Origin of the sequence: Halomonas caseinilytica, assembly GCF_001662285.1 — a bacterium.
GTDB classification, from domain to species: domain Bacteria; phylum Pseudomonadota; class Gammaproteobacteria; order Pseudomonadales; family Halomonadaceae; genus Halomonas; species Halomonas caseinilytica.
Map to the genome: position 1 here is coordinate 453,565 of NZ_BDEO01000001.1, position 115,343 is coordinate 568,907.

The window sequence follows — 115,343 nt, forward strand, 5'->3', positions numbered from 1 at the left end:
CGCTTTCGATGACCGCGCCCAGCGATTGATCGACGAGAGCTTTGCTGCCGAGGACCTGCAGAGCGTGGCGGAATATCTGGGACTCGAGCGTCAGACCACCGATTGGGTGAGTCGTGACAACGCCTCGGGCATTCTCGCCGAGCCGGGCGTGATGCGCCGTGCCTTCACGCCGGATGTGCTCGAAGAGGGCTTCAACAGCGAGGTCATTGAGCTCGACGAGGATCGCCGCATGGTCCTGCGTGTGCTTGACCATCGTGAGGCCACGACCCTGCCGCTCGAAGAGGTGCGCTCCCAGGTGGTTGATGCCGTCCAGGCACTCAAGGTGCGCGAGGCGTTGACGGCCGAGGCGGATCGACGGATCGAGGCGCTGCGCTCCGGCGAGTCGTCAGCGATCGACTGGCAGCCGGCTGAGACGCTGAGCCGTCAGGATGATACCGGGCTCGCCCAGCCGGTGGTGGACGCGGTCTTCCGTCTGCCGCACCCGGAAGGCGACGAGACCGTCTACGGTCGTGCAGTCGATGGGCAGCGTGTCGTGCTGATCGCCCTGGACGAGGTGAGCGATGGGCAGGTCGATGAGCAGAGCGAGGCCTATGTTGCGCGCATGGCGCAGCAGCTACGCGCCCAGGCAGCCGTCAACGGCCTGCTTGGCTACCTGCGTGAGCAGGCAGACATCGAGCGGTTCTGACGGCACCTGCTCGAGACGTATCATGAAAAAGGGGCCTTGGCCCCTTTTTCATTGTTGGCCTCTTGATTCATGAGGCTGTGGCGAGGAAAGTGTCGCCAACTTCTATTATACCGTTATCTCCATCTTCTCTTGTGTCGGCGACACCTCACGCCTCCGATCGTGAGGAAGCAAGGCGAGTGTGCCGCTTGTCGTCACACCAGGGAATATCGGGCGGCTGAAAGGGAGTGGCCAATGAGCCGATCGAGACTGTCAGCTGTGCCGGTGCATGTGATCACCGGCTTCCTCGGGGCCGGCAAGAGTTCGCTGATCCACCATTTGCTGGCCAGCAAGCCGGCAGGGGAGCGCTGGGCCGTGGTCATCAATGAATTCGGCCGTGTCGGTATCGACCAGGCGATGTTCGAGGAGCGTGCCGACCTGGTCGTCGAGGCGTTGCCCGGCGGCTGTCTGTGCTGTCAGCAAGCCGTGGTGTTGCGCGCGTCGCTTGTCAGGTTACTGCGTCGCCAGCGTCCGGATCGCCTGATCATCGAGCCTTCGGGCCTTGGGCATCCCGCGGGCTTGTTGGATCTGTTGCGCGGCGGGGGATTCGCCGACGTCCTCGATATTCGCGGCGTGGTAGCCGTGCTGGATCCGCGCCGCCTGGACGATGCCCGGGCCATGGCCCACGAGACATTTCGCGATCAACTCCGCATGGCCGATGCCGTGGCATTGACCATGACCGATCTCGCCTCCGCTCGACAGATGGCAGCGGCGCGTCATTGGCTCGAAGGATTATGGCCACCGCGGCGCTGGGTGCGCGAGGCGCCATATGGTCGGTTGCCGAGCGAATGGGTGCTCGCGGCTGACCCCGGTGTCGGCGAGACGCTCGCCTCACCAGTGTCGCACCATCACGCCGAGTATCGACCCTCGAGTCTCTCGAGGGAGCCGCGCCAGGGGGTTCCGGTATTCGAGCAAGGCCATGCCCTGGGGCATGCAAGCCTGGGCTGGCGTTGGCATTTCCGGGATCGCTTTGATCGACATGCCCTGGAAAGCCGGCTCGAGGCACTGCCGGCAGCGCTGCGCGTCAAGGGAGTGTTCCATACCGACCATGGGTGGTGGTTCTACAATCGCGTGTCGGGTGTAACGGAGAGCTGGCCGAGTGTCTGGCGCCATGATTCTCGCCTGGAGGTGTTGGGCGAGCCGGCGTCCATGCCCGATGCCGAGCACCTGGAAGCGTCCGTGACCGCCTGTCTCGCGTCACGACGGTGACGCACACGTCATTGTCGTCCTGATGGATGTGCCTGCGTCGTCGCCCTCCTAGGCTACGAAGCAAAAGTCGTCTCGGTGGAGAAATCCCGCGATTGCCAGGAGTCGCCATGTATCGAGTACGACGCTGGGCAGTGCGCCATGCCCGTGCCTTCGAACTGCTCTATGCAGGCCTTGAGGTCATGCTCCAGCGTTCGGCACCGCTGCTGGAGCGCATCGGCTATGCGCGTCTCGAGGCGCCGGTGGCCCGTCTCGAGCGAGCCATCAAGGGGCTGCTGTTCGATTGCCAGATGTGCGGCCACTGCGTGCTGAGCTCGACGGGTATGTCGTGTCCCATGAATTGCCCCAAGCGCTTGCGCAACGGCCCTTGCGGCGGGGTGCGCGAGGATGGTAGCTGCGAGGTGAAGCCGGAGATGCGCTGCGTATGGCTGGATGCCTGGGAGGGCAGCCAGCGCATGAAGCATGGGGACCGCATTCATGTCGTGCAGTTGCCCGTGGATGCCTCGCTGGAGGGCACCTCTTCCTGGTTGCGGGTGGCGCGGGGTGAGCATGATGCAGGAGGCCGGTGATGAAGTTCGATGACGAGCCGGTTCCCGGGTATTCGCTTCCCGTGTTGCCGGGACATGTCTCGCCGGGTCGGCTCGAGCGGGTTCTGCGAGCCGGGCGCTTCGCCGTGACCACCGAGATCGACCCGCCGGATTCGGCGGATCCGGCGGAGGTCCTGCGGCGTGCCGCTATCTTCGATGGCTATGTCGATGCCATCAATGCCACTGACGGTTCCGGCGCCAACTGTCATATGTCCAGCGTCGGCGTCTGCTCGCTGCTGACGCGCGTCGGCTACGCGACCATCCTGCAGATGTCTTGCCGCGACCGTAACCGGATCGCCATGCAGGGCGAGATTCTCGGGGCGGCAGCCATGGGCGCCTGCAACCTGCTGTGCCTGACCGGGGATGGCGTCCAGGCCGGCGACCACCCCCATGCCCGGCCGGTCTTCGACCTCGACTCGCTGTCGTTGCTCGAGATGGCGAGGCGGATGCGCGATGAATCCTGCTTCGAGAGCGGGCGGCCGATCGACTCGCCCCCGCGGGTGTTTCTCGGCGCGGCGGCGAATCCCTTCGTGCCGCCCCGGGCCTGGCGGGCCCAGCGCCTGGCCAAGAAGGCAGCGGCCGGGGCGCGCTTCATCCAGACGCAGTACTGTTTCGATACCGCCACCTTGCGGGACTTCATGGCCGAAGTCGCCGATTACGGCCTGCTGGAAGGGCCCGACCGACTCCATGTACTGGTCGGCATGGGGCCTTTGGCCTCGGCGCGCAGCGCGCGTTGGATACGCGACAATGTGCCTGGCATCCACATTCCCGATGCCGTGATTCGCCGTCTCGAAGGGGCGAGCGATCAACGCGAGGAAGGTGCTCGCCTGTGTCGGGACATCCTGCAGGAAGTGCGCGAGATCGAAGGCGTCAGCGGCGCCCACATCATGGCCTACCGACAGGAAGCCACGGTGGCGCGCATCATCGAGGAAACCGGGGTGCTCGAAGGGCGGGTGCCTTGGTATCCCGGTCGGGACGATCCCACCGAGCTCAATCCGGAAGCGCCCGAGGCGGCCGGTGACCTGCCGGCCGCGGCATCGAGTTGAGGTTCAGTCCGAGAGGGCGACGCGTCGCAACGCCAGGTCATGACCCGGTGCGGCCTCGAGTTCCCAGCCGATTCCGGGCTGCCAATCGCCCAGTACGAAGCGGCGGGCGGCTTTCCCGTCGACCTCGAGATCGTGCACGGCGGGGCGATGGGTATGACCATGGATCAGGGTGGTCACGCCGTGTTCGCGCAGGGCCGTCACGACGTCTTCCTGCGTCACGTCCATGATGTCCTCGGCCTTGTTGGAGTTGGCCTCGCCGGAGCGTTCGCGCAGTTGGCGGGCCAGTTCGAGGCGTTCGGGAATCGGCATGGCGAGAATCTGAGCCTGCCAGTCGGGGTCTCGCAACTGGGCTCGGAAGGCCATGTAGGCTTCGTCGCGGGTGCACAGGCTGTCGCCATGCATCAGCAGCACTCGCTCGTCGCCCAGGGTCACCAGCGTCGGATCGGGCAGCAGGGTCGCGCCGGCTTCCCGAGCGAAGCGCTCGCCGAGCAGGAAGTCGCGATTGCCATGCATCAGGTAGAGGTGGGTGCCGGTATCGGCGAGCGCCTTGAGCGCCGAGGCCACGCGCTGGGCCAGGGGGGCGGTGCCGGTCGGGTCGGCGGCGCCGAGATCGAGCAGATCGTCGCCGATCCAGGCCTCGAAGAAATCGCCCAGGATGTAGAGCGCATCGGCACCTTGGGCGCGTTCGTCGAGCCAGCGCAGAAAGCCCTCGGTGACTGCCGGAGCGCCGGGATGCAGGTGCAGGTCGGAAATCAGCAGGGTGGCCATGTCATGTTCCGTGGGCGGGTGCGAAGAGGGCGCGCCCGCGGAGGCGGGCGCGGAGGTAAGCTGGCGACGGCGGTCAGCTGGCGGCATCCTGGAGGCGAGCGCTCTGGATGATGACATCCTCGGCGGGCACATCGGCATGCATGCCACGACGGGTGGTCTTGACCGACTTGATGCGCTCGACCACCTCCATGCCCTCGACCACTTCGCCGAAGACGCAGTATCCCCAGCCTTGCAGGTTCTTGCCGCGGTGGTTGAGGAAGTCGTTGTCGGCGATGTTGATGAAGAACTGGGCCGTGGCCGAGTGAGGGTCCTGGGTGCGGGCCATGGCCAGCGTGCCCACGCGGTTCTCCAGGCCGTTGTCGGCCTCGTTCTCGATCGGTTCGTGGGTCGGCTTCTGGTTGAAGTCCAGGTCGAAGCCGCCGCCCTGGACCATGAAACCGTCGATCACCCGATGGAAGAGGGTGTTGTCGTAGAAGCCTTCGCGCACGTAGCGTTCGAAGTTGGCCGCCGTCTTCGGTGCCTTGTCGTGATTCAGGGCGATGACGATATCGCCGAAATTGGTTTGCAGCGTGATCATGACGATTTCCTGTCTTCTGGGCAGACGCCTTGGCGCCGTGCATGGGCGTGGCGCTATAATAGCGGTTTTGCGTCGATGCGCGAAGCCGGCAAGCCGGTGACGCCCGACAGGCCCGCGTTCAACCAGAGGTTGCCCTATCAACATGACCGAGACCACCAGCGCGCCGAACTTCATTCGCAACCAGATCGCCGAGGAACTCGAGGCCGGCCGGCACGACAAGATCGTCACCCGGTTCCCGCCGCATCCCAACGGTTTCCTGCATATCGGCCATGCCAAGTCGATCTGTCTGAATTTCGGGCTTGCCGAACAGTTTGGTGGCGAATGTAACCTGCGCTTCGACGATACCAATCCGGAGAAGGAGGAGCAGGCCTACATCGATGCCATCAAGGAGGACGTGAACTGGCTGGGCTTCGAGTGGGCCGGCGATGTGCGTTTTGCTTCCGACTACTTCGACCAGCTGTATGCCTGGGCCCAGCACCTGGTGCGCGAAGGCAAGGCCTATGTCGACGATCTGTCGCCCGACGAGATCCGCGAATATCGCGGTACCCTGACCGAGCCGGGCCGGCCGAGCCCGTATCGGGAACGCGGCGTCGAGGAGAATCTCGATCTGCTGGAGCGCATGCGTGTCGGCGAGTTCGCCGAGGGCGAGAAGGTGCTGCGGGCCAAGATCGACATGGCCTCGCCCAACATCAACCTGCGCGACCCGATCCTCTATCGCATTCGCCATGCCAGACACCATCAGGCCGGCGACAAGTGGAAGATCTACCCGTCCTACGACTTCACCCACGGCCAGTCGGATGCCCTGGAAGGGGTGACGCATTCTCTCTGCTCGCTGGAGTTCGAGGATCACCGGCCGCTCTATGACTGGTTCCTGGAGCACCTGCCGGTTCCCTCTCGACCGCGGCAGATCGAATTCGCCCGGCTCAATCTCAATTACACCCTGACCTCCAAGCGCAAGCTCAAGCTGCTGGTGGACCAGGGCATCGTCGATGGCTGGGACGACCCCCGCATGCCGACCATCTCCGGGATGCGTCGGCGCGGCTACACGCCGGCCTCGATTCGCAAGTTCTGCGAGATGATCGGCGTCACCCGCGCTGACGGCGGGCTGGTGGACATCGCCATGCTGACCCACGCGATCCGCTCGGATCTCGAGGACAACGCGCCGCGGGCCATGTGCGTGCTCAAGCCGCTGAAGGTGGTGTTGACCAATGTGCCCGAGGACCACGAGGAAGTGTACGAGGTGGCCGGCCATCCCGCCCGGGACGACATGCCGACGCGTCGCATCCCGTTCACTCGTGAGGTCTACATTGATCGCGACGATTTCATGGAAGAGCCGCCCAAGAAGTTCTTCCGCCTGGCGCCGGGCAAGGAGGTTCGCCTGCGCAACAGTTACGTGATCCGTTGCGACGAGGTGATCAAGGACGACGAGGGCGAGGTGACGGAGCTGCACTGCTCGGTGGACTTCGACACCCTGGGCAAGAATCCCGAGGACCGCAAGGTGAAGGGCGTGCTGCATTGGGTCAGCGCTACCCACGGCATTCCCATGGAAGTGAGGCTCTACGATAACCTGTTCCAGGTCGAGCAGCCCGACAAGGATCGCGATGCCGATTTCCTCGAGCACCTGAACCCCGAGTCGCTGGTCACCGTACAGGGGATTGGCGAGCCCAGCCTGGCCGGAACCGAGCCGGAGAGCCGCTACCAGTTCGAGCGGGTGGGGTATTTCTGCGCCGATCGCTACGCCAGTCGACCCGACCACCTGGTATTCAACCGTACCGTGGGGCTCAAGGACTCCTGGGCGAAGATCAAGAAGAAGGGCTGACATGCAGATCTACAACACCCTGACGCGGCGCAAGGAGACCTTCACGCCCATCGAGCCCGGGCGGGTCCGCATGTACGTCTGCGGCATGACCGTCTACGACTACTGCCACCTGGGCCATGCCCGGGTGATGGTGGCCTTCGACGTCATTACCCGGTATCTCCGGGCACGAGGCTATGATGTCACCTACGTGCGCAACATCACCGACATCGACGACAAGATTCTCAAGCGGGCCGAGGAGAACGGCGAGGCCATCGAGTCGCTCACCGACCGCATGATCGATGCCATGCACGAGGACGAGGGCCGGCTCGGCGTGCTGCGGCCCGATGCCGAGCCTCGTGCCACCCGGCACGTCGACGAGATCGTCGCCATGATCCAGACGCTCATCGACAAGGGCTACGCCTACGCGGCGCCCAATGGCGACGTCTATTACCGGGTCCGCAAGTTCGCCGATTACGGCAAGCTCAACAATCGCGACCCCGACGACATGCGCGCCGGGGCCCGGGTCGACGTGGAAGCGCACAAGGAGGATCCCCTCGACTTCGTGCTCTGGAAGGCCGCCAAGCCCGGCGAGGCGGAGTGGCCATCACCCTGGGGGCCGGGCCGGCCGGGCTGGCACATCGAGTGCTCGGCGATGTCGACCTGCTGCCTGGGCGAGACCTTTGACATCCATGGCGGAGGGCCCGATCTGACCTTCCCGCATCACGAGAACGAGATCGCCCAGAGCGAGGCGGCCACCGGCAAGCCGTACGTTAACACCTGGATGCATGCCGGCGCGGTGCGGGTGAATCACGAGAAGATGTCCAAGTCGCTGGGCAACTTCTTCACCATCCGCGAGGTGCTCGAGCATCACGATCCGGAAGTGGTTCGCTATCTGCTGGTGTCGAGCCATTATCGCAGTCCGATCAACTATGCCCCGGACTCGCTGGCCGATGCCCGCAAGTCGCTGGAGCGTTTCTACAATGCGCTCGACGGACTGGCAACGGAGGAGGCTCGGGAAGGCGCGGTGGACCCGAGCTTCGATCGGCGTTTCACCGAGGCCATGGACGACGACTTCAATACCGCCGGGGCGATGTCGGTGCTCTTCGATCTGGCCCGCGAGCTCAATCGGGCGCGCAAGGAATCGCCCGAGCAGGCTCCGGCGCTGGCCGCCGAGCTCAAGCGCCTGGGCGGTGTGCTCGGCCTGCTGCAGCAGGAGCCGAGCGTTTTCCTCAAGGGCGGGGACGGTGAGCTGCCGCTGTCCGAGGCCGAGATCGAGGCGCGGATCGCCGAGCGTGCCGAGGCCAAGCGCGCCCGGGATTTCTCGCGTGCCGATGGCATCCGCGACGAGCTGGCCGCGCTCGGCATCGTGCTCAAGGATAGTCGCGAAGGAACCCGCTGGGTCTTCGAGGCGCCCGGCGACTGAGCCACGGCATCGTGTCAGCGCCCTGACCGACCGAAGAGGTGGAGGCCGCCGCCTTCCGCCTCCCTGCGCCACCCAAGGGGGACCAGGGGCATCCAGTGTGCCCCTGGGGCCGGCGAGGAGGAAGGCGACCTTTTGTCGACGGCGGCCATGGCCTCGTCCAGGCTCCTGGCCACGGCACTCCATGGCAGTGACGAGCCGGCGAGATGGCAGTGGTAGAGTGCATCGCCATCGATATCGACGCGATGGATCTCGTTGCCCCGATTGTCCTGCCACCAGTCGGCATGGACATGTTGCCAGCGGGCGGCGAGCGGCGCTCCGGTGTTCATGAGATTCCCTCCTTCAGCGCTCGTGCAAGGCGAGGCGCTCAGGATGCTTTCCAGATCTGCAAGCGGGGTTCGGCCAGCCCGTGCCAACGGGAGTAGAAGTCGAGCCTGCGCTTGGCGTTGGCCAGATCCACCGGTCCCAGATCTTCGTGGGGCGCATGGGAGAGGCAGCCGACTTTCACCTTGCCATGGGTGCGGGCACGTGTCCGGTATAGCGGCTCGCTGCATGCGATCCGACGCACCGGGCGGGCTTCGGGAAGGCGGCGTTCCCCAAAGGGGGTGTGGGTCAACAGCAATACCGGGTTCATATTGCATCCCTCCGAACGGCTTTGCGGTCATGAGGGCGACACTGGGTCGCCGGTCATCAGGGCGCAGGGCTGGAACTCATCCGATGCCGATCCAACCCTGGTCCTCGCCTTCCAGCGTAGTATAAAAACGCTGTTTGCAAACGCTGTTTTTTAACCTACCTTCGCGATGGCATCATCGCCGGGAGTCGCCGGGAGTCGCCGGGGGAGCGATGAGGTTTAGGTTGCCGGTGAACGGGAGAACGAGATATCCAGCAAGCGCGAGGCGGCGTCAAGGCCGATGGCCTGGAGTTCCCGGATATCGAGAGACTCGGCAGACAGTGAGCCTTCGATCCACAGACCGTCGATGAGGCCGTTGACGGCGACGGAGAGTCGGCGCAGCTCGGTGTCGCCTGGCGTGTGACCGTGTTCTTCCAGCGCCCCGTGGATGAGGTCGCGGAAGGCATGGGTCGTGCGACCGTACCAGTGTCGTCGGATGTCGGCCATGGCGTCATCGTGATGAGTCAGGGGCAGGAAGTTGGCCCACAGCAGCAGGCTGTCCGGGGTGACGATGGGCGGTGAGAGGTTGGCCAGCAGGTAGCGTTCGAGACGCTCGCAAGCCGTCGTGTCGCCGTCGCCGATGGTGCCGTGGGCCGCCTCGAAGAGGCGCTCGAGAAAACGCCGGTAAGCCGCCTGGAGAATGCCGTCCTTGCTCTTGAAGTAGAAGCGGATCAGGCCATTGGTGACGCCGGCATAGTCGGCGATGTTGCGTACCGTGGCCGCGGAGATGCCCTCCCGCGCGATGCAGGTGAGGGTGGCGTCGATCAGGACGCTCTCGCGGTCGTTGCCGGCACGCCGGGTCGCCATGGGCTCAGGCCTCGCGCAGGATCGGGTTGGTCAGGCAGGTGGGGCCGCCTTCGCAGGCCATGCACAGTGCATCACCGGCGAAGGTGCGCACCCGAACGCCGTGTTGTTCCATCACGGCTCTGGTGCCGGGGAAGCCGTCGATCATCAGGCAATCGCCCGGTGCGAGAGGCATGACATTCAGGTTCAGCCCCAGGGAATCATGAAACTCGGCCTCGGGAGCCGCCACCAGTGTGATACCACGAGCCTTCATCAAGGTCCACAGAGCGGCCGGAATCAGCTTGGGGTGGACCAGGTAGAGGTCGTCGGTGAGCGGCGAGATGACCGACATCAGGTGCAGGCAGGCGGCCTCACCGTCCCACACCGGCAGGTCGAAGCCCAGCACCTCGATGCCGTGCGGGGCGAGCAGAGTCTCCAGCTGGCGCACTCCCTCGCGGTTGGAGCGAAAGCCCATGCCCACGACCAGGGTGCTGTCGTCGAGCCATAAGGTGTCGCCGCCCTCGATGCAGGCCTCGCCGGTCAGGCGCCCCAGCACCGGGATGCCCGCCGCCTCGTAATGCTGCCCATGCAGCTCGGGTTCCGCGGCACGCAACGGCTTGCCCATCTTGAGCAGCACGGCGCCGGCACGTGTGATCAGGGAGGCATCGCGGGTGAACATGGCATCGGAGAGACCGTCGTCGTTGTCCTCGATCCATAGGATCTCGGCGCCAGAGGCCTGCACCAGTTCAGCGAAGGCGTCGTACTGGGCGATGGCCTTGTCGGCGTCGAAATGATCGTTGTAGTGCCATTCGACAGGGTCGGCTTGCTTCAGGCTCGCTCCCGGGCGGCGCATCAGTACGCGGGTCATGGGGGCGGCCATGGACTGGCATCCGTAGCGGGACATGGCGGGACTCCGTGGCTGGTGGGGATCGTTGACTCGCATCTTATACAGATGCATAGTTTATGCAACCGCATAACAACAGGCATAAACCGGGAGCCCTGACGTGAGCGATGCTTCGACCACTACCGCCTCTCGTGGCGATGCCGTCATCGAGGTCGAGAATCTGCACAAGACCTATGGCGACGCCCGGGTTCTCAAGGGCATCGATCTTGCCGCCGGGAGAGGGGATGTTGTGGCGCTGATCGGCAGCAGTGGCTCGGGCAAGTCCACGCTGTTGCGCTGCCTGAACCTGCTCGAGACACCGACCTCCGGTTCGCTGCGTCTGTTGGGCGAGGCGATTCCCTTCCGCGGTCAGGGAGCGCGGCGTGAGCCGGCCGATCGCCGCCAGTTGCGTTGTCTGAGGGCGCGTCTGGGCATGGTCTTCCAGGGGTTCAACCTGTGGCCCCACATGACCCTGGAGGCCAACATCATGGAAGCACCGATCCAGGTGCTGAAACGTTCGCGGAGCGAAGCGCGCGACGAGGCGCGAGCGCTCTTGGAACGAGTCGGTCTCTATCATCTTCGCGAGGCCTACCCGGCGACGCTCTCCGGCGGACAGCAGCAGCGCGGCGCCATTGCCCGTGCCTTGGCGATGGGCCCCGAGGTAATGCTGTTCGACGAGCCCACCTCGGCACTGGATCCCGAGCTGGTGGGGGAGGTGCTGGCGGTGATACGTGACCTCGCCAGAGAGGGGCGCACCATGATTATCGTGACCCATGAAATGGCGTTTGCTGCCGACGTGGCGGATCGGGTCATCTTCCTCGATCAGGGCGAGATCGCCGAACAAGGGCCACCGGGCCGGTTGTTCGGCGCCCCCACGGCCCAGCGACTGCAGCGCTTTCTGGGCTCGGTCGGTCCATCCCAAGGAGAATGACAATGAAACGATTGATGACGGCTACCTTGACCTCCCTTTGCCTGGCACCGGTGGCGCAGGCCGAGGTGACCCGTGTCGGCTTCGCGACCGAGCCCTATCCGCCCTTCGCCACGCTGGATGCGAGCGGCGAGTTGCAAGGCTGGGAAGTGGACATCACTCGAGCGGTCTGCGACGCCGCGGAACTGGAGTGCGAAATCGTCACGACCTCCTGGGACGGCCTGATTCCCGCCCTGACCGGTGACAAGCTCGATGTCATCGCCGCGTCGTTGAGCATCACCGATCAGCGTCGCGAGACCATCGCCTTCTCGGACAAGTACTACCAGACGCCCGCCGCACTGGCCGGGGCCAAGGGCGACGACCTGAAGACGACGTCCGGAGGGCTTGCCGGCAAGACGCTGGGAGTGCAGTCCGCCTCCATCCACCAGGCCTATGCCCAGGTGCATTTTCCCGAGGCCATCCTGCGCGAATACCAGACCCAGGACGATGCCAACCAGGACCTGTTTGCCGGGCGGCTGGATGCCACCCTGGCCGATCGTCTGATCATCGAGCAGTTCCTGGACAGCAAAGAAGGCCAGTTGTGCTGTGAGATGAAGGCCACGGTGACTCAGGACCAGGAGACCCTGGGCGAGGGCATCGGCTTCGGCGTACGCCAGGCAGATGACGCCCTGCGCGAGCGGCTCAACGAAGGGATCGCCGAGATTCGGGCCAACGGTACCTATGACGAGATCACCGCCCGTTATTTCGACTTCGATATCTACGGCGAACCTGACACCTGAGGTGGCAGGGATTATTGACGGGTCAGGGAGTCGCCTAGGCCATGAACTATCGTGACATGAGCATGGCAGAGCTGCTCGCGCTGGCGCCGCCCGGCTGGGGCGGTGTCCTGCTCGACGGGCTCTGGCTGTCGTTGCAGGTAGCCGGAGGTGGCTATCTGCTGGGATTGCTGATCGGCATGGCCGGCGCTGCCGGCAAGCTCTCCGGTGGCCCTGTCATCCGCGATCTCTTGACGTGCTACACCACGGTCATCCGTGCGGTGCCGGAGCTGGTGCTGATCCTGCTGGTGTACTTCGCCATGCCCGAGGCTCTCAGCCAATTGTTGGCCATGGTCGGGCTGGGGGAGGTGGAAATCGGTCCCTTCGCTGCCGGCATCGTGGTGATTGCCCTGGTCCAGGGCGCCTACGCCACCGAGGTGATGCGCGGCGCGATTCGCGCCATACCCTATGGGCAGATCGAGGCGGCCTACTCCCTGGGCATGTCAACCGCCAAGACCTTCCGGCGCATCACCTTGCCGGCCATGTTGCCGGGGGCATTGCCGGGACTCTCCAACCTGTGGCTGATTGCCACCAAGGACACGGCGCTGCTGGCGGTGGTCGGTTTCACCGAGCTGACCCTGGCTGCCCGCCAGGCAGCCGGTGCCACCAAGCACCACCTACTGTTCCTGTGCGCGGCCGGCGTGCTCTATCTACTCGTTTCGTTGGTCTCGAACCTTGTGTTCAAGGTACTGGAGCGTCGTGCCACCAGGGGGCTGTCACATGGTTGAATCTCGACTGCCGCTGCATCGACTCGGGTTGATCGCTGCCGCCGGGGTGGCCGTCACCTTGATGGCCCTGCAGATGCGCTGGGATTGGTTGCTTGATTATCACGATGCCATCCTGGGCGGACTCTGGCTGACGCTGATCCTGCTGGTGACCACCAGCGTGGCGGGGTTCCTGCTGGCGATTCCGCTGGGTCTGGTGCAGGCGGCGGGGCCTCGTCCATTGGCTTGGCTGGCACGTTGTTTCTGCACCCTGATTCGAGGTACGCCATTACTGCTGCAGATCTGGTTGCTGTACTACGGCCTCGGTTCGCTGTTTCCCTACCTGCCGGGCATACGCGAGAGTTGGCTGTGGCCCTATCTCATCGAGGCCTGGCCCTATGCCTTCGCGGCGCTGACGCTGTCGTTCGCCGGCTACGAAGGCGAGGTGATGCGCGGCGCCTTTGCCGGTGTGCCCAGAGGGGAGCTGGAGGCGGCCCGCTCGCTGGGGATGCATCCTCTGACCATCCTGCGGCGTATCTGGTTGCCTCGCGCCGTGCAGCGTGTCCTGCCGACGCTCAATGGCGAATTGGTCATCCAGCTCAAGGCCACGCCGCTGGTCGCCACCATCGCCGCCCTGGATACCTATGCCGTTTTCGGGCGTATCCGCCAGGAAACCTATCTGGTCTATGAACCCTTGCTGCTGATGGCCCTGATCTATCTGGTCCTGGCCGGCCTTATCACCCTGGCCTTCAGCTTCCTGGAGCGTTCATGGTCTCGGCGTTCCGCCGGCGATTGATGTCATCTCCCTGACACCATCACCGTTCGCATCATGCCGTTCCCGTCCCGGGGCGTTCGCCTGGCCGACAAGGCCGCCATCACGGCATGGAAATCGTCACCCGCGCCATTTGCCGGAGGGGCTTTCTCGTCACGAGTGGGTTGGGGGCGAGTCGAATCAAGACAGGTCTCGGGCCGACGGTGGCAAGGGAATCTGGCGTGGCCAGGCGTCATCGACCACGAAGAGGCGTCGCCAGCCTTGGACGGGGTCGTGCAGGGCGAGCTGCCGCGGTGCTCCGCCGTGGGTGAAATGCGTGTCGAGCCACGCCGAGAGCGCCGTGAGCGGCATCAGCTCTGCCTGGCGGGGCGGCGCCAGCCAGTGAGGCTTGCCCAGGCAGGCACCACGTATTCGCGTGGGTAGCGTTGCCGCCATGGCCGGCCAGTCACGCCAATGCAACCATTGCCCGCGGCGATGGGCGGGATGTGCCTGGCGCGGCGACGGCATCCGCTGCCGGTAGGGATAAAAGAGCACGCCGGGCATCGCCAGCTGCTGACGCAACCGGCCATCGAAGTGCTCGCCGAGTCGTTGCGACAAGGCGCGTTGTGCCTCCGGCATGGCCACCATGGGCAATTGATGGCGCTCGAGGTGAGTACGCTTGATGGCCAGGCTGTCGAGGCCGCCCGGGCCGATCCAACGTGCCTGATCGTGCGCTTGGCCAGGCCCTTCCGGCAGACCCAGATAGAACTTGATGGCCACTTCGAGATGCACGGGCGTGCGGTCGCCGTTCCTCCGATAGAGCAGGTCGAGTTCGCCCAGGGTGCGACGCTCGCGCACGACCGGCAGGTTATGTGCCAGCAGTTGCGTGCCCGGCGCGGTTTCCAGCAGGTGCTGCCACAGGCGCTCGTGGTAGTGACCCAGGCGTGTCGCGCCGGGCGCGCCCGTCTTGGCCTCGAGGGCATCGGGAAGTGCCTGCTGGGCGTCGAGATAGCCATGCAGTGCGCCCGCATCGCCAAGACCCAGGGCGTACCGGGTAGGGCGACCGGGCCAGGCCAGGGTCAGCAGGTCCGGGGCCAGCAATAACCAGGCGAGGTCTCTGACCTGGGGATGCTGCCAGCGCTCCAGGAAGTCGGTATCGTGGGGTGGCATGCGCCCTCGCTGCGGCGTTGAGGTGCCGTTCTGACAGCCCGAGGCGTCGGGCCTTATACTCTCAGGATACATACACAGCAAGCAGGTGCTAATGATGACCCCTGTATTGACGCGTTTCGCCGCCGCCGCGGTCGGCACCTTGATGACCTTCTCCCTGGCCCAGGCCGACGATTCTCCGGTGGTGGTGGCCTCCAAGATCGATACCGAAGGCTCGGTGCTCGGGCAATTGATCCTGCAGCGTCTGGAGAATGGCGGTATCGATGTGGAGAATCGCCTGCAACTCGGGACCACCAGCATCGTGCGCGAGGCGCTCACGGCAGGGGAGATCGATCTCTATCCGGAATACACCGGCAATGGTGCCTTCTTCTTCGACATGGCCGACAGCCCGGTGTGGAAGGATGCCGAGCAGGCCTATCAGACCGTCAAGGCCGAGGACCGCGAACGCAACGGCCTGGTCTGGCTGACCCCGGCAGAGGCCAACAATACCTGGGCGATCAGCGTGCGCGGGGAAGTGGCGCGCGAGCACGATCTCGCCAGCCTCGAGGATCTGGCGAACTATCTCGACGAGGGCGGTGACGTCAAGTTGGCGGCCAGTGCCGAGTTCGTCGAGTCGCCCCAGGCGCTGCCGGCATTCCAGGAAGCCTATGGGTTCGATCTTTCCGACGATCAGCTTCTGGTGCTTTCCGGCGGCAACACCGCCGCTACCATGCGTGCCGCCGCCCAGCAGACCAGTGGCGTCAACGCTGCCATGACCTATGGCACCGACGGTGGACTCAAGGCGCTGGACCTGGTGGTGATGGACGACACCCTCGGCGTGCAGCCGGTCTATCAGCCGACGCCGGTGGTGCGTGAGAGCGTGTTACAAGCGCATCCTGAGATCGAGACCCTGCTGGCGCCGGTCTTCGAGGCTCTGGATCGCGATACCCTGCAGCGACTCAATGGCGACGTGGCGGTCGATGGGCTCGATCCGGCCCAGGTGGCGTCCGACTTCCTCGACAGCCTGGATAGCTGAGGCCGGGCGTGCGCAGGGATGCGGTGCAGCCAAACATTGTCCTGGCCAGTTTGTTCCTGGCCACCCTGGTCGCTTGGCTGGGGCTCGATGCAGTGAGTGTGGCGCCTAACCGCATCGTGCCCGGCCAGGGGGTCGATGTGCTGGGGGTTGCCGGATGGGGCGGGATGGCGGTGAGCATCTCGCCCTTGCTCGTTGCCCTGGGGCTGGCCTGGCGTCCGACGCCGGATCGCCTGCGGTGGTCGACGGGGCTGGTGGTGTTGATGCTCTCGGCATTGCCGGTCTGGCTGATGGTCGCGGCGGCGTTCACGGTCGATCCGGACATGCCCCAGGCGCGCATGGGCATCGGTGGCGGTGTCTGGATGGCGTTGTTCCTGTTGCTGCTGGCATTGATCGAGCTGCGCACTCGCTTGACGATGCCTCGCGCACGGGGTTGGGCGTTGTTGCTCGTGCCCCTGGCCAGCCTGGCGGCATGCCTCTCGTTCGGGCTCGAGCCACTGGCGCTTCGCCAGGAATATCAGGGGCGCAGCGAGGCCTTTGTGTCGGCGATCGCTGAACACCTCTTGCTGGTCGGCGTGGCCGTCTGCCTCAGTCTCCTGCTGGGCGTCGGTCTGGCCATGGCCATGCGTCACTGGCCCAGGGCGCAGCGGGTCGGCTTTGCGATCCTCAACTTCCTGCAGACGATTCCCAGCCTGGCGCTGTTCGGTCTGCTCCTGGCGCCGCTGGCCTGGCTGTCGAGTCGCTTCGACTGGCTCGCCGCGTTCGGCGTCAGCGGTATCGGCTGGGCACCGGCACTGCTGGCACTGATCGGCTACAGCCTGTTGCCCATGGTACGCAATACCTATGTGGCGCTGGATGAAGTGGACCTCGATGTCATCGAGGCGGCGCGAGGCATGGGCATGAGTCGTGGCCAGGTGTTCCGTCAGGTCCGGTTGCCACTGGCCTTGCCGTTGATCCTGGAAGGCATTCGTATCACCACCGTCCAGGCCATCGGGCTGACGGCGGTGGCGGCCCTGATCGGTGCCGGTGGCCTGGGCACCTTCATCTTCCAGGGGCTCGGGCAGGCCGCCATGGATATGGTGCTGCTCGGTGCCTTGCCGATCCTCGCCATGGCGCTGGTGGCGGATGCGCTGCTGGGGGCTCTGACCGACCTGCTGCGCCCGGGAGGGACGACATGATCGAACTAATCCACGTGACCAAGCGCTTCGGCGATGCCGTGGCGGTGGACGATATCTCACTGAGTGTGGGCAAGGGTGAGCTATGCGTGCTGGTCGGCACGTCTGGCTGTGGCAAGTCCACGACCCTACGCATGATCAATCGCCTCATCGAGCACAGTGATGGCGAGATCCACCTGGATGGCCAGCCGGTACGGGAGTTCCGTGAGGAAGTACTGCGCCGACGCATCGGCTATGCCATCCAGAGTACCGGCTTGTTTCCGCACTGGACCGTCGAGCGCAATATCGGCCTGGTGCCGCGGCTGTTGAAGTGGCCGGCCAACCGGGTGCGCGAGCGAGTCGAGGAGCTGATGGCGCTGCTCGAGCTTTCCATGACGGAGTTCGCCGACAAGTATCCCAGCCAGCTTTCCGGTGGCCAGGCGCAGCGTGTCGGCGTGGCGCGGGCCCTGGCCGCCGACCCCGAGATTCTGCTGATGGACGAACCCTTCGGCGCTCTGGACCCGATCACCCGGGAGTCGCTGCAGGACGAGCTGGCCCGCTTGCAGGCGCGGTTGCACAAGACCATCGTCTTCGTCACCCATGACATGGACGAGGCACTGCGGCTGGCGGATCGGCTGGTGGTCATGAATCAGGGGCGTATCGTCCAGCAGGGCCATCCCATCGAGTTGCTGCGCGCTCCCGCCGATGCTTTTGTTGAATCCCTGCTCGGCGGCGAGGACCGCGGCCTCAAGGAAGCTGCCTTGCTGCCCGTCAGCGAACGGATGTCGCCGCTCGGGCCGGGGCCGCTAGCCGAGGAGCGAATTGCCCGGCATGCCACACTGCGCGAGGCGTTGTCGGTCATGCTGTGGCGCCATGTCGAGCACCTTGCCGTGGTCGATGACGATGAGGTGCCCATCGGCGAGCTTTCCCTACGGCGGTTGGTGGGAGCGCGAGACCATGATGCGTAAGGGGAGGTCCTCGCGGGGATACGGCTGGCTTTCGCCCTTGCTGTGGCTGTCGCTCTTGCTGTCTGCCTGCCTGGGCATGGAAGGACTGAAAGGCTTGTTCCGTCTCGTCGAGCCTGACAGCCAGGCACTGATCTACGACCGAGCGGATTTCATCGTCCTGCTGGGGCGCCATCTGCTGGTGGTGGGCGTGGCCGCCTTGCTGGCCATCCTGCTGGGGGTCGGGGCCGCAGTGGCCGTGACGCGTCCCGGTGGGCGCGACTTCCTGCCGCTGGTCGGCCAGCTGGCGTCCATCGGCCAGACGTTTCCACCGGTCGCCGTGCTGGCGCTTGCCGTGCCGGTGCTCGGCTTCGGTACGCTGCCGATCATCGTGGCCCTGCTGCTCTATGGCTTGTTGCCCATCGTGCGCAACACCCTGGCTGGGCTCGAAGGCATCGATCCCGGCGTTGCCGAGGCGGCACGCGGCATGGGCATGACCGGTGGTCAGCGCCTGCGCCAGGTGGAACTGCCGTTGGCGGCACCGGTGATCCTGGCCGGTATTCGCACCTCGGTGACCATCAATATCGCCACCGCAGCCATCGGTGCCACGGTAGGGGCGAGCAACCTGGGCGACCCGATCATCTCCGGCATCGTCAACGGTAATACGGCCCATGTCCTGCAGGGCGCGTTGCTGATCGGCCTGCTGGCGCTCAGTGTCGACAGCTTGTTTGCCCGCTTCCAGCCCGCCTCGTCATCCTGAACAGGGCGTTCATGCGCTATGCTGTCGGAGAGAGGCGGCAACGAGGAGAGGCTCGGAATTCCATTGCAGGACAGTTCGTCGTTCGTAGGACTGTTCTTGGATCGCAGTTTACGTTAACGTCAATTTGTTGCGTTGATCGGCGTCCGGGCAACCCCCTGGCGGACCGAAGGAATAGAGACAACACTGCCCCCAAAAGGGGTAAGGATCATGACGATGACAACAACGCGAGAGACGTCCACGCCGGCGTTCCTGGCCGGGGACGAGTACAGCATTCCCACCTATCGTGTCCTGTCCCAGGACGGTCGACTCATCGAGGGGGCCGAAGCGCCGCAGCTCGAACGGGCCAAGGCGCGCCGTATCTACCAGGCAATGCTCGCCACCCGCGTGATGGACGAGCGCATGATGGCGGCACAACGCCAGGGGCGGCTCAGCTTCTACATGCAGTGTACCGGCGAGGAGGCCGCGGTGGTCGGTGCCACGGCGGCGCTCGACGATGCCGACATGATCATGGCCCAGTACCGTGAACAGGGGGCGCTGGTCTATCGGGGCTTCAGCTTTGACGAATTCATGAACCAGCTGTTCGGCAACGAGCTCGACTACGGCAAGGGCCGGCAGATGCCGGTTCACTATGGTTCCCGCAAGCTGCATTACATGACCATCTCATCGCCGCTGGGGACTCAGATTCCCCAGGCTACCGGCTATGCCTATGGTCAGAAGCTGGCCGGAGAAGGTCTGTGCACCCTGGTGTTCTTCGGCGAGGGGGCTGCCTCCGAGGGGGACTTCCATGCCGCCCTGAACATGGCGGCGGTGCATGAAGCGCCGGTGATCTTCTTCTGCCGCAACAACGGCTATGCGATTTCCACGCCGACCGTCGAACAGTTTGCTGCCGACGGCGTGGCGCCCCGGGCGCTGGGCTATCGCATGCACGTGATCCGCATCGACGGCAACGACATCCTGGCAGTCTATCGCGCCACCGAACAGGCGCGTCGCATCGCGGTGGAACACAACAAGCCGGTATTGATCGAGGCCATGACCTACCGGCTGGCGGCACACTCGTCGTCCGACGATCCTTCCGGCTACCGCTCCAAGAAAGAGGAAGAAGCCTGGCGCGAGAAGGATCCGATCCTGCGCATGAAACGCTGGATGGCCGAACGCGACTGGTGGACCGACGACGAGGAACAATCACTGCAGGAAGAGCTGCGCCGCGAGGTGCTGGAGACGATGAAGCGTGCCGAGAAACGCCCGCCGCCCGCTCTGGGCACCCTGGTGACCGATGTCTATGCCGATGTCACCCCGGCGTTGCAGCGCCAGCTCGATGCCCTGGAGGCGCATATCCGTCGTTATCCCGACGCCTATCCGAAAGGCGCGCAATCACTGGATCCGAGCGTCAATGGTGGCGCCGACGCCACGGCCGACCAGGGAGGGGCCTGAAATGCCGAACATGAACATGCTGCAGGCCATCAATAATGCCCTGGATATCGCCATGGCCGAGGACGAGCGCGTGCTGTGCTTCGGTGAGGACGTGGGCAGCTTCGGCGGTGTCTTCCGTGCCACCAGCCATCTCCAGGAGAAATACGGGCACGCGCGCTGCTTCAATACCCCGATCGTCGAGCAAGGCATCGTCGGCTTTGCCAATGGCCTGGCGGCCCAGGGCTCGGTACCGGTGGCGGAGATCCAGTTCGCCGACTACATCTTTCCGGCCTTCGACCAGATCGTCAACGAGACCGCCAAGTTCCGCTATCGCTCGGGCGATCTGTTCAATGTCGGCGGCCTCACGCTCCGCGCGCCTTATGGAGGCGGTATCTCGGGCGGCCATTATCACTCCCAGTCGCCGGAGGCCTACTTCGCGCACACACCGGGACTGAAGGTGGTAATACCCCGCAATCCCTACGAGGCCAAGGGCTTGCTGCTGGCCTCGATCCGCGACCCGGACCCCGTGCTGTTCTTCGAACCCAAACGGCTCTATCGCGCCTCGACAGGCGAGGTGCCCGAAGAAGACTATCAACTGCCGCTCGGCGAGGCCGAGGTCACCAAGGAGGGCAGTGATGTCACCCTGGTGGGCTGGGGTGCTCAGATGGAAGTCATCGAGCGTGCCGTTGAGCTTGCCGAAAAGGACGGCATCTCCTGTGAAGTGATCGACCTGCGCACCATCCTGCCCTGGGACGAGGACACCGTGGCCGATTCGGTGTTCAAGACCGGCCGCCTGGTGGTGACCCACGAGGCGCCGCGCACCGGAGGTTTCGCCGGCGAGATCGCCGCCGCCATCCAGGAACGCTGCTTCCTGTACCTGGAATCGCCCGTCATGCGTGTGACCGGCCTGGATACTCCCTTCCCGCTGACGCTGGAGAAGGAATACCTGCCGGATCACCTCAAGATCCACGAGGCTATCCGCGCTAGCGTGCACTATTAAGGACGGGAGAGAGATCATGACCGAGTTCAAGCTGCCCGATATCGGCGAAGGTATCGTGGAGTGCGAAGTCGTCGAGTGGCGTGTCCAGGAAGGCGACGACATCGTCGAGGACCAACCGGTGGTCGAGGTGATGACCGACAAGGCACTGGTCGAGATCACCGCACCGGCATCGGGACGCGTGACCCGCTTGCATGTGGCCAAGGGCGAGACCGCCCGGGTGCATGAGCCTTTGTTCGCCTATCAGGCCGAGGGCGAAGCCGCGAGCGAGATCAGCGAGCGACATGCCGCCGAGGCATCATCGAACCACGTGGAGACCTCGAGCGAGTCGTCGTCCCCGGTGGCCGAGGGGGCAGCCCGGGAATTCATCCTGCCGGACATCGGCGAGGGCATCGTGGAGTGCGAGATCGTCGAGTGGCGCATTCAGGAAGGCGACGCGATTGCCGAGGATCAACCGGTGGTCGACGTGATGACCGACAAGGCCATGGTTGAGATCACCGCGCCGGAATCGGGATGGGTGAGTCGCCTGCATGTTGGCAAGGGCGAGACGGCCCAGGTCCACGCGCCGCTGTTTGCCTACGTGCCGGATGATGCCGAAGCCCAGCGTGGTGCCGAGCAGGAGGCAAGCCGTGCTGCGACGGCCGAGACCACCCGTACCACGCCGGCCCCGGCGAAAGAGCGGCGAACCGAGGGCGAGCGAGGCAAGGGGCAGGGCGCCTATGGGCGCATACCGGCCAGTCCCGCCGTGCGTCGGCTGCTGCGCGAGAACGACCTGCGCCTGGAGCAGGTACCTGGTTCCGGCAAGGATGGCCGGGTGCTCAAGGGCGACGTGCTGGCCTATCTGGAGTCAGGAAGCACCTCTGGCGGTGAGCCGGTCGCTGCTGCCACCGAGACGTCGTCCGCTGCCGCTGGCACCCGGCCGGCCGAGACGCGAGTCGAGCCGTTGCGCGGTGTGCGTGCCGCCATGGCCAAGCGGATGGTGGAGTCCGCCTCGACCATTCCGCACTTCCAGTACGGCGAGGAGATCGATGTCACCGAGTTGCTGGCCCTGCGGGAGCGGCTCAAGCCGCGTGCCGAGGCCGAGGAAATGCGCCTGACGCTGATGCCCTTCTTCATGAAGGCCCTGGCGCTGGCGGTCGAGGCGTATCCGATCCTCAACAGTCGGCTCGATGCCGAGGCCGAGGAGATTCACTACCTGCCGCATTGCAACGTCGGCATGGCGGTGGACGGCAAGGCTGGCCTGATGGTGCCCAACGTCAAGCACGTCGAGCACCGCTCGCTGCTGGAGATCGCCGGCGAGGTTCAGCGGCTGACCGCCGATGCGCGGGATGGCCGCGTGAGCCAGGCGGACCTGCGCGACGGTACCATCAGCATCTCCAATATCGGCGCCCTGGGGGGAAACTATGCCGCGCCGATCATCAATGCCCCTGAGGTCGCTATCGTCGCCATCGGCAAGACCCAGTGGCTGCCGCGTTTCGACGACAACGGCGAGGTGGTGTCGAGAGCCATCATGACCGCCACCTGGGCCGGCGATCACCGGCTGATCGACGGCGGTACCATCGCCCGGTTCTGCAATGTCTGGAAGGGCTTTCTGGAGGATCCGGAAACGATGTTGCTCGAGCTGCGCTAGTTAGGTGCCGTCATGAGCCAGGCGCCATTGCAGCAGTTCTACATTCCGGAGGACCAGTCGGTCTATCTGCTCAGCCACCACGATGCGCGCAAGCTGCGCGAATGGGTGGCGCTGTGCCAGGCGCAGCTCGAGCAGCTCGGCTATCGGGATATCGAACTGATCGGCAAGGGCGCCTATGGCTTCGTGTTCGCCGGCGTCACCGCGCTTGGCGAGGAGTACGTCTTCAAGTTCACGCGGGTCAATCTGCCCCAGCGCATCCAGGATCGCCTCGAGGAAGAGGCCTTCATGCTGGAGCAGGTGGCCCATCCCCGCATTCCCAAGCTGATCGTCTTCCAGCGGGTGCGCAATCAGTCGATCCTGGTGATGCAGCGTGCCCCGGGCATCAACCTGGAGGAATTCTCGCTGCGTGAAGGTCGCCTGCCGCCCCGGTTGATCATGCGCATTGCCGATCAGCTCGCCGGCATCCTGCGGGCTCTGCGCCGCGAGTCCGGCCCGGCCGGCCGTCCGATAGTGCACGGTGACATCAAGCCCTCCAACCTGGTCTTCGACGAGCAGGCCGAGACGATCGCCCTGATCGATTGGGGCTCCTCGGTATTCGCCCAGCTCGATGCCAATCAGCAGTTCGTCGCCGCCAACGTCATGGAGTTGATGTCGGACAACCTGCAGCAGACCAACGCCCGACTGGGCGATGTCTACTTCATCGGCGAGGAGCAACTGAACGGCGCCCTGTCGTCGCCACGTTTCGACGAACAGGGCGCGGCCGGCACGCTATACGCGCTGGCCTCGGCCCAGTCCTGCCGGTTTGGCCACCGGGCCATTCCGGCTACCTCGCTGGGGTTGCCTCGGGAATTCGCCCGCATGCTCGACGGCATGCTGGACCCGGACCCCGACGTGCGCCGCCGGGCGGGAGACCACTTCACCCGCGAGATGCCGCGCCTGGCCAGGTTGGTCATGCTCGACCTGCCGGAGCCACCGGAAACGCCCCTGGTGCCGGTGTGGAGCCGTGCCGCCGGTCGCGAGATCGACACTGTGGTCTACAGCTCGCGCAAGTCCTTCCTGCGTGAGGAGGGCGGGCGCGAGACGCTCAGCGATGTCAACGACGTTCAGCTCGATCGCTACTACAAGAACTTCATGCAGGGCATGGGCGAGACCGAGAAGGCCTTCCTGGCGGCGGTGAGCCGGCTGGGCAACTATCCGGTCGTGGGCGGGCTGGCGGTTCGCTGGGAGGCCGAAGGTGTCTATATCGACACCTCGCTCAACCTGCACGATCCTTCCCTCAAGCCGGCCTTCGTCGCCGCCGTCAACAACATGGTCAGCCTGGCCCGGGCCATTCACCGCCGAGGCATCTTCAAGAGCTGTTTGTTCAATGCCCGCGATACTCTCCATCTGGAGCGCGAGGGGCCGGATCGTCCCTTCGTGATTCCCCCGGGCCTGCGGCTCGACTACGAGGTCAGCGCCGTCCCTGAGCTGGAGGACCGCTCCCGGTTGCACAGCTATTTCGAGGATGGGCCGGACCCGGACGAGTTCCTGGTGCTGCCGGAGGCCATCATCACCTCGCTTGAGGCGCTGAACGAGATCCATCATACCGGGATGATCATCTTCGAAGCCTTGCCCGAGCACCTCAAGATCCATAGTCACTATCGGCTGCTCGATCCCTCCCGGGAGGCGGAATTCCGCCGGCGGCTCGACGATATTCTCGACGCGGTCGGGCTGATCGAGGGGCTCGGCGTCTCGGGCTTCATGAAGATGCCCTACAAGGACACCCGTTTCTTCCCCCACGTGGCGCGCCAGCCCGAACGCTTCTACCCCCGCGACCCACGTGCCGCCATGGCGGCGATGCAGTCGAACCACGACTGAGCGTCGTGGCCCTGGCCTGCTCACAACCGCGGTCATGAATGAGCTTGGCTGCGCAGTCTGGCAAGATAGTGGTCTACCGTTTCCTTCGCTCCCCGACGCTTCACCTCGGGTTTGACGCTGCGATGGGGCCGAGACATGGCGCCACGCCGGCAGCGACGGCTCGATAGCGAAGGCAATGCTCGATTGTTTGCACTGATCAAGGACGCGGCATGGCCCACCTGTTACGAATCGTGATGATTCACGGTCACCTGGACGGCGTCGTCGAACTGGATGTCGATGGCCACACCAATATCTGCGGCACCAATGCCTCCGGCAAGACCACCCTGCAGCGCCTGGTGCCGGTCTTCTACGGCGAGCTGCCCAACAAGGTCGTGCCGAAGACGCGAATGAAGTTCGATGCCTTCTATCTGCCGCATCGCAACAGCTATCTGATCTACGAATATCGGCGCGAGGCCGGCAACGTCTGCCAGGCGGTGCTCACGCGCAAGAAGGAAGGCGGTCTGGAGTACCGCTTCGTCGGCGCGCCCTATCAGCCCGAAGACTATCTGGTGGAAAGTGGCGAGGGCGTCGTGGCACTGGATTATGCTGACTGGGTGAGCGGGCTGCGCCGTGCCGGCGTCAACGTCTCGTCCAAGCTCGGCGCGACCTCCGAATACCGCTCGGTGATCCAGAACGACTTCACCCAGCAGCAGGGCAACCGTCGTGAGGCCCTGAAACTTCGCCAGATCGCCGTCCAGTTCAGCCTGGTCAAGCCCGAGCGGCGCATCCGTCACATGGAAAAGCTGATCTCGGCGGTGCATGCCAAGGAGGGCAAGATGGACACCCTCAAGACCATGCTGGCGGCGATCTTCGAGGAAGACGGCGTCGAACTGCCGGTGACCCGGATCCGCAACACCAAGGCTCGCGAGTGGATCGCCCAGATGCGCCAGTCGATGCGCCTGGAGCCGCTTCAGCAGTCATTGGCTCGCCTGGAGGACGTGGATCGAGGCATTGCCGACCTAGAGTCGACATTGTGGCAACTCGGTCCCCAGCTGGACGCCGACCGTCATCGTGCCGAGCGCGTGCTGGCCGACGCCGAGGCCGAGCTCAACACCCGGCAGGAAGCCTTTCAGGCCCGCGAGCACGAGTACGAGCAGGCGCGTGATGCGTTCAACGACCGCATCAGCGAGCTTGCCAGCGAACTGGACCGCACCCAGCGCAGCCTGAACGACCTGCAACAGCAGTACGAGCAATACGCTGAGGCCGACATGCCCGCCCTGGAGCGGGACCTGGCCGAGCTGCCTCAGTGGCGCGAACAGGTCCAGCAATTGCAGCAGCACCTGGCCTTGATGCAGGACGCCGCCCAGGCGAATCAATCCCGGCTGGATGGACGGTTGCGCGAGCTTTCCGACCACCTGTCACGGCGTACCGACGAGATCCAGGCGCTCATCGATGAGCTGGGCGACGAGAAGGCCGCCTGCCAGGAGCGGCAGTGGGCGTCCGAACGCGAGCTGGAAGCCCAGTACCACACCCAGCGAGCCGAGCTGGAGGCCGCCTATCAGACACGACTCGAGCAGGGCATCGAGTGCCTGGCCGACCTCAAGGCCCAGCTCGCCTCGACCGGCCAGTCGCCCGAGGAGGCCCAGGAAAGCGAGCTGGCCCAAGCTAGGGTCGATCAGGCACAGAGCGATCGCAATGGTGCGGCCGGCCGCGTCGAAGGCCTGCGCCGCGAGCACGAGACCTTGCGTCGCGAGCGCGAAGCGGCCGAACAGGAACGGGAAAGCGCCAGGCAGCAGCTCAATCGAGCGCAACAGCGTTGGCAGGAGCTCCAGCGTCAGCGCGACCCGGCCGAGGGCAGCCTGCGTCACTTCATGCGTTACCACCGTCCGGGCTGGGAGCATCGGTTGGGCAAGATCATCGCGCCCGAGCTGCTCGAGCGCCGCGATCTTTCGCCTCGGCTGACGGAAACCGAGCACGATGGTCTATTCGGTGTGGCGCTCGACCTTGCCGCCATCGAACTGCCCGATCACGCACGCGACGAGGCGAGTCTCAATGAGGCTATCGAAGCCGCCGAGATCGAGCAGGCCCGTGCCGAGGCCGACCTCCAGGCTGCCGAGAAGCAACTGAAGGTTTGCCACGAGCGCGTTCAGGGCGTCGAGGAAACGCTTGGCCAGGCACGGCTTGCCCTGAAGCGGGCCGACGACGAGGTCGAATATGCCATGGATGCCCGGCATCAGCTCCAGGAGCGTCATGCCCAGCAGCAGAAAGCGCGCCGGCGTGACGCCGAACAGGCATTGGCCGACCAGCAGACCGCCGACCAGGCCCTGCGCGCTGAAAAGCGTGAAGCCCTCGGCACGCTTGACGATACCCACCAGGCGCAGCTACTGGAACTGAAGGCCGACGGGCAGGCCCGGCTGGCGAGCTTCGACGCGCGGATCGACCAGCACAAGCAGCAGCTCGAGGAGCTCAAGGCCGAGCACCAGCGTCAGCGCAAGGAACTGGAAGCCGCCTTCGATCAGGAGTTGCAGGAGCAGGGTGTCGACCCGGAAAGACTGAGGTCCACTCGCGGGCGCATTGCCGAACTGGAAGAGCGCATTCGTGTCACCGAGGGGCGTCGCGAAGAGCTCGACGCCTACAGCCGCTTCATGCGCGTCGAATGGGGCGAGCGCAAGCCGCAACTGGTCGACCGGGAAACGACCCTGACGTGCGACAAGCAAGCCGCCGAGCACCAGCGCGAACAGTGCCGCAGCGATTTCCAGGCCGCCAAGGTCGCGCACCAGGACGCCGTCAAGGCCTTGAAAGCCCGTCGCGATGGCGAACAAGAGATCATCGATGCCCTCAAGCCATTGCTGAGCCAGGTCGAGGGGCTTGGCCTGAGCGTTGCCAACCAGCCGATCAACGAGGCGCCCGGTGATGTGCATGAGCGCATCGAACGCACCCGTCAGGCACTGAGCCAGCGTGGCCGGGAGCTGGAGACGCTGCGCAAGGGGTGCGAGCAGGTCGAAGCGGATCTGATCAAGGGCGCCAGTCAGGGATTCGTCGAGACCCTGGACGCCGAGCGGGCCAAGCTCGGCGGCGACGGTGCGGAGCAGGGCGTCAGCCCACGTCGCCAGTTGCCGCTGTTGCGTGGCATGCTCCAGCTGCTCGAGGACCAGCAGCAGCAATTGATCCAGCAGGGGCGCAACCTGGGGGCGGACCTGGACAAGTTCTTTACCGTCTTTCGCGACCTCAATCGCCGCATCAGCGCCCAGAGCCGGCGGCTATCGGAGGAGGTCGCCGACGACCTGCGCCTCGACGGCATCGGCAAGGCCGAGGTACGCATCCAGTCGACCATCGACGAGCTGGGCTTCTGGGAGCCGCTCAAGCGTTTCGCCCAGTTGTACCGCGACTGGGAGCATTCCACCCATACACTGCCCAGCGACGATTACCTGGATGCCCTGGGCGACGTGGTGGACCTGCTGCGCCACGACCAGCAGTATAGCTTCGAGAGCCTGCTGCGGCTCGAGCTGCATCTGAACGAGGGCGGCACGGATCTGGTGATCAAGAACGATCGCCAGTTGCTCGAGTCTTCGAGTCATGGCATGGCCTACCTGATCCTGTGCAAGTTCCTGCTGGCCTTCACGCGGCTGCTGCGCGGACCTTCGGAGATCGCCATTCACTGGCCCATCGACGAGATCGGCACCCTGGCTTACCACAACGTCGAGACCCTGTTCGACGCCTGCGACAGTAATCGCATTCATATCGTGGGCGCCTTTCCCAACCCGGAATCCGACGTTCTGCTGCTGTTCCACAACCGCTACCTTATCGACCGCGACGCCACCCAGCCGCACCGGCGCCGGCTGAAGCGCATCGAGCCGCGCCTGAGCCGTCTGGCCGAGCGCCTGCAAGCACGCACCACCGAGCCTGCCAATGAGGAGGTCCCGTCATGATCGAGCATGGTCCGCTGCTGGAACGCCTGCTGGCCGGCGAGTTCATCTGCGCGGTCAGCGATGACAGGGCTTTCCGCCGTCTCGAAGACCAGGAGGTGCGCGAACAGATCGACACCTACCTGCGCCCGCTCAATCGCCGGCTGGCCACCAATACCGAGGGCAGCGTCTACTTCCTGGCCTGGCGACAGCTCAACGACGAGGCGCGCGAGCAGCTATCCCGGCAGCTGAGCGATACCCTGAACAGCCTGATGCCGATGCTGGAATGGCTCCAGTTGATGCAGGAAGCGCTGGGCCACGATGCCCTGATCGCCCCCGGCGATGTGCTCAAGCCCGCCGAGCTGAGCGCTCGCTGTGAAGACAACCAGAGCCTGCGCGAGCATCTCGAGCGGCTCGCCGGCGACAGTTTCTTCGGCTCCCAGAGCGAGCAGCTCGATGCTCAGATGAAGCAGGTCTTCAAGCGACTCAAGGAACACGGCTATCTGCTTCAGCCCCATGCCGATCGCCAGGTCTACCTGGTCACCGGCAAGATCGACTACCTCATCGATCTGGTGCGGTTCATCCGCGACGAAGAGAATCTCCCTGTCGACGACGAGATGCCAAGGGCGCAGGAGAGTCTGCTGTGAGGGACGATCACGAGCTGGAGAGCTGGCTGATCACCACCGGCGTCGAGCGGCTGGCGCTGCTCGGCAAGCATGCCGATGCCCTGATGCAGGGCTACAGCCGCGACGAGGTGCCGCTGGAGGCCCTGAGCGAAACCGCGCTGCGTCGCTTGCTGGCCGCGCGCATCGTCTGGCGCCCCGACGACCATGGTGGCGTGAAGCTCGCCCCTCGGGTGCGCGAATTGATCGCCGAGATGCTGGCCGACGAAACCCGCCGCCACGTCAATGCCGATGTGGGCGAGACCCTGGAGCTGCTGCGCAGCCTGGTGCAGAGCTATCGCGAGGCCTTGAACCAGGGGGAACACTGGCGGCAGGAACAGCAGCTGCTGCGCCTGCGTCAGGCGGTGGATGACCTCAACGGCCGCTTCGCCGACGCCATCGACAGCCTCTGGCAGCGTCTCAACAGCGATTTCGGTTTCGTCAGCCGCTTGAACGACAAGATCCGCGAGAACGACCGGGCCCAGAAGCAGATCGTGCGCCTGCTGGACGGTCTGCAACTGATCGACTTCAACGAGCTGATCGAGCTGGTCGGCACCGATGGCGCATTGCGCAAGCTGCTGATCAGCCAGTTGCAGCGTCAGCTCAGCCAGCACTACACCAGCCTGCGCGAGGTGCAGAGCCGTCTCACCGAGTTGATGGCGCGCTTTCGTCAGCAGCAATCACGCAGCCGGCTGGTGAGCGGCATGGCCGCCTTCCTGCGCGAGCATCCCAGCTTCGTGCCCGGCAACTACGCGCGTCGCAGCGAGGTGCCGGAGCTGGTCAACCGGGCCACGCCCCTGACCGCCGCCGCCGCACCGGCCCTGGACCACGAGCCGGATACCCGGGTGCTGACCGACCTTCTGCACCAGCTGCCGGCGCCGATGCACAAGCCTCGGGAGGTTGCCGCGGCAAGGCCTGCCGAGGTCGAGGAGCAGAGCCTGGTGGCGGCTCGCCAGCAGGCGCTCAAGCAGGACGTGGAAAGCTTCTATCTGTCGGTGATCGATCACCCCGACTCGTCTGGTATCAGCGCGCTGGCTTACTTGCAGGAAAGCGGCCTGGAATGGGGTGAGGAAATCTGGCTCTTCCAGGTCATCGCCGAGTACCAGGGCCTGCCGCGCAGCGAGCAACGGGCCTTTCGTCTGCGCCAGGAAGAGACCCGGGCCAGTGCCTTCAATGACGTGCGGCTGATTCACGATGTCACCCTGCAACTGGCCACGGCATGAAGGGCCGTACGGTCGGCTTGTTAAAGTGGGGCTGGACGACCGATGATGGCATCGAGATCGAGATGGAAATGAGGGGAGGAGCATGCACATCCTGCGCCTGAACGCCGACATGGGCGAGAGCTTCGGTGCCTGGACCATGGGCATGGACAGTGAGGTCATGGCCCATGTGGACCTGGCCAATGTAGCGTGTGGCTTCCATGCCTCGGACCCGGACGTGATGCGCGAGACGGTCCGCCTGGCCGGGTGCCACGGCGTGACGGTGGGCGCGCATCCTGCCTATCCGGACCTGATGGGGTTCGGGCGACGCTCCATGGCCTGTTCGCCCGCCGAAATCGAAAATCTCGTGCTCTACCAGGTCGGTGCCCTGGCCGGCATGTGTCGCGCCGAGGGGCAGTCACTCGGTTACGTGAAGCCCCATGGTGCTCTCTACAATGACATGATGCGCGACCATGACATCCTGGCCGCCGTGATGCGTGCCGTGGCGGCCTTCGATGCCAGCTTGCCCTTGATGGTGATGGCCACCCGCGACAACAGCGCCGAATGGGGGCTGGCTCGCCAGCACGGCGTGACGCTATGGCGCGAGGCCTTCGCGGATCGTGCCTACGATGGCCAGGGGCGCCTGGTGTCGCGACGCGAACCAGGTGCGGTGCATCACGAGCGCGAGGTCATTGTCGACCAGGCTCGCCGCATCGCTCGTGGCGAGCCGCTGATCGCCAACGACGGCAGCGACCTGGTGCTTCAGGCCGATACCCTCTGCGTGCATGGCGACAATGCCGAGTCCATCGCAGCCATTGCCGCCATTCGCGAAGCGCTGGCGGAGGAGGGCCGGGCGACAGGGCGCTCCACGAACCAGGGCGGGCAGCCATGACAGCCGCGCTGCCGAGAATCGAGTCCGCCGGCCTGGACGGCTGGATGATTCGGCTGTTCGATGCCATCGACGAGGCCAACATGCCCTGGCTGACCGCCCTGGTGCGGCGCTGTGAGGCGAGCTTCGGCGATGCCTTGGTGGACCTGGTGCCGTCCTACACCACCTTGCTCGTGGTGTTCGATCCGCTGGCCATGGCCCCGGACGAGGCCCGGCGCCGGCTCGTGGAACTGCTGGCCGACCTGCAGCCCGACGCAACGTGCGATGAGGCCGCCCCCCGCGAGGTGCCGACCTGGTACGACCCCTCGGTGGGGCCGGAACTCGAGCGTCTGGCCGAGCGAGGTGACATGAGCGTCGAGCAGGTCATCGAGCGACACAGCCAGGTTGAATATCGTGTCTTCGCGCTGGGCTTTGCGCCGGGGTTTGCGTTCATGGGGCGAGTCGACGAACGGATCGCCTGTCCACGACTGGAGACGCCGCGCCGTCGCGTGCCCAAGGGCAGCGTGGCCATCGCTGAACGTCAGACGTCGGCCTACCCGCTGGAGTCGCCGGGAGGCTGGAACCTGATCGGCCGTACACCGGCAGTGTTGTTCGATCGCCATCGCGAAGGCTTCAGCCTGCTGGCCGTGGGCGACCGGGTACGCTTCGTGCCCGTCTCGCGCGCCGAGTTCGAGCGGCTGGGCGGTGATGTCCGGAGTGTGGAGGCCAGCCAATGAGCGACCGGAAGACATGCCTCGAGGTGCGCCGTGCCGGCCCCTTGGCGCTGCTGCAGGATGCCGGTCGTTTCGGCGTACGACGCCTGGGCGTCACCCAGGGCGGCCCCGCCGATCTGCACGCCTGGGCCTGGGCCAATCATCTGGTCGGCAACGCCTGGGGCACCACGGCACTCGAGGTGACGATGGGGGGCCTGGAGCTCGAATGCACGGCCGATACCATCATCGCGGTGTGCGGTGCCGACCTCGGTGTGGCACTGGATGGCAATCCCTTGCCGCTCTGGGAAAGTGTGCGAATTCGACCAGGACAGCAGCTGGCCTTCGCTCAGCCGGTGAATGGCCTGCGTGCCTATCTGGCCATTGCCGGCGGCTTCGCTGCCGAGCCGGTTCTCGGCAGTACGGCCTGCGTACCCCGTGAGGGCCTCGGTGGCCTGGATGGGTTCGGTCACAAGCTGGAAGCGGGCGACAGACTGGAAGCCGAAGCGTCGTCGGCCGTGCCGGATGCCGGTGCTCGTGCGCCGCTAGATGAGCGACCCGACTATGCCGAGCCTCCGAGACTGGCCCTGTTGCCGGGCGCCCAGATTGCCGAGTTCGATGGTCGCAGCCTGTACCGGGCCTTCAATACGGCGTGGCGGGTCGATGACCGGGCCGATCGCATGGGAGTTCGCCTGCGCGGACCGGAGTTGCGTTGTCGACTTGGCGGCATGGTGTCCGAGGGGATCGGGCTCGGTGCGGTACAGGTTCCGCCGGATGGCCAGCCCATCGCGCTGCTCAACGATCGCCAGACCATCGGCGGCTATCCGCGCCTGGGTGCCCTGACACCACTGGCCTGTGCACGGCTGGCACAGTGCCTGCCGGGGCAGGAGGTGTATCTGATGGTCACTGCGCCAGAGCGCGCCCATCGCCAATACCGACGCTTTCGTGCCGGCTTCCGGTAGCTGTCGTCGCTGCCGCCGTCGGGCAAGCGCGGTGCGGCGATCTCAGATACCGAGCCCGCTTTCGCGCAGTAGCTGGTCGATGGAGAGTTCCGAATGCGAACGGCGAGGAGCGTCCTCGAACATCAGGTCAGTCTCGAGCTCATCGACCCCCTCGCTGACCAGACGCTCGATCAACTCGGCCTTGGAGAGGCCAGTGCGCTCGGCGAGGCGCTCCAGGCGGGTTTCGAGTCCTTGGGAAAAGCGCAGAAAGTGCGGCATGGTGCGGTCTCCTGGCGAGATGATGCCAGTATAGGCCGACTTTGTGACAAACCGTTGACGCTCATTGGCGTGCTTCGTGAAAAAGCGCGGACGTCTAGGCCAGGCCGCGTCGTTCCATCACCTCCAGAATGATCGAGACCGGCGTCATCAGGTGATCGCGCATCATCTGGCAGGCCTTGTCGGCGTCGCGAGCGAGGATGACCTCGACCAGGGCGGCGTGCTCCTGGCGCTTGCGCGCCAGAGCCTCGTCGGAGAAGACCGTCTCGTACAGCCACAGGTGGCGATAGCGTTCGACCTGGTCGAAGAGGTTCTCGCGAATCTGCAGTAGATGTGGGGAATTGCAGCCGGCGGCGATGGCGTTGTGGAAGGCCTTGTGACGGGCGTCCCAGACATCGAGCATTTCGTCGGGGCTGTTGACCTCCATGACCTTGGCCAGCGTATGCGCCTTGGCGAGGATGTCGGCTTCCCAGGCATCGTCACCGCGCTGGATGGCCAGGTCGAGCACCAGTCCTTCGAGCTGTGCCCGGGCATCGTAGAGATCGGCGAGTTCCTCCCGGGACATCGGCGCGACCCGGTAGCCGCGCTGGCTGATGGCCACGACCAGACGCTCGGCGACCAGCTGCGAAAGCGCCTCGCGCAAGGGGCCGACACCCAGGTGGTAGCGCTGCTTGAGGCGACTCATCAGCAGCTTTTCGCCAGGCTGGAAGACGCCGCGAATGATGTCGTGCTTGAGGCTGCGATAGGCGCCGATACCGAGATTCTGTTTCGGGGTGCTGTCCATCGTTCTGCCGTTCACTGAAGTAGACGGACATGATACGCGAACAAGCTCGGGCGGGAAGGAGGGGAGGCGGAAGAGCGCCGCTTCGCGGCAGGAAGTAGAGAAGAAGGAAGAGGGAAGAACCCCCCAAACCAGCTTCGAGGCTGGGTCCTCCCTTCTTCCCTCTGCCAGCGGTGCTAGCTGCGCTCTGGTGTTAGCTCCTGCTTATGCAAGGCATTCCCGGCGGCGTCTTTCAGGGTAACGGTCAAGATTTCGCTCTCGCCATCGAGATCCACCTGGCCGAAGAACTGATAGCCCGCCGAAGGTGGCAGGTTGGCCTGGCCGTCGGGCGGCGCTTTCTGGAAGACGACCTCGGGCCCGAAGGTGGCGTCGAGGTCATTGGGGCCGAAGGTGCCGGCATGCAGGGGGCCGCTGACGAATTCCCAGAAGGGCCGGAAATTCTTGAAGGCGGCGCGCTCCGGCGCGTAGTGATGCGCTGCGGTGTAGTGCACATCGGCGGTGAGCCAGACCACGTTATGGACGTCATGGTCGCGTATGGCCTCGAGCAGTCGGGCGATTTCCTTTTCCCGACCCAATGGCTGGCCGGGTTCCCCATTGGCGACAGCCTCGAAATCGTCGCCATCGGTGACCACCAGGCCGATCGGCATGTCCGAGGCGATGATCTTCCAGGTGGCGGTGGAGCGCTTCAGGCTATCGATCAGCCAGTCGATCTGTTGGCGGCCGAGCAGGGTAGCGCCGTCCTGTTGGCGATTGCCATCATTGCGGCCACGGAAGCTGCGCATGTCGAGCATGAACACCTCGAGTCCCGGCCCATAGGGAAAGCGACGGTGAATTCGCTGCGGCGCCTCGGGTTGCTGGCGTAGTGGCATATACTCGAGAAAGGCCTGGCGAGCGCGAGCTGAGAGCAACGAGACGTTGGTTTCGGTGTAGCGCGGGTCGTCCAGCACCTCGCCGGGGTACCAGTTGTTCACCGTCTCGTGGTCATCCCATTGGGCCAGCATCGGCACCTCGGCATTCAGACGTCGCACATTGGCGTCCAGCAGGTTGTAGGCATGCTGGCCCCGGTATTCGTCGAGTGTCTCGGCGACCTTGCTCTTGGCTGGCGTGACCCGGTTGCGCCAGATGCTGCCATCGGCCAGCTCGACGCTCTCCTTCAGAGGGCCATCGGCATAGATGGTGTCGCCGGAGTGAATGAAGAAATCCGGGCGTTGACTCCGCATGGTCTCGTAAGTGGTCATGCCGCCGCGCGATTCGTCGATACCCCAGCCTTGGCCGGCCGTATCGCCGGACCAGACGAACCGGACATTGCGCTTGGTACTGGAGGGCAGGGGCAGCCGGCCGGTCACTGGCTCGCTGACGGCGCGATGATCGCCCAGGGCCGCAAACCGCACGCGATAGTGCAGGGTGTCCATGCCTTCGAGTCCGGTGACGTCCAGCTTGGCCGTGAAGTCTCGAACAGGCATGGCGTCGGGGCCGCGCAGTTGGCGTGCGCCCTTGAATTCTGGATTGTCGGCGATCTCCAACAGCATCCTGGACGGGCGGTCCGCGCGGGACCAGATCATGGCGCGATCGGTCAGCATGTCTCCGCTCATCACGCCCGAGGTAATCATCGGCCGGCGTGTCTCGGCAAGCACGATGGCGGGTGAGGCCAGGGCAGCGCCAAGTGCCACCCCGCCTTGCAGGCCAAGCCCCAGTACCTGGCGTCGTGTCGGCATGTCATCGGTCTCCTTGGGTCGTTATCGGCATTCAGGAGGCTAGGCAAAGTGGATGACAGTTCTATCGACATCTGATGAACCTTGGATCACGGATGACGTTTTTCAGTCAGTGTCAGCAAACAGCGACAATACAAAGTCGCGCGTTCATGTGGTGAGATAGGGGCAAGATCGACTAGCGAGATTGGGAATGGCAAGACAAAGAGGTCTCGCTGGCGGGTAACACCCAGGGGCGTGCGGGTCACGAACACCATCACGCCCAGGGGAGTAACAAAAACTTACATATTGTTCAGGTACTTCTGTACCACGACTTGGGTCTTTCGGCTGGTCGTCATTGCCGTAAATCCATAGAATGGCCGGCGGACTGTGCCTCGGTACTCTTGGCGCAATAGCCGCCGGAGGCCGCAGGAAGCGGCGCCATACAAACGCAACTCGACAGGGCAAGGGAAATCGCCCGGAGCAATCCCGGGGCGGTAGCGTGCCTCGGCGAACTTGGAGTCTCATATCACATGGCAATGGATGCCTGGCTCAGTATATTCAGCGTAATCGCCGTCCTGGTGGCCCTGGCCGTCACGCGTATCGCGGCGGATGCCATCCTGATAGCGGCCATGGCGTTTCTCGTGGTCAGCGGCGTGCTCGAACCTGCCGAGGCGCTGGTCGGTTTTTCCAATACCGGCGTCATGACCATCGCGGCCCTCTATGTCGTTGCCGCCGCCCTCAAGGAAACCGGTGCGGTACAGTGGGTGGCGAATGGGCTGCTGGGGCATCCCAGCTCTCTCAAGAAGGCGCAACTACGGGTCATGCTGCCCGCGTCCAGCCTCAGTGCCTTCATGAACAACACCACCGTGGTCGCCATGTTCATACCGGCACTACAAGAGTGGTCCCGCAAGCTCAAGTTATCTCCTTCCAAGCTGCTCTTGCCGTTGAGCTACACCGCCATCCTCGGCGGTACCTGCACGCTGATCGGGACGAGTACCAACCTTGTCGTCGATGGCCTGCTTCAGAGCGAAAAGGGCGTGTCGCTGGGCATGTTCGAGCTCGCGCAGGTCGGCCTGCCTATCCTGCTGATCGGCGGTGCTTTCCTGGTCCTGTTCTCCGACCGCCTGCTGCCGCGTCGCGAAGGGGTGATCGAGCAACTCGACATGGCGCGTGAGTACAGCGTCGAGTTCGTGGTCAACGAGAGCGGCCCCCTGGCCGGCAAGACCATCTCAGAGGCCGGGCTGCGTAACCTGCAATACGGCTACCTGACCGACATCGAACGCGATGGACGCTTGATGACCGCCGTGCCTCCCGAGACCCAGCTCGAGTCGGGCGATGTGCTGGTCTTCATCGGCGCGCCGGAATGTGCACGTGAGCTTCGCCAGGTCCGGGGAGTGACGCCCGCCAATGGCGACATCCACAAGCTGGATGTCGCCAACCATCAGCGTTGCCTGGTCGAAGCCGTGATCGGACCGGATTTCACCGGTGTCGGACACACGGTTCGCGAAGCCCGGGTGCGCTCGCGCTTCCAGGCAGTGATTCTGTCGATTTCGCGTCAGGGACGCCGCCTGCCCGGCAAGGTGGGGGATATTCGCCTGCAGGTGGGCGATACGCTGCTGATGGAAACCGGGCACGACTTCGTCGAGCAGTATCGTTACCGGCGCGACTTCCTGCTGGTCAGCGCCCTCAACGACTCCACGCCACCCAACTTTCACAAGGCGCCGCTCGCCTTGGCGGTGCTGGGCCTGATGGTCGGCGTGGCAGGCCTGGGTCTGCTCTCGATCTTCGAGGCCGCGCTGCTGGCCGGTGGCGGCGTGCTGATGACCGGTTGCATCACCGTCAGCAAGGCGCGCCGTTACATCGATCTTTCCGTGTTGACCGTGATTGCCGCCTCCTTCTCGTTGGGCGCGGCCATGACCAGCTCCGGCGCCGCCCAGGCCATCGCCGGCGCGGTGGTCAGCGACAGCATGTCGCCCTGGTTGGCACTGGCCATGATCTACCTGATGACGACACTCTTCACCGAGATCATCACCAACAATGCGGCGGCGGTGTTGATGTTCCCCATCGCCATGTCGGTGTCCGAGCAGCTCGGTGTCAACTTTATGCCATTTGCCATCGCTATCATGTTCGCAGCTTCAGCCAGTTTCATGACACCGCTGGGCTACCAGACCAACCTGATGGTCTATGGCCCTGGTGGCTATCGACTGATCGACTATCTGCGCCTGGGCGCACCGCTCAGCCTGCTCGTCGGGAGTACGGCGGTGGGGCTGATACCTTTGGTATGGAGTTTTTGAGAAGTAAGAAGGAAGAGGAAAGATCGGCTATCCCTAATATTTTGAGCATCAAGGTTTTCTTCCCTCTCAAGGTGCGTAGCGCTGTTCTTTCATCTTTCATCTAATGTTTCGCGTAAGGAGATTCTCTTGACTGATTTTGTAACGGATGACATGCGAGACCGCCTGCTTGCCGGTGTCGACGCCGCGGGCCGAGAGGTGCTGGAGGTCTATAATCGGTCCTATCAGGTGGAAACCAAGGAGGATGACAGCCCTCTGACCGAGGCGGACATGGCATCCCATCACGCGCTGGTGGCCTTGCTCGAGTCCGTGACACCTGGTGTGCCGGTGCTGTCCGAGGAGTCCGGTGATATTCCCTACGAGACTCGCCGTACCTGGGATCGCTACTGGTTGATCGATCCGCTGGACGGTACCAAGGAATTCATCAAGAAGAACGGCGAGTTCACCCTCAACGTGGCGTTGGTGGAAAACGGCGACCCGGTGTTCGGCATCGTCCATGCGCCAGTGCTCGATACGACCTGGCACGGGCAGGTCGGCCAGGGCGCCTGGAAAGTGGAGCAGGGCGCCGCGAAGCGCATCCAGGTTCGTGCCCTGCCTGGCGAAGGCGGCGTCGCCTGGAAGATCGTCGGCAGCCGCTCCCACGGCTCTGAAGCGTTCGAGGCCTTCTGCGCTCGCCTGCCGAAACACGAGCGGGTCTCCATGGGCAGCTCGCTCAAGCTATGCCTGGTGGCCGAGGGGCAGGCGGATCTCTATCCACGCCTGGCGCCCACCAGCGAGTGGGACACCGCCGCCGCCCAGGCGGTCGTCGTGGCCGCCGGCGGGCAGGTGCTCAATGCCGAAACCCTTGAACCCCTGCGCTGCAACCAGCAAGATTCGGTACTCAACCCATTCTTCATCGTCTGCGGTGAGCGCGACCAACGCTGGACCGACGCGCTAGGCGAGAGCCTCGCCGAGACGTAGTTGGCTTCTCCTTTTAAGGCGTGGCGCATCGCGCTTTCTCCTTCAGCGTTATCGCCACGCTTTGCCGGCTTGAAAGTTTCTTTCCAGTGCCCGAATTCTCAATGGAACGACCGATATGGAAATAACACCCGAACGCCAGACTCACCTCAAGCAGCTCGAGGCCGAGTCGATCCACATCATTCGCGAGGTGGCCGCCGAGTTCCGTAACCCGGTGATGCTCTACTCCATCGGCAAGGATTCCTCGGTGATGCTGCACCTGGCGCGCAAGGCCTTCTATCCCGGGCCGCCGCCGTTTCCGTTGATGCACGTCAACACTACCTGGAAGTTCAAGGAAATGATCGAGTTCCGTGACCGTATGGCCGAAGAGGCCGGCATGGAGCTGATCGAGCACATCAACCAGGAAGGGGTGGAAGCCGGGATCAACCCCTTCGACCACGGCAGCTCGAAATACACCGACATCATGAAGACCCAGTCGCTCAAGCAGGCGCTGGACAAGTACCAGTTCGATGCTGCCTTCGGCGGAGCCCGTCGCGACGAGGAGGCCAGCCGCGCCAAGGAACGGGTCTTTTCCTTCCGCGACAAGCACCACCGCTGGGACCCCAAGAACCAGCGTCCCGAGCTGTGGAATGTTTACAACGCCAAGGTCAACAAGGGCGAATCCATCCGCGTCTTCCCGCTCTCCAACTGGACCGAGCTGGATATCTGGCAGTACATCTACCTGGAATCCATTCCCATCGTTCCGCTGTACTACTCCGCCCCGCGTCCGGTGGTTCACCGCGACGGCATCGACATCATGGTCGACGACGACCGCATGCCGCTCGAGGAGGGCGAAGTGCCCGAAGAGAAATGGGTGCGTTTCCGTACCCTGGGCTGCTACCCGCTGACCGGCGCGGTGGAATCCAAGGCCACCACCCTGCCCGAAATCATCCAGGAAATGCTGCTGACGAAGACCTCGGAGCGCAGCGGCCGCGCCATCGATCACGACCAGGCCGGCTCCATGGAGAAGAAAAAGCGGGAAGGGTACTTCTGAGGCGCGAAGCGCCTCAAAAAGCTGTAAGCCGGAAGCTTGAAGCTGGAAGTTCAACCCTCACTACATGAGCTAATCTGCATGATAGTCATGGAAGCTGGACTTCGAAAAGCTGCGAGTGTGGAAACATTCGGCCAGGTTATCGGCCGAACTGTATAAGGAAATGCGCAATTTACATGACTTTGGTTTCAAGGATCAGATTACGCGCGCCGGCCTATCAGTACCCAGTAATATCGCGGAAGGCATGACTCGCGGAACCCTGAAAGATTAATGCCGGTTCCTATTGATTGCTAAGGGTTCATGTGCCGAATTACGAACACAAATTTACATCGGTATCGACATTGGCTATATCGACAAGGCTATTGGTCACCGATGGATACAGGAAACTCGTGAAATTGCCGCCATGCTCTCAGAGCTGGTAGGCAAACTCACAAATGAATAAATCTGCTGTGTGGCGAATGGGGTGGAAGTTCTTCCAGCTTTCAGCTTTCAGCTTCCAGCTTCCAGTTAGGGATGCGTTATGTCACATCAATCAAGTTTGATCGCGGACGATATCGAAGCCTATCTCAAGGAGCACGAGAACAAGGATTTGCTCCGTTTCATCACCTGCGGCAGCGTCGATGACGGCAAGTCGACCCTGATCGGGCGGTTGCTGCACGACTCCAAGATGATCTACGAAGATCAGCTGGCCGCGATCACCCAGGCCTCCAAGACCAGCGGGACCACCGGCGACGAGGTGGATCTGGCACTGCTGGTGGATGGCCTGCAGTCGGAGCGGGAGCAGGGCATCACCATCGACGTGGCGTACCGCTTTTTCTCGACCGACAAGCGCAAGTTCATCATCGCCGATACGCCGGGGCACGAGCAGTATACCCGCAACATGGCCACCGGGGCCTCCACGGCGAGCCTGGCGGTGATCCTGGTCGACGCCCGCCACGGCGTGCAGACCCAGACTCGCCGACACAGCTTCATCGCCGACCTGCTGGGCATCCAGCACCTGGTAGTGGCGATCAACAAGATGGATCTGGTCGATTACTCCGAGGAGCGCTACAACGAGATCGTCGCGCAGTACCAGGAGATCGCCGACAAGCTGAATGCCCCGGATATCCGCTTCGTGCCGATGTCGGCCCTGAAGGGCGACAACGTGGTCAACAAGAGCGAAGCGATGTCCTGGTACGAGGGGCCGGCGATGCTCGAGCTGCTCGAGACCGTCGAGATTCGACACGATCAGAACCTGCGTGACCTGCGCCTGCCGGTGCAGTACGTCAATCGTCCCAACCTGGACTTCCGGGGCTATTGCGGCACCTTGGCTGCCGGTGTGTTGAAACCGGGCCAGGCCATCCGGGCCTTGCCTTCCGGGAAGACGTCCCGGGTCGAGCGCATCGTCACCTGGGATGGCGATCTGGAGGTTGCCTACCCGGGGCAGGCCATCACCGTGACGCTGGAAGACGAGATCGACATCTCGCGCGGTGACTGGATCGTTGCCGAGGATGCCCAGGTGCCGCTGGCCACCAGCTTCGAAGCCGACATCGTCTGGATGCACGAGAAGGCACTCGAGCCCGGCAAGCTGTATGATCTCAAGCTGGCCACCCGCGACATGGCCGGCAAGGTGAAGGCCATCGACTACCAGGTCGACGTCAATACCCTCGAACAGCGCCACGCCGATCACCTCGACCTCAACGCCATCGCGCGCTGCCAGGTGGAGTTGACCGCGCCGGTGCCGGTCGACGACTACCGTACCAGCCCGGGTACCGGTAACTTCATCATCATCGACCGACTCACCAACATCACCGTGGGCGTCGGGATGATTCATCAGCCGCTGGAAAGCGAGCTGCCGTACGAGTTCCGCGAGCACGACAGCAAGGCCAATGTGGTGTGGAATCGCACCAGCGTCACCCAGGCCATGCGCGAGCAGCTCAATGGCCATGAAGGCAAGTGTGTCTGGTTCACTGGCTACTCCGGCTCCGGCAAGTCGACCCTGGCCAACGCGCTGGAAGTCGAGCTCAATCGCCGCGGCTATCACACCATGCTGCTCGACGGTGACAATATCCGCCATGGCCTGTGCAAGGACCTGGACATGGGCGAAGGTGACCGTGCCGAGAACATCCGCCGGGTGGGCGAAGTCGCGCGGCTGTTCGCCGAAGCCGGCGTGATCGTGATCACTGCCTTCATTTCACCGTTCCGCGCCAACCGCGAGGCTGCTCGCGAACTGTTCGACGAGGGCGACTTCATCGAAGTCCATGTCGACACCCCGCTGGATATCTGCGAGCAGCGTGATCCCAAAGGGCTCTACCAGAAGGCGCGTGAAGGCAGAATCCAAGACTTCACCGGTATCAACAGCCCCTACGAAGCGCCGAGAAACGCTGAGGTGACGGTCAACACGGAAACCATGAGTCAGCAGGATATCCTGACCCGTCTCCTCAAGGAACTCTGACGCATCACCCGTTAGACAGGCACGCACGGCGTTGACCCTCGGGTCGCCGCCGAGTGCTGCATGCGGGTATGCGGTTGCCTGGTAGCCGCCGCCCTTCCATCATGAAGTGCCGTCGCAAGCAAGGGCCAGGCCCGGGAGGCGCCGGTCAATTCGAAGTGGCGGCGACTGCCATGCCGATATTGCAAGGGAAACCAATATGGAAAAACGACAATTCAGTGGCATGTTCCGCATGGGAGCGACATCGCGTCCCTGGGGACGCCGCCATGCATCCGCGATGCTGGTGGCGTTCGCCGTGAGCGTGTCGGGTTGCGCCACGCAACAGGGGCAGAATCCCTCCGGCTCGGTCATCGACGGGCCCACTCAGGGCACCCAGCTAGGCTCCAATCTCAATGGCTTTCTCAGCCAGTCCGGCCCTGGTGCCACTGTCGTGTTGCAGGATAGTCCCTGGGGAGGGAACGTCGAGGTGATGGCGGATGCGACGTACTACGCGGCAAGCGGTCGTGACTGTCGGCAACTGCAGATCATGCAGTTGCAGGGCGGCAATGTCCGCTCGGCAGTGGCCTGCAAGACGTCCGATGGCAGCTGGGTCTCGCAGCGGCTGGTAACGCAAACCCAGGCAGGGAGAATGAGCCGGTGATCAATCGCGATACTTCGACGTTGGGCGCCCTGCTGGTAGCGGGCTTGTTGCTGCTGCCCGGCTCGGCAAATGCCCAGAGCTTCCTGCAGTCGGGCATCGGTGGCTCGGAACAGCAACAGCAGAGACAGGGGCAGTCCCAGAGCGCGTCCGGACAAGCGCAGAGTGGCGGGCAGAGCAGCAATGTCGATGCGACGCCTCGCGCCAACTGGGAGAGCGCCAACTATGGCCCGGTGGTCAAGCCCAACCGTTACGGGATGAAAGCCGAGCCTCCCAAGGCCGAAATGGACAAGCTGGACCCCTTCGGGGCCAACCTTTTCGAGGGCGGATTCCGTGGCACCATGGCCGATGGCCTCAATTCCAGTTACAAGATCAAGCCCGGTGACCAGGTGACGTTACGTGCCTGGGGTGCCGTGGAACTTGACCAGACCGTGCCCGTGGATGCCCAGGGCAATATTTACATCCCCTCGATCGGGCCGGTGCAGGTACAGGGGATGAACAGTCAGCAGCTCGATGCCCAGGTTCGCCAGGCGATTCAGGATGTCTATCCCCAGGACGTGCAGGTGTACACCAACCTGCAAGGCGTCCAGCCGGTGGGCGTGTTCGTCACCGGTTATGTCGAAAACCCGGGGCGTTACGCCGGCACTCCCTCCGACTCGGTACTCTATTTCCTCGATCAGGCGGGAGGCATCGACAAGGATCTGGGCAGCTACCGGCAGATCCGGGTGGAACGAGGTGACCGCACGGTCGCCACCGTCGATCTCTACGATTTCCTGCTCGACGGTGATATCCAGCGTCCGCAGTTCAAGGACGGCGATACCATCGTGGTCGAGGAGCGCGGCCCGGCAATTGCCGTGACCGGCGATGTGAAGCGTGAATATCGCTATGAGCTGCAAGGGCAACAGCTCAGCGGACGGGATGTGCAGCAGCTCGCCCGCCTGAACAGTGGTGTCTCGCACGTGTTGCTGCGCGGTGATCGCAGTGATGGTCCGATGGCCGAGTACTTCCCGCTCGATGAGTTCGCCAGCCAGACCGTGCAGAGCGGTGATGAAGTGCTGTTCAGTGCCGACAAGCGTGCCGAGACGATCGTCGTCGAGCTTGAGGGTAGCTTCTATGGCCCCTCCCGTTATGCACTGCCACGGAATGCACGCCTTGGCGAGTTTCTCGATGCGATCGGCGTACCCAAGGACATGACCAGCGTTCACGATATCTCGATCCTGCGTGAAAGCGTCGCCAAGCAGCAGGAAGAAGCGCTCGAAAAGAGTCTGCAACGCCTGCAGACGACCTACCTGGGTTATCCGGCACGCACCGCGGAAGAGGGCAAGATTCAGGTACAGCAGGCCGAGTTGATCGAGCGTTTCGTGCAAAAGGCCTCGAAGGTCGAGCCCACCGGCCAGCTGGTTGTGGCTCGCGGGAATAGCGGCATCGCCGATGTGCGCCTGCAGGACGGCGACGTCGTCAAGATCCCCGAGACCAACGATGCCATCCTGCTCAGTGGCGAGGTCACCATGCCGCAGGCCGTGGTCTATACGCCTGGTATGTCCGTCGAGGACTACATCGAGCAGGCGGGTGGCTTTACGCCGCGTGCCAACGACGATGAAATCCTGGTGGCGCATCGCAATGGCGCCGTTATCCCGGCGGATGACGCGGAACTGCGTGCCGGCGACGAGATCATCGTGTTGCCGAGAGCTCCGACCAGCAACCTCGAGCTTGCCAAGTCGATCACGCAGATTCTCTATCAGGTTGCCGTGGCCACCAAGGTCGCTCTCGATCTCTAACCTGGGCCTCGAGTGGTGAGGCGAAAGATCGCGTCACCACTCGTACGCAAGGGAAATATCATGCTAAGCATATTTACTCGTGAACCTGATGGCGAAGGTCGATCCCCTTGGGATGTGACCCGCAGCGTCTGGTACGCCATGTTCATGCGCGAGGCCATCTCGCGCACCATGTCGGACCGCATGGGCTGGTTCTGGATGGTTGCCGAACCGGCAGCAATGACATTGATCATGGTAGCGATTCGCAGCCAGATAAAAGGCGGAAATCTGATTCCCGGTGCGGAGTTTGTTCCCTGGTTGATCACCGGATTAATGGGCTTTTATCTAGTGCGCGAAGGATTGATGCGGGGCTTGGGAGCAGTGGATTCCAACCAGGCACTGTTTGCTTATCGCCAGGTACAGCCGGTGGACCCAGTACTGACGCGCAATTTTCTCGAAGGCATGCTGCGTACCTTCGTCTTTCTGCTGTTTATCGTAGGTTGCCTGATGCTGGGCATTGATATGATGCCTGATGATGCCTTGCTTGCCATGTTCGGCTGGTTCTCACTCTGGTGCCTGGGGCTTGGTGCAGGGCTTGTCGTTTCGGTACTGGGTTCGCTGGTGGAGGAGATTGGCAAGATTGTCAAACTGGCTAGTCTTCCGTTGTTGATTCTGTCCGGGGTTATCTTCCCTCTGAATCACCTGCCACACAGTATTCTCGAGTATTTGATGTACAACCCTATTGTCCATGGGCTCGAAATACTGCGTTATGGTTTTTTTAATGGCTATCACGTCGTGCATGGGACCAGCCTACTATATCTCTGGCTGTTCACGTTCAGTCTGTTGGCCTTGGGTTTTTTGTTGCATGTTACCTTCAAGGAAAAACTCAAGGCGAAATAAGTGCTGCTTGCAGAGAAGTCGTGAATACGCTGAATATGATTTTCCTTATTGCTTGTCGAGCGAGCCGTGATCGAGATTCGAAATCTATACAAGCGTTATCATAACCACCATGGCAGCGATTGGGTTCTCAGGGATATCAACCTGACCATTCCCAAGGGCGTCAGTGTCGGGCTGGTGGGGCGTAATGGAGCCGGTAAGTCGACCCTGCTGCGTTTGATCGCTGGCATGGATATGCCCGAGCGGGGGAGTATCCATCGCGGTTGCCGGGTTTCCTGGCCCATCGGGCTTTCCGGTGGTTTTCAGGGCTCTATGACCGGCCGCCAAAATGTCAAGTTCGTGGCTCGGGTACACGGAGGCAGACAGAACGTCCAGGACATCATCGAACGCGTTCAGGCCTTTGCCGAGATTGGTGAAGCCTTCGATGAGCCTATCAAGACATATTCCTCGGGCATGCGTGCTCGCCTCAACTTCGGTCTCTCCCTAGCCTTCGATTTCGATGTGTATCTTTCCGACGAGGCTACTTCGGTAGGGGATCGTGCTTTTAGAGCCAAGGCCTCCAAGGCCTTCAAGGACAAGGTGGGAAAAGCCAGCGTGATCATGGTCTCTCATGGGGAAGGCATGTTGAAACAGCTTTGCCAAGCGGGGATTTATTTGCGTGATGGACGAGCTACCTGGTATGACGATATCAATGGCGCTATTGAAGCCTATCATGCCGAGACGGATGAGGTGCGCAAGAAGCGTGGTGAGCAGGTTGATAGCTCAACGTCCGCTATGGCGCATAAACAATCCCAGCACGCAGAAGAACAATTTGCCTCATCGACTGAGCAACGTGAGACGCGAGAAGAACTTGAACAGCTTGTTGTTCGATGTCAGGCCGATTTCAAGGTTGCCAAGGCGGCTTTCGAACATGCCAAGTCAATGGAGTTGGTAGAAGCAGATCTCAAGCCTTATAGATTGAAGTGTCGGAAAGCTCATAATCGACTTAGAGAGGCAAAAAGGCGGTTGGGTAACAGTAAAAGTAAAGATATAGGTGCTGAGCCTCAGCCTGGAGAAAGTGCTAGCTGATTTACGTGGTTATCAGCCTTTTCGTTTTAAATCCATACACTGGACGTATTTTTCATGAATCGGTTTATCAAAACCCAGCCCCATTGGGCACTTACTCTTCTGGCTATTCTTCTGGTTTCGTTTTACTGGTTCGTTTGGGCGGAAGACCGATATGTTTCCCGAGCTACGGTCGTGCTGGAAAGTCCGCAGATTGCATCTCCCGAGATCAGTTTCTCTTCTATCTTGAGTGGCAATAGCGGAGACAGTGATCTCTTGTTGCTACGTGAGTATCTACTGTCGGTGGACATGCTCAAGCAGGTACAGGAGCAACTGGATTTTCGTGATCATTACAGCCAGCACGGTGATTTCTTTGCTCGGCTCAGGGATCGTGATGCGCCGATAGAGACGCTTCATGAATACTACCTGAAACGAGTCAATATCGAGATGGACGAATATGCGGGCGTTCTCAATATTGAAGTACAGGCCTATACTCCGGAGTTCGCGAATGAAATGACACAATTGCTACTGGACGCTGGTGAGAAGCATATGAACGACATGGGCAATCGTCTGGCCGAAGAACAGGTTGTCTTCCTTGAGCGTCAAGTGAATCGACTCAGCGAGCGGATGAAGGAGGCGCGTGCCGCCTTGCTGGCCTACCAGAACGAGAAAGGGCTGGTTTCGCCGACTCACACAGTGGAAAGCCTGAACCAAGTCGTGGCCGGCCTAGAAGGCGAACTGGCACGCTTGAAAGCGAAACAACAGGCACTGGCGAGCTATCAGAGTCCCCGGTCTTCTGAGATGCAACGTATCAAGAGTGAAATCAGTGCATTGCGTGATCAGATCGGCAGGGAACGGGATCGTCTGGCGCAAGCAACGGGGGATTCGCTCAATCGGGTCTCCTCGGAGTATCAGACATTGGAGTTGCAGGCTCAGTTTGCCCAGGAGACCTACTCCAGTGCGTTATCGGCTTTGGAAAACACGCGGATCGAGGCCGCGCGCAAGCTCAAGCAGGTGAGTGTGCTGCAAAGCCCACTCATGCCGGAGTATTCCACCAAGCCTGACCGGCTATACAACAGTACCGTTTTCGCTCTTATCGCTATCTTTCTGGCCTTCATTCTCAGCATGCTGGTCCTGATCATCAAGGAACACCGGGACTGATGAGCCGACTACGATAGATAACACCGGTGGTATGTCGCATAAGAAGGGCTGGATGGTATCTGCCTGTGTGAGCTATACCTACCTGATGTGGGCTACGTTCGCTATGGACCGATATGGATGGGCATATAGTGAAGGATGCCGTTAATGGAAAATGAGTCGTATACTGCCGCATCTATCATTGTTCCCTTGAGGGCTCAGGCAGTCGAGCAGCGTGAAATTCTGCGCTTGAACCGGCTGCTGGAGACGATTCCCGCCGGTTTTGAGGTCATCATCGTGGATGATGGCTCGGAGCCGACGGTGCGCCGGTACATTCGAAATATTGTGGAACAGAGAAGACTGCAAGGGCAGGTCGTGCGCGGGGTCTATCTTCGTACCCGGCACCGACGCTTTTCTTTGGCACGAGCCCGTAATCGAGGAGCGCGCGCTGCTAGATCTCCCGTGGTTCTCTTCCATGATGTCGACTTTTTGGCCTTGACCAAAGTCTATCAGCGGTTATTGATACATATCCGTGAGGTGGAACTGGCGACTCGCCCGGAGCACTTCTTTTGTGTTCCTGTGGCCTTTCTGACAGAGGAAGGGACAGAGCATTTCCTTACGCATTTTGAAGCCAGCGAAGAAGCATGGTGTTTCCGAAAGCGCCATAATCATCCTCATGAGCGAATGAATTTCCTGGTTCAAGGGAGTTCCTGTATTGTCACCAATCGTGACGACCTACTTGCCATGGGAGGGCATGATGAAGGTTTCAAGGGACACGGCGCGGAGGATTTCGAGCTTCTGCATCGGCTTTCTTGTCAATATCCAATAGCGCCTCGTCCTCCAGAGTATACACGCAACATGGGAAGCGGCCCGATTACCGAATATCGGGGGTTTCGTGCCTATTTTGCACTGTACGGTGAGGAGTGCCGCCAGCAGGGGTGTACTCTGGTGCATCTCTGGCATCCCAAGCGTACCGAGAAGGGGTATTATCGCCACAAACAGAATTTCAAGCGCTTACAGGCGGTAATGGAAAGGGATGTCGGGAAAGTGTGCTCGTTGAAAAATGGCGGTAGGTCACAAATCGATCCGAGAAAATTGCTGGAAGTTTATTGATGACGGGTAACACTCTCGTCACGGTGACATTCATTCTTCTCTGCCATGATAGTGCTGAGAGGGTTATTACATTAGTGAGGCAACTTCTGGAAGATGACCCGGATTGTCGAATTCTCGTCCATCTGGACAAAAAGTCACCGAAGGAGACCTTTCATAAACTGGTTTCAGTGTTGGATGATGAGCCTCGCTGCCATTTGATGCGTAATCGAGTACGTTGTGGCTGGGGCCAATGGGGGCTGGTTGAAGCCCCTTTGCGTGCTTTACGGTATGCTTTCGATCAAGAGGTAGTGCCAGACTATTTTTATCTTATCAGTGAGTACTGTCGACCCGTACGCCCGCTGCGTGATCTTAGAGAATTTCTGACAGTTCACCAAGGTATGGACTTTATCGAGTGTAAAACCAGTGAGTGGATAAAAGGAGGGATTCGCGAAGATCGCTATTTGTACCGACACTACCTCGATAAGCGAAAGTATCCGAAGCTGCATCGTTGGATGTATCGCACCCAGAAAAGATTGGGATTGAAACGTCGCGAGCCGCATGCTTATGAAATTTACTTTGGTAGTCAGTGGTGGTGTTTATCGTCATCGACTGCAAAGAAGACTTTGTGTGCCATTGTGAAAGACCCCAAGCTTCGATTTTTTAAAACTGTTTGGATTCCAGATGAGTGTTTTTTTCAAACTATAGTACGACTTGTGTCGAGAAAAAATGTTTCGGGATATAGTTTGACATACTCATGTTTTGATAATTGTGGGCAAGCGGGCCGTGTAGAGGGTAAGAATCTACCTTGTGGGTTTTATTTTTCAAGAAAGCATTATTTGTAAACTTTTCGACTATTCCATAAGTGTTTCTCGCCAGAGTTTTGGGAAATCTTTGTGGTCTTGTGTATAAGTAAAGAAGCTTTATAAGGGCATTAGGTTAGGTTTTGTTTTGTTTTTATGGGGTTGGTATAAAGTAATGAAGCTTTCTACCTGAAAGGAAAAGAAGGGATTCAATATGGGGCGTTTTATAAAAGGAAGAGAAGGTTATTCTTGTCTTGGGAATGTGTATTATAAATACAAAATTGCCAATGAAGATGCGCCTATAGTGATAACCTTTTCTTATTTAGGGGCTAATGCAAAAAGGGCAGAGGCTAAAAGTGGGGTGCACTCTCCTTGGGCTTATGATTTTATCGTTTCAAAAGGTCTGAATGCGCTTTCTTTTTGTTGCATAGGAAATAATAATTGGTACACGGATAAAATTTTCCAAGAGAAAGTCGAGGGCGTGGGTGAGGAAATAAAAAAAACTGGACTAAAGATTTTAGGGTATGGAGGAAGTATGGGAGGTTTTGGCGTCTCAGCCCTTGCAAACCCTTTAGGGATAGAGGAGATGCTTCTCTTTAATCCTATAAGCACTTTGAACTCTGAGAAAGCCCCATTTGAATATCGGTTTAGCAATGCCCGTAACAAACTTGATTGGAGTTGTCCGTATAATGACGGAGCTGATGCTTATGCTTCAGGGTACGTGATTTATGATCCATTCTTTAAAGTTGATGCATTACATGCGGAAAGATATTTGAATCTTGAAAAATTAAAATTCCCTGGGGTTGGTCATTCGATACCAAACCATCTTGCAAAAGTCAATGCACTCAAATGGGTGTTTTCTTCTTTTCTAGATGGGAGGATTGATAAGGTGGAGTTTGGAAAGAAAGTTAGAGAGAAGAGGAAGTACCCCCATTATTATAAGTGGATGATGGGTCCTGAGAATGCATATTTAACTGAAAAGCGGAAAGAAGTCGTCGAGAGGTACTATAGTTCTTTTATGTTGCTGAGTGGAGAGACAAGCATCCTTCAAAAAGAAGATATAGACTTTATCCGTGACTTGGCAATAAGCCAAGAAAGTGAGGATTTAAATACCTCCTATCGGCTTATGAAAATGGCCGAGAAATTGAGGCCTAGGGGGCCATTTATAAGGAAAAAAGTAAGAGAATATAGTGTGAGGGTAAAAAAAGGAAAGATCAATTCCATGTGAAGGCATATTTGTTTTCTAGTGGAAGCGGGTTAGTGGTTTTTAATGTTTTGCTATAGGTATTATGCTGTGAGGGCAATGGATGGGAAAAAATAATCTCCCCAATTTTTTGTGCATAGGTGCACAAAAAGCAGGAACGACATGGCTGGATAAGCAGCTTAGGGCGCATCCTAAAATTTGGATGCCTCCTATGAAAGAAGTTCATTATTTCGACTATGTTTATAATCAGGATTTTAGAAGGTGGATAACGTGGCATCTCAGATCTACCTTGAGGAGAGAGTTGAAGAAAGTTACTGATAGCTCGAAATCGATAGATTGGGATAAAGTTTCCTATCTTTCTAGCATCATGACACATGAAGAAAAGTTTACAGACGATTGGTATAAAAATATTTTTTCAGCATCTCCAGGTGATGCTATTTCAGGCGAGATAACTCCTGAGTACTGCACCATAGGGAGAAAGGGTATACAGCACATCAGAGAACTATGTGGTGAAGTGAAAATAATTTATATAATTCGCGATCCAGTTTCACGCGCCTGGTCTCAGTTGAAAATGAATATGGTTAGAAATGGTGATTACCATAAAGCAGTCAACAAGAATAAAAAAATAAAAGATATGAGCTATTTCCGAAAGAATCTTCGCCATCCCTCAATAGAAAACAGAGGGGATTATAGGTCTTATATTCCTGAATGGGATGTTTTTTCAGAAAATATCAAATATATACCTTTTAAGAGAATAAAGAGCGAGCCTAACGTCGTTCTTCAGGAAGTCTCTGGATTTATAGGGCTAGAAAGCGGTTTTGAATTTGTTGATGCATCTAAAACAGTGCACCAAGGTAGTGGCCTGAAAATGCCAGAAGAGATAAGAAAAGACCTGAAAGAGTTGTTTTCAGGTCAGTATGATTTTTTGAAAGATCGTTTCGGCCAAAGATTTTTTGACGATATCTGAGAGTGAGTTTGTAGATGTTGAATAAAGTTGTTCTGATCGGAGGGGCCGGGGCCCCGAACTATGGTGATGAATTAATTGTAAAAGGCTGGAAAGAGTATTTCCTAAAAAATAAAAAAGCAGAACAGGTTATTTTTTATGAAAATATAGCGTCTAAAGAAATAGAGGTACATGGTGAAGATCCTGGAGTGACGTTTCGTGATGGGTTGGTTAGAGTAGCGAAAAATGTTGCCGGCCTAGATTTCTGGGATCAGGTTATAAGGGGGTATAAATTTATTGAAAGCGATGGATTTAGTGTCTATTCGTCTTTTGATATTGACGATTTAAAAGATGCCGATGTTATCCATCTTCATGGAGGCGGGTATCTGAATAATTTTGATCCGGACAAGGGGTTTTATGTTGGCCTTTTGGCAGCACTGAAAAAGACTAGAAATATAAAGATTGTTGCTACAGGAATTGGCTTTGGGCCTGTTCCTGATGTCGGGAAGAAGAGGTTGAAAATAATAGAAGAGATTTTTTCTTATTTTGATTTTTTTGAACTTAGAGATGTTGATAACTTCCGTCTTTTAAAAAAGAAATTCCCGTCCGGGAATTTTGTTTTTGGGTTGGATGATTGTTATCTTTTAAAAGCATCTGATTTCTTGAGAAATAAAAGGAAGTCAAAGAAGAAGAGGATGTATTTATCCTTCCTAGAATATAATGTAAGAAAAATTGGGGAGGAGTTCTGGGACTGGGTTGTAGAAAGGTCGAAAGACTTCGATGAAGTCGTTTTCTTTGAGAGCTATCCTTGGCAAGATAGGAAAGTTTATGATTTTGTTAAGACAAAGGTGGACGGCGTTCGTTATCTCCCCCTTTCGGAATCTCTTAATGGAATTCCCATGAGCAGTAATGATTTTGTTATCTCTGCACGCTTTCATACTCATTATGCCTTTTCTAGAAATGGCATATCAGGAGTCTACTCCAAGGACTCAAGATACTATGATATAAAGCATCAATCTATATTGGATTTGGGTTCAGAGTTTGTTTTTTCAGACCTGTCCACTCCCCCTGAAAACATAGAAAGAGAAGGGCTGGGTTATAACGTCATGTGTAGCAACGATGATCTTTATACTAAAATGAAGATGAAGCTTGTCGGCCATATTTATGGCGATTTGTAAGCAGCTTCTTCTGAAGGTATTTTCTTGGAAGGCGAGGATGTTATGGGGAAAGCAAAGTCTTACATAAAGCACAAGGCTGATTGGATAAAGGAGATATATCCCTTTTTTCGTTCTGCGTTTTATTATGGAAGGCGAATGTCGTTGAAGCAGGATCACACCTCATCTATCAAAAAGGGTGAGATACTGCTTTTTTCAACCATGAAGAATGAGGGTCATCGACTAGAGTTTTTTTTGGATTATTATCGAAAGATGGGGGTGTCACACTTCTTTTTGGTAGATAATAATTCCGATGACGATACGGCTGAGATACTATCTCGACACAGCGATGTTACAAGGTTTCTGGCTACCGATGGCTACAAGGAAACCAATTTTGGCATGCACTGGCTGAATTATTTGCTTTTCAAGTACGGGCGTGGCCATTGGTGCATGACATGTGACCCCGATGAGTTTATCGTGTATCCCCACTGTGACACTCGGGATCTCAAGGATTTGACCTCGTACCTGGAGTCGATTCGTCAGGATTCCTTCTTTACCGTCATGATCGACATGTATGGTGAGGGGCCAGTATCCGAAACCTGGTATGAGCCTGGTACGGATCCACTAGGTGCGTGTCCTTACTTTGACCAATCTGGTTATAGCAAGCAGTATAACCATGACATGAGAAATCTTTTTGTCCAAGGGGGAGTGCGTCGTCGTGTCTTTGCCAAAGAAACACCCGCTAGTGCACCTGCCTTGAATAAGGTGCCGCTGGTCAAGTGGAAGTGGAATTATACATATGTTTCCTCTATGCATATGGCATTGCCTCGACGTCTCAATGAATGTATCGATGAACGGAAAGTGACCGGTGGAATTCTTCACTTCAAGTTTATCAGTCAGCTTAATGACAAGGTGAAGCAGGAGATGGTCGCCAAGCAGCATTACAATGACTCGGCTGAATACAAGCAGTACGGACGAGTCATTGATAACCGTGATCTTCTTTTCCATCCCCAGGTCTCTACCCGTTACGAAAGCTGGGAGACCCTGGAGCATCTGGGGCTTATCAATAAAGGGGAGTGGTAAATCAATGAAGATCGGATTCGTTATCCTGGCTCATGAATCGCCTGACAAGCTCAAGCCCTTGCTGGAGGGATTGCTGGCCTCGGGGCGTAATGTGTTCCTGCATCATGATGCCGGGACAGGTACGGACACCTCCGAAATTCAATCTTCTTTGGACCTCCCTTCCGAGGCGGGGAATCTATATCTGGCAGACCGTGTCAAGGTCGAATGGGGTGAGTGGTCCATTGTCAAGGCGACGCTGAATTGTTTGAGGAAGGCTGTAGAAACTCAGGACGATAGCGACTATTACTTTCTCCTATCCGGTTCTTGCATGCCGGTCAAGCCTGTCAAGTTTCTTGAAGAAAGTCTGAAAGATGAAGGCGTCGATTATATCGAAACCGTTAATGCCGAAGAAAATCGGTGGATCACGCAAGGGATACAGGAAGAGCGTTGGGAATTATTTCACTTCTTCAATTGGCGCTCCCAACAATGGCGCTTCGATCGTTCATTGAAGCTACAGCAAAAACTGGGAGTGAAGCGGAAGCTTCCTCTGTCTCATGTAGCACACATGGGGTCACAGTGGTGGTGCCTCAGGCGCTCCACGGTCGAAAAGATACTGGGCCTTCTTGATAAGCATCCAGAAGTAGAACGTTTCTACAAGCGCACTTGGGTTCCCGATGAGCTTTTCTTCCAGACCATGGTTGGCAACCTGATCCCAAAAGAGGAAATTGTTGCCAGACCCTTGACTCGTTATTCCTTTAACTCCTGGGGAATTCCTAGAGTTTATTATAATGATGATTATCCGGAACTGCTCGCTGAAAACCGTTTCTTTGTTCGAAAGGTCAGCCATCGTGCAGTGGAGTTAAAGAATAAGCTGAGTCGCCTGGCCCCAATGTCTGTCGATGAGTATAAAGAGTTGCTCAAGAACAGTGATCAGGAGCTTGAGGCGCTTAGAAGCGATATCAAGAAAAAGAAAGACCTGGAGAACTCAAGCTGGCATCATCTTTGTACCAGCATGGAGAATCATTATGACTTCGTCAAATCCATTCCGGCACGGATGATTGTTGTATGTGGACTGGAGGAGACGAGAAAGACCGAGGCGTTAGCCGAATTCGACAAGCTGGATGATACGGCTGTATATGGTGACCTTTTCGACTCTGAAGAAGTAGGAAAAGGCTATGCCGGGGAGTCCTGGATGCCCATTAATCGTGGGGATGTCACCCTTGCCCAACATACATGGCACAAGCTACTGGGTGATATTGCATTTCATGAGCCAGGCAAGACAATCGTCTTCTCCCTGGGTAAGAATGCCTTGCATTATCTGGAAGTGTTGCGCTGGAAGCATGACGTCAATATCGTGCTTGTCGATGACAACAAGAGCGATGGTCTGGATAAGCCGCTTCTCAAGGAGTTTTACTTCAAGAGCAAGGTTCTTCACTTGATTCAGCACCGGTTGTGCGAATTTTCCAGGGTTGAGCTTGAAAATTTGAGGCACTGGGTTGACGAAGCTATCAATAAAGAATTCGACGTGACCTATATTGTCGAGAATCTTCATAGAACCCAGGAGCTGGTTCAGTGGCCCAGTCTTCTCTCGGATACTCATGATCACTGGGAGCTTCTGAAAGCCATAGACAGCAAGCTGGTAATTTTTGTTGCGGAAAACCGGAATGGCTTGGATAAGGCCAAGGAAGCCATGAAGTCCTGGTTGAGCTCAGGAATACATACTGGGATATTCGATGTCATTCCGAAAAAGGATAATACGCTGGACTGGCACTATTACCTCGCCGACGTGGCTTATGTCAATCGTGAGCAGTCTCGACACAATGCCTTGTTTGCGCATATGTCGGGTGGCCAGGTTGAATTGCTCGAAACCTTGAGGTGGAAGCATGACCTCATGGTGGTATATCTCGGTTGCGACGATGAGCAAGGTCGTCTCGAAGACTTTTCCTTCGAACTGGAAGGTAGCCTGGATAAGGCGAGAGAGATCATTTCCGGTGAGGATCCGATCAAGAAGCGCTTGGATGAGTTGATGCAGGAGCGACATTGCTCTTATCTTTCGGTGAGTGATCGGAGTCTCGAATCTATCAAGCACGATGTGCTTGAATTTGTTGATGTTAATCCCGAGGAAGAGCCTGCTAAAGTTGGTGATGCCCAGTAAGATGTATTGCCAGTACGCTTTTTATTCATGGAGTTGATAAATGAGCAGCACTATTCTGGTTGTTGGCGGCTGTGGCTATATTGGTTCGCATATGGTGAAGCAGCTCGTCAGGGCAGGTAACAAGGTCGTTGTTCTGGATAACCTTTCCACGGGATTTCGCGAGTTGGCCCAGTACGGGACGTTGGTTGTGGGCGATCTTGGGGATGTCGACCTGCTGGAACGTTTGTTCCGTGAGCACGCGTTCGACGGTGTGATGCACTTCGCTGCCAATAGCCTGGTGGGGGAGTCGGTGGTTGAACCCTCGAAGTACTATCGCAATAACGTGGCCAACACCCTGGGACTGCTAGATGTGATGGTGCGCCACGATGTCCGCCATTTCATCTTTTCATCCACGGCGGCGACCTTTGGCGAGCCGGAACGCACTCCTATCGATGAACGGCACCCTCAGGCACCGATCAATCCCTATGGTGCCAGCAAGCTGATGGTGGAGCGGATTCTGGCCGACTACGCCAATGCGTATGGCTTGAATTCCGTCAGCCTGCGTTACTTCAATGCCTGTGGGGCCGACCCTGAAGGTGAGCTGGGAGAGTGTCATGATCCCGAGACCCATCTCATTCCGTTGATCCTTCAGGCGGCTTCAGGTCGGCGGGATTCGATTACCGTCTTCGGACGTGATTACGCTACCGAAGATGGTACTTGCGTGCGCGATTACATCCATATCGAGGATTTATGCAGTGCGCATGCGCTGGCATTGTCGATGCTACTCGAAGGCCGCAACAGTGGGGCGCTGGCCTATAACCTTGGCAATGGCCACGGCTTCTCCGTCCAGCAAGTGATCGATGTGGTCAAGAGTGTCGTGGCTCGAGATGGCTGTTCGCTCGAGGTGGAAGAGGGAGATCGGCGCCCCGGCGACCCAGCCGTGCTTGTGGCGGATGCCACCCAGGCCAAGGAGGAACTGGGCTGGCGGCCCGCCTTCGCCGATCTGGAGAAGATCGTGACCCACGCCTGGCAGTGGGAAAAGCACCTGGCCTCGATGTAAATGCCGGTGATGGGAACCACTTGCCGGGCGCTGCCTCATCATCCGACGTGGCCTCGATTACTGGATGGGGAATTGCGCCAGGTTTCGACTCTGGCCCAATGTCGTGGGTTGGATGCTCTGGTGTATTGGAGCAAGGCGCCCGGCGGAAAGCGTGCTGTGGCGTTGGCGGAGCGAGCGAAGCTTCCGTTGTTGCGGCTCGAAGAGGGTTTCTTGTGCGCCTATGGCGAACAGGATGTGTTTCCGTCGCTTTCCTTGACCGTGGATGACCTGGGCACCCATGACGATGCCCGTCACCCGTCTCGACTGGAATCGATACTGAACGCGAAACGGTCTCCACTCGATGGGATCGAGGCGGAGGTTGATGCGGCCATGCGGTTCCTGATTTCGGAACGATTGAGCCGCTACAACGATGCGCCCGATCTGGACGAGTCGATCCTGCGTGGTGATGACCATGAAAGGGTGCTGGTGATCGACCAGGACTGGACCGGTGACGGAAAGGCCCCGGGTATGGAGGCATCCGGTTTCAGGCGCATGTTGGCAGCGGCGTTATCGGAGCATCCCGCTGCGACGATCTACGCCTACCGACCCCAAGAGGCTTATCTCAGGCATGAAAGCATCCTGACAGGCTTGATCGACGAACCGGAGAAGGAGCGGGTCGTCACGCTTGGTGAAAAGGTCAACCCCTGGAGCCTGCTCGAGAGCATGAACCGTGTTTATACGGTGGGCGCGCATCTTGGCTTCGAAGCTCTGATGGCTGGCCTGCCGGTGAGCGTTTTCGGTATGCCCTGGTATGCAGGTTGGGGGGCCACGGATGATCGTCTCCCCTGTGTTCGTCGTACCTCTACGCGAGGCGTCAGGGAGCTTTTCGCAGCGGCTTATCTTCGCTACAGCCGTTATCTGGATCCCGAGACCTTGGGCCCGGGCGATATCTTTGATGTCATGCGTTGGTTGGCTCGCCAACGCCAGGTCGAGGGGCGAATCCAAGGGCGCCGGGTGATGGTTGGGTTTCGCCGCTGGAAAGCCGCCAATCTGGGGGCGAGACTATCGTTGCTGCCGACTCGGTTGGGTCGTGTACCGAATGCCAGAAAGGCGGAACGCCTGGGATTGACATCGGACGATGCCCTGGTGCTGTGGGGACGTGACACGCCGGCGAAGGTCTCGTCCCTGGCGTTTCGCACCGGAGCCCGGTTGCTGCACGTGGAGGATGGCTTTGTCAGGTCAGTAGGGCTAGGGTCCGATATGGTGCCACCGCGCTCCATCGTGCTGGATGAGCGGGGAATCTATTTCGATCCTGGTCAGGCGTCGGATCTCGAACACTTGTTGAATACGCATTGCTTCACGGATGATGAGCTGGATCGTGCTGAGCGCGTTCGCAGCTGGATCGTGGAGCACCGAATCACCAAGTATAACCTCGAGCCTCATCGCGTACCGGACTGGGATACGCAAGGGCGGGAGGTGATTCTGGTGCCAGGACAAGTGGAGGATGATGCCTCGATTCGTTACGGGGCCACAGCGGTCTGTACCAATCTCGGACTGCTCGAAGCCGCTCGGAAGGCTCACCCTGATGCCTTTCTGGTCTACAAGCCGCATCCGGATGTCGCCCGGGGAGGTCGCAAGGGCCATGTGGCGCTTTCCAGGGCGTTCGAGCTGGCCGATCACGTCGAGACCGATCTGTCGGTCATCAGCTGTATCGAGGCCTGTGATACGCTGCACACGATGACCTCCTTGACCGGATTTGACGCGTTGTTGCGTGACAAGCGAGTCGTCACCTATGGCGAGCCTTTCTATGCTGGTTGGGGCTTGACCGATGACCGAGTGGTGGGAGCCAGGGCGTTGCTTCGTCGTTCCCGGCATCTCCGTCTACCGGAACTGGTGGCGGGAGCCCTGCTGCTATATCCGTTGTACTGGGATCCGGTGCTGAATGGCTATACCAGTTGTGAGGCTGTACTGCGTCGAATCATTCAGGAACGCGACGCCTTGATGGCACAAAACGGATTGATGTATCAGCGCTTGGGCTATTGCCGGCGTCAGTGGCTGAAGCTGAATATCATCTATCGGTCTTTCATCAGGGAAAAACGGTTTTCCCGGTGAGCGTGCTCTCATCGCCTTGGGCTAGAAGACTCTGTGGCCCAGGTTGTTAAGGAGTGATGGATCATGATGCTGAAACGGCTCGCGCGGTTGCCCCTGTGGCTGGCCGAACTGTTCACCGGCACCAAGTCGTTCGTGGCCAATCCGTTGATCGGTAGCCGTCGGCTGAACCGGTGGGGACTGCATGTCGGCCGTGTCGCGCTGGCCCATGGGGTGATGCGCCTGCGCATGGCGATGCTGGGATGGCGGGTGCCACGGGAGGATCGTCGGCAGTTCATCGAGCAGGGGTTCGTGCTCAAACGGAATTACTTGCCGGAAGACGAGTATCACGCCCTGGTCGAAGAAGTGCGGCAAGGGCGGGGCGAAGTGCGCCAGTGCATCCAGGGGGATGCCCGGACCCGCCGCATGCTGCTCGCCCCGGAAGTGCTCGAGGCTATGCCGCGAACACGCGCCTTGATGCAGGATCCAGCCTTTCGCCGCTTGATGCGCTTCTGTGCCGGTCATCTGCGCATGCCGATCTGTCATGCGGAGCAAGTGATGAACGGCGTCAGTGAGGCGCCACCGGACCCGCAGACCAACCTGCATGTCGATACCTTCCAGCCAACCATGAAATTCTGGCTCTATCTGGAGGACGTGTCGGATCTCAATGGGCCCTTCGTCTTTGTGCCCGGGTCGAATCGCTTGAGTCGCGAGCGTCTTTCCTGGGAATACCGCATGAGCCAGGAAGCGCGAAAGCATGCCGACCGCTATACCGCGCGAGGCTCGTTCCGTGTCGAGCCGGAAGCGGCGGCACGGTTGGGTGATAAGCCACCGCAGAGCTTCCAGGTGCCGGGCAATACCTTGCTGATCGCCAATACGTTCGGGGTGCATGCCCGAGGCCATGCGCAGCCGGGGACATCGCGTCTGGCACTGTGGGGCATGAGTCGTACCAATCCCTTTATTCCCTTGCCGGGACTGGGCTTCGAAAGCCTGAATCGGCTGCAGTATCGTGTGCTGCAACGAATGCGTCGCCGTGAGGATGAGCGGGCTGCCGCTCGGGGCGTGAAGGCGTCATGGCATCGTGTCGAGGGCAAGGATGCCTGGCAACGGTAATCATCATCGCGACATGACTTTCATTACTCGACAAGGATTCGTGTTTATGTACAAGATCGAACAACTTTCTGGCTCCCTCACGACATCGCCTTTTCGTGCCGTCGGCACGGGATTGGTGTTGGCTCTGGGCGTTGGTGCCTCGGGCACGGCATGGGCGGATGAAGTAAGCGTCACCCCCTGGGGACAGGGGTGGGCGCTGGGGGGCCATGCCGGGCAGGCGGTGCATGAAACGGTCAAGAGTGGCGAGGCCTTCAATCCCTTCGTCTGGGACTTCCGAGACTACTACATCGTCAGCACCGGCCTGCAGAAGGAACTGGTGGACTTCTGGGGGTACTCCAAGCTGTATGCCGAGGCCAATGTGTCCTACATCTTCGGCGACGAGCACTATTTCGAGACGTTCCTGACACCATCGATCAGTTGGGAACCCTTCCCCTGGGACGATGTACTCGATACTACGGCCTATCTCGGTGTCGGGGTCTCCTACACGTCGGAAACCTCACGGCTGGATGATTCGGGCGAGAACTGGATGGCGTCGATGATCTTCGAGCTGGAAGTGCAGCCCGATAGCTGGGGCCCGTGGTCACTCTATGGCCGCCTTCACCACCGGTCAACCGCTTACGGCACCTTCGGTGATGATGGGGGCGGCAGCAACATTCCCTCGCTGGGGGTGCGCTACCACTTTGGGCAGTGACGCTATTGCCCAGATGAACGCCTAGGGCATGATGATCCCGCACTAGTCCAGTGGGTGGCCATGCGACTGCATGTGCCTGTCACCGTCACCAAAACGGCCACCGGCTTTAGCAGTCGGTGGTCGTTTTTTTTGCCTGCCTGCGATGGCTATTCGTCGGATGTGGTAGGTTCTGTCGTGAAGAACGGCCGCATGTCCACGCCAGTGGTGTTGGCTGCATTCCAGTGTCGCTTGGTTTTCTTGTGCGGCAACTGGGTATGCACCTGAACCTGCCTGTACAGCATATAGTTCGGCAGGATAGCGACGCTTTCGGCGGGGGAAGGGGATTTGGCCTGGACAAGGTAACTGGCTACTGCCCGAGTCAGCAGGCCAGGGCCCGTCTTCCCCCAGGTATTGTCATTATCGCGCGATAGCAGGGCTTCGGCCGCCATCTCGGAGGCAAGCACGATGGCCGGGTGTTCCGGCGTTGCGACGATGACATTGTTGGCTACTGTGCCGAAAGGTTCCCGGAAGCAGACCATGCCCACCCCAGGAGGTAGGAGAGCGTCCAGATTACCATACAAACGGTCATCTGCATCGGCATAGATGCCACCGTGATGACGGAGGTAGCAGAGCCGAAAGAAATCAGCGCCTTCGGCAATATTGTTTGCCAACCTGAATGCGCGCTCAAAATCGGCCCCGAAGGTGCGCCTGAGGAAGGAGCGTGCCGACTGGCTATTGAAGCGCTGGTATTCAATTCCCGGCACACTTGACCAGGAATGCATGATGTCCGTCACGCTCTGGGGAGGTGTACGTTCATTCCAGTATTGCACCACCCGGCGCGGGATATATTGCTGATGATTCTGGGCTGGCTCGAGAGACTGCTTGAAATGTTGCCTGATCACAGCTATAGCAGCCTGGACATAGTGGGCGGCCAGATACCCCCTATGATTTCCGGGGGGCAGGGTGGCTTGCTCTCGGTGAAACAGTGCAAGGTCGCTCATCAGGTTGCCGATGAGTGAGATAGAGAAGTGGTCTGATGCTATTTGGTTATTCAGACCGCGCCGCTTTACCTCCTCGATGAGCTCTACTGCTTCCTGCTCTTGCCCATGTAGAATGAGCGTTCGTAGGCGTAAATCAAGAATACCGCTCGAAAGACTATAAGCATTGGCCTTGTCGAGCTCTTCCTTGGCAGCATATTCCTGCCCGGTTTCGAGAAGATTGAGGAGGCGAAGTCGAGTAAAGGGAACTCGCTTGGCATTGGGAATGGGGGCTTCCAATGTCGTGAGCGCTTCCTCGGGGTGCCCTGAATCCATCTGTAATCTGGCTTGCTGAAGGCGTAGCTCCGCATCGTCTGGCCAGCGTTGGCGACAGAAGCGAATATATCGTAACCCAAGGCCATACAAGCCGTTAGCCCTGAGGAAACGGATGAGTGTATGGACCTCCGGCAGCGTGCGGCGACTGCGTTTATCTTGACGTAGTCGTTCAAGAGCACTCTGTGGCCCTTCGATCCGTAGTGCGAACTCTGCCGCAAGTGGGGCCTGCCTGGCTTCTGGAATATGCTTCAACAGGCGGGATACAACCGCATCGGCCTGGTGAGGTTCAACCGAGGTCATGGCCTTGTTAAAGAGGATACGGGCAATGTGAACATCGCGAGGTCCGCCGTCGAGCACCTTGGTGAGCGCACGGTTTGCGATCTCCAGGTACCCGAAGCGTTCGGCTTGGTTAAACAGTACCAGTTTGTCGTGCTCCATCAGTTGATCTGCCATATCTCCTAGAAACTCAATGGCTTCACGGCAGGTACTGACGAGTTCCGGCGTGGTGGCTAGTTTCACCGCTTGCAGGATTTCCGCAGCATAGGCGGTTGATGCTGCAGGATTACATTTGGCCTGGGTCAGAAGCTCAGGAAGTGATGAGGCTGTGTCCTGGACAGTTCCAGCACTGACCAACTGTTGTCGTATGATACGGGCCTGACGATGATTCGGGTGATGTTCCAGCAAGTGGTCGAGCACCGCTCTGGCAGCCCGGAGACGGCCATGGGCTCGGTAAAATTGTACTGCTGCTAACTGGACATCCAACATGTCGAACCAGTGCCGACGCAGTTTCTGAAGCTCTCGCAGCGCGGGGCGTGTACGGTTTAGGTCGCGCAATAGCTGGAATTTTACGAGTCGTAGCTTGTACCTGTCAGGCCAGCGGGGAATGATTCTATTGATGCGTCTTAGTGCCTGACGTGGCATGCCGGCGGCAGCTTGTACCCGAGCAGTAAGTACATGAAGATGCGGGTCGTTAGGTTGTGCCTTCAATGCGACTACGGAACGCCGTAGGGCGATGTTTAACCGGCCTTGACGAAAGGCAACTTGCACCCAGAGCCGTCTTTCAGCGGGATGGGGTCTACCTGATTGCACGGCATGGTCAACCAGTGTTTCCACGCGTTCCAGATCACCCTTGGCCATGGCACGTTGGGCTTGCTGGAGAGGGGACTCCGACTCACTGGTCTCGGCCGCACTGTTACTGGGCCGCTCTTGCATCATGTCATCATCCATGAAGGAAACGTTACTCAATCTTCGGTAATGAAGGTAAGAGCTTACACTCTAGATGGCTTCAATCATGAAGGGAAGCCCATACTCTAAGATAGCCTTCGGTCACGGGCGTAGAGCCGTGTCATTGATCCTGGTATTGGCTCTGAGGTGTATGGCATAAAAAAACACCGACCAAGTATCCATGCCTGGTCGGTGTTGAGAGTTGCGCTTTCTTTTTCAGGTAGTTCAGGCGGTCTTGGCGGCCTGAGTCACGTCCTGAATGCCCAGGCGCTCGCGTACGGCCATGGGCAGCAAGCGGCGAGACGAGATGCGATGGCGGGGCATCTCGACCACGCGGGTCTCGATACCATAGAGCTCCACGTACTCGGCGTAATTGTCGAATGACTGGCGAGTCAGGTAGTCGACATAGGTTTCAGCTTCGGCACCGTTGGCCAAGATCACTTCGTGACCTTCGGTTTCGATGTGGTAGTAGGTTACATCCTTGGGCAGCTCATGGCGAGGAACGTAGTCGATAGTGTCCTGATTGACTAGCGCGCCAGCATTGATGACCAAGCCATCGATGACCATACCGTGATCTTCTGTCACCACCAGGTCACGGTTCGGCAGGCCAGAACCAAGAGCACCTTCGTTGATACGTACCGGAAGCTTGTTCAGGGCAGAAACGCGCTTGCCTGGGCTCTGGTGACCGATCCACTTGACCGATACAGTCTTGCCATCAGCCGTCAGCACCTGGTCACCGATCGACAGCGTTTCCACTGCGACTTCACCGTCGGGAGTGGCGATCATCGTGCCAGCCGCGAAGCATTGGAATGTGAAGGTACCGTCACCCGAGAGATAGGCATTGGGATCTTGGTGGAACTGGTCATACTGTTCCTGAGTCATCTCGATACGGGCGTTTACACTACCACCAATGACGCTGTTGCCTTGTGTCAGGTGCAAGGCGCCATCTCGATAGGCATCTTCAGGGTTCAAGATGGAGCCTTCATCCAAGCTCCAGTTACCGCCACCAAGGTTGAGCTCATCGCCCGCTTCCATGCCAGTGACATTGAAGCTGTAGTCATCGAGAAGGCTGATTTCACCCTTGTTGAAAGTGAATGAGCCGCCGGCGCCTCCTGAGAAATTGACATCATAGGAGTTTAGGCCGTTGAGCGTACTGAGGTCGGATGCATTTAGTGTCGCAGAGCTTTCGCCCTCAATGCCGAAGGTAAAGCCATTGAGGCCGCTAACGTTCAGCAAGCCTTGATCAACTGTCAGACTACCGCCATTGACAGACGTGAAGGTTGGCGAAGCCCCAACTTGAACGCCCGCAATGCTACCCACCGTAGCTGGCACCCCATCAACAATAAGCTCTTGGCTGCCCAAGGCTGTAATGTTGAGAGTGTTTGATTCAGCGTCTGCGCCATTTTCAGCTGAAATGGTTTGTGTGCCGGAATTGGCAAGATCGATATCGAGAATAGCCATCCTTCATCCCCCTGACGTTAGTGCTTAGTGGAGTTCTGTTTATACTTCCAGCACTGTCATGCACGCTAGAAACTTTACATGGCAGCACGAAAGCTAGTGTGAGGCGGATTTGTTGTCAATTCTGATGCTATGTAGTATCGAGCGCTTTCTTTACCCTGTGAGAAATTGCTCTCGCATCTGGAATCGATTGTTTTCTCCACCTAGGCACTCGGAACCTCCCGCTCCAAGTAGGCCTTTCTCGTCAATGAAGCTATAGCTTGGGGTGAGGGGCGTCAACGCAGAGTTGTATCCGTATGTTAACAAGGTTTGTGTTTTGTTGAGAATTTATAGGTAAATTGTTTCAAGGCTAAGGGTAAAAGGTTTGCAGGCACTGATTTTTTAATGGCTTTTTTATTGCTAATAGAAATAAGTAGATATTGTTTTTTATAGTTCTAAAGTTGAATGAGAGGGGGCGGCAGGCTGTTGATTGATTGTTCAAAAAAAGTCATTGATTGAGAATTTGTTAAGCTAACCGCATAAAAATAAACAATAATTAACTGATGAGAAAAGGTGGGGGATCGAAGGCCCATCACTGCACCTCTGTTGGCCATGAGACCTGGTTATGCCCTGACGTTATAGATCGAGATGGTGCCAGATGGTCGGCCTACTTGACGCAGGAGGGGGAGGCGCTTGCCGTTTGGGCTTCAATGTCATTTACAATTTGTAACAAATATGCCGATCTTCGATACGCTGCCGGAGCGCGGGCGAAGCGAGAGGATGGCCCTGATGATCCTGGGTGCCGAATATCTGGCTGGCGGCTTGGCTTACGGCTGCTGCCGTCATCACAACGGTGGCCGAGGAGCGCTGCCAACCGGCAAGACCGCGATTTACACCGCATTGCCATGGGGTGTCGCCATCCCGCCACAGGGCAGGCTGCATATGGCCTGCTAGCATGAGGACAATCATTCAATCGGGAGGTTCCCCCATGCGTTGGTTGTCCCCGTTACTCGGCACCCTGATCGTCATGGGGCTGGTGGGCTGCAGTTATCATCCTGCTCGTATCAGCCCTGAGCCCGCCATCGTGATCGATGATGACAGGTACTATCATGATCGCGACTGGCACGACCGTGACTGGAAGCGCGACAGGGATTACCGTCACCGCGACCATGATCGCTGGAAACGCCATCGCGATTATCGCTACCACGATCATGATCGTGGCCGGGGTGGGTTTTGTCCGCCGGGATTGGCCAAGCAAGGGCGTTGCTAGGCCAGCAGCCCCAGGTGATCGATCAGGATGCTGGTCCCGATGCCACACAGGGCGAGGCCGCCAAGAATCTCCGCCCGCTTGCCGATCATCGTGTTGATCACGCGGCCCAGCATGACGCCGAGCGTGGTCATCAGCAGGGTGGCGGTGCCGATTGCAAGTGAGGTCCAGAAAATGTTGGCGTCCATGAAGGCCAGAGTGATGCCGATCACGAGGGCATCGATGCTGGTGGCCAGGGCCGTCACCACCAGGCGCAGAAACGATGAAGGCGAACGCCGGGGCTTGTCCTCGGCGTTTTCGCTTTGCATCCCCTCATGGATCATGTGGGCGCCCAGCAGGGAAAGCAGCCCAAAGGCGATCCAGTGGTCCCAGGCGGTGACGTATTGCGCCATCGACAGGCCCAACGTCCAGCCGAGAAGGGGGGTCAGGGTTTCGACGATACCGAAGATGAGGCCGGTGCGCAGAGCATCGCGCATGCTGGGCCGTTCGGCCAGGGCTGCGCCCTTGCTCAACGAGGCCACGAAGGCATCGCTGGACATGGAGAAGGCGAGGAAGAAGGTCGAGAAAAGTGACATCTGGTGGGCTCCCGGGGTTGAAAGGCCATGACGGTGAGCGCTGTCGAAACAGCGCCATGACGTCATTGGTCTCGCCAACCTTTCGGCCACTCGTGCCACGGCATGCCTGCCGAGTGTGTTGACACGAGGACTTCCTGCGCGGCCAGCGCTGGAAGCAGGCTACTCCCCAAGAACGAGCTAGAGCTTACATGAGCGAATGGGGAATGTCATGCGCGCCTTGGGAGGTTTGAACGCTTTTCCTCAAAGGCAGGCTAGCCAACGCTGGAAGGTGCGACTGGCTAGGGTCAGGTGGCGATGCTGGGGTATAAGAAGAGAAAGCTTGCCGTGGCTGGGCAAGGCCTGGGGCAGGGCTCGCAGCAGGTGCCCCTGGCGCAGCTCGTCGGCGAGCAGCTGTTCCCACCCCAGAATGATGCCCTGGCCGGCGAGGGTGGCGTTCATCAGGACCTGATAACTGTTCGCACGCAGGCAGTGGGCCGGCTCATGCCAGGCCAGCTTCAGGGCCGTGAACCAATCCTGCCAGGTCAACCAGTCGTTGAAGTGGTCCTCGAGCACCAGCAGGGTGTGCTGGCGTAGTAGCGCCTCGGGCGTTCCGACCTCGCCATGGTGCCGGGTATAGTGAGGGCTGCACACGGCGATGACATTTTCCTCGTCAAACACCGTCTCGGCCATCAAGCCGGGCGGATCTACCTGCCCCTCGAGGTGATAGTAGAGCCCCAGGTCGAACTCGGTGAGATCGAGCCGGTAGGGATCCTCCATGGTCAGCAGTCGGATTTCGATGTGTGGATGCTGCCGCTGAAATTCGGGCAAGTGCCGGGATAGCCAGATAGAGGCGATGGTAGGGCTGGTGGCCAGGGTCAGTTGGTGGTCGTCGCCATGTCGGCGTAGACGGGCTGTTTCGTCGGCCAGGTCGCGCAGCAAGCGGCGGACGACCCGGTAGTAGTGATCCGCGGCCGGTGTCGGGCGCAGGCCGTCGGGAACACGCTCGAAAAGCGGACGGCCCAGGTCTTCCTCCAGGCGTTTGATCTGGCGACTGACGGCGCTCTGGGTCAGGTTGAGCTCGCGGCCGGCCTGGGTGAAGCTGCAATGCCTGGCGGTGGCCTCGAAGGCCTTCAGGCACTGCAGCGGGGGCAAGGCGTCGCGTCCGCTCATGGACATCCTCGGCGATGGGCAACTCGTCGTGGCGCCGAGGATATCATGTCTGCCAGGAGGCATCGTCAGATCGCTCTGCGCGGCACTTCCGTTCGCCAGTGCTTGCGGTGAACTTCCTTGCCGTCATCGTGGGCGATCTGTTCGGCCTCGATGAAGAAGGTCGTCTCGTCGCAGGTAAGACGGTAGTGGCTTTCCACGCTGACATCGAAGCGACCGGGACCTTCGTCGCGGCCGGCCCGGTAGTGCCAGGTGATGTCCGCACGGGCCCGGCTCGGGTCCTCCGGATGAGCGGTGTAGCGCTCCTGGCAGGACTGCGCCACCCGATAGCCGTGGTCGTTCAGCGTCATGGCGCCCAGGTCGTCCTCGACGATCACCGTGACTTCGCCGCTGGCCACGTCCTCCTGGATGGTACGTCGTGGCGCCGGGCTGCGCTGGGTGTCGACATCGGCGGGACGGGCGCTCTCCGGAGCCTCGAAGGGATTGGCGATAGTCTTGCCCTGATAGGTGGGCAGCTCGAGACGTTGCAGGCCAGGCTGCAGGGTGAGTGCGGCGCGCCTGGGAGTCGGCCACAGCAGCGGGAAGTTGGCCGAAGCGATCGCCACGCGCAGGCGGTGCCCGGCGGGCAGGCGATAGCCGATCATGTCGAGTTCGAGATCCACGTCCATGGGCTCGCCGGGAACCGGCGGCTCCAGATGGTCATGATCGCGCAGCGACAGGTTGAGCACGCCATAGGTGATGCGGGCCACCTGGCCGTCGGGGCGTACGTCGCTCAAGCGCACGGTGAGTTGGCCACAGGGCTGATCGCTGGCTAGTCGCAGGCGCAGTCGTGGCTTGCCGAGAATGTCGAGCGGCGCCTCGAGCGGTTGGCTGTCGAAGCACAGCGCCAGGGCGTCGTCCTGGCGTTGGTCGCCCGGCAGGTCGGGGCCGAACCAGATGGCGCAGTATTCGCCCTGATGACTGCCGGCGGTGAGCGGCGAGTCGACGGTGCGGGCCTTTGATAGGGGCGCGTCGCCGGCGACCAGGCCAGTATCGGTCAGCGCATACGGACGCTGCTCGACGTCCGCCGAGGGCCAGCCCTCGGTACGCACCCAGGCGCCCGGGCGCTCGGCGTACATGGGCTTGGGCGGCAAGGCATCCTGAAGATAGAAGGTGCCGGCCGGTTCGTCCATGATGCCGGTATCGATGTCCTTCAGCCAGTGGTCCCACCAACGCAGCGCTTCCTGGAGGAAGCCGATTGCCGGGTCGGGCACGGCGAAGTGTGGGTACTTGTGAATCCAGGGGCCGATCAGCCCCTTCTTCTGCCCCTGGAGGTGTTCCAGCAGGCGCGGCACGCTGTTCTTGTAGCCGTCTCCCCAGCCGCCGACGGCATAGACGGCGGCTTTTATGTCGGCGTAGTTCTGGTTGACCGAGCCATGCTTCCAGTAGGCGTCGCGGGTCTGGTGGCTCATCCAGGTCTCGGCCAGCAGCGGCATGTTGTCGAGACGCTGCTTCCAGCGTTCGCGCCACATTTCGCCGACCAGGGCCGGGTCAGGTGGTGCTGCCGAGAAGCTGAGCATGGTGGCCGACCAGCCCAGGTTTTCGTGCAGCAGGTTGCCACCCTTGTAGTGGATGTCGTCGGTGTAGCGGTCGTCGGTGGAGCACAAAGTGATGATGGCCTTGAGTGGCTCGGGCTTCAGTGCTGCTAGTTGCAGCGAATTGAAGCCACCCCAGGAGATGCCCATCATGCCGAGTTTGCCGTTGCACCAGGGCTGGCGGGTCATCCAGTCGATCACTTCGAGGCCGTCGGCCTGCTCCTGGGGCAGGTATTCATCGGCCATCAACCCCTCGGATTCGCCGTTACCACGCATGTCGACCCGCACTGCCGCATAGCCGTGGCCGGCGAAATAGGGATGCGTCAGCTCATCGCGCACCGCCGTGCCGTCGCGTTTGCGGTAGGGCAGGTATTCGAGGATGGCGGGTACCGGATGCTCCTCGGCCCCTTCCGGCAGCCAGATGCGGGCAGCGAGTCGGGTGCCGTCCGAGAGCGGGATTTCTAGGTGCTCGATCTCGCGGATACGATGCGGGAAGTTGGTCTTCACGTTCATTGCGGCTGGCCTTGTGCGTCGAGAGGTTCGCGATTGATCGAAGTGTCGGGGCATTCGAGGGCGCTGGGGTCGCGTAACCAGTGCCAGAGGGAACCGCTGGCGAGCAGGATGATCACCAGGGCGGGCAGGCCGCCGAGGTTGGAAAGCATCTTGACGCCATCGATGCCGACGAAGCTGGTCATCACCCAGGCGATGATGCCGACCACCACGCCCCAGATGATCTTCATGGGAATGCCGGCGCTGAAGTCGGAGTCGGCGGTCAGGCCACGGGTGCAGAGGTTGCCGATGGCGTCGGTGTTGGAGTCCGCTGCTGTGACATAGGAAATGAAGGCGATGAACAGCAGCAGCGGCACCCAGAGACCGGACAGCGGTAGCTCGCCGAAGAGTCGGTAGAGAACGTGCTCCACGCCCTCGTCGTTGAGCACGCTGTGCAGGTCGATCCCGGTGCGCATCTGGAAGTAGAGCGTGGCGCCGGAGAAGATGACGATCCACACGGTGGCGAACAACGACGGGTAGAGCAGGTTGATGCGCAGGAAGTCGCGTACGCTGTAGCCGCGTGAGATCCGTCCCAGGAAGAGCGAGGCCACGGGCGCCCAGGCGAACCAGATGGCCCAGTAGAAGATCGACCACCAGTGCGGCCATTGGTCGTCGCCGGCAGCGCCGGTGAACAGGCTGCGGGTGAAGAAAGTGTCGAGGTAGACGCCGAACGACTCCACGCCGATCTGCAGCATGAACGCCGTGGGGCCGAATACGAAGACGAATAGACCGAGCACCAGAAGCAGCCAGGCATTGAGTGCCGAGAGGCGGGCGATGCCCTTCTTCAAGCCGCTGGCGGCCGAGAGCACGAAGGTGACCACGATTACCGCGATGATCAGGCCGAGGCGCAGGGGATTGGTGTTGCCCTCGATGTACTGGCCGAGGCCGCCGGCCAGGGTGATGGCGCCGGTGCCGAGGGTCGCGGCCATGCCGGCTACCAGGGAATATAGCGCCAGGGCATCGATCAATCCCGAGTAGCGGGTGATGCGAGGGCCGAAGACTGGCTCGAGCATACTGCTGATGGAGAACTTTTGCCGGCGGTTGTAGAACGCCAGGGCGAAGATCAACGCCGGGACCGCGTAGATGGCGTAGGGCGTGAAGGTCCAATGCAGGAACATGGTCGACATGGCGAACAGCGCCGCCTCGGAAGAACCGGCTTCCATGCCCAGCGATTCGGGTGGCCCCATCAGGTGGTAGAGCGGCTCGGCGGTGGTCCAGAACAGCACGCCGACCGCCAGGGTGGTGCACAGCGTGATGGAGAACCAGCGGGTTTTCGACAGCAGCGGTTCGGCATGCTTGCCACCGATGCGGATGCGTCCGAGCGGCGAGACATACACCGCAATGGCGAGTACCAGCAGGTAAAGGCTGCCCAGGCTGAACAGCCAGGAGAAGCGTTTCAGGATGGCGTCGTTGAGCTGACTGGTGAAGCCGAGAAAGGCGTCCAGATCGACCAGGCTGCCGATCACGGCGGTGAGCAGAATGAGAAAGGTCGGCCAGAAAACCAGGGGCCGCATGTGATGGGGCATGGGCATCTCTCCACTTATTGTGTTGTCACCGGAATGTCTCCGGCGCATGGCTGGATACCTTAACGGCCCGCACCTTGGGGATGACAGCGAAGGGTCTGCATGGGGGTATGACAGTCACGCATGCCCTGGAAATCGATGAACGGACTTGCGTGCATGCAACGACAAGGCCCGGCGTGAGCCGGGCCTTGTCAACTGACGATCTGGCGCTGCCTAGGTTCGTGTCAGTTCCTCATCGAGAATCTCGAGGGTTTGGTCGACCTGCTGTTCGGTGTGCTCGCAGGAGAGGAAGAAGCGCAGTCGCGCGCTCTTTTCGGGCACGGCGGGGTGCAGGATCGGCTGGACATTGATGCCGCGTTCGAACAGGGCGTGGGAAAGACCGGCGGCGCGGGCCGAACTGCCGATGATCACCGGCACGACGGCGGCGCCGATGCTCTCGCCGGTGTCCAGTCCGAGAGCGCGGGCCTGTTCCAGGAAATAGCGCGAGATGGCTTGAAGGCGGCGGACGCGCTGCGGTTCCTCATGCATCAGCGCCAGCGCCTTGAGCGACGGGGCCGCGACCTGGGCGGGCATGCCGACGCTGTAGAGAAACCCCGGAGCCAGGTGGCGCAGGGTATCCACCAGGGCTTGGCAACCGGCGATGTAGCCGCCACAACCGGCCAGCGTCTTGCTCATGGTGCCCATCCAGATGTCCACGGCCTCGGGCGGCACGTCGAAGTGCTCGCGCAGGCCGCGGCCGTTCCGGCCCAGCACGCCGAAGGAATGCGCCTCGTCGACCATCAGCCAGGCCTGGTGACGGCGCTTGATCTCGACGAATCGGGGCAGGTCGGGCAGGTCGCCGTCCATGCTGTAGAGCCCCTCGATGACGATCACGACGCGCTCGAACTGGGGGCGGTGGCGGTGCAGGAGATCTTCCAGGGCATCGGCGTCGTTGTGCGCGAAGCCCATCCGCCGGGCGCCGGAGAGCTGGGCGCCGACCAGCGCGCTGTTGTGGATGTATTCATCGTGGAGGATAAGATCTCCTGGCCCCAGCAGGTAGCCCAGGGTGGAGACGTTGGTGGCGTGGCCGCTGACGAACACCACGGCATCGTCGACCTGGTAGGTATCGGCGATGGCGCGCTCGAGCTCGCCGTGAATGGGGCGCTCACCGGAGACGATGCGGCTGGCCGACACCGAGCTGCCATAGTGCTGCACGGCGTCGATGGCGGCCTGGTTGACGCGAGGATCGCCGGAGAAGCCCAGGTAGTTGTAGCTGGCGAAGTTGATGACGTCCCGGTCGTCGATGCGGCTGGTGGCGCCGGCGTTGCCTTGATGGCAGCGGAAGAAGGGATCCGTCAGGCCGAGGCGGCGTGCCGCCTCGCGCATCATGGTCAACTGCTGATAGCCGGGGTGGGCATCGAAGCGGGTCAGCCGTTCCGGCACTTCGCCGGCGGACGTCCCGGATGCCTCGCCGTGTTCCGGCGCAGGGCGCGAACGCTTGCGCTTGCGCGCTCCCTCGAGAAGTTGGCGCTTGAGATCGTGGCGTGACGCATCCTGGCTCATCGGGTGGTCGTCTCCTCCGAAGGGGCGTCGGCAAGGGTCTCGGCATCGGCACCGTGGCGTGCCGCCAGCGAGGCCAGCTCGGCGTCGTCATCGTCGTCATCGGTATCGCCGCGCGTCAGGCGGTCGATCAGCACGCCGCTGAGTTTGTCGAGGGTCGAGGCCTCGCTGAGCACCATGACCGGCACGCGGACGCCGAGGCGCGACTCGATGGCGGTCATCAATTCCACGCCCATCAGCGAGTCGAAGCCCATGTCATAGACCGAACGATGCACGTCGATCTTGTCTTCCTCCACCAGCAGGATGCTGGCAAGCTCTGCCTTGAGCAGGTCGGTGATCGTGGCATGGAGTTCCTCGGGGGACAGTTCGGCCAGCAGGCGGCTCAGGTCCTGATCGCCATCGTCCTGTTGTCCCTCGTCGCCGGCGGAGCGGGCGATCTCGGAGAAACGCGGTGTCTCGGCGGTGGGCAGCGAGCGCGCCAGGGCCGACCAGTCCAGTTCCAGCACGCCAAGGCTCGGGCCAGGGGCGGCCAGCATGCGGCCGAGGACCTCGAGGGCGTCGTCGGCGCGCAATGCCGAGCCCCCGAGGCGTTCCTGCAGGGCATCGCGGGTTCGGGTGTTGCGGGCCAGGAAGCCGGCGTCCTCGATGGCGCCCCAGCGCACGCAGGTGGCTGGCAATCCCCTGGCGCGACGGTTGGCGGCCAGGGCCTCGAGCCAGTGGTTGGCCGCCACGTAGCTGGCCTGCCCGGGATTGCCGAACAGGGTGGTCGCCGAGGAATAGAGCACGAAGAAATCCAGGTCATCGTCCCGGGTCAGGGCATCCAGATGGCGAGCGCCTTCGATCTTCGGCACCAGCACGCGGGCGATGCGCTCGTCATCGAGGTTGCGGATCAGGCCGTCCTCGATCACCGCGGCGGCATGGATGATGCCCTTCAGCGGCGGGTGTTCGGCACGGCAGCGTTCGAGCAGCGCAGCCAGGGCCTCGCGGTCGGCGACATCGCAGGCTGCGGCTTCCACGGACACGCCCTTGGCCTCGAGGGCGGCGATACCCTCGGCAGCCTCGGGTGAGGCCGCACCGCGCCGGCCGACCAGGACCAGATGGCGGGCGCCACGTTCAGCGAGCCACTGGGCGCTGCGCAGGCCGAAGCCGCCGAGGCCGCCGGTGACCAGGTAGGTGGCCTCGGCCGGCAGCTCGGGGGCGGCCGAGGTCGTGGTGTTGTCGGGGGCGGGACTCAGGGGCTGGTCCTGGGTCACCACCACCTTGCCGATCTGGCGTGCCTGCTGCATGTAGCGGAAGGCCTCGACCACCTGGCGATTGCTGAAGGCGGTGTAGGGCAGCGGCGTGAAGGTGCCGTCCTCGAACAGGGCCATCATTTCGCCGAACAGCGTCTGGGTGAGGTCCGGGCACGCCTTCATCAGCTGATCGGAGTCGATGCCGAAGTAGCTGAGGTTGTTGCGGAAGGGCCGCAGGCCGATATGGGTGTTCTCGTAGAAGTCGCGCTTGCCGAGTTCCAGGAAGCGACCGAAGGGGCGCAGTACGCGCAGGTTCTGGTTGATTGCCTCGCCGGCCAGGGAGTTGAGGACCACGTCGACGCCGCGCCCGTCGGTGTCGGCGAGAATTTCCTCGGCGAAGGTCAGCGAGCGCGAGTCGTAGAGACGCTCGATGCCGCTCAGGCGGAGGAAGTCGCCTTTCTCTTCGGCGCCCACGGTGGCGTGGATCTCGGCACCGAGCCAGCGTGCCACCTGAATGGCGGCCAGCCCGACGCCGCCCGCGGCGCCATGGATCAGCACGTGTTCGCCGGGAGAGAGGCGGGCGAGATGCTTCAGCGCATAGTAGACGGTAAAGAAGGTCGTCGGGATCGTCGCCGCCGCGGCGAAATCGATACCGGTAGGCAAGGGCGCAATGGCGTGGTGGCTGGCGATCAATCGGTCACTGAAACTGGCCGGACCGAACCCGACCACGGCGTCGCCCGGTGCGACTCCTTCGACGCCAGGCCCGAGCCGCTCGACGACCCCGGAGAACTCCAGCCCCAGCGTCGGGCCGGCGAAGCCGTTCTCGATGGCTTCGTCGGAGAGCAGGCCCAGGGTATACATGACGTCACGGAAGTTGAGACCGGTGGCCTCGACGCGAACCTCTACCTCGCCCTCGCCGGGTTCCGGTAGGTCGGTCGGCTGCCAGGACAGATGGCGCAACTGGCCGGGCAGCGGGAAGCCGAGCGTCATGGCGCTGCGCGGGGGTGCTGGCGCATCCGTTGCCGTGCCCGGCGCGGGCAGGATACGCAGCCGGGTGGCGAAGCGGGTTCCTCTGGCGTCGATGACCACTTCGGTCTCGTCATCGGGGGCGACGAGCTCGTCTCCCAGTGCCTGGAAGGCGTGCGTTTCCAACTCGCCGCCGGGCAGGTCGAGCAGGCGAACCTGGAAGCTCTGGGCCTCGTTGGCCAGAGAGCGTCCGAAGCCCCAGAGGGCGGCGTCGTCGCTGAGGTTCGCGCTTGCCGGCGAGGCCGAGGCATCGCGCCAGAGATCGGCCACGTCCCGGGTGAGCAGCCATAGCGTCGGCATGTCGTGGCGGGACTCGAACGCGGATGCCCAGCGTACCGCCTGCTGACAGCGCTCCAGCCCGGTGCTGCGCAGGTCGACGATCTGCTGGGCCATGTCAGCCTCGCTGGTATCGCCGACAGCCGCGCGATGGCCTCGGCGTTCCAGGTCGGCGGCGAGGCGTTCGGCGAGCGCGCGATGTTCATCATCGGCGATCAGCAGGTAGTCGGTCGGCGATGTCTCGGTCTCCACGATCTCGCCGGGCAGGCGGGCGGCAATGAGATAGGCGCCGGCCTCGTCTTCCAGCGGCATCGAGAGAACATCCTCGGCGCCGAGAGCGGCCAGCTGCTCGGTGACGTCGTCGGGCTCGCAGGCCGAGGGCGTCGTGCCGTCACCGGTCAGTCCCGGCGTGGCCAGCAGGGTGTCGAGCCAGGCGGAGGGGGCAACGCCAAGCAGCAGCATGCGGGCATCGGGTGCCAGGCGCTCGGGAAGGGACTCGATCAGGCGGCGGCTGAGGTCACGGTTGGTGACATCCAGCGATACCAGGGCCAACTGGGCCTTGCCCGGGCCATCCTGTGGCGACCGCTCGCACGGCGCTTCCAGCGCTTCGACCTCGATCAGCGGCTGACGCTCGCGCAACTGCTCGGCATGCTGCCAGGCGAGCTCGCCGGCGGTGAGGATGTGGTAGTCGCAGCGATCGGGATCGACCAGCTCGGCGAGGCGCTCACCCAGTGCCGGGGCGCTGACGCCGGCCTCGAGCAAGGTCAGGCGTTGGCCTTCAGGCAGGTGCGCCAGGGTATCGGCCAGGGCATCGCCGAGCGGCGAGGTGATGGCGCGCCAGCCCTCGTGACCGATCAACTGGCGATTGAGGCGCGTCAGGCGGTCGCTGTCGAGGCCGATGTCGGTGGCGTCGCGATGGCCTGCCAGCAGGTCGCGCAGGTTGAGCCCGAAACGCCCGAGCCGGTGAATGGGGCCGATGTGACCAGGATAATCCTGGGCCAGCAGGCGCCAGATGGTAGTGGCGTCGACCTCGTCGTCGCTTTCGATGCGCTTCCAGCCATCGCCGTGGCGCTCGAGCCGGCCGGCGTCCTCCAGTAGGCGCAGCAACTGGTCGAGCAGCGGGCGGGCCTGCGGGTGCGTGCTGGCCAGGGCCTGGTAGCGGGACTGGCTCAGGACGCCATCGCTCAGTTCGGCGTCGAGGGTCTCGGCGGCGAAGGCCTCGGCCAGCCGGTCGAGCAAGGGCGCTACTTCGCTGGCATAGCGCTGTCCGGTGGCCTCGGCATAGCCATCGACCAGCCCGGGCATGGCGGCCTCGAGCGCGGAGAGGTCCGCCGGCTGACGGTTTGCGGGGCGTGGCGCCGGTGTCAGGCGCACGTCGAGATGGCTCAGCGTCTGCTCGGCTGACTGGGTCAAGCGGACTGCCTTGAAGCGGGTCTCGCTGACCACGGCAACGGCCCGGCCCTGTGCGTCGAAGAGCTCGAAGTCGGCGGTGAAGGAATAGGGGGCGCGCTTGAGCAGGCGGGCACGCGCCAGGCTTGGGTGTCCGGCCTCCGGCGTCCACTGGATGCGCCCGACACGGACCGGCACATAGGCCATGCCTCGCGTATCGTGCCCCTCGCGGGCCAGCAACGGCAGGAACAGCTGGAAGGCGCTGTCGAGGATGCCGGGATGCAGGTGCTGCAGCGCGAGTTGTGCTTCGATCTCGGGTGTGAGGTGCACCTGGCCGATGACGCCGTCGTCCTCGATCCAGACGCGGTCGATGGCCTGAAAGGCTGGACCATAGTCCAGGCCCAGTCGGCTGGCCATCGCCAGGTGCTCGTTCAGCTCCAGGTCCGGTGCCCGCTCGGGGAGTGCCGGGGCGACTCGCTCGAGCATCAGGCCGCGGCTCTGGCTCATGATGCGGGCCGTGGCATGTAACTGCCATTCCTCGCCGACGGCCGGTTCCCGCGAGTGGATGGTGACGCGGCCGTCGTCGGGGGCGATGGCCAGCCGGGTGAGCCGGCCGTGCGGCCCATCGAGCATCAGGGGCGCCTGGATCTCGAGTTCCTCGACGTCGAGTGGCGTCGCCTCGCGCCAGCTGGCAGCGGCGGCCAGGGCCAATTCGATGAAGCCGGCGCCCGGGAAGATGGCGGCGTTGCCCACCACGTGGTCCGCCAGCCAGGGCTGGCGACCGGTATCGAGCTGGCTTTCCCAGGTCAGGGTGTGCTGTGCCAGGCGGTAGCCCAGCAAGGGGTGTTCGTAGTGGCGTGCCAGCAGCCCCAGGGCGTCCGAAGTGCTCGGCATCGTGTAGGACTGGCGTTGCCAGGGATAGCGTGGCAGCTCGGCGAGCTGCCCGGTCACCGGGAACCAGTGGTCGGTGTCGGTGGCGAGTCCCGAGAGCAGCGTCTGGCCGATGGCGCGATCGAGGCAGACGGGGCCGGGCAGGTCGCGCTCCAGGGTGCCGATGATCAGGCCATCGAGCTCCGCCTCGCGCAGCGCTTCGCTCAGGTAGCGCTTGAGGATCGGATGGGCCCCGATCTCGATCAATACATTGGTGCCGTCGGCAATGATCGCCCGAGCGGCGGCGTCGAAGCGCACGGGCTGGCGAATGTTGTTCCACCAGTACTCGGCATCGAGTCGCTCGCCGTCGAGCTCCTCGCCGGTCACCGTCGAGATGTAGGGAATGCGCGACTGCCGGGGGCGAAGGCCTTTCAGCGCGGCGATCAGGTCGTCGCGGATGGGGTCCATGGCCGGGCTGTGGAAGGCGTAGTCCAGCGGCAGGCGCTTGGCGAAGTGACGCTGGGCGGCGAGTTCGGCTTCCAGCCGGGTCAAGGCCTCGGCAGGGCCGGCCAGGGTCACGCCCTGGGCACTGTTGGTGCCGGCGAGATGGACGTCGCGATATTCGGGACGTTCCAGATAGGCGGCAATGGCCTCGGCGCCGAGGCCCACGGCGGTCATCTCGCCTTGCCCGCGGGTCAGTCCCTGGAAGTGGCTGCGCAGGTAGATCACGCGTACGGCGTCTTCCAGCGACAGGGCGCCGCAGGCCCAGGCGGCGGCCACCTCACCGACGCTGTGGCCGGTGACGGCAATGGGCTCGATGCCCTGGGCGGCGAACATCCGGGTGATGCCGACCTGCACGGCGAACAGCGCCGGCTGGGCGATCTCGGTGCGCACGAAGCGCTCGCTGCCGTTGTCGCCCCTGAGTTCGGCACGCAGCGAGAAGTCGGCGTGACGCTGGAAGAGCGCGTCGACCTCGTCGATGGCGGCGGCGAAGACCTTGGAGTCGGCAAGCAGGTCGCGGCCCATGGTTTCCCACTGGCAGCCGTTGCCGTCGTAGATGAAGGCGGGTCCCTGGGCGGCCTCGAGACGCCGGCCGCGGATCACCGGCCGCTTGCCCGGGTCCCGCTCGGGATCGGCGAAGGCCGCCAGGCGCTCGGCGGCGTCCTGCTTGTCGGTGGCGAACAGCAGGGCGCCGTCGGCATGATGCTCGCGACGGCGATAGAGGGTATCGGCGATGTCGTAGAGGGAGCTGTCGGTATCGCGCAACCAGTCGGCCAGTTGGCCGGCCATGGTCCGCAGGGCCGGCTCGCCCCGCGCCGAGAGTCGCAGCGGCAGCGGCTCACTGGAGACGGGGGGCGCGAGCGGCGCCGGTGCCTCGGGCGGACTCTCGAGGATGACATGGGCGTTGGCGCCGCCGAAGCCGAAGGAGTTGACGCCGATGACCAGGCGACCCTCCGGCTTCAGTGCGCGGGCCTGGGTGACGACCTCGAGGTTCCAGTCGTCGAACGCGATCCGGGGATTCGGGCGGCGGATGCCGATGGTGGCCGGTACCTCGCGATGGCGCAGGCTGTAGAGCGCCTTGGCCAGGCCGGCGACGCCGGAGGCGGTTTCCAGATGGCCGAGGTTGCTCTTCACTGAGCCGATGGGCAGCGGTGTCTTGCGTCGCTTGGCCAGTGCCTCGCCGATGGCGCGGGTCTCGATGGGATCGCCCACGGCGGTGCCGGTGCCGTGGGCCTCGAGATAGTCGATCTCGTCGGGATCGATGCCGGCCTGCTCGTAGACCTGGTGCATCAGGGCGATCTGGGCATCGGGGTTGGGCACCGTGAGGCCCTGCTTGTGGCCGTCGGTGTTGACGGTGGAGCCGGCCACCACGGCCAGGATGGTATCGCCGTCGGCCAGGGCCTGGTCGTGGTCCTTGAGCAGGAACATGCCGGCGCCTTCCGAACGCACGTAGCCGTCGCCGTCGGCATCGAACACCCGGCAGCGGCCTGTGGGCGACAGCATGCTGGCCTTGGAGAAGATGACGAAGCCGTAGGGATGCAGGTGCAGGCTGATGCCGCCGGCCAGTGCCATGCTCGTCTCGCCGCTGCGAATTGCCTGGCAGGCCTGATGGAAGGCCACCATCGACGAGGAGCAGGCGGTATCCACGGACATGCTGGGGCCGTGCAGGTCGAACAGGTAGGAGAGCCGGTTCGAGGCGATGCTCGAGGTGTTGCCGGTGGCGGTGGAAGCGTCGATGGCCCCCATGTCGCCAGTGTATCGATAGGAATAGTCCAGCGCCGCGACGCCAAGGAAAACGCCGCACTGGCTGCCCCGCAACTGCGAGGGCGGTACGCCGGCGCTTTCCATGGCCTCCCAGGTCAGCTCCAGGAGCATGCGCTGCTGGGGATCCATGTTGGCCGCCTCACGAGGCGAGATGCCGAAGAAATCGGCGTCGAAGCCACTGATGTCTCCCAGGCTGCCGGCCGCGAAGGTCACGCTGGTGCCGGGGTTGCGCTTGTCGGGGTGCTGGAAGACCTCATGGCTCCAGCGGTCGGCCGCTACCTGGGTGACCAGGTCCTTTTCGGCCCGCAGGTCCTGCCAGAAGCCTTCCGGGGTGGTTCCCGGCATCCGGTGGGCGACACCGATGATGGCCACGCGTCTTGTCATGCTTGCTCCCGATGATCCTGGTTCCAGCCGTCATGGGCGCGTTGCGCCTCGTGGATGACGGCCTGCCATATCCGTTGACTCAATTGCACTGCCTCAAGTGGCGTGGACGCCTGGGGCCGGTCTGTCCGGCCATGGCTCGACCACAACAGATAGGGCGTGTCGCCGTCCGGCTCGCCATAATGCCGATAGACCTCGGGCATGATCGGCACATGGTCGCCATACCAGCACAGTAGCCCGGCCCGGGGCATCGCCTCCAGTTGCTGGCGCAGGCGTCCGGCCATGCGATCGGCATTGCGCAGGTGGGCCAGATAGCTGGCCAGCTCCCCGCAGTCGTCCGGCAGGGGCGGCGCGCCCGGGGCCAGCAGGTCGCGGGCCGCGTTCTCCGCCCGGTTGTCGAATTGCAGTGGGCCGTGATTCTCCATGGTGATCACGAACACGAATAGCGGCTCATTATCCGTTTCATGGAGCAGACTGCCAACCTTGTCGGCCAGTGCCAGGTCCCCGACGTACTGGCCGCAGTAGTCGTCGGGCCCGAAGGCTCGAATGTCGATGAAGTCATCGAAGCCAAGGCGCGGCATGACCCGGTCGCGCTGATAGAAGCTGGCCGCATAGGGATGCAGGCAGACCGTGCGATAGCCGAGCTGTCGCAGCTCGGCCGCCAGACTGGGTACCGAGCGCCGTGCCAGCTGGTGATAGGGGTTGAAGCGGTGAATGCCAAGCGTGTCCTGGTCGAGTCCGGTCAGCACCGCCGTTTCGGTGCGCACCGTGTTGGCGCCCCAGGCCGGCACGCGAAGACGGCCCCGGGCCAGGGCCTGCTCGGTCAGGGCGTCGAGCTCGGGCAGCAGATCGTCGCGCAGGCCGCCGTGCCAGGGGCGCGGGTCGAAGAAGGACTCGCTCTGCACCACGACCAGGTGCGGGAGTCGCGCGGTGTCCGGTACCGGCTCGGGCACGGGCGGATAGGGCGAAGCAGATACCTCAAGCGGGCGTCGTGCCATCAGGCCGTAGGCCCAGAGCGCGCTGAACAGTCCCAGGCGGCGGGTATCGTCGAGGGGATCGAGCCGGCAGGCCGGCAGGTAACGTAGCCCGGCGACCAGGGGGAGTATCGACAGCGCGATGATCAGAACCGTCCCGAACAGGAAGGCGCCCGCGCCATGGCGGGAGGACAGCGTGGGTTCGATGACCAGAAAGCCGATGATGGTGGCCAGCCCCGCCAGGCTGGCGCCGATTGCCAGGCCGATGCCGAAGAAGGGCACGTAAAGGCGCGGATGGCGGATGGCGTCGAGAAAGTACTCGAAGTCCTGGCACAGGAAGGGTTCGCGCAGGGTCTTCGACTTGGTATTGCTGGATTGCACCACCACGAGCTGCAGGGCGAGGAAGAGAACCAGGGCGAACCAGGGCCGTTGCAGCACCAGCACGAAGCCCCCGTAGAACACGCCCCAGGTGCCCAGGTGGACGGCCAGGGCAGCCAGGGAACGGCGCCAGGGGGCTGTCGTGGGAGGACGTAGCGCGGCTTCGGCGATGAAGGTGCCGAGCAGGCCCAGGCACCAGGGCAGGAGCAGCGCCTGTGTCATGAAGGCCTCCCGTAACCCATCACACCGAGCAGACGCTGGGACAGGCCTGCCGGCAGCACTGCCAGGCTCCAGCACCCCAGGTTGAGCGGGAAGGGAAAACTCACGCGTGCCCGGTTGCGCTCGATGCCCCTGGCGATGCGGCGGGCCGCGTGCGGGGCGTCGATCTCCCAGGGCTTGGGGCCGGGCATGGCCTCGCACATCGGCGAACTGACATAGCCGGGCATGACCACGGTCACCCCCACGCCGCGTGGTGCCAGCCAGCCGCGCAGGGCCTCGCCATAGGCCTTGATGCCGGCCTTGCTGGCGCTGTAGCTGGGGGTCACGGGCAGACCGTGCCAGGCAGCCAGGGAGCTGAGGAAGACGATCTGGCCGTGGCCACGCTCGGCCATGCGCGGTGCCAGGCGCTCGGCCATGGCCATGGGCGTGCGCAGGTTGATGGCCAGCAGGCGGCTGGTGGCCTCCCAGTCTTCCATCTCGCATCCCGGTTCGGCATGGAGGTTCTGACCGGCGTTGGCGATGACGATATCGGGCAGTGTCAGATGTTCCAGCCATTCGGTGAGGGCGGCGTCATCGGTCAGGTCCACGCGGCTTGTCTCGACATCGGCGCCCGCCTGGCGACAGGCGTCGGCCACGGCATCGAGACGCTCCAGGTCGCGCCCATGCAGGATCAGATGGGTATCGGGCGCCGCGTAATGTCGGGCCAGGGCGCTGCCGATGGCGCCGGTGGCGCCGGTGATCAACAGGCTGCGGGGTGCGGTCATAGCAAGGCCTCGAGCGGTGAGGTGGCGGCTTCGAGCCTGGCCGCGACATTGTCGACGGCCAGTTCGATCCCGGTGTCGCAGTAGTAGCCTCCGTTGAGCTGAACGGTATGCATGACCGTGCGATGAAAGCAGCGGAACAGTTCCTCGTCCGGCGGCGTGCCCTGGCGCCAGAACTCGTCCAGCCCCCCTTCGAACGTCAGGCCGTCGAGCCGATAGATCGGTCGGCTCAGGGCGATGGTCGGACAACGGTGCTCCAACGCTACGATACCCGAGGTGCTGTTCACCGTCACGGTACCGGTGGCGGCCTTGAACAGGACGTTGAGATCGCCGGACTCGAGATAGACGGTACGCCCGACGATGTCGTAGCGCTTCTCGAGGCGCTCGATGAGTCCAGCGTAGTTGATGAGGCCCATGTCCAGCGGGTGGTTCTTGATGCACAGCAGGCTGTCCGCCGATGCATGGCGGGCGAAGGAGGCCATGACGTACTCGATCACTTCCGGCATGTCGGCGAAGCTCGAGTGATTGCGAATCTGGGCGTCGCCATTGAGCTGCAAGGGCAGTACGAAGTAGGGCCGCTTGCCCTCGGTCAGGGCGCGGATGCGTTCGGCATCGCGGGGCTTCCACCAGCGTAGCTGGGTGAAGCGCTTGAGATAGCCGGCATATTCGATCGGCGCGGTGACCGGTGCGTGGTTGCGATAGCGCGGGAACAGCACCGGGTTGGCGAGGCCGGCCAGGTGGTAGAGCACGTCGTGGGTGGCGCGTCGCTTGAAGGAGGTCTGGAAGCGCTTGACCGGTGCCGGCTTGGGCAGGCGGCGGCCGACCTCGAGGTACCAGCTCGCGTCCTGCGGTAGCAGCGAATAGCCGTTGACCCCCTCGCGCTCCAGGGTGATCCAGTGGGGGCGAAAGTAGCCCTCTTCGAGCACATGGTTGCGAATGCCCACTTGCCTGGCCGCCTCGGCGGCAGCCAGGTGCACGGGGCGCTGGTCGCCGAACAGCAACTGGTCGGTGACGGCGTATCGTTCCCAGAGTCCTGCCAGGAAGTCCGGCAAATCGCTCGGCCTGCCGCGAAAGGCGTGGCTCGGGCCGGCATGGCGTGACCAGTAGGCGACGTCGCCACCGGCGAACTGGACCTTGGCGACATGATGGCCATCGGCCCTCAGCCGCTTTGCCAGGCGAGGGAAGAAAGGCGAACAGACACCCTGCAGGAACAAGAAAGAGCGTTTCGGCGAATTCACGTCAATGCCTTCCGATAAAGATATTGCGGTACCAGCGATACAGGTGCGTTCGCCACGCCGGGCGAGGGTGTTCGGCTCGGCGCTGTTCCAGCAGGGCCACGACGGTTTCGGCGTTACAGAGCCGGCGACTGCCTGGGTCGACATACAACGGGTAGAGGATCAGGGTGGCCGCGACCAGAGCGTCCAGGTCGAGCGCTCGACGACGCCTGGCGCAGGTATGGCGGTCCTCGGTCAGTCCCCAGCCTGCGTAGAACGGCATTCCGTAGGTGACGACGCGTCGTCCCCGCAGCAACGCTTCGAATCCCGCCAGGGAGGACATGGTATGGACCTCGTCGACCATGTCCAGCAAATCGACGATATCGACATCGCCGACCTCGAGGTCATACAGGCGCTCGTCGTCCCGACTCAAGGCACCGAGGCGTGCGCCGGTGACCACATCGGGATGTGGCTTGTAGAGGATGTGGGCATCGGGATTGGCCTGGCGCACGGCGGCGAGCAGGGCGCTGTTGGTGCGAATGTCGAACGTTCCGTGGGCAATGGAGGCGTCGCTCTCCACCTGCCCCGGTACCAGTAGCAGGCGACGGCCTTCGGGGCGCTGTAGGCGTCGGGCGCCGGGGACGTTGTACTTGGAGAGGCGCAGAGCGACCAGCCGTTCGCGCAGTCGGGCGGCTCGTTGCAACAGGGCGGGCGAGAAGGTCGTCTCGTTGAGCAGACGCTCCAGCTCGCTCTGGCGGTTGGCGTCGTAGTGGATGCCGAGTGGATCCAGGACCAGGGAGAGTGGGCGCGCCAGGTCGACGCCCAGACCGATGGAGCGCAGAAAGCCGTCTTCCATGCGCCAGAGGGTGTGACCCCGGGCACGGCAACGCTCCTCGGCGGCGGCGTCCAGCCGTGAGGCCCAGCACAGGATTCGCTCGTCGCGCGAGGCGTCTTCCGGAGGACGATCGTGGCGCAGGTGGCGGACATCGGCGCGATCTCCGAGGAAGTCGCCGACGAAACCGCGTTTCCATGACGAGAGGCCATAGGTGACCCAACGCCCCGACAAGCGATGCTGCTGGCGTGCCTGGTCGCCGATCAGTTCCAGGGCTTCTTCGAAGTCGGTGGCCTGGCTGGTATAGGGGTTGGCATAGCGCGCATAGCGCAGATAGGCCGCCGCGAAGAGCTGTTCCAGCGAGCGCTGGGTGCCGCGACGCGAGCAGTGTCGGCGATCATCGGTGAGTCCCCAGCCGGCATAGAAGGGCACGCCATGGCAGACAACGTGCTTGCCGGCCATCAAGGCCTCAAAGCCCATCTGGCTGCTGACTACATGCACGCAATGCACGGCATCGAGCAGCGACCAGGGATTCAAGGGCTCGCCGATGAGGCGACAGCCCGGCCGATTGCCGGCTTCCAGAAGGTGCCCTTGTTTCTTGCCGGCGATGACGTCGGGATGGACCTTGACCAGGATTTCCGACTCGGGGTGTTCCGCCTGGGCGATATCCAGCATGCGCTCGAAGTCGTCGGCTTCGGCCAGGCCCCCGGCGATGGAGGCGTCGCCGGCTGTCTGGTCGACGACCAGCACGCGAGGGCGGTCATCCTCGAACAGGCGACGGTCCGGCGCATGGTTGTACTTGGAAAGGCGCAGGTCGCGCAGCCGCTGAATGCCTCGCCTGGCTCGGGCCAGCTCCGCCTCGGACAGGGCATCGCCAGCCAGGATCAGGTTCTCCAGCGTCGAGGGGCGGGTAGCGTCGTAATAGATGCCGAGGGCGTCGACGACAAGACTGTGGGGCGGGTAGCCCTCGACACCGAGCCCCCATGAACGAAGAAAACCGTCCTCGATGGCCACATAGGGTAGCCGGTGGCGGCTGGCATGCTCGCGGGCCTTGCGCGAACTTGGCTTGAGGCCCCATCCGGCCACCGCGCCGGCATGGCGTGCACTCGGCGAGCCAAGGTGGCAAAGCCGCTGGAATTCGGGCAGGCAGGCGCGCAGCGTCGGCAGAGCGAGCATGCGCCGGGTCGCGACGGCAAGGGTTCCTGAGGCTGTCGTGGCCAAAAAGACAATCCTTTGTAGCTTGGGCGTTATTCGATGCTTGACCTTTTGCGTTGTGCATCCACTGCACCGTGAGCGGTCTCACTGCTTCGAGAGGGCAATCTCCATATCGCTTGTGACTCGGCTGCCCGGCGCGCGTCGCCGAGGCGCACGGGGCCGGCGGTTGGCCGTGCCATCACCGTGGATGATGCTATGTGTCGGCATGGTAGGCCTTGCCGACGCGATTCTATGTGAACGTGTATGAACACGCGCAAAATCGCAAGTGTATCAGGCTGATAGCGATTTGGCTCGGTGTCTTGAGTAGACGATGTGGGAATCGTGGCGCCCTTGAAGGGTGAGGAGGAGAGTGGTATAAATCATTTTTGATAATCGTTATCATTAACAAAAGGGATTTCGTCTCATGAACTCTCGGAGAGAGTCTCCGTCGACGGTCACGCGCCGAGAGGAGGATACCAAGGCCATCGACAGTCAGGCGCTGCTGGGGCGTGACGGTCGCCTCATCATTCACCACGAGGGGCGGCGTTATGTCCTGAGGCGAACGCGGTTGGGCAAGCTGATTCTGACGACGTGAGCCCCGCCGATCATCACGAGACGCATTATGAATCCTGTCGCTCGAGACCCGACGCTCGAGCATGCCAGCCAGGTGCGGTGTCGCCGCTCCCAGCCAGCCATCCGAACCACCAAGGAAACTGCCTGGGAGCCCTGGCTTATGAAACCCACTCATTCCATCGCCACTGTCATGGCATGGAGTCTGCCGATCCTCGCCACTCAGGCGGGGGCGGATGCAACACCCGAGACATCCGCAGCAGCTCTGGACAACGTGACCGTCACCGGCACGCGCCTGCCCGGTGATCCGTCCCGTGCGCCCTTGATCCTGGATGTCATCGACCGGGACGATCCGGCGCTGTCCACGGCGTCGAGCATCGAGGACGTGCTGTCACGACAGCCTGGGTTGCATGTGGCGGGCAGCGGTCGCCGCAACGGCCAGACCTTGAGCCTTCGTGGGTTCGATTCCAATGGCGTGCAGGTGCGACTCGATGGTGTCCGCCAGGACATCAATACCGGCCATCTGGGCACTTTCTATATCGACCCCTGGCTGATACGCGAGGTCCAGATCGCTCGTGGCGCCCTGTCCAGTCTGTATGGCAGCAATGCCATGGGCGGGGTGGTGAGCTTCGAGACAGTGGAGGCATCGGATCTGCTGCTGCCGGGCGAGCGCGGCGGCATGCGACTGTCGCTGGGCGGTGCCACCGGGCGAGACGAGCTGGGGGGCGCCTTCAGCGCCTTCGGGGAGCAGGATACGGCCAACGGGCCAGTGGATGGCCTGGTGTCCGTGGGGCGTCGCGATTCGGGAGATATCCGTCGCGCCGGCGGGCAAGAGGCGCCCGAGGATGCCGAGCTCGACAGTCTGCTGCTCAAGGGTGGCTGGCGACCCGATGACGAGAATCGGCTGTTCGCCCAGTGGCAGCGCTATGACGAGACGTCTACCCAGCCAGCCAACCCGCAGCAGCTCGATGTCGAGGACGACCCTCGGCGACGCCAGGTGACCAGCGACAACGTGCAATTGGGCCACCGCTGGCGTCCCGCCGCTGCCAGCGAAGTGACATCGCGCCTGAGCCTCAGCCGCCAGGAAATCGACGAGGACGATGCCAATCGGACCCTGGAACGCTGGGGGCTGCAGAGCGATGGATATCACCGCATCGAGCATGGCTGGCTGACCCAGACCCTGGCGTTCGGCGCCGAGGTGGATCGTGCCAGCCAGCGACCGGGAGGCGGAGCCTCGGGCTTTCCCCATGCCGATATCGACACCCAGGCCCTGTATCTCGAGGACACCCTGACGGTCGGGCGTCATCTTTCCGAGGGCGGCGTCGGTGTCTTCGATCTGGGGCTTGGCGCGCGTTATGACCGTTATGACGCCGAGGATGCCGCTGGTCGCGAGACGGAGGAAACCCAGCTCTCGCCGAGGCTGCGGCTGTCCTGGCGTCCGGTGCGCGGGCTGATGTTCTACAGCGGCTACGCCGAGGCCTTCCGGGCTCCGAGCCTTTCCGAACTGTATGCCGATCAGCGGCATTTCGCCGGCTTCTGTCCTGCGCCGGGTTTCTGCTTTCCCGACAACCACTGGGTTCCCAATCCCGACCTGCAGCCGGAAACCAGCCGTACCTGGGAGAGTGGCGTTGCCTGGGAGCGAGGCGACTGGGCGTTGCGTGCCAGCTATTTCGACACCCGCGCCGATGACTTCATCGACAGCGACGTGGATATCGCCGCCGGCACGACACAGGCCATCAACGTCAATCGCGCACGGCTCTGGGGCTTCGATGCCCGCCTGGCCTGGGAACCCGCCGATTGGCCTGAGCTGAGGGCCTTCGCCGGCCTTTCGGAGGTCTCGGGCAAGGATCGGGACAGCGGCGAGCCTCTGGGCAGTGAAACGCCGCTGGAAGCCACGCTCGGCGCCGATCTGGACCTGCTCGACCAGGCGCTCACGCTGGGCTGGAGGGGGCGTTTCGCCAATTCCTATGAGCGTCCGGATGGCGAGGGCACGTTGCCTGGTTACGGTCTGCACGACCTGCAGCTGGCCTGGCAGGTCACGCCGGCCCTCAACACGTCACTGCGCCTGAGCAACCTCGGCGACAAGGTGTGGTACCGACCCAGTGGCGCACTCGGTGATGGGCGCAGCCTGTTTGCATCCATCAATCTGCAATGGTGAAAGGGGAGGTCACGACCATGAGCGTTTCTCGAATCTCCAGTACGGCGCGCCGCCGCGCGATTCTCGATGCCTTCGACGCGGTACGCGAGACGTCGTCGACCCAGCCTGTGGAACGCATCGCACGTCGCCTGGACATCAGCGCAGGAGAACTGCAGGCGGCACGCATCGGGCGCGACACCTGGACGCTGTCGCTGGCACCTCGCGAACTGGCGCGACGCTTCGAGGCACTGGGGGCGGTCGAGGCGAGGACGTGCTCGCCGGCAGCGACCTTGGTCCAGCGAGGGCGTTATCCACGCCTGGACGGCAGCGATGCCGCCGGTCTGCTGCTGGCCCCGGGCGGGCTGGACCTGCGGCTGTTGTTCTCCCATTGGCACTGGGCTTGCCTGGTCAGGGAACGTCCGCGCTGTGGCTCGATCGACTGGCAAGTGCAGGTCTTCGATCAGCATGGTCGCATGCTGCACAGCTGCCGCGCCCTGGATACGGCGCTGAGCGAGGGCTGGACGAAGCTGTTCGAAGTCGCCACCGAAGAGGAACCGGCCTTCACCCAGGAAATGCCGCGTCCGATCCGGGAGCTGCCCGATACCGAGGGACTGGCCGATGACTGGGGGGCCATGCGCGATGTGCACCAGTTCTTCAGTCTGCTGCGTCGTCATGGCCTTGAGCGGCATGAGGCCAACGCTCTGATGGAAGGCCACTTCACCGAGGCCCTGGCGCCGGCGGCAGTGGAGAACGTGCTGCGCCGGGCCAGTGAGCAACGCTTGCCATTGATGTGCTTCGTCTCGAGCCCGGGCTGCGTACAGATTCGCACCGGCGCCTTGCCGTTGCCCGAATGGCGTGATGGTCGCCTGAGCGTCTCCGATCCGAACTTTGCCCTGCGACTCGACGAGGCCGCCATTTCACGTGTATGGCGGGTACACAAGCCCAATGCCGACGGCGGGGTGACCAGTCTCGAGGCGTTCGATGAGCAAGGGCAGATGATCCTGCAGCTCTATGCCGAGCGTCGCGAGGGGCAGGCGGAGCGCGCCGACTGGCGGCGGTTGCTGGAAGCATTTCCGCGCTGGGAGGCCGTGGCATGACAATGACGAGAGGCTGGGTCGGGCAGGCCGTTCTGCTCGGCATCTGGCTGTGCATGACGATGCCGGCGCTGGCTGACGATGACCGCTGGGTGGTCCTGGGAGGCGATATCGCCGAAACCGTGGCGGCGCTGGACGCGACCGACCGCCTGGTAGGGCGGGATGACACCAGCCTGTATCCCGACGAGGTGGCCGCCTTGCCCTCGGTAGGCTATCTGCGCCGCCTCTCGGCGGAGAGCGTCTTGTCGCTGAAGCCGGATCATATCCTGGCCAGCGACGATGCCGCCCCGGCGGAAACTCTCGATCAGTTGAGAGCCGCCGGCATCAGCGTCGAGGTGATCGAGAGCCCTGACACGCTGTCGTCGATTCCCGGCAAGGTCAAGGCCGTCGCCGGGACACTGTCCCTCGACGCACGGGGGCGTGAACTGATCGCATCCCTGGATCATGAGCTCGAGGCGCTGGCCGCCCTGCCCGAACTGCCGGCGACTCGGGCCATGTTCATCCTCAGCCATGGTGGCATGACGCCCATGGTGGCGGGGCGAGACACCGCGGCACAGGAAATGCTGGAGACGGTGGGGGTCGAAAATGCCTTTTCGGGCATGGAAGGCTATAAGCCGGTCGGTGCCGAGGCCCTGGCGCGCCAGGCTCCCCAACTGGTGTTGATATCGCGCCGCGGGCTGGATGCCTTGGGCGGTGAAGACGCGCTATGGGCGATGCCGGGGCTCGACATGACGCCGGCCGGTCGCGACAAGCGCTTGCTGGTGGTTGACGATCAGGGATTGCTCGGGTTCGGGCCGCGCACACCTTCGCTGTTGCTGGCACTGCGCGAGCGTCTCGATGCCTTGCTGGCCGGGGACGACACGGCGCTGCTCGAGCGGGAGGCACCGCCATGGACATGACGCTGCCACGCACAGGGCAGAATGGGGTGCCGCGGCGTCGCCTCAGGCGTCGACTCGGCGCGTTGGGTGGCCTGTCGGTGGCCCTTCTGCTGGCCCTGGCCTGGGCCGCGGCTTCCGGTTCGCTGGGCCTATCGCCGCTCGAGCTCGTGATGGGTGAAGTACCGGCGATGGACTGGCAGGTCTGGTGGCAACTTCGCCTGCCACGCTTGCTGCTGGGTGTGTTGGTCGGCGCCATGCTGGCAGGCAGTGGTGCGGCCATGCAGGGACTGTTCCGCAATCCGCTGGCTGATCCGACCCTGCTGGGGCTGGCCAGTGGCGCGGGGCTGTGCGTGGCGGTCTGGGTGGTGCTGTTCCCCGCGAGTGACGCCTTCGGGCTTTATGGCCAGTTCGTGGCCGGTTTTCTGGGCGCGCTCGGGGTGTGCCTGCTGGTCTTCGGACTGGCGCGGCGGCGCGTGGGCAACGGTGCCGTGCTCACCTTGCTGCTGGCAGGGCTGGCCATCAATACCCTGGCTGGCGCCGGTGGCGGCTTGCTGGCCTTCCTGGCCAGTGACGAGCAGCTGCGCCAGCTCAGCCTGTGGGGCATGGGCAGCCTGGCGCATTCGCTCTGGGGCGCAACCCTGGTGGCGCTCGTGCTGGTGCCGCCGGCGTTGCTGGTGTTGCTGCGTCGCTCGCAGGATCTCGACCTGCTGCAACTCGGCGAGGCGACGGCTCATGCCGCTGGTCTGGATGGCCGGCGGCTGACGCGCCAGGTGGTGGCCGCGACTTCATTGGGCGTCGGCGTCTGTGTGGCGGTGAGCGGAATCATCGGGTTTCTCGGCCTGCTGGTGCCGCATTGCCTCCGATTGTGGCTGGGGCCGGGGCATCGCCTGCTGTTGCCGGCTTCCATGCTGGGAGGGGCGCTGTTGCTGGTGGTGGCCGATGGACTGGCCCGTGTGATGGCAATGCCGGCAGAAATGCCGGTGGGGTTGCTGACGAGCCTGTTGGGAGGACCGTACTTTCTTTATTTGCTGCTGCGCGGGAGGCAGGGATGCTGAGTCTCCATCATGCTGGCTTGATCGATCCTCCCAGCCTGTCGCCGCTGCACGGTGACGTGACGCCTGGCGAGGTGCTGGCCATCGTCGGCCCCAATGGCGCCGGCAAGACGACATTGTTGACGATGCTGTCGGGCTTTCGGTATTCGCAGCTGGGGCCGGTCACCTTGGATGGCTGGTCCTTGGAGGCATGGACGCCAGCGGCGCTGGCCGGGCGCCGGGCGCTGGTTGCCCAGTTCGAGCCGAGCGGGTTCGACTGGCGGGTGCGCGACCTGGTGGTGCTGGGGGGTGACCCGGGACCCGAAGCGGTCGCGGAGATCATGCGACAGCTGGAACTGGCCTGCCTCGCCGAGCGGGGTGTGCTGAGCCTGTCCGGGGGCGAGCGTCAGCGGGTCATGGTGGCCAGGGCCCTGTGCCAATTGGCTGCAGCGCGTCGCGACCAAAACCGGGATGGCGGCCTGCTGCTGCTGGACGAGCCGACCAGCGCCCTGGACATCGGCCAGCAGCAACGCATGATGCGCCTGCTGCGGCGGCTGGCCGTGGAACGCCACATGGCGGTGGTCTGCGTGCTGCATGATCTCAACCTGGCCGCAACCTACGCCGATAGGGTCTGGCTGATGGCGGCGGGCAAGCGGGTGGCGCATGGCGCGCCGAGCCAGGTGCTCGAGGTCGAGCGTCTGGCCCTGACCTATCGTGTCGAGCTGCAGGCGCTGGACAGGGCCGGGGCAGCGCCCTGGCTGGCCCTGAAGCCATGAGGGGCGGGGCGGTGGTCGAGGTGTCCGGATCGTGATCGATCCGCCCGAGTTGTCGTGGAACTGCCATATTGGTCTGTCACGCTGGAGCGCGTGAAGGCCGCAAGTTTTGTTCAAGATCGCGCAAGGGTAGCAATCTCGCCATGTCAATTTCGCGTATACTGTGGTGTTTTGCGATCATCGTCCTCGGGGTGCAGGTCGTGAGTGGGTGCTCGCCCATTCCGGATGCCCCGGGACCGATCGGTATTCCGGGGGTGTGACAGCTCTGCCCGAAGTGCCGCTGCGAGACGTCCAGGGAGAGGGAAAGTGAAGAACGAGAACCTTGCCAATGGGGAGCCGACGACATGACAAGGCATTCGCCTTTTGCCGGGGCCATGTTGTCGAGACACGTCGTCGGTCGTCTGATCAAGCTGACGGGCAATGTCTTCAAGCTGCTGAGCTATCCCTTTCACTGGTTGCTGCCCGACAAGCGCTTCACCCTGCCGGCACAGGCCGCGCCCCTGATTCAGCCGCGCCGCCCTTCCGTCATTCCGAGAACCCTGTGGCAGACGAACTTCACGAACCGGGTGACGCTGCCGGTCTATCTGAATTATCTCTGCAACCGCTTGATGGCGCCGACCTTCGAGTATCGCTTCGTCTCGACCGAGGCGCGTGCCGACTTCATCGAGGCGAATTATCCGGCCGATGTGCTGCGACGTTATTCACGCCTCCAGATCGGTGCCGCCCAGGCGGATTTCTGGCGGGTGTTGGTGCTGCATGCCCAAGGGGGCGTCTACATGGACATCGACGCCCATCTGACCTGGCCGCTGGACCGGGTGTTGGGGGCCGAGAGAGAGGCCTTGTTCGTGCGCTCCCGAAAGGGCGGATTGACCAATTACTTCATCGCCAGTCGGCCAGGAACGGCCGAATTGAAGGCCGTGTGCGAGGCGATCGATGACAATATCGCCGGTAACCGTGAGTGCGGCGTATTCGACATGACCGGGCCCGGCGTCTTCAATCGGGTGCTGGATATCGCGTCGGTGGACAGCGCCTCCTATCGTTTCTTCTGCCTGCAGGGCAGCTTCACCAACGAACGCTTCCAGTATGTCGACAAGCCCCAGGGCAAGTGGACGCGGGAGCAGAAGGTCGTCGGTGTGCTGAGTCGGGAGGAAGGCAACGAGGCATCAAGGGGCATCGAGAGACGCTGACGTGGCGTGAGCGATTGGTGTCGGTGCGGACGCAGGTCGCGTCAACCGGCTGGGTGGGCGCGTCATTCGCGATCCAGGTCGATCGCGTGGATGCGCCAATGCCGGGCCTGCTCGCTGCAGCCCGGTACATCGTTGCAGCGCTTCAGCGTCATCGTGCCTGCATGCGAGAACGGCTCGCCACGTCGTGTGCCCGATACGCGAATCGGGACTTTGGCATAGAGGGTTCCCGCCGCGCCTTCCGTCCGGGCAGCGCCCGTCACCTCGCCGTCGAATGACTGGTAGGCAAGCATGGATGTCGCGAAGAGATCGCGTCCGCCCTCGTGGGTCGGGGTGTCCGTGGCCCAGATGTCATAGGCCTGATCGAATGCCCCTGTCTCGAGCCGATGGAAGTAGCGTTCACTGATCGAGGCGGGGTCGCCTGCGGAAACGCCGCCCCTGGGGGTGGTCGCGGCGGCAGGCGCTGGTTGTGGCTCCGGCATTGTGGCTTCGGGGGCGCAGGCGGCAAGCGAGCCGCATAACGGGAGTAGCAGGAAGGCAAGCATCACATCTTGCCGGCCGGGTCGATGCATTGTGGGCTCCTGTCCGTGGGTTGGGCGCCGCGCAGTGATACGAGAATTGCGTCTGCTGCTCGGTGCAGCGTAGCACCGGCTCGGGCTTGCCGGTACAATCGGCGCATTCCTCATCCATACTCGCCTGGCTGCTTTCGGATTGGAGTACAGGGGCAAGTACAAAGTAGAGCCACGTTGTAATGACAGACGCCAAGCAAGCCCATGAAACCGGGCTTCGACGTACCTTTGCGATCATCTCGCACCCCGACGCGGGCAAGACCACCATCACCGAGAAAATGCTCTTGTTCGGCAATGCCATTCAGATGGCGGGGTCGGTGAAGAGCAAGCGGGACGATCGTCATGCCACTTCCGACTGGATGAAGATGGAGCAGGAGCGGGGCATCTCCGTGACCACCTCGGTGATGCAGTTCCCCTATGGCGGGCGCATCGTCAACCTGCTCGACACGCCGGGGCACGAGGATTTCTCCGAGGATACCTACCGCACCCTGACGGCGGTGGATTCGGCCTTGATGGTGATCGACGGCGCCAAGGGTGTCGAGGACCGCACCATCAAGCTGATGGAGGTGTGCCGGTTGCGCACGACGCCGATCCTGACCTTCATCAACAAGATGGACCGCGACATCCGTGACCCCATCGAGGTGATGGACGAGGTCGAGGAGGTGCTCAACATCCAGTGTGCTCCCATGACCTGGCCGATCGGCATGGGGCGTCACTTCAAGGGGGTCTATCACCTCTACAATGACGTGATTCACCTCTATACCCAGGGGCAGGGCAACCGTATCCCCGAAGACAAGCGGATCGAGGGGCTCGACAATCCCGAGGTCGACGAGGTCCTCGGTGAGGATGCCGCCGAGGAACTGCGCATGGAGGTCGAGCTGGTGCGCGGGGCGTCCCACACCTTCGATCACGGCGCCTATCTGAGGGGCGAGCTGACGCCGGTCTATTTCGGCACAGCCATGGGCAACTTCGGCGTGCGCGAGATGCTCGACGGGTTCGTCGAGTATGCCCCGTCCCCGCAGCCCCGCGAGACCGACCAGCGAGTCGTCGAGGCCGAGGACGGCAGCTTCAGCGGCTTCGTCTTCAAGATCCAGGCCAACATGGATCCCAACCATCGCGACCGCGTAGCCTTCCTGCGGGTGTGTTCCGGCAAGTACGAACGACACATGAAGATGCGGCACGTGCGGATCGGCAAGGATGTGAAGATCGCCGACGCCCTGACGTTCATGGCCTCGGATCGCAGCCATGTGGAGGAGGCCTGGCCGGGCGACATCATTGGCCTGCACAACCACGGCACCATCCAGATCGGCGATACCTTCACCCAGGGCGAGAACATGCGCTTTACCGGCATTCCTCACTTCGCCCCGGAGTTGTTCAAGCGCGTGCGCCTCAAGGATCCGCTGAAGATGAAGGCCTTGCAGAAGGGGCTTCAGCAGCTCTCGGAGGAGGGCGCGACTCAGGTGTTCATGCCGCTGGACAACAACGACCTGATCCTCGGTGCGGTGGGTACCCTGCAGTTCGATGTGGTGGCTCATCGTCTCAAGCAAGAGTACAAGGTCGACTGCATCTACGAAGGCATCAACGTGCAGACGGCGCGCTGGATCCAGTGCGACGATCCCAAGATGCTGGAGGACTTCAAGCGCAAGGTCAGCGGCAACCTGGCTATCGACGGCGGCGGTTACCTCACCTACATTGCCCCGACCCGGGTCAACCTGCAGATGACCCAGGAGCGCTGGCCGGATGTGCGCTTCAATCATACGAGGGAGCACTAACCAGGCCGTGCCCGGGCACGGCCTGGAGCTGTAAGCGATAAGCTTGAAGCTGGAAGAAAAATCAGCTGCCTCCCCACCTGGTCCGTTTGGTTTGGGCCTTGGGGTTACTTCCAGCTTCCAGCCGCGAAGCGGCGCTCTTCAAGCTTCAGAGCCCCAACTCATGCACGGCTTCCTCGCGCATCTTGAACTTCTGGACCTTGCCGGTGACGGTCATCGGGAATTCGTCGACGAACTTCACGTAGCGGGGAACCTTGAAGTGGGCGATGCGTGTCTGGCAGAACGCCTTGAGTCCTTCCTCGTCGAGGGTTTCACCCTCGCTCAACTTGACCCAGGCCATGATCTCTTCGCCGTACTTTTCATCGGGCACGCCGATGACCTGGACGTCGGAGATGGCTGGGTGTGTGTAGAGAAAGTCCTCGATCTCCCGCGGGTAGATGTTCTCGCCGCCGCGGATGATCATGTCCTTGATGCGGCCCACGATGGCCACGTAGCCCTCGTCGTCCATGGTGGCAAGGTCGCCGGTGTGCATCCAGCCGGCTGCATCGATGGACTCGGCGGTGGCCTCGGCGTTGTTCCAGTAGCCGAGCATCACGCTGTAGCCGCGGGTGCAGAGTTCGCCGGGTTCGCCTCGCGGTACCACGGCACCGTCGTCCGGGCTGACCAGCTTCACCTCGAGGTGAGGGTGAATGGTGCCCACCGTGGTCACGCGTTTCTCGAGCGGCGCATCGGTCTGGGTCTGGAAGCTCACCGGGCTGGTCTCGGTCATGCCGTAGCAGATGGTGACTTCCTGCATGTGCATCCGCTCGATGACTCGCCGCATCACCTCGATGGGGCAGATGGAGCCGGCCATGATGCCGGTACGCAGCGAGGAGAGGTCGAAGCGTTCGAACTCGGGATGCTCCAGCTCGGCGATGAACATGGTGGGGACGCCGTAGAGGGCGGTGGCGGCTTCCTCGCTGACGGCCTCGAGCGTGGCGAGAGGGTCGAAGCCATCGCCGGGATAGATCATGGCGGCCCCGTGGGTGACACAGCCGAGATTGCCCATGACCATGCCGAAACAGTGGTAGAGCGGTACCGGAATCACCATCCGATCGGTTTCGTCGAGCTTCATGGTGCGGGCCACGAAGAACCCGTTGTTGAGGATGTTGTGATGGGAAAGCGTGGCGCCCTTGGGCGCGCCGGTGGTGCCGGAGGTGTACTGGATATTGATCGGTTCGTCGAAGTCCAGGCTGGCCTGGATCTCGGCCAGGCGTTCGACGGAGACCTCGTCGGCGCGCTGGAGCATGGCTGACCAGCGCCACATGCCGGGCAGAGCGCGCTCATCGTCGAGACAGATGACCCGTGCCAGCTCGGGAAGGCGTTGCGAGTGCAGCGAGGAGGCGCTTCCGGCGTCCTCGAGTTCGGGCACCAGCTCGGCCAGGGTCGCGACGTAGTCCGAGCCCTTGAAGGCACCCTGCAGGATCAACGTCGAGGTTCCCGACTGACGAAGGGCATATTCCAGCTCGTGAGTGCGATAGCTCGGGTTGATGTTGACCAGAATGGCGCCGAGCTTGGCGGTGGCGAACTGGGTGATGGTCCATTCGGCGCAATTGGGTGACCAGATGCCCACTCGGTCGCCTTTCTCGACGCCTAGAGCGGTCAAGGCACGGGCCGCACGGTCGACGGCGTCTTGCAGGCTGCGCCAGTTGTAGCGCAGTTGCTGATGGCGACAGATCAGGGCATCGCGTTCGGGAAAGCGGGCTACGGTATCGTCGAAACAGTCGCCGATGGTCTGCCCCTTCAGGGGTGTGTCGCTGATACCGCTGACATAACTGATGTGGCCTGACATGGCGGCTCCTTTTGTTGTTGGATCGTGGCGATGCCGCTATTAGCGTGAAGCCGGAAGCTTGAAGCCGGAAGTAACCCCATGACCAGAACTTGGGGTAGAGGGGAATGGGTTTTTCATCCAGCTTCTAGCTTCCAGCCGCGAAGCGGCGCTCTTCCAGCTATGATCTAGCTTTCAGCTTGTTTCCCCCAGTTGCCGCAGGACGTCCCGGGCGCGCTGGTCCACGTCGTCGATCTCCAGGCGCATCAGGCGAATGTCCTCCATCTGACGGTCGAGGTTGGCGCGCTTCTCCTCGAGAATCTCGAGCAGGCGCTTGAGCTGGCGCGCGTTACCGTCGGGCATGGCGTCGTACATCATCACCACCTCGCGGATCTCCGCCAGCGAAAAGCCCAGACGCTTGCCCCTCAAGGTCAGCTTGAGCCGGACGCGGTCCTTTTCACGGTAGATGCGCTTCTGGCCTTGCCGTGAGGGGGCCAGCAGGCCTTCCTGTTCATAGAAGCGGATGGTGCGAGGAGTTACCTCGAACATTCTGGCCAATTCACCGATGCTGTAAGTACGTTGCTGCCGAGGCAAGGCATCGGCATGTTCATCGAGATCCTGAGATGGCGATCGACTCATATGACGTCATTTCCTGTAGCCGGGCGGCTTTCCCGCCTCGTTTGGCAACCCTAGACGAGGTTTACGTTAACGTAAAGTGCTTGTTCGACCATGGGGTGATATGGGATAAACCTAGCAAGTGCTAGGTTGATGCCTCGCCAAGGCTGGAAAGCCGGTTTTCGGCATGGTGGGCATTCATCACCGACCCCGCATGCCACTGCCGTTCGACGAGAGGTTCCCCATGGATTTTGCGCTGACCGAAGACCAGAAGGCGTTGGCCGACGCCGCCGCCGATTTCGCCCGGGCCGAGCTGGCCGAGCATGCCGCGGAGTGGGACGCACACTCGCATTTCCCGGTGGACGTGATCCGTCGAGCGGGTGAGGCGGGCTTCCTCGGCATTTATACGCCCGAAGAGCACGGCGGGCTCGGCCTGTCGCGGCTCGAGGCCTCCTTGATCTTCGAGCAGCTCGCCCAGGGCTGCGTATCCACGACCGCCTATCTCACCATTCACAATATGGTGACCTGGATGGTCGCGAGCTGGGGCGACGACGCCCTGCGGACGCGTTATGTGCCGGCCATGATAGCTGGTGAGGCGCTGGGCTCATACTGCCTGACCGAACCTGGAGCCGGCTCCGATGCCGCCAGCCTCAGGACGCGGGCGGTCAGGGATGGCGATGATTATGTCATCAACGGCTCGAAGATGTTCATCTCCGGTGCCGGTGCCACGGAAGTGCTGGTGGTGATGGCCCGCACCGGCGAGCCGGACAGCGGGGCGGGTGGTGTCTCGGCCCTGTTGGTGCCGGCGGATGCCGAGGGCATCGAATACGGCAAGAACGAGGAGAAGATGGGCTGGAAGAGTCAGCCCACGCGGCTGGTCAGCTTCGACGACGTGCGCGTGCCGGTCGGCCATCGGCTGGGCAACGAGGGCGAGGGGTTCAAGTTCGCCATGAAAGGGTTGGACGGCGGCCGGCTCAATATCGCCAGCTGTTCGCTGGGGGCCGCCCAGCAGGCGTTGACGCTGTCGAGGGACTACCTGGCCGAGCGCAGGCAGTTCGGACGCGAGCTGTCTTCCTTTCAGGCGCTGCAGTTCAAGATTGCCGACATGGCAAGCGACCTGACTGCCGCCCGGTTGATGGTTCGCCACGCCGCCTGGCGGCTCGACCAGAACGACCCCGAGGCCACCGCGCATTGCGCCATGGCCAAGCGCTTCGCCACCGATGTCGGCTTCAATGTCTGCAACGAGGCCCTGCAGTTGCATGGCGGCTATGGTTACATCCGGGAGTATCCCCTGGAGCGCCTGGTGCGCGACACCCGCGTGCACCAGATCCTCGAGGGAACCAACGAGATCATGCGCTTGATCGCCGCTCGTCGGCTGCTGGCCGATGGCGTCATCGAGTCGCTTCAATAACCGGACACCAGGAGAACAGCGATGACGGACCTCGCGGTTTGCTTCGATGAACTGCCCACGCGTGGCGGCGGACGTATCGGCGTGGCCAGGCTCAACGCGCCCAAGGCCCTGAACGCCTTGTCGCTGGAGATGATCCAGCTAGTGGCCGACAAGCTCGATGCCTGGGCGGTGGATCCCGGGGTGGTGGCCGTCTGGCTCGAGGGCAGTGGCGACAAGGCCTTCTGCGCCGGGGGCGATGTGGTGGCCTTGTATCGCGCCCTTCAGGAAACGAGCCAGTCGGATTTCCCTGCGACCTATTTCACTGCCGAGTACCGTCTCGATCATCGCATCCATACCTATCCCAAGCCCTTGCTGGTGTGGGGCGACGGCATCGTCATGGGCGGCGGCCTCGGCCTGATGGTCGGCGGCTTCCAGCGGCTGGTCACCGAGACGACGCTCATCGCCATGCCGGAAATCACCATCGGCCTGTACCCCGATATCGGTGCCAGCTGGTTCCTGGGACGCATGCCGAAGGGCATCGGCGCCTATCTCGGCCTGACTGGCGCCCAGCTCAATGCCCGCGATGCGCTGGACCTGGGACTGGGAGATCGTTTCGTGCCGCGGGAGCGTCGCGACGACCTGCTCAGGGCCCTGACCGAGGCCGATTATGGCGAACGCGAGGTGCCGACCTGCCGCCGTACCGTGATGCAGGTGCTCGATCGCTTCGAGGATCGCCAGCAAGCGCCCGAAGGGCGAGTGTGGCGACATCGCGACCATCTCCAGGCCATGGTCGATCGCAGCGACGTGGTCGAGGCGGTGGATCGCCTGCTGGCCGATGATCGTGACGATGCTTGGCTGGCCGCCAACCGGGGCAGGCTGGAAACCGGCTGTCCGCTGACCGCGCATCTGGTGTGGCGCATGCTGGAACGCCATCGTCATGGCAGCCTGGCCGATGCCTTCCGCGACGAACTGGCGCTGTCGGTGCAATGTTGCCATCGCGGCGATCTCGCCGAGGGGGTGAGGGCGCTGTTGATCGACAAGGACAAGCAGCCCCGCTGGTCCCATCGTGATGTGGCCAGTGTGCCGGAGGCGGAGGTGCAGGCACTCATGAGGTCGCCCTGGGATGACGAACATCATCCCCTGAGGGATCTGGGAGTTGGGCAGAGAATCCAATAAGAGCGCATTTCAAACGCTCAACGGTAGTGGGCGCCGGGAAAGCCCACTTCGCTCGCCGACTTTTAAGGTAGCGCTTCCGTCGACTTTTAAGACAGTGCTTTGGAACTGGCGGACGAATCCAATAAAAGACTCACCAATGATCGAGGAGCAGTGCCATGAAAATCGCCTTCATCGGACTCGGTAACATGGGCACGCCCATGGCCACCAACCTGGTCGGGGCTGGCCACGAGGTCGTGGTCTTCGATCTCGTCGAGAGCGCCATGGCGGCGCTGGAGAAGGAAGGCGCGCGCCGTGCCGAGAGTGCCGAGGCGGCCTGCGCGGAAGCCGAGGTGGTCATCTCCATGCTGCCCGCCGGCGTGCACGTTCGAGGACTCTATCTGGGCGCCGACAGCCAGGGCCTGCTCGACTCTCTCGGCCACAAGCCGTTGATCATCGATGCCTCGACCATCTCGCCCGACGATGCCCGCGTCGTCGGCGAGGCGGCCGCCGAGCGTGGCCTGACCTACCTGGATGCGCCGGTATCCGGTGGTATCGGTGGCGCCAAGGCCGGCACGCTGACCTTCATCGTCGGCGGTGACGAGGCGGGCTTCGAACAGGCCAGGCCCGTGCTCGAGTGCATGGGGCGCAATATCTTCCATGCCGGCCGGATCGGTGACGGCCAGGTGGCCAAGATCTGCAACAACATGCTGCTCGGCATCCTGATGAGCGGGACCGCCGAGGCGCTCGCGCTCGGCGTGAAAAACGGCCTGGATCCGGCGGTGCTCTCCGAGATCATGAAGCAGAGCAGCGGCGGCAACTGGGCGCTCAATGTCTATAACCCCTGGCCCGGCGTGATGGAAGGCTCAGCGGCTTCCCGGGACTATCAGGGCGGCTTTCTCACCGACCTCATGGCCAAGGACCTGGGACTGGCCTGGGAACTGGCGCTCAAGACGCGTGCCGGCGTGCCCATGGGCTCTCAGGCGCGCAACCTCTTTGCCCTGCACAGTGCCCAGGGCAATGGCGGGCTGGACTTCTCCAGCATCCAGACACTCTACCGGGCCGGTGAGGACGACGCCTGATCGCGTCGCCACGCGGAAAGGGGCGTTCCGGGGTTGGCAGTGGCGGCATTTCAATCTACATTATATAAAAATGTAGATATTTTTGGAGCGCCCTATGAGCCAGATCACTCCCGTCACTTGGGACGACCCCTTCCGCCTGATCGACCAGCTCGACGGGGAGGAGCGGCTGGTCCAGCAGACGGCCCGCGATTATTGCCAGGACAAGTTGCTGCCTCGGGTGCTGGAGGCCAATCGGCACGAGCGCTTCGACCGCGAGATCATGACCGAGATGGGCGAGCTGGGCCTGCTGGGCGCCACCATCGACGGCTATGGCTGCGCGGGCATGAACTACGTCAGCTATGGACTGATCGCCCGCGAAGTGGAGCGGGTCGATTCCGGTTATCGCAGTGCCATGAGCGTGCAGTCCAGCCTGGTGATGTACCCCATCCATGCCTTCGGCAGCGAGGCCCAGAAGGACCGCTACCTGCCTCGACTGGCCAGTGGCGAATGGGTGGGCGCCTTCGGCCTCACCGAGCCGGATCACGGCTCGGACCCCGGCAGCATGTCCACACGCGCCACACGCACCGAGAACGGCTGGCGGCTCAACGGGACCAAGACATGGATCACCAACTCGCCGATCGCCGATGTCTTCGTGGTCTGGGCGAGGGATGACGAGGGCCTGGTGCGCGGTTTCATCCTCGAACGGGGCATGGAAGGCCTGTCGGCGCCCAAGATCGAGGGCAAGTTCAGTCTGCGTGCTTCGGTGACCGGCCAGATCGCCATGCAGGACGTCGAGGTCGACGACGCTCAGCGGTTGCCCGGCGTGACCGGCCTCAAGGGGCCGTTTTCCTGCCTCAACCGAGCTCGCTACGGTATCGCCTGGGGCAGCATGGGCGCGGCCGAGGCCTGCTGGCACGCCGCGCGCGACTATACCCTGGAGCGCAAGCAGTTCGGTCGCCCGCTGGCCGCCAACCAGTTGATCCAGAAGAAACTCGCCGACATGCAGACCGAGATCGCGCTGGGGCTTCAGGCCGCCTTGAGGGCCGGGCGCATGATCGACGAAGGCCAGCTGGTGCCCGAGGTCATCTCGCTGATCAAGCGAAACAACTGCGGCAAGGCGCTGGACATCGCCCGCCAGGCCCGGGACATGCACGGCGGCAATGGCATCAGTGACGAATATCATGTGATCCGCCATGTGATGAACCTCGAGGCGGTGAATACCTACGAGGGCACCCACGATGTGCATGCGTTGATCCTGGGCAGGGCGCAGACCGGCCTGCAGGCCTTCACCGGTTAGGCATTGTCTGAAAACTGCCTTCGCTCACCGACTGTTCGAAACCTGAGACCGGTGAGCGATGCCTCTTCTGACGTTGGCAAGAGACCTTCTCTTGCAATTCTGCAAGGAACCAACATGAGCGGACCGCTGGAAGGCGTGGTGGTGCTGGACATGTCACGGGTGCTGGCCGGCCCCTGGGCAGGCCAGTTGCTCGCCGACATGGGTGCCCGAGTCATCAAGATCGAGCATCCCGAGCGTGGGGACGATACCCGAGGCTGGGGGCCGCCTTGGTGGGAAGGCGGGGCAAACGCCGAGCGGCTGGCCGCCTATTATCTGTCTGCCAATCGTGGCAAGCGTTCGCTGGCCGTGGATATCGCCACCGAAGAGGGGCAGGCACTGGTTCGGGAGTTGGCCGCCGGGGCCGATGTGCTGCTCGAGAACTTCAAGGTCGGCGGTCTCGCCAAGTACGGGCTGGACCCGGCAAGCCTGCGCGAGCGCAACCCGCGGTTGATCGCCTGTTCGATCACTGGATTCGGTCAGGACGGCCCTTATGCCGGACGGGCCGGCTACGATTTCATGATCCAGGCCATGGGCGGGTTGATGAGCTTGACCGGTGAGCCCGATGGCATGCCGATGAAGACGGGCGTGGCCATCACCGATGTGATGACCGGCCTCTACGCGACCATCGGGGTACTGGCCGCGCTCCACGAGCGTCGCGCGACCGGTGTCGGGCGACACATCGACGTGGCGTTGCTCGACGTTCAGCTGGCGACATTGGCCAACCAGGCCTTGAATGCCCTGGTGACGGGGGAAGATCCCGTGCGTCACGGCAATGCCCACCCCAATATCGTGCCTTATCAGGCCTTCGCCTGCGCCGATGGCCACCTGGTTCTGACGGTGGGCAACGACACCCAGTTCGCTCGGTTGGCAAACCTGCTGGGGCATCCGCAATGGGCCGAGGATCCGGCCTTCGCCACCAACGCCGCCCGGGTGGCGCATCGCGATGTGCTGGTGCCGAAGATTGCCTCGGTCTTCCTGACGCGAGGGCGTGATGCCTGGCTCGCCGACCTGGAGGCGCTGGGCATCCCGGCCGGTCCCATCAATACCCTCAGCGAGGCCTTTGCCGACTCCCAGGTTCGTCACCGTGGCTTGTACCGGGAGCTCTCGCGACAGGGCCAGAGCCTGCCCCAGGTGGCCAACCCGTTGCGCTTCGATGGTAGAAGCGCCACCAGCGATACACCGCCGCCGGTGCTTGGCCAGGACAGCGACGCCGTGCTCGCCGAGATGGGGCTTTCCGTCGAGGAGATCGACGAACTGAGACGGCGCGGTATCGTACGGTGATGCTGGCCCAGCGCAAGGGTGCCGGGGGCGTTCAGGTCAGGTGGTTGTCCCAGCGGATGGCCAGTGATTCGAGAGCCTGTGGTGCGCTGCCGTCGCCGCCAACCCGGTAAAGACCGCCGCGGCCAGAGGAGACCAGAAAGTCGCTCTGTCCGTCACAGCGGGCGCCAGCGGCATCCGGCAGGTGGTGGCTGGCCAGTAGCCGGCCATCCCGGCTGTCGATCAATAGCACACGGTGACCGCGCGGGGCGGTGATCAGCGCACGGGGTGTGCTCCGGGCGATAGCAATGCTGGCCGTGTACTGGCGCAGCTCGTCGGTGAGCGGGCCGGGCAGTTCGATCTCGGTGAAGTCGCCTTGAGGGGACAAGCGTGCGAGCAAGGGCCGCCGTTCCCATTCCGCCCCTTGGTACTGATAGCCGGCGATCACGGTGCCGTCGGTGGCCACATCGAGATGTCGGCAACTGAGCTGGTGGTGGCTGGGCGCGTGGCGAGCCGTTATCTCGCCGCTCTCGCGGTCCAACAGCATGAGTGCCGGCGCCATGACGTCGAGATTGAGCTTGGCGCGGCCATAATCGGGATGCGTACGAATGCCGCCAAGGGCGATGGCCAGGGTGCGGCCGTCCGGCATCAGGCGCAGTTCGTGAGGCCCGATGCCATCCAGGGGCAGGTCATGGCAATGTGCATAGTCTCGTTCGGCGTCGTAGACGCGCACCAGTCCCGCGGCGTCTTCGATGCGGTTGGCGGTGACGTAGAGGTAGCGTCCGCTCGTCTCGAAGACGCCATGGCCGTAGAAATGGTGCCCGGGGCCGGCATCGACTCGGGCGACTTCGGCTCGGGCATCGCCGTCGATGACATGCAGCGAACGGCCCGGGCGCCGGGCGAAGAGCACCGCCTGGGTGCTGCCGGGACGCAGGCAGCCGCCGTGGCAGCGTTCCGGGACCGCGATGCGAAAGGCGCGTCCCGCCTCGATCGAGACGGCCTGGAGATAATGGCGACCCTCGGTATCGTCCACGGCGCTGAACACCCAGCTCGCCCGAGGCCAGCCCGGCAGGGCCCATCCCAGACCAGGCAGGGCGAAGGCCCCGAGCCCGGCGACCGTCTTGAGAAGTTCTCGCCTGCGCATCGCGTCAGTCCCCGTCGCTGGCGTTGAAGCCTCTCGCCAGCCCCAGGGTGCCGCCGATCTCCTCGAGCTGATGGCGCAACTGGCCGATCTGGACATGGAGTCCCTGCAATTCGCTGAAGGCGGCGCCGTCGTCGAGCGCCGGGGCCAGCCCGGACGACATCTTGGCGGCTCGACGGCGTGTCCGGTCCAGGGCTTCCCGGAAGTCGTCGGCCAGCGCGGCTTCTCCGCGTCTGGCCAGCAGCGTCTTCAGGCCCGGGAGGAAGGTATCTTCCAGCCCGTGCAGGGTGCCCTCGATCAGGCGAATCGAACGGCCGCTGCGCCAGGCTTCGGCCAGATAGCCGTTGGGAGCCCCGCCGGTCAGCCCCATGGGACTGCCCAGGCGCTTGTCCTCCAGGGTCTCCAGGGCCAGCAGGGCGCCGTGCAGGGTGGCGCCGGTATAGCTGGCGGTGTGCCGATAGTGGTCGCCGAAACGTTGCCAATCGCGGCGTAGGGCGCTGGTGCCATCCGCCAGGTGGTTGGCGATGGCCCGCATCAGGCCGCAGGCGACGGGATGGGTCAGGGCCTCGTCATCCTGCATGGCGTCATCGAAGAGCAGGTACTCGAGGGCAGGAAATCCCTGGGCAGCAACGCTGCCGTCGGCGATCTGTTCGGCGGAAGGCGGTTGGTCGGCCGCGAGCCAGGCCTGCATCTTGCGTCCGACCAGGTTCTTGCGATCGGGCCAGAACTGGAGCTGCCAGGCACGGCTTTGCTGCTCGATGGGACCGAAGTCGACGAAGCGCACGGCCTGCCAGGCCTGGTAAGCCTCCAGCCAGTCCTGGGTCAGCCGCCGGCGATGCGACGTGTCGGGCTGCTCGCAGAACCGGTCCGCGCTGGCTTCGAGGCGTTCGCTCGCGTCGACGAGGACGCCATAGCGTTGATCGATGGCCTGGTGCCAGCGCTCCCGAGCCTGCGGGGCATCGTCGTCGGCCAGCAAGGGAGCGGTGGCCAGGGTCAGGGCGGCGAGGCCGAGTCGGCCCAGACGTTTGAACACGGAAGTCTCCTTCACAGGGATTCGAGAAAGCGGATCAGACCGTCGCGGCGTTCGGCCGGCAGGTCACGGTAGGTGTCGGCGCTGGCTTCGGCTTCGCCACCATGCCAGAGGATGGCTTCCTCCAGGGTGCGCGCACGGCCGTCGTGGAGAAAGCCTGCGCGCGGGTTCACCTCCCGAGCCAGGCCGATGCCCCATAGTGGGGGCGTGCGCCATTCACTGCCGCTGGCGTCGAACTCGGGACGGCCATCGGCCAGTGCTTCGCCCATGTCGTGCAGCAGCAGGTCGCTGTAGGGCCAGATCGTCTGATCGGCCAGGGCGGCGCGTTCGGTATCCGGCGGCGTTTCATGGCGAGGCGTGTGGCAACTGGCACAGCCTATCTCGTTGAAGGTCTCGGCGCCGGCCAGTACTCGAGGATCGTCCATGTCGCGACGGGCCGGAACGGCCAGGCTGCCGGCATAGAAAGTCACGAAGCGTGCAATCCTGTCGCTGACCTCGGGCGTGCCGCCGTCGGGAAAGCGATCGCACGCCTGGCTGGGCATGCAGTCGGTCACGGGGACGAGGTTCGAGGTCAGTCCCATGTCGCCGGCGAAGGCATGCAGGCTCTGTTGCTCGATGCTTGGTTCACCCGCCTTCCAGCCGAAGCGCCCGATGACGGTGTCGCCTCGGCGTTCATCCCATACCCGATTGACCCGCCCGGAGATGCCATCGCCATCGGTATCGTCGGGGTCGGCGGCGGCGATGAGGGCCTCGGCAGGCAGCGCTTCGAGAAGGCCCAGGCCGATCATCGGCGGTGCCACGCGTGGCGAGATCTGCAGGTCGTCGGGCAGCGGGCCGTAAGCGGGAGAGCCAATGGCGTAATGCGGTTCGCGCAGGGTGACGACCTCACCGTCGTCGAGGCGTACATCGCGCTTGGTGTAGTGCAGCTGCATGTCGCCTTCGGGGTCGGCACCGGAGATGGCGGCAGTCTGCAATTGGCGACCATAGCCGGGAACGGGGGCCACGCCGAAGCGCGTCAGGGTCTCGTCATCGACACTCTCGGGAGGTAGCGAGAGACGCAGGAAGAGCGACACGGCGCGCTCATCGCCACTCGGCGGGTGGCCCCGGCCATCCTTGATGTGGCATCCCTGGCAGCTGTTGGTGTTGAGCAGGGGGCCCAGACCATCCCGTGCCGCGGTGCTGGCCGGCGCCTCTACCCAAGGGTTGCGGAAGAAGCTGTTGCCGACGCTGAAGTCGAGACGCCGGGTCATGGGCATGGTGTCGAGCGGCAGGGAAAATGCGTTGTGATCGAACTGCTGTACCGTGCCGTCGCCGCCGGTCATGGGGGTTTCCTGGATGGGAGGTGGAGCGGCGTTGGCCAGGTCGGGGCCGGCCAGGATCAGAAAGGCGAGCAGTGAGCGTGCGGGACAGGGCAAGGGGGCCTTGCCGTCACGACATTGGCCGCCGTCAGCGGGACTGTCGGCGACCGGGCAAAACACACGATGTCGGTGGTCTTCGGACACGATGTTACTCGAAAGGCATGTCAGAAAGTGTGTCCGGCATCGTCCGACTGCAGCGAGTTCACGCCGAGTTCGCCTGCCGCCTTCTCGATGGAACCGGTCTGGGTGACCAGCGCCAGGATAGCGTTGTTGACCAGCTCGGCGCCTCGTTCGTTCCCGGGAGCGATCATCATGTCGAAGGCCATCGGCGCCTGGTCGGCTTCGGCGGCCTGCTTGAGGGCGTCGAGCTCCTTCATGCTGTTGGCGAGCTGATCGGTCAGGGTTGCGTCGAGTGTGCTGTCCTCGGCGGCGACCAGGTCGGACAAGGCGGGGCCTTCCAGGGTCGAGCCATCGAGGCGCTGGTAGGTGCCGGTGTAGACGTTCTGGATGCCCTGGCCGTTGTAGTAGTGGGAGTTGTGGGTGTTGTCGCTGAAACAGTCGTGCTCGTCCTCGACGGAGTTGGCCTCCAGGGCGACTTTCATGCGTTCGCCGGCCAGTTCGCCCAGCGACAGCGAGCCCATGCCGAACAGCATGCGCCGCAGACCTTCCTCGGGAGATTCGGCCAGCAGGGCTTGACGATAGTTGTCGTCCTGATCCGGCGCCCACTGGGCCACCATCCACTCGAGGTCGTCGACGAGCAGGTCCGACGCGGCGTCGAGATAGGCCCCGCGTCGGTCGCAGTGGCCATGGGTGCAGGCGTCGCCGCTCATGTAATCGCTGGCGGGGCGCTCGCCGTTGCCGGCCTCGAAGCCGTGCAGATCTTGCCCCCAGAGCAGAAATTCGATGGCGTGGTAGCCGGTGGCGACATTGGCCTCGGAGCCGCCGATCTCGTTGAGATCGGACAGCAGCTCGGGCGTCAGCTCGCTGACGTCGAGGCTCTCGCCCGCGACCTGGATGCGCTCGTTGGCGATGATGTTGGCGGTGGCGCCAGCATTGCCCAGCTCGTGCTGATAGTCGTCGCCGGCGACGTAGTCGATCATGCCCTCGTCCAGGGGCCAGGCGTTGAGTTGTCCTTCCCAGTCATCGACCACGGCATTGCCGAAGCGAAAGACCTCGCTTTGCTGGTAGGGGATACGCGCCTCGCGCCAGGCCTGACGTGCGGCCGCGAGGGTCGCGTCGTTCGGTTCGGCGAGCAGAGCGTCGATGCGTTCGTCGAGGGTGCGAGCGGCAACCAGGGCATCCTGATAGTTGGCATGTGCCAGGTCGGCGTAATGGCCGACGACCTGCTCGGCGGTGATCTTGCCGTCGGCGGCCATGGCGGCGGCCGGGAAGAGAGTGGCCAGCGCGATGACGCAGGGCAGGGGGCGTGGCGCGAAGCGGGTTGGCATATTGGCATCCTTGTTCGAATTCAGCGCGTGAGCGTTCGGGCGATCAGGGGATGGGCAGGGTCGATGCCCCGTCAGTGATCACAATATAGTGGAACGATAACCAATCTCGCCAATGAATACGAATGAGATGCTCTGTTATTTAGTGGCGGGCCACCAGTGACGAGAGACAGCACCCAGGGAAGACCGTGGCTCGCGATGCGTGCCCCGTGCTGTGCTAGCGGGGCGAGAAGCGACGGTTGATGCCCGTCTCGGCGATCATGCGGGTGGAGATCTCCTCGACCGAGAAACGCGTGGTGTCGATGAAGGGAATGTGCATACGACGATAGAGCGCCTCGGCCTGGGTGACCTCCTGGACGCACTGATCCATCGAGCTGTATCGACTGTTGGGGCGACGTTCGTGCCGGATGGCTGCCAGGCGCCTCGGATCGATGGTCAGGCCGAACAGCTTGTGGCGATGCGGTTCGAGCGCCCGTGGCAGCTTGAGCTTGCCGGTCTCGTCGAGGTCATCTTCGGTGAGCGGGTAGTTGGCGGCGCGAATGCCGAACTGCAGGGCCAGGTAGAGCGATGAAGGCGTCTTGCCGCAGCGTGACACGCCGACCAAAATGATGTCGGCTTGGTCGTACTGGTGGGTGCGGGCGCCGTCATCGTTGTCCAGGGCGAAATGCACCGACTGGATGCGGTCCATGTAGACGTCGTCGCTGCCGATGGCGTGGGTACGCCCCACGCTGTAGGACGAGTGGGTCGCCAGCTCCTGTTCCAGCGGCTCCAGGAAGGTGGAGAAGATGTCGACCTTGAAGCCCGGGGCATCACGGATGACATCGCGGATCTGGCTGTCGACGATGGTGTCGATGATGATCGGTTGTTCGCCGTCCTTGACCGCCGTGGATTCGATGATGGCGGCCAGCTGGTGAGCCTTCTCGACGCTGTCGATGTAAGGCTTGGTGATCATGTGGATCTCGACGTTCTCGAATTGCGCGAGAAGGCTGCGGCCGAGGCTCTCGGCGGTGATGCCGGTCCCGTCGGAGATGAAGAAGGCGGTGCGTGTCATGGGCGGCTCGATGCGATGGGTTGTCGGTCGGTGCGCCCCATTGTCGGGCTACCCGAGATGACGCACAAGCCGGTCGACTACAGGAAAGGCACGGGAAGGGGCGATGTTGTAAAAAACCTCCAATGACTTCGATGTTAGACCAATGGCGAATATGGCGACCCGCTGGTAGAGTCGCGATCATCCATTCATGACGGCGTGTCATGGGCTATCAGGCGTCGACATCCAAGGGGGTTGCGTGGACGATTACATTCTGTGGTTCGATCAATTGGGCATGGACGATGTCGAGCGGGTGGGGGGCAAGAATGCCTCGCTCGGCGAGATGATCTCCAATCTTGCCGGAGCCGGGGTTACCGTGCCTGGCGGGTTTGCCACCACGGCCCACGCCTACCGCGAATTCCTTTCCCATGAAGGCCTCAACGAGCGCATCAATCAGCGCCTGGCCACGCTGGATATCGACGATGTCACCGAGCTGGCCGAGGCCGGCGCGGAGATTCGCCAGTGGGTCATCGACACGCCGTTGCCCCCGGCCTTCGAGCAGGCGCTGCGCGACAGCTACGAACAGCTGCAGGCCCGGCATCCCAACCTCAAGGTGGCCGTGCGCAGCTCCGCCACCGCCGAGGACCTGCCGGATGCCTCCTTCGCCGGCCAGCAGGAAACCTTCCTCAACATCGAAGGGTTCGACAACATCAAGCGGGCGGTTCACGAGGTGTTCGCCTCGCTGTTCAACGACCGGGCCATCTCCTATCGGGTGCACCGCGGCTATCCTCACGAGAACGTGGCGCTGTCCGCCGGGATCCAGAAGATGGTGCGCTCCGAGACCGGTGCCTCGGGCGTGATGTTCACCCTGGATACCGAATCCGGTTTTCGGGACGCGGTCTTCGTCACCGCTTCCTGGGGCCTCGGCGAGACGGTAGTGCAGGGCGCGGTCAATCCCGACGAGTTCTATGTCCACAAGCCGACGCTGGCGACCGGTCGCCCCGCCGTGCTGCGCCGCAACCTCGGCTCCAAGCTGATCAAGATGATCTACACCGGCGATGCCAGTGCCGGCAAGTCGGTGGAGACCGTCGACGTCCCGCTGGCCGACCGGGGGCGTTTCTGCATCGGCGACGATGAGGTCATGGCGCTGGCCCGCCAGGCGATGATCATCGAGCGCCACTACGGCCGCCCGATGGACATCGAGTGGGCCCTGGACGGCGACGATGGGGCGCTCTACATCGTGCAGGCGCGTCCGGAGACCGTGGTGTCGCAGCAGGAGGGCGGCAAGCTCGAGCGCTTCCAGCTCAAGGAGAAGGGCCGCACCCTGGTGACGGGGCGGGCCATCGGTCAGCGTATCGGGCGTGGCGCGGTCAAGGTCGTCGCCACACCGGATGACATGGACAAGGTGCTCGCCGGTGATGTCCTGGTCACCGACATGACCGACCCCGATTGGGAGCCGATCATGAAGCGGGCCTCGGCCATCGTCACCAATCGCGGTGGGCGGACCTGTCACGCGGCGATCATCGCCCGTGAGCTGGGTATCCCGGCCGTGGTCGGTTGTGGCGATGCCACCGAGGCGCTGGCCGATGGGCGCGAGGTCACGGTCTCCTGCGCCGAGGGCGATACCGGGCATGTCTATGATGGCTTGCTGGAGTTCGACCGCAATGTGACCAGCGTCGATGCCATGCCCGAGATCCCGTTCAAGATCATGATGAACGTGGGCAACCCCGATCGTGCCTTCAGCTTCGCCGGCCTGCCCAATGCCGGGGTCGGTCTGGCACGCCTGGAGTTCATCATCAACCGCATGATCGGGGTGCACCCCAAGGCACTGCTCGAATACGACACCCTGCCCACCGATCTGCAGCAGACCATCGACCTGCGTACTGCCGGCTACGATGATCCGGTGAGCTTCTATGTCGACAAGCTCGTCGAGGGGATCTCCACCCTGGCGGCAGCCTTCTATCCGGAGCGAGTCATCGTGCGGCTGTCGGATTTCAAGTCCAACGAGTACGAGAACCTGATCGGTGGCAAGCTCTACGAGCCCGGCGAGGAAAACCCGATGCTCGGTTTCCGGGGGGCTTCCCGCTATCTCTCGGATGCCTTCCGCCCCTGCTTCGAGCTGGAATGCCGGGCACTGAAGCGGGTTCGCGACGAGATGGGCCTCGACAACATCGAGATCATGGTGCCCTTCGTGCGGACGACCGAGGAGGCCCGCGATGTGGTGGAACTGCTGGCCGCCAACGGGCTCAGACGAGGCACCGATGGGCTCAAGATCATCATGATGTGCGAGCTGCCGGCCAATGCCTTGCTGGCCGATGAGTTCCTCGAGCACTTCGACGGATTCTCCATCGGTTCCAACGATCTGACCCAGCTGACCCTGGGCCTGGATCGCGATTCCGGTATCGTGGCGCACCTCTTCGAGGAGCGGAATCCAGCGGTGAAGAAGCTGCTGGCCATGGCTATCGCGGCCTGCAAGGCCCAGGGCAAGTACGTGGGCATTTGTGGTCAGGGCCCCTCGGATCACCCGGACCTTGCCAAATGGCTGATGGAACAAGGTATCGACTCCGTTTCGCTGAACCCCGACGCGGTGCTGGAGACCTGGTTCATGCTGGCCGGCGAGACCCTGAGCTGAGCTTGACATCATCTACGCCTTCCCATGACACCCGGCCCGTCCGGGTGTCATGCATTTCGGCGTCCACATTGGCGTGGCTTTTTGGCACCATTGCCCGTCAATCGTAATGAAGGACCCCCGATGGCGTATTTTCTGGTGATGGGGGGGCTGGCCCTGTCGCTCTGCATGTTGATTGGCTGGCCCCTGTGGCGAATGTTGTGCTGGCTGGGCAGGCGTCTCGGCGTGGGAGGGCGCGACCAGGATCGCTCCCGTGCGAAGCGTTCCGCCAAGCCCCGGGCCAAGGCAGCGACGAAAGAACAGAAACCGTCACGTGCGACGACCGCGAGTCACCGTCGATCGACTTCCCGCCAGGCCACACCGCGTTCCGGGCCCTGGTGGCTGACTCGGGCCCTGGCGCCGCTTGGGTCGGCCTGGCCGCTGGCCGTGGTGGCGGCGCTGCTCTACGGCGGTACCCGACTGGCCGAATATGGCATGGGCGCGCGCCCCCATGATGCGCCTGCTGCCTACCATCGGCTCGTCGAGGCCCTGGGCTGGGGCACGGCGGCCTTGATCGGCATGTCGGTGCTGGGACTGGTGGCGAGCTGGCGCTGCCGCTAGAAAGTCGCCAAGTGCGTATTCCCAAGGTTCCACGGCAGAGCAGAGGGCGTTGCGTTCTGGTGACCAGCCTTCGCGAGGCGCCTTAACCCTTTGCCTGGGCGCTGCATTCGCCATTCATGGCGGATGGCCCTCGCTTCGCCTTATCCCCGGCGCCCACCCATTGGGTCTTGAAGGAAAGGCTGTTCAGTCGCGCAGCCAATTACGCAGCTTGACCAGCATCAAGGCGCCGTCGCTCAGCGTTTCGCGTTCCTCGAGCAGGCGGACGAGGCGATCCGGCCGGTCGGTGATGATGCCGTCCACCCCAAGGTCGATCAGACGCGACATGCGGGCCGGGTCGTTGACGGTCCAGGCCAGCAGTCGATAGCCATGGTGGCGTGCCCGTTTCACTTCGTCGAGGTTGATGCGGTTGTGGCGCAGGGCCAGCGTATCGAAGCCACGGCGTGGCAGGGTGCCGCGCATGACCAGTTGTGCCAGCAGTGTCGTGTGTGCGTCGGGCAGACGGCGTTCGACCTCGCCAAGCAAAGGGTATGACAGGGCGGCGATACTGACCGAGTGCCAGGGATTGGCGGGGCCGCAGCTTGCCGGGTCTTCTGCCTGACGGCGGCATGACCGCCTGGCTTGCCGTTCCTCTTCCAGCACCTGTCCCACGGCGCTGACCAGTTCCGATCCACGGCGCGCGGAGGGTTTGAGCTCGATCATCAGGTGCGCGCGCCCGCGGACGCGCTGCAGGACCTCGTCGAGCCTGGCAATGCGTGTGCCGACGAAGGGGTCGCCGAACCAGCTACCCACGTCGACCGTCTCGAGCACGCTGCTATCGAGATCATCGATCCGGCGGTCGTCGCCGGCCAGCCTTGACAGGCTGGCATCATGATGCAGGACGACCTTGCCGTCCCGGGTCAGCCGTACGTCGATCTCGATCGTGTCGGCGCCATCGGCCATGGCCCGGTCGATGGCCGGGATGGTGTTTTCCGGCGCCTGGGCCGAGCTGCCCCGGTGGGCGATGATCTCGACGTCCTCCTGGATCTCGAAGCGATTGAGAATCAGCCAGGCCTGGCTCAGCGCGAAAGCCACCACGGCGATCTCGACCGCCCAGGCCAGGCGTCCAGGATGGCCGGTGCCGGAGCGAGATGCCGGGCGCGGCTCCTGGTGGGCCAGCCGTAGGTAGAGGCAGGTGGCCAGCAGCGCATTGAGCGCAATACCGAGAAAGGTGATGGCCAGGGTGACCAGCATGTAGGCGCCGACATAGGCAAGCATG

92 protein-coding genes, 1 pseudogene and 1 riboswitch (2 of these 94 only partly in view) are annotated in these 115,343 nt (G+C 62.3%); of the genes and pseudogenes, 62 read left to right on the plus strand and 31 right to left on the minus strand.

Going from position 1 to position 115,343, the window contains the following annotated elements:
- From HSDC_RS01980 to HSDC_RS01995, 4 genes are all read left to right on the plus strand, one after another.
- A protein-coding gene (locus tag HSDC_RS01980; RefSeq protein ID WP_064698239.1) for a SurA N-terminal domain-containing protein crosses the window boundary here: on the plus strand, positions 1-685 show its end. 1,136 nt of this gene lie to the left of the window's left edge; the window shows 685 of its 1,821 coding nt (coding positions 1,137-1,821); the start codon falls outside the window, past its left edge; it ends in the stop codon at positions 683-685.
- A 231-nt stretch (positions 686-916) separates the two neighbouring features.
- On the plus strand, positions 917-1,930 hold the full coding sequence (locus tag HSDC_RS01985) for a CobW family GTP-binding protein (RefSeq protein WP_064698240.1): 1,014 nt from the start codon (positions 917-919) through the stop codon (positions 1,928-1,930).
- Positions 1,931-2,037: 107 nt separating this feature from the next.
- Entirely contained in the window at positions 2,038-2,496 is a 459-nt protein-coding gene (locus HSDC_RS01990) for a methylenetetrahydrofolate reductase C-terminal domain-containing protein (protein ID WP_064698241.1), read from the plus strand.
- Complete coding sequence (locus tag HSDC_RS01995) at positions 2,496-3,560, plus strand: methylenetetrahydrofolate reductase (protein WP_064698242.1); 1,065 nt, start codon at positions 2,496-2,498, stop codon at positions 3,558-3,560. The genes HSDC_RS01990 and HSDC_RS01995 overlap by 1 nt, the downstream gene beginning before the upstream one ends.
- 3 nt (positions 3,561-3,563) lie before the next feature.
- Here the strand turns inward: HSDC_RS01995 and HSDC_RS02000 are convergent, their stop codons facing one another.
- Complete coding sequence (locus HSDC_RS02000; RefSeq protein WP_064698243.1) at positions 3,564-4,328, minus strand: UDP-2,3-diacylglucosamine diphosphatase; 765 nt, start codon at positions 4,326-4,328, stop codon at positions 3,564-3,566.
- A gap of 73 nt (positions 4,329-4,401) precedes the next feature.
- Entirely contained in the window at positions 4,402-4,905 is a 504-nt protein-coding gene (locus HSDC_RS02005; RefSeq protein WP_064698244.1) for a peptidylprolyl isomerase, read from the minus strand.
- A gap of 142 nt (positions 4,906-5,047) precedes the next feature.
- Here HSDC_RS02005 and HSDC_RS02010 point away from each other — a divergent pair, with 142 nt between their 5' ends.
- Positions 5,048-6,724, plus strand: coding sequence for a glutamine--tRNA ligase/YqeY domain fusion protein (locus HSDC_RS02010; protein ID WP_064698245.1), 1,677 nt, complete (start codon positions 5,048-5,050; stop codon positions 6,722-6,724).
- Between the two features lies 1 nt (position 6,725).
- Complete coding sequence (gene cysS, locus HSDC_RS02015; RefSeq protein ID WP_064698246.1) at positions 6,726-8,126, plus strand: cysteine--tRNA ligase; 1,401 nt, start codon at positions 6,726-6,728, stop codon at positions 8,124-8,126.
- A gap of 14 nt (positions 8,127-8,140) precedes the next feature.
- Here cysS and HSDC_RS02020 read toward each other — a convergent pair whose 3' ends face one another.
- The 4 genes from HSDC_RS02020 to HSDC_RS02035 all read right to left on the minus strand — a co-directional run bounded on the left by HSDC_RS02020 (position 8,141) and on the right by HSDC_RS02035 (position 10,480).
- Positions 8,141-8,452, minus strand: a complete 312-nt coding sequence (locus HSDC_RS02020) for a hypothetical protein (RefSeq protein WP_064698247.1) — start codon at positions 8,450-8,452, stop codon at positions 8,141-8,143.
- Between the two features lie 38 nt (positions 8,453-8,490).
- Positions 8,491-8,757, minus strand: a complete 267-nt coding sequence (locus HSDC_RS02025) for a hypothetical protein (protein WP_064698248.1) — start codon at positions 8,755-8,757, stop codon at positions 8,491-8,493.
- Positions 8,758-8,973: 216 nt separating this feature from the next.
- Positions 8,974-9,600: a TetR/AcrR family transcriptional regulator gene (locus HSDC_RS02030; RefSeq protein ID WP_064698249.1), complete on the minus strand. Its 627-nt coding sequence runs from the start codon at positions 9,598-9,600 to the stop codon at positions 8,974-8,976.
- A gap of 4 nt (positions 9,601-9,604) precedes the next feature.
- Positions 9,605-10,480 carry a dimethylarginine dimethylaminohydrolase family protein gene (locus tag HSDC_RS02035; RefSeq protein WP_064698250.1) on the minus strand — a complete coding sequence of 292 codons (876 nt, stop codon included), beginning with the start codon at positions 10,478-10,480 and terminating at the stop codon, positions 9,605-9,607.
- Between the two features lie 100 nt (positions 10,481-10,580).
- Between HSDC_RS02035 and HSDC_RS02040 the strand changes: the two genes are divergently transcribed.
- Genes HSDC_RS02040 through HSDC_RS02055 form a run of 4 tightly spaced genes read left to right on the plus strand, consistent with a single transcriptional unit; the run spans position 10,581 to position 13,702 of the window.
- Entirely contained in the window at positions 10,581-11,390 is an 810-nt protein-coding gene (locus HSDC_RS02040) for an ABC transporter ATP-binding protein (RefSeq protein ID WP_064698251.1), read from the plus strand.
- Positions 11,391-11,392: 2 nt separating this feature from the next.
- Positions 11,393-12,166, plus strand: coding sequence for a transporter substrate-binding domain-containing protein (locus HSDC_RS02045; protein ID WP_082919910.1), 774 nt, complete (start codon positions 11,393-11,395; stop codon positions 12,164-12,166).
- Positions 12,167-12,207: 41 nt separating this feature from the next.
- The gene (locus HSDC_RS02050; RefSeq protein ID WP_064698253.1) at positions 12,208-12,930 is read left to right on the plus strand and encodes an ABC transporter permease; all 723 of its coding nucleotides are present in this window, start codon (positions 12,208-12,210) and stop codon (positions 12,928-12,930) included.
- Entirely contained in the window at positions 12,923-13,702 is a 780-nt protein-coding gene (locus HSDC_RS02055; protein ID WP_064698254.1) for an ABC transporter permease, read from the plus strand. Before HSDC_RS02050 ends, HSDC_RS02055 begins: the two co-directional genes overlap by 8 nt.
- Before the next feature lie 156 nt (positions 13,703-13,858).
- Here HSDC_RS02055 and HSDC_RS02060 read toward each other — a convergent pair whose 3' ends face one another.
- A complete protein-coding gene (locus tag HSDC_RS02060) occupies positions 13,859-14,827 on the minus strand; it encodes a DUF1853 family protein (RefSeq protein ID WP_064698255.1) in 969 nt (322 codons plus the stop codon).
- 94 nt (positions 14,828-14,921) lie between these two features.
- Here HSDC_RS02060 and osmF point away from each other — a divergent pair, with 94 nt between their 5' ends.
- The 14 genes from osmF to HSDC_RS02130 all read left to right on the plus strand — a co-directional run bounded on the left by osmF (position 14,922) and on the right by HSDC_RS02130 (position 32,873).
- Complete coding sequence (gene osmF, locus HSDC_RS02065) at positions 14,922-15,839, plus strand: glycine betaine ABC transporter substrate-binding protein OsmF (protein ID WP_064698624.1); 918 nt, start codon at positions 14,922-14,924, stop codon at positions 15,837-15,839.
- Between the two features lie 23 nt (positions 15,840-15,862).
- Positions 15,863-17,014: an ABC transporter permease gene (locus tag HSDC_RS02070; protein ID WP_244883827.1), complete on the plus strand. Its 1,152-nt coding sequence runs from the start codon at positions 15,863-15,865 to the stop codon at positions 17,012-17,014.
- On the plus strand, positions 17,011-17,958 hold the full coding sequence (locus HSDC_RS02075) for an ABC transporter ATP-binding protein (protein WP_064698257.1): 948 nt from the start codon (positions 17,011-17,013) through the stop codon (positions 17,956-17,958). Before HSDC_RS02070 ends, HSDC_RS02075 begins: the two co-directional genes overlap by 4 nt.
- Positions 17,951-18,694 (plus strand): ABC transporter permease, encoded by a 744-nt coding sequence (locus HSDC_RS02080; protein ID WP_064698258.1) that lies wholly within the window; start codon positions 17,951-17,953, stop codon positions 18,692-18,694. Before HSDC_RS02075 ends, HSDC_RS02080 begins: the two co-directional genes overlap by 8 nt.
- A 207-nt stretch (positions 18,695-18,901) precedes the next feature.
- The gene (locus HSDC_RS02085) at positions 18,902-20,125 is read left to right on the plus strand and encodes a thiamine pyrophosphate-dependent dehydrogenase E1 component subunit alpha (protein WP_064698259.1); all 1,224 of its coding nucleotides are present in this window, start codon (positions 18,902-18,904) and stop codon (positions 20,123-20,125) included.
- Position 20,126: 1 nt separating this feature from the next.
- Positions 20,127-21,104 (plus strand): alpha-ketoacid dehydrogenase subunit beta, encoded by a 978-nt coding sequence (locus tag HSDC_RS02090; RefSeq protein WP_064698260.1) that lies wholly within the window; start codon positions 20,127-20,129, stop codon positions 21,102-21,104.
- A gap of 16 nt (positions 21,105-21,120) precedes the next feature.
- Positions 21,121-22,731: a dihydrolipoyllysine-residue acetyltransferase gene (locus tag HSDC_RS02095; RefSeq protein ID WP_064698261.1), complete on the plus strand. Its 1,611-nt coding sequence runs from the start codon at positions 21,121-21,123 to the stop codon at positions 22,729-22,731.
- A 12-nt stretch (positions 22,732-22,743) separates the two neighbouring features.
- Positions 22,744-24,588: a protein kinase domain-containing protein gene (locus HSDC_RS02100; RefSeq protein ID WP_064698262.1), complete on the plus strand. Its 1,845-nt coding sequence runs from the start codon at positions 22,744-22,746 to the stop codon at positions 24,586-24,588.
- Positions 24,589-24,797: 209 nt separating this feature from the next.
- The gene (locus tag HSDC_RS02105) at positions 24,798-28,496 is read left to right on the plus strand and encodes an ATP-binding protein (protein ID WP_064698263.1); all 3,699 of its coding nucleotides are present in this window, start codon (positions 24,798-24,800) and stop codon (positions 28,494-28,496) included.
- Entirely contained in the window at positions 28,493-29,119 is a 627-nt protein-coding gene (locus HSDC_RS02110) for a condensin complex protein MksE (RefSeq protein ID WP_064698264.1), read from the plus strand. The genes HSDC_RS02105 and HSDC_RS02110 overlap by 4 nt, the downstream gene beginning before the upstream one ends.
- Positions 29,116-30,357, plus strand: coding sequence for a hypothetical protein (locus tag HSDC_RS02115; protein ID WP_064698265.1), 1,242 nt, complete (start codon positions 29,116-29,118; stop codon positions 30,355-30,357). The genes HSDC_RS02110 and HSDC_RS02115 overlap by 4 nt, the downstream gene beginning before the upstream one ends.
- 82 nt (positions 30,358-30,439) lie before the next feature.
- Positions 30,440-31,225: a 5-oxoprolinase subunit PxpA gene (locus tag HSDC_RS02120; protein ID WP_064698266.1), complete on the plus strand. Its 786-nt coding sequence runs from the start codon at positions 30,440-30,442 to the stop codon at positions 31,223-31,225.
- Positions 31,222-31,938 (plus strand): 5-oxoprolinase subunit PxpB, encoded by a 717-nt coding sequence (pxpB, locus tag HSDC_RS02125; protein WP_064698267.1) that lies wholly within the window; start codon positions 31,222-31,224, stop codon positions 31,936-31,938. The genes HSDC_RS02120 and pxpB overlap by 4 nt, the downstream gene beginning before the upstream one ends.
- Positions 31,935-32,873 carry a 5-oxoprolinase subunit C family protein gene (locus tag HSDC_RS02130; protein WP_064698268.1) on the plus strand — a complete coding sequence of 313 codons (939 nt, stop codon included), beginning with the start codon at positions 31,935-31,937 and terminating at the stop codon, positions 32,871-32,873. Before pxpB ends, HSDC_RS02130 begins: the two co-directional genes overlap by 4 nt.
- Before the next feature lie 42 nt (positions 32,874-32,915).
- Here the strand turns inward: HSDC_RS02130 and HSDC_RS02135 are convergent, their stop codons facing one another.
- The 3 genes from HSDC_RS02135 to HSDC_RS02145 all read right to left on the minus strand — a co-directional run bounded on the left by HSDC_RS02135 (position 32,916) and on the right by HSDC_RS02145 (position 35,624).
- Positions 32,916-33,131: a ribbon-helix-helix protein, CopG family gene (locus HSDC_RS02135; RefSeq protein WP_064698269.1), complete on the minus strand. Its 216-nt coding sequence runs from the start codon at positions 33,129-33,131 to the stop codon at positions 32,916-32,918.
- A 94-nt stretch (positions 33,132-33,225) separates the two neighbouring features.
- Positions 33,226-33,912 carry a DNA-binding transcriptional regulator CsiR gene (csiR, locus tag HSDC_RS02140; protein ID WP_064698270.1) on the minus strand — a complete coding sequence of 229 codons (687 nt, stop codon included), beginning with the start codon at positions 33,910-33,912 and terminating at the stop codon, positions 33,226-33,228.
- 173 nt (positions 33,913-34,085) lie between these two features.
- Positions 34,086-35,624: an alkaline phosphatase D family protein gene (locus tag HSDC_RS02145; protein WP_064698271.1), complete on the minus strand. Its 1,539-nt coding sequence runs from the start codon at positions 35,622-35,624 to the stop codon at positions 34,086-34,088.
- A 506-nt stretch (positions 35,625-36,130) separates the two neighbouring features.
- On the opposite strand from HSDC_RS02145, the gene HSDC_RS02150 reads away from it, so the two are divergent.
- The 21 genes and pseudogenes from HSDC_RS02150 to HSDC_RS02235 all read left to right on the plus strand — a co-directional run bounded on the left by HSDC_RS02150 (position 36,131) and on the right by HSDC_RS02235 (position 61,098).
- Positions 36,131-37,894, plus strand: coding sequence for an SLC13 family permease (locus tag HSDC_RS02150; protein WP_064698272.1), 1,764 nt, complete (start codon positions 36,131-36,133; stop codon positions 37,892-37,894).
- Positions 37,895-38,044: 150 nt separating this feature from the next.
- Complete coding sequence (gene cysQ / locus HSDC_RS02155; protein ID WP_064698273.1) at positions 38,045-38,851, plus strand: 3'(2'),5'-bisphosphate nucleotidase CysQ; 807 nt, start codon at positions 38,045-38,047, stop codon at positions 38,849-38,851.
- A gap of 115 nt (positions 38,852-38,966) precedes the next feature.
- Complete coding sequence (gene cysD, locus HSDC_RS02160) at positions 38,967-39,881, plus strand: sulfate adenylyltransferase subunit CysD (RefSeq protein WP_064698274.1); 915 nt, start codon at positions 38,967-38,969, stop codon at positions 39,879-39,881.
- 115 nt (positions 39,882-39,996) lie between these two features.
- Positions 39,997-40,320: pseudogene (locus HSDC_RS16330) on the plus strand (four helix bundle protein).
- 78 nt (positions 40,321-40,398) lie between these two features.
- Positions 40,399-42,312 carry a sulfate adenylyltransferase subunit CysN gene (cysN, locus tag HSDC_RS02165; protein WP_064698275.1) on the plus strand — a complete coding sequence of 638 codons (1,914 nt, stop codon included), beginning with the start codon at positions 40,399-40,401 and terminating at the stop codon, positions 42,310-42,312.
- A gap of 196 nt (positions 42,313-42,508) precedes the next feature.
- Positions 42,509-42,949, plus strand: a complete 441-nt coding sequence (locus HSDC_RS02170) for an RT0821/Lpp0805 family surface protein (protein WP_137055165.1) — start codon at positions 42,509-42,511, stop codon at positions 42,947-42,949.
- The gene (locus HSDC_RS02175; protein WP_064698276.1) at positions 42,946-44,724 is read left to right on the plus strand and encodes a polysaccharide biosynthesis/export family protein; all 1,779 of its coding nucleotides are present in this window, start codon (positions 42,946-42,948) and stop codon (positions 44,722-44,724) included. Before HSDC_RS02170 ends, HSDC_RS02175 begins: the two co-directional genes overlap by 4 nt.
- 60 nt (positions 44,725-44,784) lie before the next feature.
- Positions 44,785-45,600 carry an ABC transporter permease gene (locus HSDC_RS02180; protein WP_064698277.1) on the plus strand — a complete coding sequence of 272 codons (816 nt, stop codon included), beginning with the start codon at positions 44,785-44,787 and terminating at the stop codon, positions 45,598-45,600.
- 66 nt (positions 45,601-45,666) lie between these two features.
- On the plus strand, positions 45,667-46,665 hold the full coding sequence (locus tag HSDC_RS02185; protein ID WP_082919911.1) for an ABC transporter ATP-binding protein: 999 nt from the start codon (positions 45,667-45,669) through the stop codon (positions 46,663-46,665).
- A 54-nt stretch (positions 46,666-46,719) separates the two neighbouring features.
- A complete protein-coding gene (locus HSDC_RS02190; protein WP_064698278.1) occupies positions 46,720-47,802 on the plus strand; it encodes a KpsE/RkpR family capsule polysaccharide export protein in 1,083 nt (360 codons plus the stop codon).
- 144 nt (positions 47,803-47,946) lie between these two features.
- Positions 47,947-48,891, plus strand: a complete 945-nt coding sequence (locus HSDC_RS16335; RefSeq protein WP_073292032.1) for a glycosyltransferase — start codon at positions 47,947-47,949, stop codon at positions 48,889-48,891.
- Positions 48,891-49,712 (plus strand): beta-1,6-N-acetylglucosaminyltransferase, encoded by an 822-nt coding sequence (locus HSDC_RS16340; protein ID WP_073292034.1) that lies wholly within the window; start codon positions 48,891-48,893, stop codon positions 49,710-49,712. The genes HSDC_RS16335 and HSDC_RS16340 overlap by 1 nt, the downstream gene beginning before the upstream one ends.
- A 172-nt stretch (positions 49,713-49,884) precedes the next feature.
- Positions 49,885-50,898: a hypothetical protein gene (locus tag HSDC_RS16610; protein WP_137055167.1), complete on the plus strand. Its 1,014-nt coding sequence runs from the start codon at positions 49,885-49,887 to the stop codon at positions 50,896-50,898.
- 79 nt (positions 50,899-50,977) lie between these two features.
- On the plus strand, positions 50,978-51,841 hold the full coding sequence (locus tag HSDC_RS16345; protein WP_073292036.1) for a sulfotransferase: 864 nt from the start codon (positions 50,978-50,980) through the stop codon (positions 51,839-51,841).
- A 14-nt stretch (positions 51,842-51,855) separates the two neighbouring features.
- On the plus strand, positions 51,856-52,995 hold the full coding sequence (locus HSDC_RS16350) for a polysaccharide pyruvyl transferase family protein (protein WP_073292038.1): 1,140 nt from the start codon (positions 51,856-51,858) through the stop codon (positions 52,993-52,995).
- Positions 52,996-53,130: 135 nt separating this feature from the next.
- Positions 53,131-54,054 carry a glycosyltransferase family 2 protein gene (locus HSDC_RS02210; protein ID WP_064698282.1) on the plus strand — a complete coding sequence of 308 codons (924 nt, stop codon included), beginning with the start codon at positions 53,131-53,133 and terminating at the stop codon, positions 54,052-54,054.
- Between the two features lie 4 nt (positions 54,055-54,058).
- Positions 54,059-56,188, plus strand: coding sequence for a beta-1,6-N-acetylglucosaminyltransferase (locus tag HSDC_RS02215; protein ID WP_064698283.1), 2,130 nt, complete (start codon positions 54,059-54,061; stop codon positions 56,186-56,188).
- 40 nt (positions 56,189-56,228) lie between these two features.
- Positions 56,229-57,227 (plus strand): UDP-glucose 4-epimerase GalE, encoded by a 999-nt coding sequence (galE, locus tag HSDC_RS02220; protein WP_064698284.1) that lies wholly within the window; start codon positions 56,229-56,231, stop codon positions 57,225-57,227.
- A 120-nt stretch (positions 57,228-57,347) separates the two neighbouring features.
- Positions 57,348-59,318, plus strand: coding sequence for a capsule polysaccharide biogenesis protein (locus HSDC_RS02225; RefSeq protein ID WP_064698626.1), 1,971 nt, complete (start codon positions 57,348-57,350; stop codon positions 59,316-59,318).
- 63 nt (positions 59,319-59,381) lie between these two features.
- On the plus strand, positions 59,382-60,407 hold the full coding sequence (locus tag HSDC_RS02230; protein WP_064698285.1) for a phytanoyl-CoA dioxygenase family protein: 1,026 nt from the start codon (positions 59,382-59,384) through the stop codon (positions 60,405-60,407).
- Between the two features lie 46 nt (positions 60,408-60,453).
- Positions 60,454-61,098, plus strand: coding sequence for a hypothetical protein (locus tag HSDC_RS02235; RefSeq protein ID WP_064698286.1), 645 nt, complete (start codon positions 60,454-60,456; stop codon positions 61,096-61,098).
- 146 nt (positions 61,099-61,244) lie between these two features.
- On the opposite strand, the gene HSDC_RS02240 is transcribed toward HSDC_RS02235, so the two are convergent.
- The gene (locus HSDC_RS02240) at positions 61,245-63,617 is read right to left on the minus strand and encodes a glycosyltransferase (RefSeq protein ID WP_082919915.1); all 2,373 of its coding nucleotides are present in this window, start codon (positions 63,615-63,617) and stop codon (positions 61,245-61,247) included.
- Between the two features lie 222 nt (positions 63,618-63,839).
- Positions 63,840-65,075 (minus strand): Hint domain-containing protein, encoded by a 1,236-nt coding sequence (locus HSDC_RS02245; protein ID WP_073292040.1) that lies wholly within the window; start codon positions 65,073-65,075, stop codon positions 63,840-63,842.
- A 711-nt stretch (positions 65,076-65,786) separates the two neighbouring features.
- On the opposite strand from HSDC_RS02245, the gene HSDC_RS02250 reads away from it, so the two are divergent.
- Both HSDC_RS02250 and HSDC_RS02255 read left to right on the plus strand, forming a co-directional pair.
- Positions 65,787-66,005, plus strand: coding sequence for a hypothetical protein (locus tag HSDC_RS02250; protein ID WP_064698289.1), 219 nt, complete (start codon positions 65,787-65,789; stop codon positions 66,003-66,005).
- 34 nt (positions 66,006-66,039) lie between these two features.
- Positions 66,040-66,321 carry a hypothetical protein gene (locus HSDC_RS02255; protein WP_064698290.1) on the plus strand — a complete coding sequence of 94 codons (282 nt, stop codon included), beginning with the start codon at positions 66,040-66,042 and terminating at the stop codon, positions 66,319-66,321.
- Here the strand turns inward: HSDC_RS02255 and mntP are convergent.
- The 10 genes from mntP to HSDC_RS16935 form a co-directional block, all read right to left on the minus strand.
- Positions 66,318-66,893: a manganese efflux pump MntP gene (gene mntP, locus HSDC_RS02260; RefSeq protein ID WP_064698291.1), complete on the minus strand. Its 576-nt coding sequence runs from the start codon at positions 66,891-66,893 to the stop codon at positions 66,318-66,320. The two genes, HSDC_RS02255 and mntP, sit on opposite strands and share 4 nt — an antisense overlap.
- A 5-nt stretch (positions 66,894-66,898) precedes the next feature.
- A riboswitch (yybP-ykoY riboswitch) is annotated at positions 66,899-67,073 on the minus strand.
- Positions 67,074-67,133: 60 nt separating this feature from the next.
- Complete coding sequence (locus HSDC_RS02265; RefSeq protein ID WP_064698292.1) at positions 67,134-68,042, minus strand: LysR substrate-binding domain-containing protein; 909 nt, start codon at positions 68,040-68,042, stop codon at positions 67,134-67,136.
- Between the two features lie 65 nt (positions 68,043-68,107).
- A complete protein-coding gene (locus HSDC_RS02270) occupies positions 68,108-70,126 on the minus strand; it encodes a CocE/NonD family hydrolase (RefSeq protein WP_064698293.1) in 2,019 nt (672 codons plus the stop codon).
- Positions 70,123-71,688 carry a BCCT family transporter gene (locus tag HSDC_RS16930; RefSeq protein ID WP_064698294.1) on the minus strand — a complete coding sequence of 522 codons (1,566 nt, stop codon included), beginning with the start codon at positions 71,686-71,688 and terminating at the stop codon, positions 70,123-70,125. Before HSDC_RS16930 ends, HSDC_RS02270 begins: the two co-directional genes overlap by 4 nt.
- Before the next feature lie 210 nt (positions 71,689-71,898).
- Positions 71,899-73,227, minus strand: coding sequence for an aminotransferase class I/II-fold pyridoxal phosphate-dependent enzyme (locus HSDC_RS02280; protein WP_064698295.1), 1,329 nt, complete (start codon positions 73,225-73,227; stop codon positions 71,899-71,901).
- Positions 73,224-80,666, minus strand: coding sequence for a type I polyketide synthase (locus tag HSDC_RS02285; RefSeq protein WP_064698296.1), 7,443 nt, complete (start codon positions 80,664-80,666; stop codon positions 73,224-73,226). The genes HSDC_RS02280 and HSDC_RS02285 overlap by 4 nt, the downstream gene beginning before the upstream one ends.
- Positions 80,663-82,237, minus strand: coding sequence for an LTA synthase family protein (locus tag HSDC_RS02290; protein ID WP_064698297.1), 1,575 nt, complete (start codon positions 82,235-82,237; stop codon positions 80,663-80,665). Before HSDC_RS02290 ends, HSDC_RS02285 begins: the two co-directional genes overlap by 4 nt.
- Positions 82,234-82,998, minus strand: coding sequence for an SDR family NAD(P)-dependent oxidoreductase (locus HSDC_RS02295; RefSeq protein WP_064698298.1), 765 nt, complete (start codon positions 82,996-82,998; stop codon positions 82,234-82,236). The genes HSDC_RS02290 and HSDC_RS02295 overlap by 4 nt, the downstream gene beginning before the upstream one ends.
- On the minus strand, positions 82,995-84,233 hold the full coding sequence (locus HSDC_RS02300; protein ID WP_064698299.1) for a capsule polysaccharide biogenesis protein: 1,239 nt from the start codon (positions 84,231-84,233) through the stop codon (positions 82,995-82,997). The genes HSDC_RS02295 and HSDC_RS02300 overlap by 4 nt, the downstream gene beginning before the upstream one ends.
- A 1-nt stretch (position 84,234) precedes the next feature.
- On the minus strand, positions 84,235-86,217 hold the full coding sequence (locus tag HSDC_RS16935; RefSeq protein WP_073292042.1) for a capsule polysaccharide biogenesis protein: 1,983 nt from the start codon (positions 86,215-86,217) through the stop codon (positions 84,235-84,237).
- Positions 86,218-86,659: 442 nt separating this feature from the next.
- Here HSDC_RS16935 and hemP point away from each other — a divergent pair, with 442 nt between their 5' ends.
- The 7 genes from hemP to HSDC_RS02335 all read left to right on the plus strand — a co-directional run bounded on the left by hemP (position 86,660) and on the right by HSDC_RS02335 (position 93,905).
- A complete protein-coding gene (gene hemP, locus HSDC_RS16355) occupies positions 86,660-86,830 on the plus strand; it encodes a hemin uptake protein HemP (protein ID WP_073292044.1) in 171 nt (56 codons plus the stop codon).
- A gap of 138 nt (positions 86,831-86,968) precedes the next feature.
- Positions 86,969-88,963 carry a TonB-dependent receptor domain-containing protein gene (locus tag HSDC_RS02310; protein ID WP_064698301.1) on the plus strand — a complete coding sequence of 665 codons (1,995 nt, stop codon included), beginning with the start codon at positions 86,969-86,971 and terminating at the stop codon, positions 88,961-88,963.
- Between the two features lie 17 nt (positions 88,964-88,980).
- Positions 88,981-90,039 carry a ChuX/HutX family heme-like substrate-binding protein gene (locus tag HSDC_RS02315; RefSeq protein WP_064698302.1) on the plus strand — a complete coding sequence of 353 codons (1,059 nt, stop codon included), beginning with the start codon at positions 88,981-88,983 and terminating at the stop codon, positions 90,037-90,039.
- A complete protein-coding gene (locus tag HSDC_RS02320; RefSeq protein ID WP_064698303.1) occupies positions 90,036-90,935 on the plus strand; it encodes a heme/hemin ABC transporter substrate-binding protein in 900 nt (299 codons plus the stop codon). The genes HSDC_RS02315 and HSDC_RS02320 overlap by 4 nt, the downstream gene beginning before the upstream one ends.
- Positions 90,926-91,969 carry a FecCD family ABC transporter permease gene (locus HSDC_RS02325; RefSeq protein WP_342039350.1) on the plus strand — a complete coding sequence of 348 codons (1,044 nt, stop codon included), beginning with the start codon at positions 90,926-90,928 and terminating at the stop codon, positions 91,967-91,969. The genes HSDC_RS02320 and HSDC_RS02325 overlap by 10 nt, the downstream gene beginning before the upstream one ends.
- On the plus strand, positions 91,963-92,721 hold the full coding sequence (locus HSDC_RS02330; protein ID WP_064698304.1) for an ATP-binding cassette domain-containing protein: 759 nt from the start codon (positions 91,963-91,965) through the stop codon (positions 92,719-92,721). The genes HSDC_RS02325 and HSDC_RS02330 overlap by 7 nt, the downstream gene beginning before the upstream one ends.
- 341 nt (positions 92,722-93,062) lie before the next feature.
- Positions 93,063-93,905: a glycosyltransferase family 32 protein gene (locus tag HSDC_RS02335; RefSeq protein WP_064698305.1), complete on the plus strand. Its 843-nt coding sequence runs from the start codon at positions 93,063-93,065 to the stop codon at positions 93,903-93,905.
- A 62-nt stretch (positions 93,906-93,967) separates the two neighbouring features.
- Here the strand turns inward: HSDC_RS02335 and HSDC_RS02340 are convergent, their stop codons facing one another.
- Positions 93,968-94,474, minus strand: a complete 507-nt coding sequence (locus tag HSDC_RS02340; protein WP_064698306.1) for a hypothetical protein — start codon at positions 94,472-94,474, stop codon at positions 93,968-93,970.
- A 179-nt stretch (positions 94,475-94,653) separates the two neighbouring features.
- On the opposite strand from HSDC_RS02340, the gene HSDC_RS02345 reads away from it, so the two are divergent.
- Positions 94,654-96,243, plus strand: coding sequence for a peptide chain release factor 3 (locus HSDC_RS02345; RefSeq protein ID WP_064698307.1), 1,590 nt, complete (start codon positions 94,654-94,656; stop codon positions 96,241-96,243).
- 145 nt (positions 96,244-96,388) lie between these two features.
- On the opposite strand, the gene HSDC_RS02350 is transcribed toward HSDC_RS02345, so the two are convergent.
- Positions 96,389-98,071, minus strand: coding sequence for an AMP-binding protein (locus HSDC_RS02350; RefSeq protein ID WP_064698308.1), 1,683 nt, complete (start codon positions 98,069-98,071; stop codon positions 96,389-96,391).
- Positions 98,072-98,242: 171 nt separating this feature from the next.
- On the minus strand, positions 98,243-98,686 hold the full coding sequence (locus tag HSDC_RS02355; protein ID WP_064698309.1) for a MerR family transcriptional regulator: 444 nt from the start codon (positions 98,684-98,686) through the stop codon (positions 98,243-98,245).
- A 220-nt stretch (positions 98,687-98,906) separates the two neighbouring features.
- Between HSDC_RS02355 and HSDC_RS02360 the strand changes: the two genes are divergently transcribed.
- From HSDC_RS02360 to HSDC_RS02380, 5 genes are all read left to right on the plus strand, one after another.
- Positions 98,907-100,073, plus strand: coding sequence for an acyl-CoA dehydrogenase family protein (locus HSDC_RS02360; protein WP_064698628.1), 1,167 nt, complete (start codon positions 98,907-98,909; stop codon positions 100,071-100,073).
- Positions 100,074-100,094: 21 nt separating this feature from the next.
- Entirely contained in the window at positions 100,095-101,228 is a 1,134-nt protein-coding gene (locus tag HSDC_RS02365; protein WP_064698310.1) for an enoyl-CoA hydratase/isomerase family protein, read from the plus strand.
- Positions 101,229-101,383: 155 nt separating this feature from the next.
- On the plus strand, positions 101,384-102,286 hold the full coding sequence (mmsB, locus tag HSDC_RS02370) for a 3-hydroxyisobutyrate dehydrogenase (RefSeq protein WP_064698311.1): 903 nt from the start codon (positions 101,384-101,386) through the stop codon (positions 102,284-102,286).
- A gap of 94 nt (positions 102,287-102,380) precedes the next feature.
- Complete coding sequence (locus HSDC_RS02375; protein ID WP_064698312.1) at positions 102,381-103,562, plus strand: acyl-CoA dehydrogenase; 1,182 nt, start codon at positions 102,381-102,383, stop codon at positions 103,560-103,562.
- A 114-nt stretch (positions 103,563-103,676) separates the two neighbouring features.
- A complete protein-coding gene (locus tag HSDC_RS02380) occupies positions 103,677-104,882 on the plus strand; it encodes a CaiB/BaiF CoA transferase family protein (protein WP_064698313.1) in 1,206 nt (401 codons plus the stop codon).
- A gap of 31 nt (positions 104,883-104,913) precedes the next feature.
- Here the strand turns inward: HSDC_RS02380 and HSDC_RS02385 are convergent, their stop codons facing one another.
- The 5 genes from HSDC_RS02385 to ppsR all read right to left on the minus strand — a co-directional run bounded on the left by HSDC_RS02385 (position 104,914) and on the right by ppsR (position 110,883).
- Entirely contained in the window at positions 104,914-106,002 is a 1,089-nt protein-coding gene (locus HSDC_RS02385; protein ID WP_064698314.1) for a DUF1513 domain-containing protein, read from the minus strand.
- A 4-nt stretch (positions 106,003-106,006) separates the two neighbouring features.
- Positions 106,007-107,032: an imelysin family protein gene (locus HSDC_RS02390; RefSeq protein ID WP_064698315.1), complete on the minus strand. Its 1,026-nt coding sequence runs from the start codon at positions 107,030-107,032 to the stop codon at positions 106,007-106,009.
- A gap of 11 nt (positions 107,033-107,043) precedes the next feature.
- Positions 107,044-108,423, minus strand: a complete 1,380-nt coding sequence (locus HSDC_RS02395) for a di-heme oxidoreductase family protein (protein WP_425292849.1) — start codon at positions 108,421-108,423, stop codon at positions 107,044-107,046.
- A 128-nt stretch (positions 108,424-108,551) separates the two neighbouring features.
- Complete coding sequence (locus HSDC_RS02400; protein ID WP_082919917.1) at positions 108,552-109,835, minus strand: imelysin family protein; 1,284 nt, start codon at positions 109,833-109,835, stop codon at positions 108,552-108,554.
- Positions 109,836-110,049: 214 nt separating this feature from the next.
- Positions 110,050-110,883, minus strand: a complete 834-nt coding sequence (ppsR, locus tag HSDC_RS02405) for a posphoenolpyruvate synthetase regulatory kinase/phosphorylase PpsR (RefSeq protein WP_064698316.1) — start codon at positions 110,881-110,883, stop codon at positions 110,050-110,052.
- A gap of 235 nt (positions 110,884-111,118) precedes the next feature.
- Between ppsR and ppsA the strand changes: the two genes are divergently transcribed.
- Both ppsA and HSDC_RS02415 read left to right on the plus strand, forming a co-directional pair.
- Positions 111,119-113,491, plus strand: coding sequence for a phosphoenolpyruvate synthase (gene ppsA / locus HSDC_RS02410; protein ID WP_064698317.1), 2,373 nt, complete (start codon positions 111,119-111,121; stop codon positions 113,489-113,491).
- 120 nt (positions 113,492-113,611) lie between these two features.
- Positions 113,612-114,088 (plus strand): hypothetical protein, encoded by a 477-nt coding sequence (locus HSDC_RS02415; protein ID WP_064698318.1) that lies wholly within the window; start codon positions 113,612-113,614, stop codon positions 114,086-114,088.
- Positions 114,089-114,271: 183 nt separating this feature from the next.
- Here the strand turns inward: HSDC_RS02415 and HSDC_RS02420 are convergent, their stop codons facing one another.
- On the minus strand, positions 114,272-115,343 hold the 3' portion of the coding sequence (locus HSDC_RS02420; protein WP_064698319.1) for a glycerophosphodiester phosphodiesterase family protein. The gene runs 803 nt beyond the window's last position; only the last 1,072 of its 1,875 coding nucleotides appear in the window; its start codon lies beyond the right edge, outside the window; it ends in the stop codon at positions 114,272-114,274.

Excerpts from the sequence above, each read along its gene's own strand:
- HSDC_RS01985 (WP_064698240.1), top strand. The coding sequence starts at position 917 with ATGAGCCGATCGAGACTGTCAGCTGTGCCGGTGCATGTGATCACCGGC.
- HSDC_RS01990 (WP_064698241.1), top strand. The coding sequence starts at position 2,038 with ATGTATCGAGTACGACGCTGGGCAGTGCGCCATGCCCGTGCCTTCGAA.
- HSDC_RS01995 (WP_064698242.1), top strand. The coding sequence starts at position 2,496 with ATGAAGTTCGATGACGAGCCGGTTCCCGGGTATTCGCTTCCCGTGTTG.
- HSDC_RS02000 (WP_064698243.1), bottom strand. The coding sequence starts at position 4,328 with ATGGCCACCCTGCTGATTTCCGACCTGCACCTGCATCCCGGCGCTCCG.
- HSDC_RS02005 (WP_064698244.1), bottom strand. The coding sequence starts at position 4,905 with ATGATCACGCTGCAAACCAATTTCGGCGATATCGTCATCGCCCTGAAT.
- HSDC_RS02010 (WP_064698245.1), top strand. The coding sequence starts at position 5,048 with ATGACCGAGACCACCAGCGCGCCGAACTTCATTCGCAACCAGATCGCC.
- cysS (WP_064698246.1), top strand. The coding sequence starts at position 6,726 with ATGCAGATCTACAACACCCTGACGCGGCGCAAGGAGACCTTCACGCCC.
- HSDC_RS02020 (WP_064698247.1), bottom strand. The coding sequence starts at position 8,452 with ATGAACACCGGAGCGCCGCTCGCCGCCCGCTGGCAACATGTCCATGCC.
- HSDC_RS02025 (WP_064698248.1), bottom strand. The coding sequence starts at position 8,757 with ATGAACCCGGTATTGCTGTTGACCCACACCCCCTTTGGGGAACGCCGC.
- HSDC_RS02030 (WP_064698249.1), bottom strand. The coding sequence starts at position 9,600 with ATGGCGACCCGGCGTGCCGGCAACGACCGCGAGAGCGTCCTGATCGAC.
- HSDC_RS02035 (WP_064698250.1), bottom strand. The coding sequence starts at position 10,480 with ATGTCCCGCTACGGATGCCAGTCCATGGCCGCCCCCATGACCCGCGTA.
- HSDC_RS02045 (WP_082919910.1), top strand. The coding sequence starts at position 11,393 with ATGAAACGATTGATGACGGCTACCTTGACCTCCCTTTGCCTGGCACCG.
- HSDC_RS02050 (WP_064698253.1), top strand. The coding sequence starts at position 12,208 with ATGAACTATCGTGACATGAGCATGGCAGAGCTGCTCGCGCTGGCGCCG.
- HSDC_RS02055 (WP_064698254.1), top strand. The coding sequence starts at position 12,923 with ATGGTTGAATCTCGACTGCCGCTGCATCGACTCGGGTTGATCGCTGCC.
- HSDC_RS02060 (WP_064698255.1), bottom strand. The coding sequence starts at position 14,827 with ATGCCACCCCACGATACCGACTTCCTGGAGCGCTGGCAGCATCCCCAG.
- osmF (WP_064698624.1), top strand. The coding sequence starts at position 14,922 with ATGACCCCTGTATTGACGCGTTTCGCCGCCGCCGCGGTCGGCACCTTG.
- HSDC_RS02075 (WP_064698257.1), top strand. The coding sequence starts at position 17,011 with ATGATCGAACTAATCCACGTGACCAAGCGCTTCGGCGATGCCGTGGCG.
- HSDC_RS02080 (WP_064698258.1), top strand. The coding sequence starts at position 17,951 with ATGCGTAAGGGGAGGTCCTCGCGGGGATACGGCTGGCTTTCGCCCTTG.
- HSDC_RS02085 (WP_064698259.1), top strand. The coding sequence starts at position 18,902 with ATGACGATGACAACAACGCGAGAGACGTCCACGCCGGCGTTCCTGGCC.
- HSDC_RS02090 (WP_064698260.1), top strand. The coding sequence starts at position 20,127 with ATGCCGAACATGAACATGCTGCAGGCCATCAATAATGCCCTGGATATC.
- HSDC_RS02095 (WP_064698261.1), top strand. The coding sequence starts at position 21,121 with ATGACCGAGTTCAAGCTGCCCGATATCGGCGAAGGTATCGTGGAGTGC.
- HSDC_RS02100 (WP_064698262.1), top strand. The coding sequence starts at position 22,744 with ATGAGCCAGGCGCCATTGCAGCAGTTCTACATTCCGGAGGACCAGTCG.
- HSDC_RS02105 (WP_064698263.1), top strand. The coding sequence starts at position 24,798 with ATGGCCCACCTGTTACGAATCGTGATGATTCACGGTCACCTGGACGGC.
- HSDC_RS02110 (WP_064698264.1), top strand. The coding sequence starts at position 28,493 with ATGATCGAGCATGGTCCGCTGCTGGAACGCCTGCTGGCCGGCGAGTTC.
- HSDC_RS02120 (WP_064698266.1), top strand. The coding sequence starts at position 30,440 with ATGCACATCCTGCGCCTGAACGCCGACATGGGCGAGAGCTTCGGTGCC.
- pxpB (WP_064698267.1), top strand. The coding sequence starts at position 31,222 with ATGACAGCCGCGCTGCCGAGAATCGAGTCCGCCGGCCTGGACGGCTGG.
- HSDC_RS02130 (WP_064698268.1), top strand. The coding sequence starts at position 31,935 with ATGAGCGACCGGAAGACATGCCTCGAGGTGCGCCGTGCCGGCCCCTTG.
- HSDC_RS02135 (WP_064698269.1), bottom strand. The coding sequence starts at position 33,131 with ATGCCGCACTTTCTGCGCTTTTCCCAAGGACTCGAAACCCGCCTGGAG.
- csiR (WP_064698270.1), bottom strand. The coding sequence starts at position 33,912 with ATGGACAGCACCCCGAAACAGAATCTCGGTATCGGCGCCTATCGCAGC.
- HSDC_RS02145 (WP_064698271.1), bottom strand. The coding sequence starts at position 35,624 with ATGCCGACACGACGCCAGGTACTGGGGCTTGGCCTGCAAGGCGGGGTG.
- HSDC_RS02150 (WP_064698272.1), top strand. The coding sequence starts at position 36,131 with ATGGCAATGGATGCCTGGCTCAGTATATTCAGCGTAATCGCCGTCCTG.
- cysQ (WP_064698273.1), top strand. The coding sequence starts at position 38,045 with ATGCGAGACCGCCTGCTTGCCGGTGTCGACGCCGCGGGCCGAGAGGTG.
- cysD (WP_064698274.1), top strand. The coding sequence starts at position 38,967 with ATGGAAATAACACCCGAACGCCAGACTCACCTCAAGCAGCTCGAGGCC.
- cysN (WP_064698275.1), top strand. The coding sequence starts at position 40,399 with ATGTCACATCAATCAAGTTTGATCGCGGACGATATCGAAGCCTATCTC.
- HSDC_RS02170 (WP_137055165.1), top strand. The coding sequence starts at position 42,509 with ATGGAAAAACGACAATTCAGTGGCATGTTCCGCATGGGAGCGACATCG.
- HSDC_RS02180 (WP_064698277.1), top strand. The coding sequence starts at position 44,785 with ATGCTAAGCATATTTACTCGTGAACCTGATGGCGAAGGTCGATCCCCT.
- HSDC_RS02190 (WP_064698278.1), top strand. The coding sequence starts at position 46,720 with ATGAATCGGTTTATCAAAACCCAGCCCCATTGGGCACTTACTCTTCTG.
- HSDC_RS16335 (WP_073292032.1), top strand. The coding sequence starts at position 47,947 with ATGGAAAATGAGTCGTATACTGCCGCATCTATCATTGTTCCCTTGAGG.
- HSDC_RS16340 (WP_073292034.1), top strand. The coding sequence starts at position 48,891 with ATGACGGGTAACACTCTCGTCACGGTGACATTCATTCTTCTCTGCCAT.
- HSDC_RS16610 (WP_137055167.1), top strand. The coding sequence starts at position 49,885 with ATGGGGCGTTTTATAAAAGGAAGAGAAGGTTATTCTTGTCTTGGGAAT.
- HSDC_RS16345 (WP_073292036.1), top strand. The coding sequence starts at position 50,978 with ATGGGAAAAAATAATCTCCCCAATTTTTTGTGCATAGGTGCACAAAAA.
- HSDC_RS16350 (WP_073292038.1), top strand. The coding sequence starts at position 51,856 with ATGTTGAATAAAGTTGTTCTGATCGGAGGGGCCGGGGCCCCGAACTAT.
- HSDC_RS02210 (WP_064698282.1), top strand. The coding sequence starts at position 53,131 with ATGTCGTTGAAGCAGGATCACACCTCATCTATCAAAAAGGGTGAGATA.
- HSDC_RS02215 (WP_064698283.1), top strand. The coding sequence starts at position 54,059 with ATGAAGATCGGATTCGTTATCCTGGCTCATGAATCGCCTGACAAGCTC.
- galE (WP_064698284.1), top strand. The coding sequence starts at position 56,229 with ATGAGCAGCACTATTCTGGTTGTTGGCGGCTGTGGCTATATTGGTTCG.
- HSDC_RS02230 (WP_064698285.1), top strand. The coding sequence starts at position 59,382 with ATGATGCTGAAACGGCTCGCGCGGTTGCCCCTGTGGCTGGCCGAACTG.
- HSDC_RS02235 (WP_064698286.1), top strand. The coding sequence starts at position 60,454 with ATGTACAAGATCGAACAACTTTCTGGCTCCCTCACGACATCGCCTTTT.
- HSDC_RS02240 (WP_082919915.1), bottom strand. The coding sequence starts at position 63,617 with ATGGATGATGACATGATGCAAGAGCGGCCCAGTAACAGTGCGGCCGAG.
- HSDC_RS02245 (WP_073292040.1), bottom strand. The coding sequence starts at position 65,075 with ATGGCTATTCTCGATATCGATCTTGCCAATTCCGGCACACAAACCATT.
- HSDC_RS02250 (WP_064698289.1), top strand. The coding sequence starts at position 65,787 with ATGCCGATCTTCGATACGCTGCCGGAGCGCGGGCGAAGCGAGAGGATG.
- HSDC_RS02255 (WP_064698290.1), top strand. The coding sequence starts at position 66,040 with ATGCGTTGGTTGTCCCCGTTACTCGGCACCCTGATCGTCATGGGGCTG.
- mntP (WP_064698291.1), bottom strand. The coding sequence starts at position 66,893 with ATGTCACTTTTCTCGACCTTCTTCCTCGCCTTCTCCATGTCCAGCGAT.
- HSDC_RS02265 (WP_064698292.1), bottom strand. The coding sequence starts at position 68,042 with ATGAGCGGACGCGACGCCTTGCCCCCGCTGCAGTGCCTGAAGGCCTTC.
- HSDC_RS02270 (WP_064698293.1), bottom strand. The coding sequence starts at position 70,126 with ATGAACGTGAAGACCAACTTCCCGCATCGTATCCGCGAGATCGAGCAC.
- HSDC_RS16930 (WP_064698294.1), bottom strand. The coding sequence starts at position 71,688 with ATGCCCCATCACATGCGGCCCCTGGTTTTCTGGCCGACCTTTCTCATT.
- HSDC_RS02280 (WP_064698295.1), bottom strand. The coding sequence starts at position 73,227 with ATGAGCCAGGATGCGTCACGCCACGATCTCAAGCGCCAACTTCTCGAG.
- HSDC_RS02285 (WP_064698296.1), bottom strand. The coding sequence starts at position 80,666 with ATGACAAGACGCGTGGCCATCATCGGTGTCGCCCACCGGATGCCGGGA.
- HSDC_RS02290 (WP_064698297.1), bottom strand. The coding sequence starts at position 82,237 with ATGACACAGGCGCTGCTCCTGCCCTGGTGCCTGGGCCTGCTCGGCACC.
- HSDC_RS02295 (WP_064698298.1), bottom strand. The coding sequence starts at position 82,998 with ATGACCGCACCCCGCAGCCTGTTGATCACCGGCGCCACCGGCGCCATC.
- HSDC_RS16935 (WP_073292042.1), bottom strand. The coding sequence starts at position 86,217 with ATGCTCGCTCTGCCGACGCTGCGCGCCTGCCTGCCCGAATTCCAGCGG.
- hemP (WP_073292044.1), top strand. The coding sequence starts at position 86,660 with ATGAACTCTCGGAGAGAGTCTCCGTCGACGGTCACGCGCCGAGAGGAG.
- HSDC_RS02310 (WP_064698301.1), top strand. The coding sequence starts at position 86,969 with ATGAAACCCACTCATTCCATCGCCACTGTCATGGCATGGAGTCTGCCG.
- HSDC_RS02315 (WP_064698302.1), top strand. The coding sequence starts at position 88,981 with ATGAGCGTTTCTCGAATCTCCAGTACGGCGCGCCGCCGCGCGATTCTC.
- HSDC_RS02320 (WP_064698303.1), top strand. The coding sequence starts at position 90,036 with ATGACAATGACGAGAGGCTGGGTCGGGCAGGCCGTTCTGCTCGGCATC.
- HSDC_RS02325 (WP_342039350.1), top strand. The coding sequence starts at position 90,926 with ATGGACATGACGCTGCCACGCACAGGGCAGAATGGGGTGCCGCGGCGT.
- HSDC_RS02330 (WP_064698304.1), top strand. The coding sequence starts at position 91,963 with ATGCTGAGTCTCCATCATGCTGGCTTGATCGATCCTCCCAGCCTGTCG.
- HSDC_RS02335 (WP_064698305.1), top strand. The coding sequence starts at position 93,063 with ATGACAAGGCATTCGCCTTTTGCCGGGGCCATGTTGTCGAGACACGTC.
- HSDC_RS02340 (WP_064698306.1), bottom strand. The coding sequence starts at position 94,474 with ATGCATCGACCCGGCCGGCAAGATGTGATGCTTGCCTTCCTGCTACTC.
- HSDC_RS02345 (WP_064698307.1), top strand. The coding sequence starts at position 94,654 with ATGACAGACGCCAAGCAAGCCCATGAAACCGGGCTTCGACGTACCTTT.
- HSDC_RS02350 (WP_064698308.1), bottom strand. The coding sequence starts at position 98,071 with ATGTCAGGCCACATCAGTTATGTCAGCGGTATCAGCGACACACCCCTG.
- HSDC_RS02355 (WP_064698309.1), bottom strand. The coding sequence starts at position 98,686 with ATGAGTCGATCGCCATCTCAGGATCTCGATGAACATGCCGATGCCTTG.
- HSDC_RS02360 (WP_064698628.1), top strand. The coding sequence starts at position 98,907 with ATGGATTTTGCGCTGACCGAAGACCAGAAGGCGTTGGCCGACGCCGCC.
- HSDC_RS02365 (WP_064698310.1), top strand. The coding sequence starts at position 100,095 with ATGACGGACCTCGCGGTTTGCTTCGATGAACTGCCCACGCGTGGCGGC.
- mmsB (WP_064698311.1), top strand. The coding sequence starts at position 101,384 with ATGAAAATCGCCTTCATCGGACTCGGTAACATGGGCACGCCCATGGCC.
- HSDC_RS02375 (WP_064698312.1), top strand. The coding sequence starts at position 102,381 with ATGAGCCAGATCACTCCCGTCACTTGGGACGACCCCTTCCGCCTGATC.
- HSDC_RS02380 (WP_064698313.1), top strand. The coding sequence starts at position 103,677 with ATGAGCGGACCGCTGGAAGGCGTGGTGGTGCTGGACATGTCACGGGTG.
- HSDC_RS02385 (WP_064698314.1), bottom strand. The coding sequence starts at position 106,002 with ATGCGCAGGCGAGAACTTCTCAAGACGGTCGCCGGGCTCGGGGCCTTC.
- HSDC_RS02400 (WP_082919917.1), bottom strand. The coding sequence starts at position 109,835 with ATGCCAACCCGCTTCGCGCCACGCCCCCTGCCCTGCGTCATCGCGCTG.
- ppsR (WP_064698316.1), bottom strand. The coding sequence starts at position 110,883 with ATGACACGCACCGCCTTCTTCATCTCCGACGGGACCGGCATCACCGCC.
- HSDC_RS02415 (WP_064698318.1), top strand. The coding sequence starts at position 113,612 with ATGGCGTATTTTCTGGTGATGGGGGGGCTGGCCCTGTCGCTCTGCATG.